Origin of the sequence: Oligosphaera ethanolica (assembly GCF_030814695.1) — a bacterium.
GTDB lineage: Bacteria > Verrucomicrobiota > Lentisphaeria > Oligosphaerales > Oligosphaeraceae > Oligosphaera > Oligosphaera ethanolica.
In genome coordinates, this window is record NZ_JAUSVL010000001.1 from 3,978,431 (window position 1) to 4,093,773 (window position 115,343).

The 115,343-nt window shown below is 61.5% G+C and carries 82 protein-coding genes, 1 tRNA gene, 1 pseudogene and 1 riboswitch (2 of these 85 running past the window's edge); of the genes and pseudogenes, 28 read left to right on the top strand and 56 right to left on the bottom strand.

What is annotated here, in order from left to right; translation table 11 throughout:
- From J3R75_RS13835 to J3R75_RS13855, 5 genes are all read left to right on the top strand, one after another.
- A protein-coding gene (locus tag J3R75_RS13835; RefSeq protein ID WP_307262552.1) for an LptA/OstA family protein crosses the window boundary here: on the top strand, positions 1–484 show its 3' portion. The gene continues 221 nt to the left of window position 1, outside the view; 484 of the gene's 705 nt are visible here — the last part of the coding sequence; its start codon lies off the left edge, out of view; the stop codon is at positions 482–484.
- Complete coding sequence (gene lptB / locus J3R75_RS13840) at positions 481–1,218, top strand: LPS export ABC transporter ATP-binding protein (RefSeq protein ID WP_307262555.1); 738 nt, start codon at positions 481–483, stop codon at positions 1,216–1,218. The genes J3R75_RS13835 and lptB overlap by 4 nt, the downstream gene beginning before the upstream one ends.
- Positions 1,219–1,265: 47 nt before the next feature.
- The gene (hpf, locus tag J3R75_RS13845; protein ID WP_307262557.1) at positions 1,266–1,649 is read left to right on the top strand and encodes a ribosome hibernation-promoting factor, HPF/YfiA family; all 384 of its coding nucleotides are present in this window, start codon (positions 1,266–1,268) and stop codon (positions 1,647–1,649) included.
- A 210-nt stretch (positions 1,650–1,859) separates the two neighbouring features.
- Entirely contained in the window at positions 1,860–2,393 is a 534-nt protein-coding gene (locus J3R75_RS13850; RefSeq protein ID WP_307262560.1) for a deoxycytidylate deaminase, read from the top strand.
- A gap of 159 nt (positions 2,394–2,552) precedes the next feature.
- Positions 2,553–3,566: an NAD-dependent epimerase/dehydratase family protein gene (locus J3R75_RS13855; RefSeq protein WP_307262563.1), complete on the top strand. Its 1,014-nt coding sequence runs from the start codon at positions 2,553–2,555 to the stop codon at positions 3,564–3,566.
- Between the two features lie 533 nt (positions 3,567–4,099).
- On the opposite strand, the gene J3R75_RS13860 is transcribed toward J3R75_RS13855, so the two are convergent.
- The 9 genes from J3R75_RS13860 to J3R75_RS13900 form a co-directional block, all read right to left on the bottom strand.
- On the bottom strand, positions 4,100–4,939 hold the full coding sequence (locus tag J3R75_RS13860; RefSeq protein WP_307262565.1) for a hypothetical protein: 840 nt from the start codon (positions 4,937–4,939) through the stop codon (positions 4,100–4,102).
- A 146-nt stretch (positions 4,940–5,085) separates the two neighbouring features.
- The gene (gene lysA / locus J3R75_RS13865) at positions 5,086–6,351 is read right to left on the bottom strand and encodes a diaminopimelate decarboxylase (protein ID WP_307262567.1); all 1,266 of its coding nucleotides are present in this window, start codon (positions 6,349–6,351) and stop codon (positions 5,086–5,088) included.
- Positions 6,352–6,411: 60 nt separating this feature from the next.
- Positions 6,412–7,629 carry a DUF1015 domain-containing protein gene (locus J3R75_RS13870; RefSeq protein WP_307262570.1) on the bottom strand — a complete coding sequence of 406 codons (1,218 nt, stop codon included), beginning with the start codon at positions 7,627–7,629 and terminating at the stop codon, positions 6,412–6,414.
- Between the two features lie 769 nt (positions 7,630–8,398).
- Complete coding sequence (locus tag J3R75_RS13875; protein WP_307262573.1) at positions 8,399–10,012, bottom strand: glycoside hydrolase family 99-like domain-containing protein; 1,614 nt, start codon at positions 10,010–10,012, stop codon at positions 8,399–8,401.
- Between the two features lie 176 nt (positions 10,013–10,188).
- Positions 10,189–11,049 carry a metal ABC transporter permease gene (locus tag J3R75_RS13880; protein WP_307262576.1) on the bottom strand — a complete coding sequence of 287 codons (861 nt, stop codon included), beginning with the start codon at positions 11,047–11,049 and terminating at the stop codon, positions 10,189–10,191.
- On the bottom strand, positions 11,046–11,741 hold the full coding sequence (locus tag J3R75_RS13885) for a metal ABC transporter ATP-binding protein (protein WP_307262579.1): 696 nt from the start codon (positions 11,739–11,741) through the stop codon (positions 11,046–11,048). The genes J3R75_RS13880 and J3R75_RS13885 overlap by 4 nt, the downstream gene beginning before the upstream one ends.
- Before the next feature lie 30 nt (positions 11,742–11,771).
- Positions 11,772–12,818, bottom strand: coding sequence for a metal ABC transporter substrate-binding protein (locus tag J3R75_RS13890; RefSeq protein ID WP_307262581.1), 1,047 nt, complete (start codon positions 12,816–12,818; stop codon positions 11,772–11,774).
- A gap of 57 nt (positions 12,819–12,875) precedes the next feature.
- Complete coding sequence (locus tag J3R75_RS13895; RefSeq protein WP_307262584.1) at positions 12,876–14,405, bottom strand: TonB-dependent receptor; 1,530 nt, start codon at positions 14,403–14,405, stop codon at positions 12,876–12,878.
- 242 nt (positions 14,406–14,647) lie between these two features.
- On the bottom strand, positions 14,648–15,052 hold the full coding sequence (locus tag J3R75_RS13900) for a DUF2946 family protein (RefSeq protein ID WP_307262586.1): 405 nt from the start codon (positions 15,050–15,052) through the stop codon (positions 14,648–14,650).
- 324 nt (positions 15,053–15,376) lie between these two features.
- On the opposite strand from J3R75_RS13900, the gene J3R75_RS13905 reads away from it, so the two are divergent.
- Positions 15,377–16,060: a phosphoribosylaminoimidazolesuccinocarboxamide synthase gene (locus tag J3R75_RS13905; protein ID WP_307262590.1), complete on the top strand. Its 684-nt coding sequence runs from the start codon at positions 15,377–15,379 to the stop codon at positions 16,058–16,060.
- 457 nt (positions 16,061–16,517) lie between these two features.
- Here the strand turns inward: J3R75_RS13905 and J3R75_RS13910 are convergent, their stop codons facing one another.
- The 13 genes from J3R75_RS13910 to J3R75_RS13970 all read right to left on the bottom strand — a co-directional run bounded on the left by J3R75_RS13910 (position 16,518) and on the right by J3R75_RS13970 (position 35,767).
- Positions 16,518–18,053, bottom strand: coding sequence for a hypothetical protein (locus J3R75_RS13910; RefSeq protein WP_307262593.1), 1,536 nt, complete (start codon positions 18,051–18,053; stop codon positions 16,518–16,520).
- Between the two features lie 133 nt (positions 18,054–18,186).
- A complete protein-coding gene (locus J3R75_RS13915) occupies positions 18,187–19,773 on the bottom strand; it encodes a bifunctional shikimate kinase/3-dehydroquinate synthase (RefSeq protein WP_307262596.1) in 1,587 nt (528 codons plus the stop codon).
- 35 nt (positions 19,774–19,808) lie between these two features.
- Positions 19,809–20,342 carry a hypothetical protein gene (locus J3R75_RS13920; RefSeq protein ID WP_307262598.1) on the bottom strand — a complete coding sequence of 178 codons (534 nt, stop codon included), beginning with the start codon at positions 20,340–20,342 and terminating at the stop codon, positions 19,809–19,811.
- Positions 20,335–21,402 (bottom strand): redox-regulated ATPase YchF, encoded by a 1,068-nt coding sequence (gene ychF / locus J3R75_RS13925; protein ID WP_307262600.1) that lies wholly within the window; start codon positions 21,400–21,402, stop codon positions 20,335–20,337. The genes J3R75_RS13920 and ychF overlap by 8 nt, the downstream gene beginning before the upstream one ends.
- Positions 21,403–21,553: 151 nt before the next feature.
- A complete protein-coding gene (locus J3R75_RS13930; protein WP_307262603.1) occupies positions 21,554–22,639 on the bottom strand; it encodes a sugar transferase in 1,086 nt (361 codons plus the stop codon).
- A gap of 251 nt (positions 22,640–22,890) precedes the next feature.
- Positions 22,891–23,898 (bottom strand): ABC transporter ATP-binding protein, encoded by a 1,008-nt coding sequence (locus tag J3R75_RS13935; RefSeq protein ID WP_307262606.1) that lies wholly within the window; start codon positions 23,896–23,898, stop codon positions 22,891–22,893.
- A 79-nt stretch (positions 23,899–23,977) separates the two neighbouring features.
- Positions 23,978–25,645 (bottom strand): AMP-binding protein, encoded by a 1,668-nt coding sequence (locus tag J3R75_RS13940; RefSeq protein ID WP_307262609.1) that lies wholly within the window; start codon positions 25,643–25,645, stop codon positions 23,978–23,980.
- Positions 25,646–25,761: 116 nt separating this feature from the next.
- A complete protein-coding gene (locus J3R75_RS13945; RefSeq protein WP_307262611.1) occupies positions 25,762–26,316 on the bottom strand; it encodes a helix-turn-helix domain-containing protein in 555 nt (184 codons plus the stop codon).
- Positions 26,317–26,431: 115 nt separating this feature from the next.
- On the bottom strand, positions 26,432–27,424 hold the full coding sequence (locus J3R75_RS13950; protein ID WP_307262613.1) for a Gfo/Idh/MocA family protein: 993 nt from the start codon (positions 27,422–27,424) through the stop codon (positions 26,432–26,434).
- An 80-nt stretch (positions 27,425–27,504) separates the two neighbouring features.
- The gene (locus J3R75_RS13955) at positions 27,505–28,893 is read right to left on the bottom strand and encodes a sulfatase family protein (RefSeq protein ID WP_307262615.1); all 1,389 of its coding nucleotides are present in this window, start codon (positions 28,891–28,893) and stop codon (positions 27,505–27,507) included.
- Between the two features lie 149 nt (positions 28,894–29,042).
- Entirely contained in the window at positions 29,043–30,104 is a 1,062-nt protein-coding gene (locus J3R75_RS13960; RefSeq protein ID WP_307262617.1) for a Gfo/Idh/MocA family protein, read from the bottom strand.
- Between the two features lie 839 nt (positions 30,105–30,943).
- On the bottom strand, positions 30,944–31,873 hold the full coding sequence (gene nadA / locus J3R75_RS13965) for a quinolinate synthase NadA (RefSeq protein ID WP_307262621.1): 930 nt from the start codon (positions 31,871–31,873) through the stop codon (positions 30,944–30,946).
- Positions 31,874–31,885: 12 nt separating this feature from the next.
- Positions 31,886–35,767 (bottom strand): SUMF1/EgtB/PvdO family nonheme iron enzyme, encoded by a 3,882-nt coding sequence (locus J3R75_RS13970; RefSeq protein WP_307262623.1) that lies wholly within the window; start codon positions 35,765–35,767, stop codon positions 31,886–31,888.
- Here J3R75_RS13970 and J3R75_RS13975 point away from each other — a divergent pair.
- Together J3R75_RS13975 and J3R75_RS13980 are read left to right on the top strand one after the other, a co-directional pair.
- A complete protein-coding gene (locus J3R75_RS13975) occupies positions 35,756–36,208 on the top strand; it encodes a hypothetical protein (protein WP_307262624.1) in 453 nt (150 codons plus the stop codon). The two genes, J3R75_RS13970 and J3R75_RS13975, sit on opposite strands and share 12 nt — an antisense overlap.
- A 47-nt stretch (positions 36,209–36,255) precedes the next feature.
- The gene (locus tag J3R75_RS13980) at positions 36,256–36,486 is read left to right on the top strand and encodes a hypothetical protein (protein WP_307262627.1); all 231 of its coding nucleotides are present in this window, start codon (positions 36,256–36,258) and stop codon (positions 36,484–36,486) included.
- A 148-nt stretch (positions 36,487–36,634) separates the two neighbouring features.
- Here J3R75_RS13980 and J3R75_RS13985 read toward each other — a convergent pair whose 3' ends face one another.
- Positions 36,635–37,291, bottom strand: a complete 657-nt coding sequence (locus J3R75_RS13985) for a class I SAM-dependent methyltransferase (RefSeq protein ID WP_307262629.1) — start codon at positions 37,289–37,291, stop codon at positions 36,635–36,637.
- Positions 37,292–37,302: 11 nt separating this feature from the next.
- Positions 37,303–38,292, bottom strand: a complete 990-nt coding sequence (locus J3R75_RS13990; protein ID WP_307262632.1) for an aldo/keto reductase — start codon at positions 38,290–38,292, stop codon at positions 37,303–37,305.
- Positions 38,293–39,072: 780 nt separating this feature from the next.
- On the opposite strand from J3R75_RS13990, the gene J3R75_RS13995 reads away from it, so the two are divergent.
- The 6 genes and pseudogenes from J3R75_RS13995 to J3R75_RS14020 all read left to right on the top strand — a co-directional run.
- Positions 39,073–41,187: a hypothetical protein gene (locus tag J3R75_RS13995; protein WP_307262635.1), complete on the top strand. Its 2,115-nt coding sequence runs from the start codon at positions 39,073–39,075 to the stop codon at positions 41,185–41,187.
- Between the two features lie 69 nt (positions 41,188–41,256).
- Positions 41,257–42,636: a PHP domain-containing protein gene (locus J3R75_RS14000; RefSeq protein WP_307262638.1), complete on the top strand. Its 1,380-nt coding sequence runs from the start codon at positions 41,257–41,259 to the stop codon at positions 42,634–42,636.
- Positions 42,633–43,532: a DMT family transporter gene (locus tag J3R75_RS14005; protein ID WP_307262641.1), complete on the top strand. Its 900-nt coding sequence runs from the start codon at positions 42,633–42,635 to the stop codon at positions 43,530–43,532. The genes J3R75_RS14000 and J3R75_RS14005 overlap by 4 nt, the downstream gene beginning before the upstream one ends.
- 68 nt (positions 43,533–43,600) lie before the next feature.
- Positions 43,601–44,410, top strand: coding sequence for a J domain-containing protein (locus J3R75_RS14010; protein ID WP_307262643.1), 810 nt, complete (start codon positions 43,601–43,603; stop codon positions 44,408–44,410).
- A gap of 127 nt (positions 44,411–44,537) precedes the next feature.
- On the top strand, positions 44,538–45,227 hold the full coding sequence (locus J3R75_RS14015) for an iron-sulfur cluster assembly scaffold protein (protein WP_307262646.1): 690 nt from the start codon (positions 44,538–44,540) through the stop codon (positions 45,225–45,227).
- A gap of 21 nt (positions 45,228–45,248) precedes the next feature.
- Positions 45,249–46,241: pseudogene (locus J3R75_RS14020) on the top strand (GGGtGRT protein); the annotation flags it as partial.
- 370 nt (positions 46,242–46,611) lie between these two features.
- Here J3R75_RS14020 and J3R75_RS14025 read toward each other — a convergent pair.
- The 7 genes from J3R75_RS14025 to J3R75_RS14055 all read right to left on the bottom strand — a co-directional run bounded on the left by J3R75_RS14025 (position 46,612) and on the right by J3R75_RS14055 (position 57,924).
- Complete coding sequence (locus J3R75_RS14025; protein WP_307262652.1) at positions 46,612–47,373, bottom strand: sugar phosphate isomerase/epimerase family protein; 762 nt, start codon at positions 47,371–47,373, stop codon at positions 46,612–46,614.
- Positions 47,374–47,673: 300 nt separating this feature from the next.
- Positions 47,674–48,642, bottom strand: a complete 969-nt coding sequence (locus J3R75_RS14030) for an alpha/beta hydrolase (protein ID WP_307262655.1) — start codon at positions 48,640–48,642, stop codon at positions 47,674–47,676.
- 35 nt (positions 48,643–48,677) lie between these two features.
- The gene (locus J3R75_RS14035) at positions 48,678–50,132 is read right to left on the bottom strand and encodes a linalool dehydratase/isomerase domain-containing protein (protein ID WP_307262659.1); all 1,455 of its coding nucleotides are present in this window, start codon (positions 50,130–50,132) and stop codon (positions 48,678–48,680) included.
- Positions 50,133–50,731: 599 nt separating this feature from the next.
- Positions 50,732–52,660, bottom strand: coding sequence for an alpha/beta hydrolase (locus tag J3R75_RS14040; protein ID WP_307262661.1), 1,929 nt, complete (start codon positions 52,658–52,660; stop codon positions 50,732–50,734).
- Positions 52,661–52,758: 98 nt separating this feature from the next.
- The gene (locus J3R75_RS14045) at positions 52,759–56,070 is read right to left on the bottom strand and encodes a hypothetical protein (RefSeq protein ID WP_307262664.1); all 3,312 of its coding nucleotides are present in this window, start codon (positions 56,068–56,070) and stop codon (positions 52,759–52,761) included.
- 51 nt (positions 56,071–56,121) lie between these two features.
- Complete coding sequence (locus tag J3R75_RS14050; RefSeq protein WP_307262667.1) at positions 56,122–56,883, bottom strand: prepilin-type N-terminal cleavage/methylation domain-containing protein; 762 nt, start codon at positions 56,881–56,883, stop codon at positions 56,122–56,124.
- Between the two features lie 51 nt (positions 56,884–56,934).
- Positions 56,935–57,924, bottom strand: a complete 990-nt coding sequence (locus J3R75_RS14055) for a LacI family DNA-binding transcriptional regulator (protein ID WP_307262670.1) — start codon at positions 57,922–57,924, stop codon at positions 56,935–56,937.
- 934 nt (positions 57,925–58,858) lie between these two features.
- Here J3R75_RS14055 and J3R75_RS14060 point away from each other — a divergent pair.
- Positions 58,859–60,139: a glycoside hydrolase family 28 protein gene (locus J3R75_RS14060; RefSeq protein ID WP_307262675.1), complete on the top strand. Its 1,281-nt coding sequence runs from the start codon at positions 58,859–58,861 to the stop codon at positions 60,137–60,139.
- 992 nt (positions 60,140–61,131) lie between these two features.
- On the opposite strand, the gene J3R75_RS14065 is transcribed toward J3R75_RS14060, so the two are convergent.
- On the bottom strand, positions 61,132–63,885 hold the full coding sequence (locus J3R75_RS14065; protein WP_307262677.1) for a cellulase family glycosylhydrolase: 2,754 nt from the start codon (positions 63,883–63,885) through the stop codon (positions 61,132–61,134).
- A gap of 221 nt (positions 63,886–64,106) precedes the next feature.
- The gene (locus J3R75_RS14070) at positions 64,107–65,486 is read right to left on the bottom strand and encodes a sigma-54 interaction domain-containing protein (RefSeq protein ID WP_307262679.1); all 1,380 of its coding nucleotides are present in this window, start codon (positions 65,484–65,486) and stop codon (positions 64,107–64,109) included.
- 274 nt (positions 65,487–65,760) lie between these two features.
- Here J3R75_RS14070 and J3R75_RS14075 point away from each other — a divergent pair, with 274 nt between their 5' ends.
- The 3 genes from J3R75_RS14075 to J3R75_RS14085 all read left to right on the top strand — a co-directional run bounded on the left by J3R75_RS14075 (position 65,761) and on the right by J3R75_RS14085 (position 68,952).
- On the top strand, positions 65,761–66,147 hold the full coding sequence (locus J3R75_RS14075) for a NifB/NifX family molybdenum-iron cluster-binding protein (protein WP_307262682.1): 387 nt from the start codon (positions 65,761–65,763) through the stop codon (positions 66,145–66,147).
- A 93-nt stretch (positions 66,148–66,240) separates the two neighbouring features.
- A complete protein-coding gene (locus J3R75_RS14080; RefSeq protein ID WP_307262684.1) occupies positions 66,241–66,603 on the top strand; it encodes a DUF5320 domain-containing protein in 363 nt (120 codons plus the stop codon).
- Between the two features lie 1,122 nt (positions 66,604–67,725).
- A complete protein-coding gene (locus J3R75_RS14085; protein WP_307262687.1) occupies positions 67,726–68,952 on the top strand; it encodes an ATP-binding protein in 1,227 nt (408 codons plus the stop codon).
- A gap of 213 nt (positions 68,953–69,165) precedes the next feature.
- Here J3R75_RS14085 and J3R75_RS14090 read toward each other — a convergent pair whose 3' ends face one another.
- The 14 genes from J3R75_RS14090 to J3R75_RS14155 form a co-directional block, all read right to left on the bottom strand.
- Positions 69,166–69,459 carry a hypothetical protein gene (locus tag J3R75_RS14090; RefSeq protein WP_307262689.1) on the bottom strand — a complete coding sequence of 98 codons (294 nt, stop codon included), beginning with the start codon at positions 69,457–69,459 and terminating at the stop codon, positions 69,166–69,168.
- A gap of 206 nt (positions 69,460–69,665) precedes the next feature.
- On the bottom strand, positions 69,666–71,525 hold the full coding sequence (locus J3R75_RS14095; RefSeq protein WP_307262691.1) for an Hsp70 family protein: 1,860 nt from the start codon (positions 71,523–71,525) through the stop codon (positions 69,666–69,668).
- Positions 71,522–72,190 carry a nucleotide exchange factor GrpE gene (grpE, locus tag J3R75_RS14100; RefSeq protein ID WP_307262693.1) on the bottom strand — a complete coding sequence of 223 codons (669 nt, stop codon included), beginning with the start codon at positions 72,188–72,190 and terminating at the stop codon, positions 71,522–71,524. Before grpE ends, J3R75_RS14095 begins: the two co-directional genes overlap by 4 nt.
- The gene (locus J3R75_RS14105; RefSeq protein ID WP_307262698.1) at positions 72,183–72,497 is read right to left on the bottom strand and encodes a J domain-containing protein; all 315 of its coding nucleotides are present in this window, start codon (positions 72,495–72,497) and stop codon (positions 72,183–72,185) included. The genes grpE and J3R75_RS14105 overlap by 8 nt, the downstream gene beginning before the upstream one ends.
- Positions 72,498–72,505: 8 nt before the next feature.
- Positions 72,506–75,034 carry a hypothetical protein gene (locus tag J3R75_RS14110; RefSeq protein WP_307262701.1) on the bottom strand — a complete coding sequence of 843 codons (2,529 nt, stop codon included), beginning with the start codon at positions 75,032–75,034 and terminating at the stop codon, positions 72,506–72,508.
- Positions 75,035–75,296: 262 nt separating this feature from the next.
- Positions 75,297–76,337 (bottom strand): oxamate carbamoyltransferase subunit AllH family protein, encoded by a 1,041-nt coding sequence (locus tag J3R75_RS14115; RefSeq protein WP_307262703.1) that lies wholly within the window; start codon positions 76,335–76,337, stop codon positions 75,297–75,299.
- A 596-nt stretch (positions 76,338–76,933) separates the two neighbouring features.
- A complete protein-coding gene (locus J3R75_RS14120; protein WP_307262705.1) occupies positions 76,934–78,103 on the bottom strand; it encodes an acetate/propionate family kinase in 1,170 nt (389 codons plus the stop codon).
- A 7-nt stretch (positions 78,104–78,110) separates the two neighbouring features.
- Positions 78,111–79,370: a YlbE family protein gene (locus tag J3R75_RS14125; RefSeq protein WP_307262707.1), complete on the bottom strand. Its 1,260-nt coding sequence runs from the start codon at positions 79,368–79,370 to the stop codon at positions 78,111–78,113.
- 13 nt (positions 79,371–79,383) lie between these two features.
- A complete protein-coding gene (locus J3R75_RS14130; RefSeq protein WP_307262709.1) occupies positions 79,384–79,554 on the bottom strand; it encodes a hypothetical protein in 171 nt (56 codons plus the stop codon).
- A gap of 6 nt (positions 79,555–79,560) precedes the next feature.
- The gene (locus tag J3R75_RS14135; RefSeq protein WP_307262711.1) at positions 79,561–81,099 is read right to left on the bottom strand and encodes an AllF/FdrA family protein; all 1,539 of its coding nucleotides are present in this window, start codon (positions 81,097–81,099) and stop codon (positions 79,561–79,563) included.
- Positions 81,100–81,231: 132 nt separating this feature from the next.
- Complete coding sequence (locus tag J3R75_RS14140; RefSeq protein ID WP_307262713.1) at positions 81,232–81,801, bottom strand: DUF4126 domain-containing protein; 570 nt, start codon at positions 81,799–81,801, stop codon at positions 81,232–81,234.
- Positions 81,802–82,052: 251 nt separating this feature from the next.
- The gene (locus J3R75_RS14145; RefSeq protein WP_307262715.1) at positions 82,053–85,223 is read right to left on the bottom strand and encodes a sugar-binding protein; all 3,171 of its coding nucleotides are present in this window, start codon (positions 85,221–85,223) and stop codon (positions 82,053–82,055) included.
- 239 nt (positions 85,224–85,462) lie between these two features.
- The gene (locus J3R75_RS14150) at positions 85,463–85,852 is read right to left on the bottom strand and encodes a hypothetical protein (RefSeq protein WP_307262717.1); all 390 of its coding nucleotides are present in this window, start codon (positions 85,850–85,852) and stop codon (positions 85,463–85,465) included.
- 477 nt (positions 85,853–86,329) lie between these two features.
- Complete coding sequence (locus J3R75_RS14155; protein ID WP_307262719.1) at positions 86,330–86,536, bottom strand: hypothetical protein; 207 nt, start codon at positions 86,534–86,536, stop codon at positions 86,330–86,332.
- A 491-nt stretch (positions 86,537–87,027) separates the two neighbouring features.
- Between J3R75_RS14155 and J3R75_RS14160 the strand changes: the two genes are divergently transcribed.
- Complete coding sequence (locus tag J3R75_RS14160) at positions 87,028–87,579, top strand: hypothetical protein (protein WP_307262722.1); 552 nt, start codon at positions 87,028–87,030, stop codon at positions 87,577–87,579.
- Positions 87,580–87,727: 148 nt separating this feature from the next.
- Positions 87,728–91,777, top strand: coding sequence for an alpha-amylase family glycosyl hydrolase (locus tag J3R75_RS14165; protein ID WP_307262724.1), 4,050 nt, complete (start codon positions 87,728–87,730; stop codon positions 91,775–91,777).
- A 90-nt stretch (positions 91,778–91,867) separates the two neighbouring features.
- Here the strand turns inward: J3R75_RS14165 and J3R75_RS14170 are convergent.
- The 5 genes from J3R75_RS14170 to J3R75_RS14190 all read right to left on the bottom strand — a co-directional run bounded on the left by J3R75_RS14170 (position 91,868) and on the right by J3R75_RS14190 (position 96,859).
- Positions 91,868–91,955, bottom strand: a tRNA-Ser gene (locus tag J3R75_RS14170).
- A 58-nt stretch (positions 91,956–92,013) separates the two neighbouring features.
- Positions 92,014–93,132: a M14 family metallopeptidase gene (locus tag J3R75_RS14175; RefSeq protein WP_307262727.1), complete on the bottom strand. Its 1,119-nt coding sequence runs from the start codon at positions 93,130–93,132 to the stop codon at positions 92,014–92,016.
- 193 nt (positions 93,133–93,325) lie between these two features.
- Complete coding sequence (locus J3R75_RS14180) at positions 93,326–94,147, bottom strand: sugar phosphate isomerase/epimerase family protein (RefSeq protein WP_307262730.1); 822 nt, start codon at positions 94,145–94,147, stop codon at positions 93,326–93,328.
- A 378-nt stretch (positions 94,148–94,525) separates the two neighbouring features.
- On the bottom strand, positions 94,526–95,818 hold the full coding sequence (locus J3R75_RS14185) for a DegT/DnrJ/EryC1/StrS family aminotransferase (protein WP_307262733.1): 1,293 nt from the start codon (positions 95,816–95,818) through the stop codon (positions 94,526–94,528).
- Positions 95,819–95,983: 165 nt separating this feature from the next.
- Positions 95,984–96,859 (bottom strand): sugar phosphate isomerase/epimerase family protein, encoded by an 876-nt coding sequence (locus J3R75_RS14190; RefSeq protein ID WP_307262735.1) that lies wholly within the window; start codon positions 96,857–96,859, stop codon positions 95,984–95,986.
- Between the two features lie 1,097 nt (positions 96,860–97,956).
- Positions 97,957–98,144: riboswitch (cobalamin riboswitch) on the top strand.
- Positions 98,145–98,337: 193 nt separating this feature from the next.
- Between J3R75_RS14190 and J3R75_RS14195 the strand changes: the two genes are divergently transcribed.
- The 3 genes from J3R75_RS14195 (at position 98,338) to J3R75_RS14205 (ending at position 102,376) form a co-directional block, all read left to right on the top strand.
- On the top strand, positions 98,338–100,308 hold the full coding sequence (locus J3R75_RS14195) for a TonB-dependent receptor plug domain-containing protein (RefSeq protein ID WP_307262737.1): 1,971 nt from the start codon (positions 98,338–98,340) through the stop codon (positions 100,306–100,308).
- Positions 100,309–100,682: 374 nt separating this feature from the next.
- Positions 100,683–101,594 (top strand): ABC transporter substrate-binding protein, encoded by a 912-nt coding sequence (locus tag J3R75_RS14200; RefSeq protein ID WP_307262739.1) that lies wholly within the window; start codon positions 100,683–100,685, stop codon positions 101,592–101,594.
- On the top strand, positions 101,591–102,376 hold the full coding sequence (locus J3R75_RS14205; protein ID WP_307262741.1) for an ABC transporter ATP-binding protein: 786 nt from the start codon (positions 101,591–101,593) through the stop codon (positions 102,374–102,376). The genes J3R75_RS14200 and J3R75_RS14205 overlap by 4 nt, the downstream gene beginning before the upstream one ends.
- Positions 102,377–102,752: 376 nt before the next feature.
- Here the strand turns inward: J3R75_RS14205 and J3R75_RS14210 are convergent, their stop codons facing one another.
- On the bottom strand, positions 102,753–103,625 hold the full coding sequence (locus J3R75_RS14210) for a BUD32 family EKC/KEOPS complex subunit (protein WP_307262743.1): 873 nt from the start codon (positions 103,623–103,625) through the stop codon (positions 102,753–102,755).
- 325 nt (positions 103,626–103,950) lie between these two features.
- Here J3R75_RS14210 and J3R75_RS14215 point away from each other — a divergent pair, with 325 nt between their 5' ends.
- The 4 genes from J3R75_RS14215 to J3R75_RS14230 all read left to right on the top strand — a co-directional run bounded on the left by J3R75_RS14215 (position 103,951) and on the right by J3R75_RS14230 (position 107,094).
- Positions 103,951–104,637, top strand: coding sequence for a DUF1559 family PulG-like putative transporter (locus J3R75_RS14215; RefSeq protein ID WP_307262745.1), 687 nt, complete (start codon positions 103,951–103,953; stop codon positions 104,635–104,637).
- Positions 104,638–104,738: 101 nt separating this feature from the next.
- The gene (locus J3R75_RS14220; protein ID WP_307262747.1) at positions 104,739–104,885 is read left to right on the top strand and encodes a hypothetical protein; all 147 of its coding nucleotides are present in this window, start codon (positions 104,739–104,741) and stop codon (positions 104,883–104,885) included.
- 325 nt (positions 104,886–105,210) lie between these two features.
- Positions 105,211–105,552: a P-II family nitrogen regulator gene (locus tag J3R75_RS14225; RefSeq protein ID WP_307262748.1), complete on the top strand. Its 342-nt coding sequence runs from the start codon at positions 105,211–105,213 to the stop codon at positions 105,550–105,552.
- 60 nt (positions 105,553–105,612) lie between these two features.
- Positions 105,613–107,094, top strand: coding sequence for an ammonium transporter (locus J3R75_RS14230; protein WP_307262751.1), 1,482 nt, complete (start codon positions 105,613–105,615; stop codon positions 107,092–107,094).
- A gap of 111 nt (positions 107,095–107,205) precedes the next feature.
- On the opposite strand, the gene J3R75_RS14235 is transcribed toward J3R75_RS14230, so the two are convergent.
- Both J3R75_RS14235 and J3R75_RS14240 read right to left on the bottom strand, forming a co-directional pair.
- The gene (locus J3R75_RS14235) at positions 107,206–107,655 is read right to left on the bottom strand and encodes a thioredoxin family protein (protein ID WP_307262753.1); all 450 of its coding nucleotides are present in this window, start codon (positions 107,653–107,655) and stop codon (positions 107,206–107,208) included.
- Between the two features lie 179 nt (positions 107,656–107,834).
- Positions 107,835–111,182, bottom strand: a complete 3,348-nt coding sequence (locus J3R75_RS14240; protein ID WP_307262755.1) for a DEAD/DEAH box helicase — start codon at positions 111,180–111,182, stop codon at positions 107,835–107,837.
- Positions 111,183–111,512: 330 nt separating this feature from the next.
- Here J3R75_RS14240 and J3R75_RS14245 point away from each other — a divergent pair, with 330 nt between their 5' ends.
- Complete coding sequence (locus J3R75_RS14245; RefSeq protein WP_307262757.1) at positions 111,513–114,245, top strand: glycoside hydrolase family 99-like domain-containing protein; 2,733 nt, start codon at positions 111,513–111,515, stop codon at positions 114,243–114,245.
- A 558-nt stretch (positions 114,246–114,803) separates the two neighbouring features.
- Here J3R75_RS14245 and J3R75_RS14250 read toward each other — a convergent pair.
- Positions 114,804–115,343 carry the 3' portion of a RecB family exonuclease gene (locus J3R75_RS14250; protein WP_307262759.1) on the bottom strand. It continues 417 nt past the right edge of the window, so 540 of the gene's 957 nt are visible here — the last part of the coding sequence; its start codon lies off the right edge, out of view; its stop codon occupies positions 114,804–114,806.

Genomic DNA, 115,343 nt, shown 5'->3' on the forward strand with positions numbered 1-115,343 from the left:
GCATTTGGATGGCCATACCGCCGAGCTCAGCGGTAATGTGCTGATTGAAGACAAGACCATGAAGCTCAGTGCCGAAAAGATGATGGTCTATCTTGATGACGACAACAAGTTGCAGCGGGTTGACGCCAGCGGCAACGTGACTGTGCGCAAGCTGGACGGATCGGAAAGCGCCACCGGCGACACCGGCACCTACGACACCAAGGAGGATGTGATTGTCCTTGATGGCAATTGCGTGATTCTCCAGGGCAAGAACGCCATTCGCGGCAGTCGCGCCATCTACAGTCGCAAGGACCAGGTGATCAAGCTGGAGCGGGCGACGCTGACCATTCAGATGAAAAAGGGCAGTGGCGACGACGGCAAGCTGGGCGGGCTCCTCGACGGCAAAGACAAAGACGACGCCAAGGAGGAAAAAAGCGCGCCGGCAGGGAACCAACCCGTCGCGCCTGGGACAAACAAGGATGAGAAAGGCGCAACCGCACCATGAGTGACGACAAGGACATCCTGTTATCTGCGGAGGGCTTGGTCAAGACCTACAAAAACCGTTGCGTAGTCAATAATGTGTCATTGACGGTGAAGCCCGGCGAGGTGGTGGGGTTGCTCGGGCCCAATGGCGCGGGCAAGACCACGACCTTCTATATGATTGTTGGTCTGATAAAGCCCAACCGTGGCCGCATCACCTTTGCGGGGCAGGACGTCTCGAAGTTGGCCATGTTCCAGCGTGCTCGTTTGGGCATGGGCTACTTGGCGCAGGAACCCTCGATTTTTCGCAAGCTGACGGTGGCCGATAACGTCATGGCCATTCTTGAAACGCTGGATATGACAAGAAAGGAACGCGAGGAGCGCTTGCAGGAACTGCTCAATGAGTTACAGTTGACACAGCTGGCAACGCAGAAGGCGATGACCCTCAGCGGTGGCGAAAGGAGGCGATTGGAAATAACTCGGGCACTGGCGACCAGTCCGCGCTTCATGATGCTCGACGAGCCCTTCGGCGGTGTCGATCCAATCAATGTGTTCGAGGTGCAGAAGATCGTCGCCAACCTCCGTGACCGCGGCTTGGGGGTGCTGATCACCGACCATAATGTGCGCGAAACACTGGCGATTGTTGACCGGGCCTATCTGATCTGCAACGGCGAGATATTGTTTACTGGCGACAGCCAGGCGTTGATCCAGGATGAAAAAGCACGCCAGGTGTACCTGGGACCCAGCTTCAATCCTTGATGCTGGCAGAAGGGACTGACACCGGCGTTTACACAAGGAGGACGTTTATGGAAATAATCCTGAGCGGAAAGCATTATGAAGTCTCTGACGAGATAAAAGCCGCAGCCGAGCAGAGTATGCGCAAATTGGCTGAGGACTATCAAAGTCAGAAAATCAGTTCGGTACGGCTCCTTTTCACCGTCGAGCGCAACTGGCAGATCGCCGAAGTGCTGCTCAATGGCAAGAATCTGACCTTGCATGCCAAGGGTCGCACGACGGACATGCGCGCATCCCTGGGCAATGCGGTTGAGAAGCTCGACAAGCAACTCCGCCGCTACCTGGAAAGGATTCAGGACCTGTCAGTGAAGGCCGACCCGGTGGCCAAAGAGAAATTCTGGACCTCAGAAGAACTCAGCGAAGCCGAGGACGACACTGATCTGGTCGACGCATAAATGAGCAACGACGGATCGTAACAGCAGATAACGGCGGGACGGCGAACAACATAGCCGTCCCGCCTTGTCATCTCAGGCCGGAACGGGGAGGGGCGGCCAGGTCGGCTGGAAGGATTGGGCGGAGTCGCCTCGTTGTGTATACGGGCACAGCCAGCCAGGCATTCGGGGAAAGTACGGACCATCAGCAACAGCGAGAGGCGCAAAGAGCCTATGGACATGCAAATCGTCAAGAGCGGACCCGCGAATTGGCAACGGCCATCCTGGGACGAGTATTTTCTCAAGCTAGCCATGCTGGCGTCGGAACGGGCGACCTGTCCACGCATGCATTGTGGCTGTGTTTTGGTGCGTGATCGCTACGTACTGTCCACCGGCTACAACGGCTCGCTGCCCGGACTGCCCCATTGCCATACGGACGGTTGTCTGGTTGTCGATGGCCATTGCGTGCGGACCAATCATGCCGAGATCAACGCCATCTGTCAGGCTAGCCGGCATGGCACCACCCTGGCGGGAGCAACGGCGTACGTCACCAACATGCCCTGCACCAACTGCGCCAAAGCACTTATCGGCGCCGGCATCGGCCGCGTGGTGATTTTCTCCGGCTATCACGACACCCTCGCGGAAATGTTCTTCAAGGACGCCAAAGTGGAGTTGGTGCGCCTGCCTATGCCCGAACGCGACATCCACTACGACCTGCTCCAGTACAGCTCCGCCGTGCCGCTTGCCGATGACGACCCGCGCCGCTGACCCTCGCACGCAAATTTTTATCCACAGATTCCGCAGATTAACGCAGATTATTTTTTAACCATGGGGCATTTCCATTGCTGGGACATCTCCACGGTTGTGGTGGCCTACGTTGTGACCTCGGCAAGTCCAAGTCAAAAAGAAGCACGAAGGGAAAACAAAATGGCTCAGCGAGTATTGGTATTGGGTGCAACTGGTGCCATGGGACAATACCTCGTCCCCAGCCTGGCAAAAAAAGGCTATCAGATCGACACGGTTTCGCTGGACGATCCACCCTGGACTTTTCCCAACGTAACCCATATCAAGGCTGACGCCAAGAACCAAGCCTTCTTTTTGGAGTTGATGTCCCGGAACTACGATGCGATGGTTGACTTCATGACCTATCCGACTGCCCAAATCGCGACGTACTTGCCCTTGGCATTGAAAAGCGTAGGTCAGTACGTCTTTTTGTCATCCTGCCGAGTTTATGCTGATGTGGAGCATCCAGTCAAGGAATCGTCGCCTCGCTTGATTGATGCGTCAGACGATCCTTGGTTGTTGGCTTCTGATGACTATTGCATATACAAGGCTCGTGCGGAGAATGCGTTGCGGGCGTCTGGCTTTGGCAATTGGACCATTGTGCGCCCTGCGACGACGTTCTCTCACATGCGTTTCCAGTTGGTCACCTTGGAGGCGTATTTGACGGTTCGCCGCGCGCGTGAAGGAAAGCCGGTTGTGGTACCCATCGAAGCCAAGGACAAGCACGCCACCTTGAGTTGGGGGGGCGATGTCGCCGATATGATTTCCGGGCTGGTCTTCAATCCCAAGGCCTTGGGCGAGGACTTCAACGTCTGCTCGTCAGAACACCATACTTGGGGTGAAATCGCGGACTACTATCATGACATCTGCAATCTCAAGGCAGTCTGGGTTCCCAAGGAAGACTACTACCAGATTCTCGGAGCTCACGAGTTCAATCCGGGACTCAGGTGGCAGCTCGAATACGCGAGGCTCTTCCAACGCATCTCAGACAACTCAAAGGTCCTGGAGGCTACTGGACTCAAGCAGGAAAGCTTCAGAACTCTCTACGACGGGCTGAAACACGAAATCCAAAAGTTCCCCGAACAATTCAATTGGCCAGAATGGACAAAGCCTGCCTACGAGAGAATGGATAACTACCTGAAGGATCGAAAACATTGAGAAAATGTAAGCGTTTCCCATCCCATTGAGCAGGAAAAGGTAATGTGCGAAATCTTGTGATGAACACATGTATTTGCGCCAATGTGACCTAATCTCTTCTTTTGCGAAAGGCTTTTTGACAATAGACTCCTTATCGGGTGGTTATGCATGAATTTGCCCCGTAGGGGCACGACCATGCTTAACCCCAGGCTTCAGCCTGGGGAAGGTGTCCTATCGAACAGTGCCTCGTAGAGGCACTACAGCCCCGAAGTCTTGGTTGAAAATGGTCTGTAATCGTGTTCAGATTGTGTTTGTCAGGCATCCAGTAGTGCCCCTACGGGGCACGATTGACTGGAGAGCATTTTCCCCAGGCTAAAGCCTGGGGTTAAGCATAGTTAAGCGCCTACGGCGCATGTCAAGTATCTCTTTCTATCACAAGATTTCGCACATTACCGCAGGAAAACTGGGTGCGTACTGGTAACTGGCGGTTCTGAAACCGACTACTGGGACTGCTAGATGACCGGCTGTGCGTGACGCAGCCTGGTGTGTTGGCGTTATTGCAGTCCGACGGTGAAAGTGACGTCATCGTTGACGAAGGTGATTTCGTCGTATTTGCCGTGTCCGCCGCAGTCGCCGCATTGTCTACGGAGATCTTGTCCGACGCTGCTTCTGCCGGTGCCGCCGCAGCCAGCGCAGCGTTTGCGGGTGTTGTTGAGGCCCTCGACCTCGCCGGAGCCGCCGCAGAATTTGCAGGTGACGGTTTCCCGGGTGTCTTTGCCGAGTTTGCCGGTCCCCTTGCATTTTTTGCAGGGGACTTCGGTGGTGACTTTGCGTGGGACTGGCATGGTCACGCTGCCGCCTTGGAGCATGAAGGTGCTGAAGACCTCACGGCTGGCGTTGCGGCAGAGGTCCAGCACGGGCAGGGCCATTTCGCGGTTGTCTTCAGTGGTGAAGGTGAAGGTGCTGCCGCGCGGGGAGACGACGCCGACGAAGACGTTGTTGCTGTAGAGAGGCGCGGCGGGGGCGTCACAGATGACCAGGTAGTTCTGGCCCTGGCTGTTGATCATCAGCCCCTTGCCTTCGACGACATGCAGGGCTTTTGCCCGCAGCGTGGCCAGGCTGCCTGCGGGCAGTGCCGGCGTGAACAGCGGCAGTTTGGCCGCGTAGAGGGCCTTTTGTTGAAAAGGATGCCAGTACAGTGTCTCGGAGCCCTTGCACATCGTGTATAGGGTGTCGACGTCCTTCGAGCTGATGACGCGCGTTTGCTGCGGCGCGACTGCGGGGGCAACCGCGTCGTCGGCAGCCTGTTGGGCAATGCCGGGTGTGGGCATGAGGGCTATGGCCAGGCACAGCGTCAGCGCTGAGCGGATGAAGGCTAGGCCAGTAAAGATCATGCGATGCTCCTTTCTGTGGCTGTGTCGGCGTCGGTCGCCCGAGGGGCGCGCCGGGCAGGCGGGTGGCCGGCGCGTTGTCTGCTTGCCGCCCGCCGCGCGTGGCGCCTGTACGCGTGCGTTCACGGGGCGGGTGGCGCGTGCCGTGTTCAGATCAGATGTTCTGGCACGGTGACGTTGCGGACCAGATCGTCGATAGTTTCGCGTTCACGGATGAGCCAGTGCTGGTCGCCCCGCACGAGCACTTCGGCGGGTCTGAGGCGGCCGTTGTACTGGTAGCTCATGGCGTAGCCATAGGCGCCGGCGTTTTCGACGACGACGATGTCGCCGAGATCGATGCCTTCGGGCAGCATGCGGTCGCGGACCCAGAAGTCGGTGTTTTCGCAGACCTGGCCGCAGAGGCCGACGGCCTTGCGTGCTTCATCTTCCCGGCCGTTGACGTAGATGTGGTGGTAGGCGCCGTACATGGCTGGCCGGGCCAGCGTGTTCATGCTGACGTCGGTGCCGACGATGCGCGAATAGCTGTCCTTGATGGCGTGGACGGTGCCGAGGATGTAGCCGGCGTCGCCGACGAAATAGCGGGCAGGCTCCATCATCAGCCGCGGTGGCTTCAGGCCGTATTCGGCGATCTTCTCGCGGAAGACGCCGGCTACGAGCGCAGCGGCCTGGTCGATGTCAAGCTTGTCATCGCCGGGCTTGTAGGGAATGCCGAGGCCGCCGCCGAGATCGATGAACTCGAAGTTGATGTCGAGTTCCTTGCCGACCTTGCCGATGATGTCCATCAGCAGGGTGGTGATGAAGCGGAAGTACTCGGGGTCGCGGATGCAGGAGCCGGGCATCATGTGGGCACCGAAGCGCTTGATGCCGGCGGCCTTGGCCTGGCGGTACGCGTCCATCACCTGGTCGGGGTGGACGCCGAACTTGGCGTTGGGGCCAGCGTTGGTGACGAAGTCGCCGACCTCGCTCTGGCCGTAGCCTGGGTTGACGCGGAAGGACATGATCTCCGGCGTGCCGATCTTGAGGACGCGGGGCAACAAGGCGATGTCGTCGAGATTGAAGATCACGCCGCTTTCGAGGCCCTGGCGGATGTCGTCGTCCGAGAGGAAATTGCCGCTGAACATGACGTCTTCGCCGCCGAGGCCGAGCTTTTGCGCGAGGAGGATTTCGTTGACGCTGGCGGCGTCAATGCCGGCGCCTTCCTGGCGGAGGATGCTGGCGACGGCGAGGTTGTTGTTGGATTTGATGGCGTAGAAGAAACGGAAGTTGTCATAGTTTTTCCGGAAGGCGTTGAGGGCCCGGCGGAAATTATCGCGGATGCGTGATTCTTCGTAGACGTAGGTGGGCGTGCCGTAGGTCTTTGCCAGGAGAGTGACGGGGACATTTTCGAGATAGATCTGGCCATTTTGGATATGCATGTCAGGTCCTATTGGGTTATGGAGTTCGGCGGGGTCTTGCACCCGCGTTGTTCAGGTTGTTCAGATACTGTGGACGAAGAGGCCGTCGCGGAGTTTGGGCTCGAACCAGGTTGATTTCGGCGGCATGATGGCGTCGGCGTCGGCGATGGCCATGAGCTGGTCGACGGTGGTCGGCGTCATGGCGAAGGCGACTTTGGCCTCGCCGCTGTTGACGCGTTTTTCGAGCTCGCCGGTGCCGCGGATGCCGCCGACGAAGTCGATGCGCTTGCTGGTGCGCGGGTCGTCAATGCCGAGAATGGGCTGGAGGATATTCGCCTGGAGGATGCTGACGTCGAGCTTGTCGATGGCGGTGGTGGCAGCGGCGACTTTGGCGCGCAAGTCGAGGGTCCACCAGCGTTTCTGGAAGAACATGTGGACGATGCCCGGGCCTGCGGGTTCGGCCTGGGTGGCGGGGCTGACCGTGCAGACGGCCTTGATGTCGGCGAGGAATTGCTCGTCGGAGCGGCCATTGAGGTCGAAGACCAGGCGGTTGTAGGGGAGGATCTGCAGCTGGCCAGCGGGGAAGATGACGGCGAGGAAGCGGTCGGCGCTGCCGGCTTGGCCTTGGCTGGCGAGGAGGGCGCGAGTGCGGCTGGCGCTGGCGGCGCGGTGATGGCCGTCGGCGATATAGAGCACCGGCACCTCGGCGAAGGCGTTCTGGAGCGTGGCGCAGTCGTTGCTGCCGACGCGCCAGCCGCTGTGGCGGACGCCGTCTTCGGCGGTGAAATCGAAGAGCGGCGCGTCCTGCATGGTCTTGCTGACGATGGCGTTGATGGCATCGCTGTCGCGATAGGTGAGGAAGACTGGCCCGGTCTGCGCGCGGAGGGTGCTGATGTGGCGGGTGCGGTCGTCTTCCTTTTCCTTGCGAGTCTTTTCGTGCTTGCGGATGACATTGTGGTCGTAGTCATCAACAGCGGCGGCGGCGACCACGCCGGTCTGGCGCCGGCCCTTCATGACCAGCGAATAGACGTAATACGCGGGCTTGTCGTCCTGGACGAGGGCGTTCTGGCGCAGTGCCAGCCAATTTTCCTTGGCCTTGGCATAGACGGCGTCGGCGTAGGGCGACACGTCTTCGGGGAGATCAATTTCGGAGCGGGTGACGTGGAGGAAGCTGCTGGGCTTGCCGGCGGCCATTGCGGCGGCTTCGCTGCGGTTCATGACGTCGTAGGGCAGGGTGGCGACAGCGGCGGCGCGGCCGGGCGCGGCCATGACGGCGGCAAAGGGATAGACAAGTGCCATAATCGAGACTTTCTACATGGGCGTGAGGGTTTCGGGAAACGACTGCTAAGAAAGTAGTAACATACATTCAGAAGCGCTGAATGTGAACCGCTTAGCCTGAAAAAGCTGCGATTTGGGGTAATCGGCCAGGCATTGATAGTGGATGGGACCGTGGGGATGCCTGGGACCGATGGGGAATGACGTCATGGACGCCGGGGACTCCTGGGAGCGCCGCCGTCTCGGCGGCATTTGTGCAGCGCTGGGGCGAGGACTCAGGGACTCATGAGGCATGGTCCCATGGCTTGGACTCCGGGGACTTTTTGGACCGTGGGGATTGACGTTTTGGACTTCGGGGACTGATTGGGGACTGGTTGGACTCCTGGGAGCGCCGCCGGGACGGCGGCGCTCCCAGGCCTCTTGCCGCCGGGGAGGGGATGGGGTTGGGATTCGGTGGTTGGTTGTCAGTGGTATGCGGTTTGGTGGTAATCGGTCACCCATTGAGAACGGACGCACAGACATATCGCCGACGTCAACCCCGGGTATGTAAGTGAGTTCCATTGCCTCTTTGGCCCCAGTCAGCTGCGCCGACTGGGGCCAAAGAGGCCGAGGAACACGGACGTAGTCGCCGTTGTACCCAGGGCGGCGCGCGCTTTCAGCGCTGCTTGCCCTGGGCTGGTATGTTTCGCGCTTTCAGCGCTTCTGCCGCTTTGCGGCCAGGGAAACGGGCGCGTTTGACTCAGCCAGAAGCTCTATGGCTTAATTATCAATGGGTGACCGATTACGTTTGGTGTTAGGCGAAGCGCATCCACTTGATATCGACGTATGCCAGGAGGAGTGGCGAGGGATCGAACCAGAGTTCGTTGATCATGCCGCGCCAATGGGGGTTGGCGGCGACGTCGAGGGTGTAGTCGTGCCACTGGCCGTCGGGGATGACGGTGGTTTTGGCGGTGGGGTCTTCGGTGATGACGAGGTCTTTGGAGAAGATCGGCAGTTCGGGCGTACCCCAGTAGAGTTTGATCTCTTCGCCGCCTTTGGGCGGGTGATCGACGCAGGGGGTGACGCGCATGCGGACCTGGAAGGTCTTGAATGGCGCAGCGGCAAAAGGCGTGATGCGGGTGCGGATGGCGGGCACTTTCAGGCCGGAGCGGAAGAAGTGCATGGCGCCGTCGACGGTCTTCATGTAAGCCGTGCCGTAGGGATGGCGATACCAGCCCTGCATGTCGGCTGAGAAGTCCCACGCGGTTTGTGCTGGGAGCGGCATTGCCGGATAGTCGTAGGGGCCGAGGCCGATGTCCTTGGGGGTGATATTTTTAGGCCAGCCGGCGGCGGGCTTATCGCAGAAGACATCGCGCAGGGCGTCGTACATGGCGAAGCCGAATTCCTGGTTGGGCTCGATGTAGCTACCTTCCTGCCATTCGTTGAGGGGCGCGATGATGACGCGTTTGAAGCCCTTGGCTTCGCAGAAAGAGCGGCAGTCCTGGCAGACCTTGCGGAATTTTTCTGGTGTGCGGTCTTCGATGACGCGTGCGTATTGGAAGGATCGTGGCAGGTCGTTCCAGCCGGTGGGCACCAGTGGCCAGAGCGGGAATTTGGGATCGCGCGAGGTCATTTCCCACCATTGTGGGACCGCTTTAGCGACGCAGTCGTAGGAGAAGCGCGTTGGGGTGTCGCCGGGGCGGGCGGCTTCGGGTGCGAAGCGGTAAGCCAGGGTATCGAAGTTGTAGATCATCTGTGCTTCGTAGCCGCCGACTTTGGCGATATCGACCTTTTTCTGGTCGTATTCCCAGCCGTGGTACATATCGATGAAGTAAATGCCGGGTAGGCCGGCTTCCTGGGCGAGTTTATTGGAGATAGCGAGGGCGCGTTTGGCGCCTTCGCCGGGTTGGAGGGTTTCGCCTTTTTGGGCGGCTTCGCGGATGAAATCGCGATCGAGGTTTTGGATGTTCCAGACGACGACGACGGGCCGGCCGTCGATGGTGTAGTATTCGGGTGTTTTGAGATAGTTGTCGAGCCAGAATTTGGTGACGTTGATTTGGTCTTCGGTGGAGTGTGCGCCGACCTCGTTGTGGTTGGCCCACATCATGTACCACTTGAGGTACTTGCGATAGCGCGCCTGGTAGTAGCCCTTGACCCAATGGTCGAGCCGCTGCACGCCGCGGTTCCAGTACCAGTCGACGCAGAAGCTGGAGATGCCGTGTTCGACGGCCCATTTGATCTGCCAGTCGATGACTTCGGGGTTGCCTTCGTCGTACCAGCCTAGAAGCGGTTTGATGTGGGGGAGAGTCTGTTCGACCTGGTCCCACTCGGCCATGTGTTCCGTGCCGGGGTAGTAGAACGCGGAGACTTCTATCGGACCACATTGCGGCTGCGGCTCAGGAACGTATTTTTTGCAGGCGTCGGACATAAAAAACCTTCCTTCTTGAGCTTGGTGGGAGTGATTGCCAGGCATGATCTGCCGATTCGGAACCGGAGCATGGCGAATATACCCCGCCTTCGGCTAAAAAGGAATGACGCCAGGCGCAATAAAAACGCTCGAAAGTGGCGCGCGGATATCCGAGGCGACGTCTCGCGGAGGACGCCTCAGTCTGTCGGGGTGTTTATGCGGTCGGGCGCGACGGCGAAGCGCTGTGCCAGGCGGGCTGCGGCGGCGATGGTGGGCAGGGCGATGAAGAGCGCGGTGGCGGCCATGATGATGCATTGGTTGCCGGGCAGGTCGTAGTGGAAAGAGCAGGTGAGCCCGATGAGGGTGGCGGCCACGGCGATGACGGCCGCCAGCGGCAGGACGATCGCGAGGCGTTTGGAGAGCATGAGGGCCGTCGCTGGCACGACAGCCAGATAGCAGAAGACCAACATGGAACCGCCGCTCTTGCTGGCGGCGGACACGACCAGGCCCAGCGCGACGAAGAAGCAGAACTCGACGGTGCGGACCGGTATGCGCATGAGTCGCGCGGCATTGCCGTCCAGAAAGCTGTAAAGGATGGCTTTGAGCAAGACGATGACGCAGAGGAGCAGCGGCAGGTGCACAATGGCCAGCAGCAGGCAGTCGGCCCAGCTGGCGAGAATGAGGTCGCCGTAGAGACGCGCCTTGATCTCCAGCAGGCCCATGCCGGAGCGCGCCACGAGTAGGACGCTGAGGGCCGCCGCGGCGACGAAGATTGTACCCAGCACGGCATCGCGCGGAATGCGCTGTTGTTCCCAATCGTGGGCGAGGGCGGCGACGGCGACCAGACAGCAGAGCAGGGCGCCCAGGAAGGGTGGTAGATTCAGGAGGGCCGCCGCCGCGATGCCGCAGGCCGCGCATTCGGTGAGGGCGATGCTGATGAAGACTACCCGCCGCAGAAGCACGAAGACGCCGAAGACCGCGCAGGTCACAGCCATGATGATGCCGGAGAGCACGGCGGCGGGAAAGAGGTCCACAAGAGAGATAAAAGACGTGATCATAGTGTTTCCGATGGGTGCAGTTGTTCCTGGATGGCCTGGTCGGCGCTGACGATATGGGCGTGCCCGTGATTGACGTAGCAGACGTCGGCGGCGAGGCGGGACAGGTCTTCCAGGCGGTGGTGGGCGATGAGGATGGTCTTGCCGGCATGTTTGTTCATGGCGATGAGAAGATTGAGAACGGCGGTCTCAGCGGCGGCGTCTAGGCCGGCGGTGGGTTCGTCGAGGAAGATCACGTCGCTATTGGCGGCGAAGGCCCTGGCGATGAGTGTTTTTTGCTTCATGCCGCCGGAGAGTTCGGCGAAGCGCTTGTGCTGGTGTTGGTCGAGCTGGAAAGTTGCCAGCGTTTGGTCGAGGCGTTTCTGGAAGCATTGCGGGACGCGCAGCGCCAGGCCGATTTCCGGGTAGAGGCCCATGGCGACGATCTGGCGAACCGATACGGGGTAGAGCGGATCGAGCTGCTTTTGCTGTGGGACGTAGCCGGGCGGGCTGTCGCCGAAGTCGCGGCTGATGCTGCCGGCGAGGGGCTCCTGCAGGCCGAGGAGGGTGTTGAACAGCGTGGATTTGCCGGCGCCGTTGGGACCGACAAAGGGCAGGAGGATGCCGTGTGGGATTTGGAGGTCGACTCCGCTGAGCACGGCGTCCCGGCCGTAACCGACGCTGAGGTTGTTAGAGCTCACAATATGGTCTTGCATCGGGTGGGTTCTGTGCCTTGGCGTTGGTGATCATGGCTGGGGGGTGTCATTGCTGAGGGCGTTGTGGAGGCCACGGATGACGCTGTCGAGCATGGCCAGGTAGGACGTGGCCTCCGCGCTGCCGCCGCAGGCGTTGGCGCGGACGAGGACGGTCGCGGGGCTGCGTTTAGCGAGCAGATCGGCGGCCTTGCGGTTGTAGAAGGGCTCCTGGAGAATGACGCGGACCTGCTTGTCGCGCATGTCCTGGGCGAGCTTGGCGAGGTGCCGGCCGCTGGGCGGCACGCCGGGCAGGGGTTCCATTTCGGCGAGCACGGGGAGATTGAAGCGCTCCAGGAGATAAATCCAGCTGCGGTGGTAGGTGACGACGTAGCTGCCGGCGTAGGGTTCCAGAAGGCCGTACCAGCCATCGCCGGCGCCGAGATCGGCAGCGGCCAGTTGCGGTTTGAGGGTGCCGTCGTTGAGGAAGCGCCAGAGTTTGGCGCCGCCGAAGCGGGCGACCAGGGTCTGGCCGAACATATGTTCGTCCAGGTCATTTTGGAAGTTGCGGAGATTTTGCTGGAAGGCGTCCTGGTGTTGCGGGTGGAGGTCGCAGAGTTTGTCGGTGATGGTCTTGGCGACGATGCGGCCGTTGAGGGGATCTAGCCAGTAGTGGGGATTGCCCATGGGGTGGACGTCGCCCATGGCGCGGGTGATGGCCTGGGTCGGCACATCCAGGCGGATGACGTTCGTCGAGGCGTCAAGATGGCCAGGTGCGCCGACTTGGATGCGGCGGTTGCGGGAGTCGCGCAGGATCGGGCCTTCCCAGCCGATTTCCAGTTCCATGCCGATGCGGATCCACAGGTCGGCGTCACGGGCACTGACGACATAGCCGGGTTTGGCGCTGAGGGCGTGCGGGTCTTCCTGGCCGGTGGTGATGCTGGTGACTATGGCGAGGTCGCCGCAGATGGCGCGGGTGATGTCAGCCAGGTCGGTGGTGGTGGCGACAATACGGATGGCCTGCGCCTCGGCGCGAGCTAGGGCACTGGCCAGCGCAGTACACAAAAAGGCGGCGACGATGAGGAATGCGGGATATTTCATGGGAGATTGTCCTTTCGATATGTGTTTCGGGAAAGTGGGCGGCTGCGGCGTTGGCGTTCAGAAGTCGTGGGCGGCGTGTTTGCCGATGCTGATTTGCAGCTGCATGATGAATTCCCAGAAGTCTTCGCGGCCGTGAGCGGTGGCGAAGTTGCCGTTGGTGGTCTGCATACGCAGGAGTGAGAATTCGGAGAGCTTCCAGTCGAGCATGGCGCTGGCGCGGTTGCTGGCGCAGTAGCTGAGCTTACCGTCGTGGACATCGTGGACGTCGTTGGTGACGCCGAGTTGTTCCCAGCGGGCGCCGACGCGCCAGCGTGGCTTGAAGCCGTAGAGTGCCTGGAGGTAATAGCCGTCCTGGGAGTTGTTGTAGTCCTGGCCGTTGTTGAGCAGTTCGAGATCGCGTTGGCGGTGGAAGAATTCGCCTTGGAGGACGACATCGCCGTGGCCGTGTGGGCGTTTGGCGTCGTATTTGTAGACGACATCAGCGCCGTAGATGCGGTTGTAGCCATTGAAGTAGTGGGTGTGCCCGTCGTGGTCTTCTTCTTCCTGGTGGCGGCCTTGTACGTAGGACAGTCCGAATTGCAGGGCGTGTTGCTCGTCGAGTTGCGGGCCGAATTTGAGGAAAGAGGTCAAGAGCCTCGGGCCGTTGTGGCGTGGGAAGGGATCGCTGCCGAGGTAGTTGGCGACGGTTTCGTGGTTGCCCTGGAAAGCCTCGGCGCCGATGAGGAAATGGAAGGGCGTTGGTGCTAGCCAAGTGAGTTGCAGGCCTTTGTCGGTCAGGCCGTGGTCGCCGAAGAGGGCGTCATAGACCAGCGGCTGGTCGAAGAAGTCCCAGTTATGCGAGTGCTGGTGGTTCATGCGGCCGATGCCGCTTTTGATCTTGCCGGCGCTGAGCGTCAGTCCCCAAGGCAGCGAGCTGCTTTGAATGACGGCTTCCTCGACCTCGGAGGCGTGGTCGTCAAAGGCCAGGGTGGTCCAGGCCGTGAAATAGGGGTCGACGGCGGCGGAGAGCCCCAGCTCAAGATGGCGGAGGTTGAAGCCGTCCTCAATGACGCTGTGCTCATGGTCGTGACCGGCGTCGTCTTGGTCATGGGCGTGGCTGAAGCCGGCCAGGGAGTTCTTGAGGTGGGAGACGCCGAGTTTATGACTGTCGTAGTGGTAGAAGCCGTCGATGATCACTGACGCGTCAAGGTCCACGCCGGGGACCGGCGTGGCCGGCAGCATAGCAGCGGCGCTGCTTTTGATGGCGGCGTAGAGTTCCTGTTCGTCGTCATCGCGGCTGGCGGTAGAGATGGCGGCTGCGGCGGGGACGCCGGTGACGGTGGTGACGGTGGTGACGGTGGACGGCAGCGTGGTCTGGGCGGCCTGTTGTTGCAGCTGGGCTTTGAGGGCGTCAATTTCCCGCTGCATGGTTTGGAGGGCCGCGGCGTGTTCTTTTTTGATGTCCTGAATCTGCTGACTGAGTTCGCGCAGGACCTGGGCAAGTTCCTGGTTGGACGAGTCTTGGGCGCGGGCCATCGGGATGATGATGATGGTGGTGAAGGCGACAACGATGGATAAAAAAGCGAGTCGCTGGGTCATTTTCAACATGGAATTCCTCCTGCCAAAGGGGATAATGCAGACTGTGATAATCCTGTGGCAGGTGGGCGTTCAGGCGCCGGTGGAAGCGGGCAATCTGGGTAGAGCTCCGCCGTGATGGCGATGCTTGCAGAGCGCGCTTGTTGGCGCTGGTTATGCGGCTAGGCGGTGTTGCCTGGGAGAGAGCCGCGGTGCCCACACTGCGACAGGGCCGTCATGGCGCCGTGCGATGGCGCTCATGAAGCGGCTGGTGTTCAGCATGTGGCAATGAGGACGGGCGGTGCGCGGGATTGGCAGCTGCGTGAGGCTTTGCGGGCGTGGACCTGCTGGGTGCGGAATACAGGCGCGACGGCAAGTATTGGCAGTGCGGTGCAGGTCAAAGGCGGTGGCGGCGTGGCGCTGAAGAGCTGTGCGAAGAGCTGGCAAAGCGGGCAGCGCTGGGCGTTGTGCTGGTGCTGGTCCGCGCAACCGGGCTGGGTCAGGAACTGCTGGCCGGCGGCCATGGCGATGGCTGTGTCATCGCAGATCGCGAAGCTGTGCCGGGCATGATGCAGCTCGGGGACGATGATGTTACCAGCTAGCAACACAAACAGCGCCAGTTGGCGGATAAATCGCCATGGCGTGATTCGTGTGGAATTGTGTTGGCTGGATTGGTTCATGCTTGGGGAGTGGTCCGAGGGATATCGGATTGTTAACCGTGCGAGAGTATACCGTATTTGCTGATGTTTCTCAAGACTGGCCATGAGAAAAAGATCACCTTGCCCGGACGCGCGCGCCAAGGCGGCTGCAAGTCTATCGTTGTGATGATGATAGGGTTGTGTTGCGGGGGTGGGGATGGTACATTATAAGCTCGCCGCGCGGGCGGTTGCGGGGGCATTTTGGTGCTCAAATGGGCGTCATTGGTGTTTGTTGGGTGAATGTCGCGGATGGTGTAAGTGCGTGCCGCGAGTAGAATTGCAAACCTGAGAAAAAAGGACGAGTGCATGGAGCTGGTATACAAAGGCAAGACGAAGGACGTCTATCGTTTGGCAGATGGCAATTTTCTGCTGCGTTTCAAGGACGACGTGACGGGCACGGACGGCGTGTTTGATCCCGGCGCGAATACGGTCGGGGCGAAGATTGATGGCAATGGCAAGAACTGCCTGTTGCTGACGCGCTATTTCTTTGAGGCGTTGGCTGCCGAGGGGATCAAGACGCATTACGTCGGCAGCGATCCTGACGCGGTGACGATGACGGTCGAGCCCTGTCGGCCTTTTGGCAAGGGCTTGGAAGTCGTGCTGCGCTACAAAGCGGTCGGGTCCTTCTTCCGTCGCTATGGCGACTACTGCCAAGAGGGCCAGGACCTGCCGGGTCTGGTGGAAATGACGTTCAAGGACGACGCCCGCAATGACCCGCTGGTCATCAAGGACGCGCTGGTGATGCTTGGCGTCATGAGCGGCGACGAGTACGACACGCTCAAGGACATGACGCTGAAAATTGGCGCGGTCGTGAAGAAGAAGCTGGCCGAGCACGGGTTGGATCTCTACGATATAAAATTCGAATTTGGCCGCAATGCCAAGAACGAGCTGCTGCTGATTGATGAGATCTCGGCGGGCAATATGCGCTGTTTCCGGGGCGGCAAGTGGCTGCAGCCCGACGACGTGGTCGCGGCCGTGCTGGGCAAATAAGACTCCCCTTAAGCCGATGCGCTCACGCAAAGGCATGAGGCTTGCTACGCGGGTATTTTTTTGTCTCACGCGAAGGCGCGAAGGCGCGAAATTGTTGGGGCGGACCTATGTATCCGCCCCTTTTTTTCTCACGCGAAGGCATGCGGCTTGCCACACGGCTATTTTTTTGTCTCACGCGAAGGCGCGAAGGCGCGAAGAAGATGAAGAATGGCGGCCTGTCTTGCCGCTGCGCGGCAATTCACGCCGCCGATAAAAAGACGCAAAGGGGGCATTTTGCCTCACGCGAAGGCGCGAAGGCGCGGTATCTGTAGCAGCACGGCATGCCGTGCTGCTTGTCTTGCAGCGCGAGAGTGTTTCCGGGTGGGGCGTTATTCGGGGGAATGAAAACGGCCGGTCCTGAAGCGGCAGGACCGGCCGTGGGCTTCCCCCCATGGGAAGATATGGTTGCCGAGGTGGCTTAGACGCCGTCTTCGGTGTAGATGCTTTTGAGGACGGCGACGGTTTCATCGACGAGCTGCTGGCCGCCTTGTGGGGAGACCAAGTTGCAGAAGAGACAGGCGCTGTAGCCCTTGTTGGCGGCGCCGCGTTCGGTCGCCAGGTAGGTGCCGCCATCGGCGCCGGGGACGCCGGTGAGTTGGACGACAAAAGTCTGGGCGAAGGGGCTGCGGGCCTGGATGCGGTGCATGTAGTCCATGTAGAGCTCGAAGCGGTTGGTGGCGAAGGCGACGTCGCCGATGCGCAGGACATGCAATTCCATGGGCAACAACGGCGATTCCTTCTGGGTGGCATAGCGACTGATGATGCGCTGGAAGCGGTTGCGCTGGGCTTCCAGTTTGGAATTATGCATCAGGAGATTCTGCGGGGTGTCGCCGCTGGTTTTGAAGGGCTCGTCCTTGAGCTTGTCGTATTCGCGCTGGGCGAAGGCGAGTTCGTCGCTGCTGATCAGGCGTCGTTGCAGGTTGATGGTCTTGACGACGTGGGTGATGGGCAGGTCGGTGCGGATGTCTTTCTGGGCCCAGTCGAGGACTTCGGCGAAGGCGACGGCGATGCGTTCGGCGATGTCTTTGCGCTCAAGGGTACTTTTGTCGCCGCCGCCGTATTTGAGTTTGAAGCGGCGCGCTTGGGCTTTGTGGTAGTGGAGGATGCGCGGCGCGAGATCGCCGGCGGCGGCGCACTGGGAGACGATGTGGATTGGCCCGAAGCGGTGTTGGATGGCGACGCGCACATCGTGCCAGTAATCCGCACTGAGCTGCCAGTCGCTTTCGGAGTTCTGTGATGGGCAGGGCACGTTGATGATGGCGCCAGTGAGCTTGCCCTGGGCGTCGAAGGTGTAGAGCAGATTGATGAAGTGGTCGGCGCCAGCCTCGAAGTGGCTGAAGTTGTCATCGTTGGTATTGCCGTACATGACGCCGTGGCCATCGACCCGGAAGCCGTTGCCGGCCTGGCCTGGGCGCAGGGATGTGTCGTCAAAATAGACCGTGCGGCGGCTGTGGGCGACGACAGCGTAGCCGTAGCCGTAGGCGATGCCGCCGGGCGCGCGGGTGTTGTAGGCGTCACGGATAGCCTCGGCGGCTTGGGTGGAGAGGAAATCGCGGTACTCGTCGCTGGAGGCGATCTCAATGCCCTCGTGGGGTATGCGTGACGGCGCGGGGGTGGATGAGCCGGTGGCGGTTGCCGCCCACATGGTGCCGTCGGCGTAATGACTGGCGCCCGTGTGGGAATGCGTTGCATTCATAATGATTTTATCGACGGGGAAGCCCTTGAGAAGCTGGGCGGTTTTGGCGCGCACGTCGTCAACGAGCCCGGAGCGGATGACCACGAGGTCTGCGGAGAGGAAGACGACGAGGTCCTTGCCGTCGTCGATGAGCAGGGCGTTGACCAGCAGCGGGTCGCGCACGCCCTTTGAGATGCGCATGTGGAATTGCCCGGGGATATTGACAGGTTTGTCTGTGGAGATGTCCCGCGTCGCCCAGCCGATCTTCAGCTCGCTCATCTGTTCCGTCCCATGCCTTGAGGATTTTGCCGCTGGTCCGGGAACGGAAAAACCGTCCCTGCGTGACCACGCTGCGGCGTGCATAAGAAAGGATACTCAGGCAAGGAAGGGGAAACCTGTGGGGCGCTGGTAATTATTTGTGCTTATCTGGAAAAAGTTGCTCGGCGAGGGCCTGGTCGAGGTCGGCGGGGCTGACGTCATTGACGAAAGCATATCCCGGGGCGGCCTCGGTCATGAGGACGAAGAGGACTTTGCGGCCGCGGTTTTTCTTGTCATTGGCCATGATTGGCCACGCCTGTTCGGCGTTGGGGAGGGCGAAGGGCTGGCCGATGAGCGCATTGAGCAGTGCGCGGCGGGGTGCGGCCCAGGCGGCGCTGACGAGCTGGCGTTGTTGGCTGATGGCCAGGGCGGCGAGCAGGCCGGCGGCGACGCAGCGGCCGTGGCTGACGCGGCAGTGGTTCCAGGTTTCGACGGCGTGGCCGTAGGTATGGCCGAGATTCAGGACCTTGCGCAGGCCGCGTTCCAGGAAGTCCTCCTTGACGACGGCGGCTTTGAGGAATGCCGACTGGAAGGCGGTGTGGGCGAGCAGGACGCTGTCGCCGCTGAGCAGTATGGGCAGCTGTTCTTCAATCCAGATCATGAAGTCGCGGTCGAGGACGATGCCGGTTTTGTAGGCTTCGACAAGGCCGTCCCGGATGGCAGTGCCGGGCAGGGTCCAGAAGCTGCCGCAGTCGAGCAAGACAGCCTGTGGGCGGGTGAAGAGCCCGACCTGATTTTTCCAGTCGCCGACGTTGACGGCGGCCTTGCCGCCGATGCTGGCGTCGACGCAGCCGAGGAGGGTGGTGCTAACGAGCACGCAGTCGATGCCGCGCTTGTAGGTGGCGGCGACGAAGGCGCCGAGGTCGGTGACGACGCCGCCGCCGAGGGCGACGAGGAGCGCGTCGCGGCCGATATTGGCAGCGAGCAGCTGTTTGTAGATTGCTTCGGCACGGCGGAGGGACTTGCTGGTTTCGCCGGGTTGGACGCTGATGAAGAGTGCGTGGGGGAAGCGCGGGCGGAAGCGTTCGGCGTGGAGGTCGGCGCAGCGATAGTCGCAGAGGAAGACGATGCGGGAGTAGGCCTCGGTGCGGGCTGCGAGCCACTGTTGGAGGGCGATTTCGGGCGTGAAAGTCGCGGTGAGGGTGTGGGTGACGCCGTTGAGATTGACGGGGCACTGTTTTGGTGGGAAGAGCTTGCGTTGGATGATGGCGACTTTGTCAGCCAGGGGCAATTCGCCGTCGATGGCGATGCTGTCGCGCCGGTAGTGCGGTCGGCGGCTGGCGAAGAGCTTCTGGAGCTCGCCGTCGTCGGTCTGCCATTTGGGGCGGACGGCGATTTCGGCGGCGCTGAGGCGGTCGCGGATACTGGCCAGGGGCATGTCGAGGAAGACGATGTGGCCGGAAGCCAGCATGAGTTCGCGGTTGGCGGCATTGCAGGGAACGCCGCCGCCAGTGGCGACGACGAGGCGGTCGTGCTGGGCGAGGCGTTTGAGCAGGTCGTATTCGCGTTGGCGGAAGGCCTTTTCGCCGTGGAGTTGGAAGAACTGGTCGATGGGCATGCCGATGGTCTTGACGAGCATGGCGTCCATATCGACGAAATGTCGGCGGAGGTGTTCGGCGAGGACTTTGCCAAGGGTCGACTTGCCGCAGCCCATGAAGCCGGTCAGGTAGATATTATCCATCGTATCCTCGTGTTCATGCTGTCGGGTGGAAGGCGTCAGTGGTCGGCGTCGTCGTCGTCGTCGTCGGCTGGCGGCAGCTGTGTGGCCAGCCAGGTTTGCAGGGTAGCGGCGCCGGCGAGGGGGGCGGAATGGCGGGCGACTTCGTGGTTGTCGCGGTCGTAGAGGAGGGCGGCGGGCGCCTGGCTGATTTTGAAGTGCGCGAGGGCGCCGGGGTCTTTGCTGACATCGACGCGGGTGATGTTGCACCGGCCGGCGAACTGCTCGCGGAGCGTGCTGATGAGCTCGGGCAGGGCGGTGTCGCCGGGATCGAAGACGAGCAGCATGGGCAAGCGCTCGGTGGGCTGGCTGAGGACTGCCGGGGTCGCCACGGGCTCGAATTTGAGCGCCTGGGCGCTGTTTTCGGGGGTGGCGCCGGCGGGTTGCAGCTGAGCCGGGTCTTCGTAGCGGCGGATGAAGAACAGCACGCCGAGGACGGCGATGAGGTAAATGACCGTCCGCGGCGTCAGAAGACGCGCAAAGACGCTGCGGGCGGCATTGGTGGGTTTGAAATTGAGTTGCTGATCAGACATTGAAGCGGATTTCGATGACATCGCCGTCCTGGACGACGTAGTCTTTGCCGTTGAGTTTGTGGAGTTTGGCTTCCTTGGCGGCTTTTTCGGAGCCGGCGGCGATCAGCGCGTCATAGCTGATGGTTTCGGCGCGGATAAAGCCGCGTTCGAGATCGGAGTGAATTTTGCCGGCGGCCTGCGGGGCGGTTGAGCCGGCGGTGACGGGCCAGGCGCGGACTTCGTCGGGTCCGCAGGTGAAGAAGCTGATGAGGCCGAGGCATTCGAAGGCCGAGCGGGACAAGCGGTGGGAAGCGGGCTCGGTGATGCCGAGGTCGTCCATGAAAGCCTGGCGTTCGGCGCTGTCGAGTTCGGATAGTTCCTGTTCGATGGCGGCGGAGAGGAAGACCACGGTGTCGCCGCGGGCGCTGAGCTCGGCGGCGAGGGCTGCGTGCTCCTTTTGGGCGGCAGCGATGTCTTCGCCGACATTGATGACGGTGATCATGGGCTTGAGGGTGAGGAATTGGAGGGAGCGGATGAGCTTCATGTCTTCTTCGCTGAATTCGACATTGCGGAGAGGTTTTTCGGCCTGGAGCTGGTCGTGGCAGCGGGTAATGACCTCTTTTTCTTTTTCCTTCTGGGGGCTGGCCTTGATGCGCAGTTCTTTGTTGATGCGTTCGAGGCGGCGTTCGGTCATATCGAGGTCGGCGAAGAGGAATTCGAGTTCGACGGTTTCGATATCGCGGGCGGGATTGACATCATTGAGGATGTGGAAGACATGGTCGGACGCGAAAGCGCGGACCACGTGGATGATGGCGTCGGTGCGGCGGATGGGATCGAGCCAGGCGGCGCCGCGGGCGTTGTCGGGCTGGATATCGGGCGGAAGGGCGATTTCGATTTCGGCGTATTTGGTCTTTTTGGGTGAGAACATGGCGCTGAGGGCGTCGATACGGGGATCGCGCACGGTGGCGATGCCGTAGCTGATGCCGTCTTTGCTGGGGGCCTTTTCGGCGACAAGGCCGGTGAGCAGTCTGAAAACGGTTTTTTTGCCCACCTGGGGCAAGCCGATAAGTCCGAGATTCATAGCGAGGGGCCTCTGGTTGGAGATGTGCAGGTGAAAAGCCGCAGCGCAGCGGGTGAGCTGACGCTGTAGTCATGAAACTACATAACATAAATCCCCAAAGGCATTTTTACTTGCCCGGCGCGGTGGAAGGACGCCAGGAGGGTGTAATCGGTCAGCTGCCTTTGCCGCGGAGGATTTCGAGGGCAGTTTTTTGGAGGATATAGAGATCGAGCCAGATGGACCAGTTGTTGACGTAGGCGACATCGAGGGCGACGCGGGTGGGGTAGCTGAGCTGATTGCGGCCGGAGACTTGCCAGAGGCCGGTGATGCCGGGTTTGACGCTGGCGAAGATGGGGTAGAATTCGCCGTAGCGGGCGACCTCGTCGTCGACGATGGGGCGGGGGCCGATGACGGCCATGTCGCCTTGGAGGACATTGACGAGCTGTGGCAGTTCGTCGAGGCTGCTGCGGCGGAGGAAGTGCCCGAGGGGGGTGACGCGCGGGTCGTGGTCGAGCTTCTGGCGGCGTTGCCATTCGTCAGCGAGAGCGGGGTTATGCGCGAGGACAGTATGGAGGCGTTCATCGGCATGCTGGTACATGGTGCGGAATTTCCAGACGCGGATGGGCTGGCCGTCTTTGCCGAGACGGCGGGCGCGATAGATGACGGGGCCTGGGCTGGTGATTTTGACGGCGGCGGCGATAAGCAGCAGGAGTGGCCAGCAGCAGAGCAGGGCGAGGATGGCCAGTATGCCCTCAAGAACGGTTTTGAGGACGCGGCGGTGGCGGCCGCGTTGCGGCGGGCACTGGCAGACGTCGCGGAGGATGTCTTCGGGACACAGGTGCCGCTGGGTGCTGCCGCTGAGCTGGCGCATAAGCCGGCGGGTCGGCATGGCCGCCAGGCATGATAGCAGCCAGCAGAGAGGCAGGAGCAGGGCCAGCGGGCCATGTAGCTGGTTTTGGCGCCAGAGTAGCCAGGCTAGGGCGGCGTGAGCGAAGGTCAGGGTGGCAAAGAGTCGGCGCATGTCGCGCACGTGACTGAAGATGGCCGTGGTCTGCAAAGAGCCGCCGCGGTACAGGCCGGCCGCGGCGTTGGTGGCCAGATAGAGTGCGAGGGCCGGCCAGGCGGTAGCGGGGGTGGCATGTGGGAGGGTGCCCCCGGCGCTGTGCGCGCAGGCGGCCATTGCGGCCAGTGCGCAGAGCGTTGGCGGCAAGGCGTCGGCAAGGGCGAGGAGGATGACGCGGGCGAGTGGGGATTTCATGGTCGGCCCAGTTGGCAATGACGGCTGGCACGGCGTTTACTGCAGTGGAAACGCAGGGCGGGCCGCCACTATTGGCGGCAGTGAGGCGAGGGCATGGCCCGTGGGGCGGAGTGTGGCTGGGAGAGGGGAGAGCGATTGCACGAAGGAAGAGCGATTGCGTGCGGGGAGAGCGATGGGGCGAGGGGTTGCCTGACTGGGGAGAGGCGGTTGAGGGGAACGCAGGGGGGGGCGGGGTGGCGCGCATAGCGCGGTCAGGTCGTGGCGGCCGGTGGCTTGGCGTTGTGGAGGTGACAGGCGACGTGTTGTTTGCCGACCGGGCGCAGTGGCGGTGGGGGATTCAGGCGGCATTGCGGCATGACGTGCGGGCAGCGGTCGGCGAAGGCGCAGCCGGCGGGAAGATTGAGCAGGGAGGGTACCTGGCCGGGGATATGACTGAGACGCTTGGCGTCGCGTTGGATGGCGGGAATGGCCTGCATCAAGCCGCGGGTGTAGGGATGGAGGGGATTGGCGAAGAGCTCGCGGACCGGGCCGGTTTCGACGATGCGCGACGCGTACATTACGGCCATGCTGCTGCACATTTCCCAGATCACGCCCATGTCGTGGGTGATCATGAGGAGACTGGTGTGCTCGTCGAGCATGGAGCGCATGAGATCGAGAATCTGCGCCTGGATAGTCACGTCCAGGGCGGTGGTGGGTTCGTCGGCGATAATCAGTTGTGGGCGCAGGATCATGGCCATGGCGATCATCACGCGCTGGCGCATACCGCCTGAGAGCTCGAAGGGGTATGCGCGCAGGCGTTGGGCGGGATCGGGAATGCCCACGCGCAGCAGCCAATCGCCGGCGCTGGCCAGGGCGTCTTTGCGGGACACCTGGCGATGAATGTGGATGACCTCGGCGAGTTGTTCGCCGATGCGATGCAGGGGCGACAGGGCAGTCATGGGTTCCTGGAAGATCACCCCGATGTCCTTGCCACGGATGGCGCGCATGGCTGTGGCGGGGAGTTTGAGCAGGTCCTGGCCATTGAAGATGATTTCGCCCTGGCTGATGCGGCCGGGTGGCTGTGGCACCAGTCGTGGTATACTCATGGCGGTGACGGTTTTGCCGCAGCCTGACTCGCCGACGAGGCCGAAGGTCGTCCCCCTCGGGATGGCGAAGGACAGATGATCGACAGCGCGCAGCCAGCCGTTTTCCGTCTGGAAATCGACGCAGAGGTCCTTGACTTGGACCAGTGGCGGCTGGGCTGTGGCGTGGTCAGTCATGGTGGGGGGGCGGCGCCGAAGGGGTGGGGCGGCAACGGGGCGACCAAGCTTGCGATGCTACGGTCGCCCCGGACTGGGTTCAGGCGTGTTTTTTGCCGCGGATTTCGACGCGGCGGATTTTACCGCTGATCGTTTTGGGCAGTGCGTCGACGAATTCGATGATGCGCGGGTACTTGTATGGCGCGGTGGCGTTTTTGACGAACTGCTGGAGCTCGGATTTCAGGTTGTCGCTGGCGATATAGCCTTTCGCGACGACGACGGTGGCTTTGACGACCTGGCCGCGGGTTGGGTCAGGCGCGCCGGTGATGGCGCATTCGAGGACGGCGGGGTGCTGCATGAGGACGCTTTCGACCTCGAAGGGGCCGATGCGATAGCCGGAGCTTTTGATGACGTCGTCAGCGCGACCGACGTACCAGAGGTAGCCGTCGGGGTCCTGCCAAGCGACATCGCCGGTGTGGTAGAAGCCGTCGTGCCAGACGCCGCTGGTCATATCGGGGTCTTTGTAGTAGCCGCCGAAGATGCCGGGCGGGAGGGCTGCTGCGGTCTTGATGACCAGCTCGCCTTCTTCGCCGATTTCGACGGGCTTGTCGTCGAGGTCATGCAGTTCGATGTCGTAGCCTGGGGATGGCCGGCCCATGGAGCCGGGTTTGGGGTCCATCCATGGCCAGGTGGCGGTGGTGACGACCAGTTCGGTTTGGCCGTAGGCTTCCATGAGGCGGATGCCGGTCTTTTCCAAGAAGCGGTGATAGACTTCGGGGTTGAGCGGTTCGCCGGCGACGACGCAGTATTTGAGTTCGGAGAGATCGTAGTGGCTGAGGTCTTCCTTGATGAGGAAGCGGTAGATGGTTGGCGGCGCGCAGAAGGTGGTCACTTTGTACTGGGCGACCTTGGCCATGAGGGCCGGGGCGCTGAAGCGCTCTTGGTCGTAGACGAAGACGGCGCTGCCGGAGAGCCACTGGCCGTAGATTTTGCCCCAGACGGCCTTGGCCCAGCCGGTGTCGGCGACGGTGTAGTGGAGGCCGCCGTCGCGGGTATTCTGCCAGTAGTGGGCGGTGAGGATGTGCGCCAGCGGGTAGGCGAAGCCGTGCTGGACCATCTTGGGGAAACCGCTGGTGCCCGAGGTGAAATACAGCAGCATGATGTCGTTGTTTAGGGGCCTTTCGGTGAAAGGCAGGGGCGGGAAGTTCATGGACTGCTCAGGCATGGCGGCGTCATAATCATGCCAGTCTTCGCGGTTGCAGCCGACGCTGATCTTGATTTTGAGGATGTCGCCAGTCTGCTGCTGGGCGCTGTCGACCTGTTCGAGCAGGTCGTCGGATTTGACGCAGACGACGGCCTTGATGGCGGCCAGCTGGATGCGGTAGACGATGTCGTGGTCCTTGAGCATGTGGGTGGCGGGGATGGCGACGGCACCGAGCTTGTGGAGGGCCAGCAGGCACGGCCAGAATTCGTGCCGGCCTTTGAGTATGAGCATGACGTGATCGCCGCGGCCGATGCCGAGGCTGCGGAAGTAGTTAGCGCAGCGGTTGCTGCGCTGGCGCAGGTCGCCGAAGCTGATGAAGTCCTCGTTGCCGTGGTCGTCACACCAGACGATGGCGAGGCGGTCGGGGTCGTGTTCGGCATAGACATCGACGACGTCGTAGGCGAAATTGAAGTGTTCCGGCGCAGTTATTTTGAGGTTCTGGTAGAAATCGTCGTAGGATGCGAACTCAGTGCGGTTGACGTATTTTGACAAGAGTGGTTTCATGGACAAGTCTCCGGAGAGGGCGTCGCGGTCATTATGTTTTTGGGTTGTGGATGGTCGTTGGCTGAATGCGGCCAGGCTTTGTGGTTGCGGGACGGTTGCCGGGTGGGCGGCCGTCCCTACATAATGATGGCGATGAACTGCGCGGGTTTGCCGCCGACGGCGGCCATGCCGTGCGGGTGGCTGGAGTCGTAGAAGATAGTGTCGCCTTCTTCGAGGATGATCTCGTTGCTGTGGATGACGACTTTGAGGGTGCCGGCGATGACGTAGTCCATTTCCTGGCCGGGGTGGCTGTTGAGGCTGATTTCCGCGCTGTCGTCCTTGGGGGCGACAGTCACCATGAATGGCTCGGCCTTTTTGTTGTGGAAATTCGCGGCGAGGGCTTGGTACTGGTACTGCAGGCGGCGTTGGACGCTGACGCCCTTGCCCTTGCGGGTGACCGAGAAGATATTCATGCGTGGCATGTTGCCAGTGAGGAGCAGGGCGAGGTCCACGCCGAGGACCTGGGCGATTTCATTGAGCAGGCTGGCTGAGATGTCCTCGTTGCCTGCCTCAAAGGCCCGGTAGTAGTCTTCGGCGACGTTGATCTTCGTGGCTATGTCGCTGATACTGATGTCGGAAAGCTCGCGCATTTCCTTACAGCGGCTGGCGATTTCCTTGATTTTATCCTGCATGGTCGTACCTCTTCACTGGCCGGTGAACGGCGCGCCGGGCGGGAGAGCCGGCGCGTATGGACTGGGCGCCCGCCGCCGTGGCTGGCTGGCGACGGGCGGCTGGCGGCGGTTTGGGTCAAAGTTGGATGACGCCGCCGGTGACGACGGAGTCGATGGCGCCTTGGAGGACCTTCTGGGCCGCCAGGCCGTCGGCGCCGGAGCCGTCAATGGCGTCGGGCGCGGTGCCGGCGCTGACCTGTTCCAGGAAGCGGTGGATGCGGTTCCGGAAGGTGTCAACGAAGTCGCGGTGGCCGCCGAAGACGGGGTTGGTGTAGACTTGCTTGATGGGGTTGCCGGCGGGGTATAGGGTGGCTTCACGCCACATGTCATCAAGGACGAGACGGCCTTTAACGCCGGCGACTTCGCAGCGTTCCATGGGATGGCCGCGTTCGATGTCATAGCTGGCGGAAAGATGGCCGACGGCGCCGCTGGTGAAGCGGACATTCATGCTCATGGTGGTGTGGATGGTGCGGCCCGGCGCGGTGGTGCAGAAGGCGTGGACGGCGCAGATGTCGCCGCCGAAGTGCCTCATGACGTCCACCGAGTGGGGATTGAGGGCCTTGATCATGTAGAAAGGCGAGCTCTCATTGGGGTTCTTGATCCACATGGACATATTGATGAAGAGCTGGTGGCCGATGAGGCCGTCGTCAACCCATTTTTTGGCAACTTTGGCGGCATCGGTGAAGCGGTGATTGAAGTCGATGGCGAAGCAGCGCTGGTGTTTTTTGGCACAGGCGACCATTTTTTCGGCTTCGGGGATGGTATTGCAGATAGGTTTTTCGCAGAGCACGTGGCAGCCAGCTGCGAGTGCCTGGATGGTTGGCAGGTAATGATCGCTGCCGTATTCGATCCCGCCGGTGGCGACGCTGACGAGGTCTGGCTTGATGGTTGCCAGCATAGTCGGGGCGTCGTAGAAGCCGGGGACGCCGAGGCGCTGAGCGGCGGTGTCACAGCGGTCTTTGCGGATATCGCAGACGGCGACGAGTTCTGCCAATGGGTCGGCCTGATAGAGGTCGGCGTGGCGGTTGCCGATCGGCCCGCATCCAATCACAGCTACGCGGAGAGACATGATAGACAGTCCTTTCTGAGGGTGAAAAACAACCGGGCCCGGAGTAGCGCAACCGGGCCCGGGTGGGGTGAGCGTGGTGATTACTTGGTGGTCTTGCTTTGGAGTTTGGCGGCCTGTTTGGCGTCGCCGATGTGCATGGTGTCGTAGGCCTGTTGGCTGCTGGTGAAAGCCGGGCCGACTTCAGCGTGGCCGTGCCAGCATTCCTGGGTCAGCATGGGGTTCTTGCGGCCGGTCTGTTTTTCGCGTTTGGCGATCCACTTTTCCATGCGCTTGGTGAGGGCGGCGACGATTTCGGGGTTTTTGTCCGCCACGTTGTTGTTTTCGTCGGGATCAAGGAGCAGGTCATAGAGTTCGACCTCGGCTTTGAAATGGAAGTCTGGTTCGAGGGCGCAAATGAGCTTCCACTGCGGCGTGCGCCAGCCGTGCTTGCGCATCCAGGTGCATTCGGTGATATAGAATTCGGAGCAGATGTTGGTTTTTTCCTCGCGGACGAGTTTCATGAGGCTTTCGCCGTCGAATTTGATTTTGGTTTTGACGTTGAGGAGTTCGAGGATGGTCGGCATGAGGTCTTTGTGCTGGTTGTAGCCGGCGACGCGTTTGCCGGCGGGGACTTTGCCGGGGAAGCGGATGATCAGCGGCACGTGGAGGGTGTTGTCATAGATGCCGTGGTGATCGAAGTAGCAGTCGTGATCGTAGAGGGTTTCGCCGTGGTCGGAGTTGAGCACGACGACGGTGTTGTCATCCAGGCCGAGTTCGGTGAGGGTAGTGAAGAGGTTTTGGATGCAGGCGTCCATGTAGGCGATGGCGCCGTCGTATTGGGCGATGACGTAGTCCTTGTCGGTCACGCCGACGGGCATCCAGGTGCGGAAGTAGTCGGCGAAGGGCTTGAAGGCGAAGACGGGCTCCATGCTCTTGTTGGCGGGGTCGAGTTCATTGCCTTCGTAGAACATGCGTTCGAAGGGCAGCGGCGGCAGGTAGGGGGAGTGCGGGTCCATGTGCCGGAGGAAGAGAAAGAAGGGCTTGTCGTCCTTGGCGAGACTGCGCAGTTCGGGCAGGGCGGTGGCGTTGAGGGCCTCGGCCTTGGGGCTGCGGCCTTCGTTGAGCGAGCCCCAGTTGGAGAAGTTGAGGTACTTCTGGAAGCCACGGGCGGCGGGGTTGCCGGCGAAGCCGATGCAGGTGGTGTTGTAGCCGGCCTCGTTGAGGACCTCGGCCAAGGTGGTGCCTTCCATGAGGCCTTTATGGCGGAGGGCGACGGTGTTGGTGCCGAAGCAGTCCAGGCCGGTGAGCATGGAGCCGTAGCCCGGGGTGGTGGGCACGTGCGGGCAGAAAGTGTTTTCGAAGAGCGTGCCGCTTTGGGCGAATTGGTCGATGTGCGGGGTGGTCAGGCGTTTGTAGCCATAGCAGCTCATGTGGCGGGCGTACAGTGAATCAACGCCGATCAGCAGCAGGTTCGGTTTGCGGGATGCCATGGACGTCTCCTCTGGGGGGGTGAAAAAACGGGTTGTATGACGACGGGCTGGGGGTAATGGCCTTGCGGCGGATGCATAAAGTATCGTCGGGCCGGGGCTTTGCAACGCGCGCGTGCGCGGCGCGGCGCATTTAGCCCCGGCGGGAGCGATCAGACATTCTTGATGGCTGGGTCGTTGATGGCGACGCGGCGGCCTTCGCGGTTGGACACGTAGGTGGCCAGGACGATCTGCAGGGCGTTGCGGCCGTCTTCGGCGCTGGCGATGGCCGGGGCTTTGCCCTGGAAGAAGTCCGCCATGGGCTTGGCCAGACCGGCGATGCGTTCGCCCTGGGAGTGGGGCGAGGGGATATCGCAGGGATGCCAGCTGTTGTCGGCCTTGAGGTAGTATTTGAGGCCGACGGCGTCGGCGGCGCGGGGTAGTGAGGCACTGATGGCGTCGCCGTAGTCCTGTTGGATGGAGCCCTTGTCGCCATAGACTTCGGTGCTGATTTCGGCGCCGGCGCAGGTGAAACTGCAGGTCACTTCGACGAGTGGGCCGTTGGGGTAGCGGAAGATGGCGATGCCGTTGTCGTTGGGCATGCGCGGATTGTGCAGGGAGACGACTTCGGCGGTGACGGTTTCGGGCATGCCGAAGAGCCAGTAGATGAGATCGATGGGGTGTGCGGAATCGTCGGCCCAGATATCGCGGTTTTTGTCCGGCGCGACATGCCAGGTGTCGGCGAAGGCCGGGTTGAGGCAGACGCCGAGGCCGTGGCGGCGGCGGAATTGGAAGACGCGGCCGATGCTGCCATTTTCCATGAGTTCCTTGATGGCGTGGTTCTGGGGATCGACGCGCATTTGCCAGGCCATGGTGAAGGGGACGTTGTAGCGGGTGATGGCGGCGCAGATGCGGTCGGCTTCCTGCATGGTGAGCGCCAGGGGCTTCTGGAGGGCGATGGCCTTGCCGGCGGCGGCGGCCTTCTCGACCATGTCCGCGTGGAGGGACGTTTCCGTGCAGATGACGACCGCGTTGATGGCGGGATCGGCGAGCATGGCGTCGAGATCGCTGCAGGGATTGAGCTTGTGGGTCTGGGCGGATTTGGTCAGGCGCTCCGCATCGTGATCCCAGCAGGACGTGGCGACGACGCCCCAGTCTGGATGTTCCTGCCACATCTTGAGGTACTGGCCGACATGACCATGTGCGAAACCGACGATGGCGACTTTGACTGTCATGATGTTCTCCATTGTCCGACCGTGTGCGGGGCAGTGCCCCGGGCGGGGAGTGCTGTGCTCCCCAGGAAAAAGCAAAACTGTAATGGCCGGCGCTGATAATGCAACGGCATGGACGGCCGCATTTGCGTTATGGGACGTAACTGGTCAGCAACCACCCCGGTGGGGAAAACACCGGGGACAATTTGCAGGAAACCCACGGCCAGTCGCCGCCCAGCCATTTCACATGGGTGGCTAACCAGGCAGCGGATTTCATAGGAGCAATGCTCTTCACATAGCATGCGGCAATCGCCGGCGATGAGTTGATTGGTAACCATGCACAAGATCATTCGCCGAGGTTTTGAGCACCGAAGGTGCGCCCTAAGATAGCCCAGGGCGACGCTTGCCCTGGGCTATCTTAGGCCGCGCTTTCAGCGCTTCTGCCGCTTCGCGGCGGAAATGCACGACGAGAAAAAGCTGCTTGGTTGAAACAACAAGTGCCATGGATACCGTTAAATGCAGAGCATCGGTTTCATAGGAGTCGTTGCTAGCAGCTGGTCCCAGTGGACGCCGGGGAGCGCCGCCGTCCCGGCGGCACTTTTGCAGCGCTGGGGCGAGGACTCAGGGACTCATGAGGCATGGTCCCATGGATTGGACTGTGGGGACTTTCTGGACCGTGGGGAATGACGCCATGGACGCCGGGGATCGGTTGTGGACTGCTTGGACGCCGGGGACTGACTGGCGGCGAGATGCCTGGGAGCGCCGCCGTCTCGGCGGCATTTATTATGATTGCGTCCGGAGGGTGTCACATTTGCCTGGCAGGTCGTGTAGCTCCGTGCCAGAGAGAGTGAGTGGGGTATGTGTCAGGGCCGCCGGCTGATGTCGAGCATGGCGTCGATGGCTTTTTTGGCTTTGGCGGCGATGACGGGATCGACGCTGATGACGGTTTCGCCGGTTTCCAGTGCGTTGAGGATTTTGGGCAGGGTGGTCTTTTTCATGTTCGGGCAGCGGAGGAATTGGCTGATGGCGATGAATTCGCAATGCGGGGCGGTTTTGCGCAGAGTGTGGATGATGCCTTCCTCGGTGCCGACCAGGAAGCGCTTGATGTTGGTGTCCTTGACGAGGTCGACCATCTGGCCGGTGGAGAGGATATAGTCGGCGGCGGCCTGGGTGTCGGGGCGGGTTTCCGGGTGGACCATGACCTTCGCGTCGGGATATTCGGCCTTCATGCGGGCGATGGTTTCGGGGCCGAGGGTGTAATGCGTCGGGCAGAAGCCCTCCCAGAGCACCAGCTTGCGGCCGAGCTGATTCTCGACGAATTTGCCTAGGAATTGGTCTGGCACGAAGAGGATTTCCGGCACATCGCCGAGGGACTTGACGATTTTGACGGCGTTTGCGGACGTGCAGCAGATATCGCTTTCGGCCTTGACTTCGGCGGTGGAGTTGACGTAGCAGACCACGGGTGCGCCGGGGTGTTTGGCCTTGAAGGCGCGCAATTTGTCCGCAGTGATCATATCCGCCATGGGGCAGCCGGCGCTGGGGTCGGGCATGATGACCTTGCGGGTGGGATTGAGGATAGCGGCGGTTTCGGCCATGAACTGTACGCCGCAGAAGACGATGAGGTCGGCGTCTTTGATGGCGGCGGCCTGGACGCTGAGGCCGTAGGAGTCGCCGACGTAATCGGCGATGTCCTGGACTTCGGCGGGTTGGTAAGTGTGAGCGAGGATCACTGCCCGGCGTTCTTGGCGCAGGCGATTGATGGCGGTGATGATGTCCTGGGGGGTGTCGTTCATTGTCGTGTCCTTCTATTGGTTGGTGGTTGCTTGACGCATGGTGATTTTGACTCGGAAACCGACGTTGTAGACTGGCTGCCAGCGCGGGTAGCGCCAGCGTGACGCGGCGCGGGCCTGCATGGCGCGGTCGTTCCACGAGCCGCCGCGGACGATGCGAAGGCTGTCGTTGCCGGCGTAGGTGCTGTTGGTCCATTCGGCGACATTGCCGATCATGTCGTGGAGTCCCCAGCGGTTAGGGGTGGTTTTGCCGATGGGCGCGGTGAACATGGTGCCGTCGTTGTAGTCCTTTTCGCAGCGTCCCCAGCCCCAGCGGCTGAGGCTGGCGTCGGCGATATTGGCCAGGGCGTGCTGGCCGGCGGGGATGGCGTCACCGAAGGGCCATGGCGTGGCGGTGCCGGCGCGGCAGGCGTGTTCCCATTCGTCCTCGCTGGGCAGTTCGCAGCGCAGGCCGCTGCGATCGCTGAGCCAGGCGCAGAAGGCCTGGGCGTCGGCGAAGGATATGCGCACGACGGGCTGGTCGGGCTTATTCACGGGGTAGCCGCGGGTGATGCGGTCCTTGTTGCGGGCGTCCATGTAAGCGCTGTCGTGGTGTGGATCGAAACAGGCGTACTGGCTATTGCTCACTTCGCAGACGCCTAGCCAGAAGGGCTCGGCGAAGCTGACGGCGCGCTCGGTCCATTCGTCAGGTGCGCCGCAGTGATCGCCGATAACGCTGGTGCCGGCGGGTATGGGCACGAAGCGCATGGTGACGCCCGGTGCCAGGTCCAGGACCAGCTCGCGGGGTGCCAGGGCGGCCTGGCGGGCGCGGGCGTCGTCTTCGGCCCACGGCCAACCCGGTAGCGCGAGCGGCGCGGGCGCGGGCTTCGGCAGTGCCGGCGCGATGGGCGCGGCCGGCGGCGGCGCGGGCAGTATGAGCTCATCGCGGTCGTCGATATTGGCGTGGAGTTTTTTGTATTTGGCGCGGCGTTCGACTTGGCTGTCCTGCGGTGGCTGGTGGCTTTGGCGCCAGTTTGGCGCGTAGGGCACATTGAAGTCGATCCAGGTGTAGAGCCGTTCCCATTCGAGGGGATTGAGGGTCACGCCGTGGTGGCCTTTTTTGAGCATCTGGACGAGCGGCGAGGTATTGGCCGCCCATTCGCCGGGTTTCTGCATGGCGTAGTCGGCTTCGTAACCGGCGCGGCGCACGTAGGGATGGATGGCCATGTAGGCGGGACTGTAGCGGCCGCTGAAGTCCTGGTGGAGACTCTTGGCGCGCAGATCGATGGTGGCTGGCGCTGGGCCGGCATCGCTGCCGTTGTGGCAGCCGACGCAGCGGCGGTCGAGGACGGGCTGGACCTCCTGGTCGAAGCCGAAGCCGCGGACGGGGCCTTCCCAGAGGGTGAAAGCGGTCGGCGGCTTTTTGGCGGCCAGGCCGGGATTGGTCGGCGAGACGCTGTTTTGGGGTTCGTGGCAGCCGACGCAGGAGAGCGTTTCGCCGGGCATGGCCACGAACCAGCTGCGCATGGTCTGCAGGGCTTTGCCCTCGCTGTCCAGCGGCTGGACGAAGATGGGGGTGTTGGCCGGCACGGAGAAGAAGGCCGAACCGTCTTCTTGCACGGGCACGGTGCCGATGATGCGCTTGACGTCCCAGCCGCCTTCGTAGGACGACGCATAGGTGTCGCCATTGCCGCCGTAGCGATAGTGGTGCGCACCGATGCGCAGCTTTTTGACCACGCCAGCGGGGGTGCCGCGGAGGCCGGGGCCGCGGGTGACGTCGGACATATAGACGAAGCCGTAGTCCTTGCTGAGGTCGATGCGCGGGCTAATCACCGGCGGGCGCGGGCGCGGCAGCAGGGGGCGCGGCGCCATATAATTGCCCATGAGGATGGGCGTGAGGTTGTCAAAGACATCAACCAGATAGACGCCCCATGGCGAGTTGGGGTCTTTGCGCATATTGACCAGGAAGTACTTGCCGGCGCCGATAGCGCCGTCGGCTGCTGCTAGTGGCCATGGCGCAGCGAAGCGGGGCCAGGACTTTTCGACCAGGCCGTCGACGATGACGGGGTCGACCTGCTTGCCCCGGCCGGGAATGCGCTGGATGACGCCTTGCGCGTCCGTGCGGCCGCGGGCGGGGTCGATGAGCACCAGTTCGCCCTGGCGGCCGGTGCCGTGGTGGCCGGTGACGACGCAGACGATGGCCGACGGATGGCCGGGGATGGCGCGCGGCCAGAACATTGAGTTTGGCCAGTAGGAGTTGCTGCCGTAGTATTCCATCTGGCCGGTGCCGTCGGGATTCATGTGGAAGAGCAGCCGGCTGAAGTAGTGGGGCGTGTCGGTGTATTCCCAACGAGTGTAGATGACGCGGCCGTTGTTGAGGACGCTGGGGTTCCAGTCGTGATCCTGCTCGAAGCAGATGCGGCGTTCGCCGCTGCCGTCGGCCTCGGCGAGGTGGAGATTAGCCACGTACCACTCGCCAGTGCAGGGCACGGCCTGTTCGCAGGCGGTGGAGCAGAACAGCAGTTGGCCGCTGGGCAGGTAGCAGCCGTCGAAATGCTTGACGTGCTGGTCGTCCACGGTGGTGACCTGACGGAGCCCCTGGCCGTCGACGCCGATTTCCATGATGTGTCGGCCATTGCCGTAGAGAATCGTCTGCGCGTCAAAATCAATATCGTAGTCCGTGATGCGGCCGGCGTCATGCAGCAGCGTGAGCTCGCCGTCGGGTCGCGGCGGCGACAGAGTCAGGAATTTTTTGCCCAGGAAATTGGGCCCGCCCCAGTTGCTGGCGAAATAGAAGCCCTCGCTGACGACGAGAAGTTTTTCGAAGCGGAGGAGCGGGTTGTCGAGAAGGACATTTTGGGCGAATTTGTCGAGTTCCTGTTTGAAAGTGACGATGGCGGGCAGTGCGCGCTCTTTGTCCGCGATGGTTTGTCGCCAGAGGGCCATGGAGCGTTCTTTGTGGGCGGCGATGGCCGCGAGATGGTCGTTGCCGCGGGGGTAGTCGGTAGCGAAGGTGGCGATCTGGTCTACGACGGCCAGGCGCATGGATTCGATTTGGCGGGCGGCGGCGACCATTTCGGCGAGGGCGATGGCCTGCCGGTAGCGGTCGCGGTCGGTGGGCCAGGCGTAGGGCGCGTCGTTGTTTTGCAGTTCGGCGGCCAAGGCATCCATGGCTGGCCGGGCCTGGATGGCGATCATGGGCTCGGCGATGGCGAGTTCGTCGGCGAGTGCCGCTAGGCGTTTGCCGGCCATGGCGCGGTAGCGGCTGGCGAGCCAGAGCGGTTCCAGGCCGGGTGCCCATTCGTCGGGCTCCCAGCGGGTTTGGGCCATGTGGAGATCGCGATAGGTCAGCCAGATTTGGTCGAATTCCTCGCCGTTGAGCTGCAGCGTGCTGAGGGGGTCGCTGAATTCGCGGCGGACTTGGTTGAACACGGCGCGGCGCCGGCTGATGCGCTGGTCCCGGGTGCCGGCGCTGGGGCGGCTGTTGACCATGGCCTGCGGCTGGAAGTAGAAGGGACAGCGGCCGGCGTCGTCAGCGCGCAATTTGACCAGGAGTTCGGAACTGCCTTTTTTGCCTTTCATGTCCCAGGTCTGTAAGGTCAGGGCGCGGTCGCCCTGACAGCTGGCGCCAGAGGCGGCGAAGCGCGCCTGCCCGGATTGCATGGCAATGTGGGCGCTGAGCGGGAAGTCGCTGTTGAAATTTTTGCTGCAGACGACGCTGCGGCGGAGGAAAAGCGTGGCGCCGGGGGTGAGCGACCAGGCCTGGCCGAGGTCGCGGCCCTGACCGTCGGTGAGGTCTGGGCAGGGGCGCCAGTCGGGACTGTCGCCGGGAATGGCCGACAGCTGCGCCTGGGAACTGTCGGCGGGGTAGGGGCCGGCGAGTTGCCAGGGAGCGAAGTTCGCGCCGTGTTCGAGCATGAGAATGTCGTCGAGCTGCTTTTCCCAGGCAGCGATTGCTTCGCGGGTGGCCAGGAGCGTGTCGTCCCAGGTTTCACGGCGGATGAAGGGCGTGGCCGTGGGGACCTCTTTGAGCTTGGCGCGGCGGGCGAGTACTTCGGGGCTGGGCTTGATCTCGTCATCGGGCGCGCCCCAGACTTCGAGCTCAATGCCGGCGGTCCAGCTTTCGGGCTTGTTGCTGCGTGCGGGATGACCGGCCTTGACATTGTAGGTGCGCCAGATGCGGATTCTACCCAGTCGGCCTTGGCGATCAGCGGCGAGCCGTCGGGATTGGCGAAGACGCTGAGGAAGCCGCCGGCGTCCGGGCCGATGACCTTGTCGCCGGTGCTGAGGGCGGCGTCGGCCGGGAAGTTGGGGCGTTTGCCGGGGCTGCCGCTGTTGTCGGCGAAGCGCACTTCGTAGTCCTGATTGGCGCGGGTGTCGACATTGAAAGTGTAGAAGCCGACGGCGTGAATGGGTGTGGCCTTGCCCAGGTACACGGCGTAGATGGACGGCTGGCCGCCGATGCCGACGCGGCCTTCGGCGCCGCGGGAGCCGGCGTCGCCGTCGGCGAGTTCCTGGATGCGGCGGCCGCCATCGCCGACGACATACGCCTCTGGTCTGGCGGCGAGATTGCGCGGATTGCGTTCGCTGAGTCGCGCGGTGAAGGCTGCGAAGCCCTCGGGACTGTTGGGCCATGACTGGGTCGTGAGCTCCGCTGCGGCGGCGAATCGGGCCGGCAGTAGCAGCGCGAGGAGCACGAGAAGCGCGGGCAGGGCGGGGTGGCGGCGAATCGCGGTCCGGGGCAGGCGGTTCGTGGTATTGTTCATGGCGACGTGTCCCTTCCCATTACTGGCGCGTGAAGAACAGCAGGAAGATGCTGCCGGCGGCGCGGATATCCATGCTGAAGCCCTGTTGTTCAATGGCGCTGGCGGCCTGCTGGAGGTTGCTGCGGCCGGGATCGGCCAGGATGAAGGTGCCGCCGGGCGCACAGAGCTGCCAGGCGCAAGATGCCAATGGCGCGATCATTTGCTTTTCGTAGATCAGGTCGCTGCCGATAACGAGGTCGAAGGGCTGGGGTAGATCAGGTTGCCGCCAGTCCAGCCGGTGGTAGGCGATGCCGTCCAGGCCGTTGAGACGGGCGTTGTTGAGGAAGAACGCCTCGTTGTCCGGGTGAAAATCGCTGGCGGTGACGCTGGCGGCGCCGAGTTTGGCGGCGGTCATGGCGGGCAGCCCCAGACCGCAGCCGAGCTCAAGGACCCGCTTGCTCCGGCAGAGAGCGGGGGCGTCGGCCAGGCAGCGCGCCAGGGCCTGCGCGGACTCCCACAGGCGGGTGAAGTAGGGAATCATGTCGGTGTCTGCCGGCGAAGTGCGGATGTAGTGATCAAGGGCCTCGTCGAGGTCCTTGATCATACAGAGCCGGAACGTCAGGTCGGCGACGTGGACATTTTCGATCTGGTAGGAGAAGATCGGCTGCTGGCTGCTGCTGGTGCTGCTGGTGGCCATGTGGTGGCAGTTCAGGCGAGGATGCTGTCAATGCGGGCGAGTTCGTCGTTACCGAAGGCGAGATTCTGGAGGGCGCCGACGCAGTCCTCGATCTGGCTGGGGCGGCTGGCGCCGACGAGCGCGGAGGTCATCTGGGGGTGCCGCAGAACCCACGCCAGGGCCATCTGCGCCAGAGTCTGGCCACGCTGCTGGGCCAGGTCGTTGAGCTGGCGGACTTTGGCGATCTTGTCTTCCGTGACCTGCTCGACCTTGAGGAAGCCCGTCGGGCGCGCGGCCCGGGATTGTTCCGGAATGCCTTGGAGGTACTTGGCGGTGAGGACGCCCTGCGCCAGCGGCGAGAAGGCGATGCAGCCCATGCCTTCGCTCTCCAGCGTCGGCAGCAGGCCATTTTCAATGCGGCGGTTGAACATGCTGTAGGATGGCTGCATGATGAGGCAGGGCGTGCCCAGCTGTCGCAGGATGCGCGCGGCGGCGGCGGCCTGTTCGGGTTCGTAGTAGTTGGAGATGCCGGCGTAGAGCGCCCGGCCGGAGCGCACGATGTAGTCCAAGGCGCCCATGGTTTCTTCGAGCGGCGTGTCGGGATCGGGGCGGTGGTGGTAGAAGATATCGACGTAGTTGATGCCGAGGCGCTTCAGGCTCTGGTCGCAGCTGGCGACGAGGTATTTGCGGCTGCCCATGTCGCCGTAGGGCCCCGGCCACATGCTGTAGCCGGCCTTGCTGGAGATGACCATCTCGTCGCGATAGGCACCCAGTTCGTGCTTGAGAATGCGGCCGAAGGTCTCTTCGGCGCTGCCGCCGGGCGGTCCATAGTTGTTGGCCAGATCAAAATGGGTAATGCCCAGATTGAACGCCGTCAGGGTCATCTCCAGTGCGTTGGCGTAGTTGTCAACATGGCCGAAGTTGTGCCAGAGGCCCACGGAGATGGCCGGGAGCTTCAGGCCGGAACGGCCACAGCGGCGATAGGTCATTGATGCGTAGCGATTGGAGAGGGCAATGGCCATAATGTGTTCCCTTTTGCAGAGGTGAAGGAGTCGCGCTGCCGCGGCAACGTAAAAACATCACAATATAAAAGCCGGGGCAGCCATAAGCAATGCAGGCGGTGGATAAATGCTCCTGGGAGCGCCGCCGTCCCGGCGGCATTTGTGCAGCGCTAGGGCGAGGACTCACGGACTCATGAGGCATGGTCTCATGGATTGGACTCCGGGGACTTTCTGGACTGTGGGGAATGACGCCATGGACGCCGGGGACCGGTTGTGGACTGTTTGGACTCGGGGGACCGGTTGTGGACTGCTTGGACGCCGGGGACTGACTGGCGGCATTTGTGAAGCGCTAGGGCGAGGACTCACTGACTCATGAGGCATGGTCCCATGGATTGGACTCCGGGGACTTTCTGGACTGTGGGGAATGACGCCATGGACGCCGGGGACCAGTTGTGGACTGTTTGGACTCGGGGGACCGGTTGGTGCTGGTGCTGTGGCGAGGACTCACGGACTCATGAGGCATGGTCCCATGGATTGGACTCCGGGGACTTTCTGGACTGTGGGGAATGACGCCATGGCCGCCGGGGACCAGTTGTGGACTGTTTGGCCGCCGGGGACTGACTGGCGTCTCCTGGGACCGGTGGTTATCAATGGCTGACCGATTATCAATGAGTGAAGCAATGCTCGCAGGGCAAATTGCCCGGCGAACAAGTCGGGCTATGTTAGCGGACTGTTGTTAAGGCGCTTTGCATTTCGGGCGAGATTTCCTGCGTTTTTCTTCGTTGCTGGGCAGTAACCCTCATGGGCGATCATAAAAGTATCAATCCATTGACATTTCGTTATCTGCTTGAAGACGACACGGTTGGCCAGGAAGTGCGCGCCTTTGATCTTCTTGCCGGTCTGTCTTCGCGGCGCCTGGCCTGCGATCGGCGGGTTCGTCCGCTGAGCGGCGGTGACTGGCGGAGCCTAGCGGCGGATCCGGACCTCGGGCCGGCGGCGCGGGTGGTCATGGCTGACACGCGCCGGCACTGGTCTTCACGCGGGCGGTTATTCGGCATGCTACGAGCGAGCATGCCCTTGTTTTTTCCCCTGGCATTGCTGCTGTTGATGTGGTATCTGCAGGTGCCGCTGTCGCGTTTTCTGGCGTCGTGGCGGATCTTGCTGCCGGCGATACTCGGTCAGTTTATCGGGTTGGCCTGCCTGTATCATTTTTGGTCGGGGTACTTGCCGGGCCACGGCCGTCGCGGCGCGTCTTTCTGGTTCATGCTGCCCTATGTGAATGTGGTGGCGTTGTGGGTGTATTATCGCGGCTTGTTGCGTCGTCTGCCAGAGCGCAGACGGGCGCTTCCCGGCGCCGCGCTGGTTATATGTTGCGCCGTTTTGTTGTTTTTCTACGGCGTTGTCTTGCTGGCGCCGTCGCATGCCGGCGGTGGCAGCTGGGTGGCGACGACGAATGCCATCTTGGTCATCAGCATTCTATGTTTCAATCTGCTTCTCGGTATGCTGGTAGCTGGCCGGGCCTGGGAGCTTGACGAGGCCGCGTCGTTGCCTGTCTGGCCTTTGCAGGCTGGCGACGAGGATGCGCCGATGACCCACGCCTGGCATGCAGTCATTGGCCGGCGTTTGGGCTACCGCACTCTTGCCGTCGTCTGCGCCATGCCATTGTTTCTGCTGTTGCTGCTTGGGCCGCCGTGGTACAGCGGGATGCAACGCTGGCGGCGCCTGCGTGAACAGTACGCGCATCTTCCCCTGGACATGCAGGGCTTTGCGGCTTTGCCGTTGCCAGAAGAACCGCACGCCGGCCCGCGACTGCTGCGCATCGGCATACCGGATTTCGATCTGGGGCTGGCCAACCACCATTTTGTCCTCCACGCGGATATCATCCGTAGCGCCGATCCGCAGTGGCTGGAAAATGCCAAGACGCGCTATGACCGCTACGCGCCGCGTTTTCTCAATTTCCGGGCCTTGTTGCGGGAGGCGCCGCATCTGGGCTTGCTGCGGCCGCAGCTGGGGGTTGTCCGCCAGGGGCGCGACAGCGTGGAGCTGGCCATCAGCAAATCACGGGAGTATGGCAACTGGCGACTTTTCGCCTTCCGCTTTGCCGAGCCTTTGGGCATGCCTGAGGAAGCCCGCGCCGAGCTGCTTTGGGAAGATTTCAAGCGCATCAGTGACTATGAACAGGACGACCTCATCCGGCCTCTGGCGGTGGCGACGGCGATGTACTCGCGGCGCTTGTCGCTGCTACAGGCCGTCCTGCCCATGACGCCTGAGGAACAGTTGCCGGCATTGCTCCAGGAATTGTCGGCAGACGAGGGGCGCATTGGTCACGCGGCACGTTGGCAATGTCTGGCGGAAAATGCGTTGTTTGCTGATTTGTACAACGCTTTGGCACGCGCCGGGTGGGAAAAGGCGTCGCTGTTTGGGCTGGATCACGGCGCGCGCGCCGAGCAGTTTTCCTACTATGCCCGGCTGATGGACTTGCTAGACCATGACCTGTACGTGTCCAAGAACGACATTGCGTCGTCGCAGCAGCGCGCGGCGCAATATGGCGGGCTGCATTTCAGCCTAGCCCAGCAGTCGGCTAGTTTCATGGAGATGGCCCGGCAGACGGCGCGGGCGCGGCTGGACAATCGTTTGGCCCACGTTGCCGTCGCCATTGAGCGCTATCGGCGCCGGCATGGCGCGCTGCCGGAGAGTCTGGGCGCGCTGCCGAAAGAACTGCTCGCCGAACTGCCGCGCAATCCCTTCGATGGTACTGAGCTGCGCTATGAGCAGGGGGCCATTCCGGTGACGGTGCTGGACGTGCAGGCGGGCGACAAGGGCGTCCGCGCCATGCCCAGCCGGGAGTTGATGCCCGGCGCGCGCCTGTGGGCACTGGACGACGATGGCGCGGAGCATATCATCAAATTCTTTTGACGGCGCGTGCCGTCGTGGATCTTGTCGGGTAGGGTGTTGATCAGGTCATTTCAGCAGGAAGGAAGTGAGATGGATTATTACGATGTGTCACCGCGGGTTGTTCCGGCGGATAAAGTATCCGAGATCGTCATCCGGCCGCGTTTTGCGCATGCGGCATTTCCGGCGGGCGAACCGTGGCAGATTGAGGTCTGCGCCAATCCCTTCAGCGGCCTGATGGCCGATGGCAGCTGTCGCGATTACCAGTGGGGGCCGAACCAGAATCCCAAACCGGCATGGACGCTGCGAGACGGCGCGCTGGTCTTCCAGCAGTTCTTTGCCGGCGAGCAGGAGCATAACGTCACCGTCACCATCACGAAGAGCGACAATGCCGGCTATAAACAGGTGAAGAGCTTTCGCATCTATTCGCTGAAGCCCGACTGGTACGCGCTCAGGCCGTTCAAAGGCGATTTCCATATTCATACGACGGGCAGTGACGGCAAGGAGGCTCCGGAGTACGTCGCCGCGCGCTATCGCCAGAAGGGCTTTGACTTCGCCGCCATCAGCGACCACCGCAACTACGCGCCGTCCCTGGCCGCCAGAGCCTTCTACGAGCCGCTGGGGCTGGACTTCCGCCTGTTCCCAGGCGAAGAAGTGCACTCGCCGGGCAATCCCGTGCACATCGTCAATTTCGCGGGCGATTTCAGCGTCACTAGCCGTTTTCAGGCGGACGAGGAGCGCTACCAGCGCGAGGTCGCGGCAATCCAAGCCGGCATGGCACAGAGCAATCCTGGCCTGAACTACTTCCCGGTGGCGGCGTCGCAGTGGGTTTGCGACCGCATTCGCGAGGGCGGCGGTCTGGCGGTCTTTGCGCATCCCTATTGGTATGTCGGGCAGTACGTCATCAGCGAGGGTCTTACCGACGCGCTCTTCGCGGCGAAGTCCTTCGACGCCTTCGAACTCATCGGCGGCTTTTACAAGCACCAGTTCGAGTCCAATAATTTCCAGGTCGTGCGCTACTACGAAGAGCAGGCCAAGGGCAACCGCTTCCCCGTCGTGGGGCTGAGTGACTCCCACGGCACGGATAGCTTCCGCCTCAGCGGCAAGAGCGCCAACATGGAATTTTGCGGCAGCGAGGACGCCGACCTCTTTGGCTGGTACTACACGATGGTGCTGGCCGCGTCGGACAGCCGTGACGATATCATTGCGGCGATCAAGGACTTCCGATCGGTCGCGGTCTGCGCGCCAAGCGGGTCGGTGCCCATGATGTTCGGTGATTCGCGCATGGTCCGTTATGCCAACTTCCTCTTCCGCGAATATTACCCCTGGCACGACACGCTCTGCCAGGCCGAAGGCGCGGCCATGCTTGATCTTCTTGCCGGCGATGCCAGCGGCAAGGAGGCACTGCAAGCCTGGAAGGGCCGGGTGCCCAAATACCGCGAGGCGTGCTATCGAAACGCGGTGAATCCATGACCTTTGCCGCTTTTGTGCTGATTTTCCTGTCGACCTTTCTGCATGTCACTTGGAATTTTCTCTCCAAAAGCACCCGGCCGTCGGTGGCATTTTATCTTTTGATGTCGTCGATGGCCGCGTTGATTTGGTCGCCCTTTTTGTTTTTGGGCGGGATACCGTTCCGGTCGTTGCCGGCGAGTTTTTATTTGTTGCTGTTTGGCAGCGTGCTGGCGGAAGTGCTGTATGTGGCGGGGCTGGCCTACGCGTATCGTCGCAGCGAGATCTCGCTGGTCTATCCGATCATGCGGGCCTTGCCGGTGCTGATGGTGGCGCTGCTGTCCATCGCTTTTTCGCTGGGGCGGCAGTTCTCGCTGCTCGCGCTGGCTGGGATGGTGCTGACCACCGTGGGTTGTCTGCTGATGCCACTGCGGGACTTCCACTCCATCCATATCAGCGGCGGGCGGCGGGATGTTCTCTTCTACATCTTCTTGGGGGCCCTGGGGACGACCTTCTACACGTTGTTTGACAGCAGCGCGCTGAAAATCATCGCCCAAGTCGCCGGCGAACGCACGACGCTGCAGGCGCTGGGCTATCTGTTTCTCATTGAGTTCGGCCTGGTGCTGGGTGAAATAGTCCTGGTGCTGGCCATACCGGGCGAGCTGGATAGCCTGCGGAAACTCTGGGGGCACAGCTACGCGCCCATGCTGGCGGGCTGCTGCAGCTCCTCGGCCTACGGGCTGATCCTGCTGGCGATGACGCGGGTGGACAACGTGGCCTACATCCAGGCCTTCCGGCAGATCAGTCTGCCACTGGGTTTTTTGGCGGGTGTGTTCATTCTCAAGGAAACCGGAACCATGCCGAAAATTGTCGGTTTAATCCTAATAACCGTCGGTTTGCTGATGACCGTGAAAGGCTGATTGTTCAGAGGACGGCTGGATGAGGCCGCAAGAACTGCGCCGCAGGCGCGTGATTACCCTAGGGGGCTATGCCGCAAACACTTTACGACATACTCGGCGTCAAGCGCGGCTGCAGTTTTGCGGAGCTGAAAAAGGCCTACTACGCGCAGGCCAAGCTCTGTCACCCCGATCTGTTCTTTGATGACGCGGTCAAAACGGCGGCGTTTCAGCGTTTGGTCAGCGCCTTTGATATCCTGTCCGACCCACAAAGTCGTCAGCAGTATGACGAACGCCTGAGCTTCCTTGATCAGCCCGCCGTCAACCGCAATTACCACGAAGGGCAGGTGGCCATCCTGGACACGATCGCCGACGACATTCTTGAAGAGATGATCGTCGGCAACAACGCGCCCCGCAACACGACCTTGCAGAATCTCATGCTGGATCTGACCAACACGGAGCGCTTCATCATGTTCCGGGAGGCCAAGACGCAGTTTGAGCGGGGCCGCTACAGCGCCTGTCTGCGGCTGTGCCAGAAGCTCGTCGGCCTCAGCCCCAACAACATCCTCTATCACTATTACCTGGCGGAGGCCGCCGCCAAAATGGGCCGGACCTACCGGGCGCGCAAGCACTACCTGATCTGCCTGCAGATCGGCTCCAGCCGCATGCCGCCGCAGCGGCTCCACCGCATCCGCCGGCGCTACCAGGCGCTGGAGCAAGAGCAGGGGTGGCTCGGCCGCCTGCTGGCGTGGTTCCTCGTCGAGGAGCAGCCCGTGGAACTCTCCGAAGAAGACCGCTCGCAGCGCGCGTTGGAACAGGCCTTTGCCCGCGAACTCAAAAAACAGCAGCGCCAGCGCCGATTGCAGGGGCCGGCTGACAAGCCACGGCACCGCCTGCGCTAGACAGAAATGTCGTTAGTGTGCTTAATAGCAATGGCAAAAGAGCGTCCGGGATTTATATTAAGAAGTTCCTTGTCCGTGCCGGTGACGGCGAAAGTAGACCCCTCAAGCGAAGGAAGTCAATAACTCAATGAACACTCACGAAGTAGATCAGATGTGCTGTGTGAAGAAGGGATGCAATCACGGTCCCGCGCCCATACCGCAGGAAGGTGGCTGGACCCAGGCGAAGGAAGTCAAGGACATTTCCGGCCTGACCCACGGCGTGGGCTGGTGCGCGCCGCAGCAGGGCGCCTGCAAATTGACTCTCAATATCAAGAAGGGCATCATTCAGGAAGCGCTGGTCGAGACTCTCGGCTGCTCCGGCATGACCCACTCCGCTTCCATGGCCGCGGAAATTCTCCCCGGCAAGACCATTCTCGAAGCGTTGAACACCGACTTGGTTTGCGACGCGATTAACACCGCGATGCGCGAGCTATTCCTGCAGATCGTCTACGGCCGCAGCCAGAGCGCTTTTTCCGAAGGCGGTCTGCCCATCGGCGCCGGCCTGGAAGACCTCGGCAAGGGCCTGCGTTCGCAGGTAGGCACGACCTACGGCACCCTGGAAAAGGGCGCCCGTTACCTTGAGCTGGCCGAAGGCTACATCAACCGCCTCGCGCTTGACGCCAACGGCGAGATCATCGGTTACGAATTCATCCGCATGGGCGCGATGATGGACCTGATCAAAAAAGGCACGCCGGCTGACGAAGCCCTGAAGAAGGCCACCGGCAGTTACGGGCGTTTCAGCGAAGCGGCCAAAGTCATTGACCCCCGCCACGAATAAGACAAAAGTGAGGTGAATAACATGGCTCTCTTTGAATCATACGCCCGCCGCATCAAGCAGATCAATGCGGCTCTGAAACAATACGGCATCGACTCTATTGAGGATGCCGACAAGCTGGTCAAGAGCATCGGCATCGACGCCCATGCGATCGTCAAGGACGTGCAGCCCATCGCCTTCGATAATGCCTGCTGGGCATACACCGTCGGTGCGGCCATCGCCATCAAGAAAGGCTGCTGCAAAGCCGCCGCGGCCGCCGAGGCCATTGGCGAAGGCCTGCAGTCCTTCTGCATTCCCGGTTCCGTCGCTGACGACCGCAAGGTCGGTATCGGCCACGGCAATCTCGCGGCCATGCTGCTGCGTGATGAGACCGAGTGCTTTTGCTTCCTAGCTGGGCACGAGTCCTTTGCCGCCGCTGAAGGCGCCATCGGCATTGCCAAGTCCGCGAACAAAGTCCGTAAAGCCCCCCTGCGCGTCATTCTGAACGGTCTGGGCAAAGACGCCGCGTACATCATCAGCCGCATCAACGGCTTCACCTACGTGCAGACACAGTTTGACTATGTCACCAGCAAGATCAAGATCGTCCGCGAAGTGCCCTTCTCCAAGGGCCCCAAGGCCGAAGTGCGTTGCTACGGCGTTGACGACGTCCGCGAAGGCGTCGCCGTGATGTGGCTGGAAGGCGTTGACGTGTCCATCACGGGCAACTCCACCAACCCTACGCGCTTCCAGCACCCGACCGCCGGCACCTACAAGAAGGAATGCGTGGAACGCGGCAAGAAGTACTTCTCCGTCGCTTCCGGCGGCGGCACCGGCCGGACGTTGCATCCCGACAACATGGCCGCCGGCCCCGCCTCCTACGGCATGACCGACACCATGGGCCGCATGCATTCCGACGCTCAGTTCGCCGGGTCGTCGTCCGTGCCTGCGCACGTTGAAATGATGGGCCTCATCGGCATGGGCAACAACCCGATGGTCGGCGCGACCGTCGCCGTCGCCGTCGCCATCGAAGAAGCCATGAAGAGCGGCAAGAAACCCGCTTGCGGCTGCTGCTGCGACAGCGCCAAGAAGGCGCCCGCCGCGAAGAAGGCGCCCGCCGCGAAGAAGGCGCCCGCGAAAAAGAGCGCTGCCAAGAAATGACCTGAGGGCAGCGCCCACAGGCTGAAAAACACAAAAGGACGGCCGCCTGTTCTATATGAGCAGGCGGCCGTCTTTTTTGCTGTTTGCGCTTGGCGGTGACCCGCCGGATCGGCTGTCTTTTCTCGCGGACGGATCGGACTGATCCGACGGATCGGACTGATCCGTCTTCTTGATCGGTCCGATCGGTCCGATCAGTCCGATCAGTCCGATGATCAGTCCGATGATCGGTCCGATGAAAAAGCCCGTCTACTTAGAGGCCCATGACTTCGCGCATGTTGTAGTAGCTGCGTTCGAGGCTGGCAAAGGCCTCCATGTCGCCGGCGTCGCGCTCGACGATGTACCACTGCACGCCGGCGTATTTGCAGGCCTGGATGATGCGTGGCCAGTTGAGATTGCCGTCGCCGATTTCCATCATCTTGTATTCGCGCTGGGCGGTGACGATGAGGTCCTTGAAGTGGACACAGGGAATACGGTGGGCGACGCGCTCAATGTAGCCGGCGGGATCCGAGGCGCCGCGGGCAACCCAGTGGGTGTCGATCTCAATCCAGACGCTGGGATCCAGCGCGTTGATGAGGTAGTCCATCGGGCGAATGTCGTCGGCCATGGCAAATTCATGGCTGTGGTTGTGATAGCCAATCCGAATGCCCGACCCGGCGAATTTCTTGGCAATGGCGTTGTAGCGGACGGCGAAGTCTTCCCAGAGCTTGCGGCCCCAGTTTTCCTTGGGGAAGAAACCGCCGATGGCGGTGTATTTGCAGTTCCACAGCTGGTGTTCGGCGATGACGCGCTCGGTCTCTTTTTCCATGGCGTCGGCGCTGATGTGGGTCGCGCAGCATTCCAAGCCTTCGCCGTCGAGGATTTTCTTCATTTCCTGCGGGTCAATGGGGCCCATGCCGGAGAGCTGGACGCCGTCATAGCCCATTTTTTTCACTTTGGCGCAGGACGCGGCGATGTCTGCCGGCGTCTTGCAGTAGTCTCTCAAGGTGTACATTTGCGCAGCGATACGCTCCATGGTCGGATCTCCCTTTGTGGTGATGGTGTGCCGTGGCCAAGTCGCTTCAAGCGGCCACGGGGTGTTGGCTCTGTCTGACACTGTCAACAAACCGCCGTCTAGCATAACCACCCGGGGCCTTTTTGCAATGCGCCTACCGGGCATTTTGCCGCGCTCCGCGCGGTGTTTTTTCCTGCACGGGCGTGATTCCTTCCGCGGTCACGACGGGGGGCGGCAACAAAGCCCGAACTCGTGCCTTAGGCGCTGTCGTCGGGGGGCATTTACTGCGCCAACATAGGTATGCCTGCCTGTGCTGCAGCGTCATTGCGGTTCGGCGGTGAAGTATCTGTGGGCGTATGCCAGGGCGGCCTGTTCGTAGGCGTCGGTACTGTCGGGGTCGTGCCAGAGCATGTGGTCGGAGCACGGAAAGCGGATGACTTCGTGCGGCACGCCGTGGGCCGCCAGCGCCGCGCTGAGCTTGTCGCGGTGCACGGGACGGACCAGGTCGTCGCGGTCGCCGTAGGCGAGTATAGTCGGAACGCTGCCTGGGCCCACATGGGCCAGCGGCGAAATGGCGCTGATGGCCGTCTCGGCATCGGCGTGGCCGCCGCGGATCATATCCTCGGTAATGGGCTTGCCGCTGGCCATGGAGATGAGCCAGGAGAGCATGCGGGCGTCATCCGCCCAGGCGTCCGGATGGAAATCAACCGGGCCGGTCTGCTGGAAGACAAAGGCGATGGGTAAGGGCGACTGCGCTCCCCGCGAGTAGGCGTAGAGCAGCGCCAAATGCCCGCCGGCGGAAACGCCCGACAGGGCGATTTGCCGCGTGGGGTAGCCGAGCTCGGCCGTACGGGCCTTGATGTGCGCGATGCACTTGCCGATGTCGTCCAACATGGTGAACATGGTGACGCCCGGCGCGTCTTCGCCGGCCAGGGAATACGTCAGCGTGGCGCAGATATAGCCGTGCTTGGCATAGCGCCGGCTGGCGTAGTGCAGGTGTTCGCGACGGCCTTCGGTCCAGCCGCCGCCATGGATAAATAGCATCACCCCGGTGGGCCGGTCACGCGGCGCGCCGGCGGGAATGAAGAGATCGTAGCTGTTGCCCGTCGCTTCGTCGTAGACAATGCCATGCTGCACGCTGCCGTCCGTGTCGCGCCAGTCTTCGTGGTAGCCGCCGCGGGCCGCCCGGCGCTGCAGTAGCACGCCCATGCCGATGCAGCTCGATGCCGCCAGCAATAAAACGACAATAAAACCGATAAAACAGCTGCGGGAAATCGCTCGTCCGGCCATGCGCAGTCCTCGGGTTGCGGTGAATAATCGTGAAATTAGAACGTCACAGTGATGGCGCATTGGCCGCCGACATCGGGGATGGTGATGGCGTTGTCGGTGAACGTGGCGGTGGCGGGCGTGACGGCTTTGGGCGGCGTGCTGACGCCTCCGAGTTGCACGGTGGCGGGGCCGGTGCCGACGAGGCCAAGGCGGAGGACGCCATCGGCGAAGACGGCTTCGGCGACGGCGATGCCGGCTGGCGTGACCTCTGCGGCATGCGGGCCCTGGTTTGGCATTTGCCGTGTGCGCAGCAGGGCGCGGAAGTCGCTGCCATTGCGGATGGCCAGGGCGGTGATGCGGTTGGCGCTGCAGCCGATACGCCATTCGCGGTCGAGGTCTAGGTAGAACATCCCATTTTCGCGGCGCAGATAGCGGTCCAGAAAGGTCTCGAAGCGCGTGGCGGTGGCGTCGTCGCCGAGCGCGCGTGCGGCCGCGGCCAGGAACGACGCCGTGGCCGTGGGTGGGACATTGGCGGGATCCATGCACGTGGCCTTGCCGCGGCAGATGTCTTCGGTCTCGTGGCTGAATTTATCCCACTGGATGCATTTGACGGATTCGCGCCAGAGGTGCTGGGCATCATCGACATTGCTCGCCCACGGCTGATACCAAAGCAATGACCAGCCATCCAGGCCGATATGGCCGCGCGGGAACATGAATTTGTACTTGCGGTGATAGACGAGTTTGATGGCACCACCGCCCATGAGCGGGCTGGCGTAGCTCTTGAGGGCCGTCTGTTCCCAGCGGCTGCGTTCGGCCTGCCAGTTGCCCAGGCCGAGCTGTTCGTAAATGAAGAGGGCGATCTGCGGGTGGTTGTTGCAGGGGAAGAAAATCAGGTCGGGCTCGCAGGATACGCCGCCGGAGCTGTTTTCGCGCATTTGCCGGACGGTGATGTCGATCAGCTTCTGGACGTCGTAGTGGATGGTGGTCTTGTCGTCCCAGACAAAATCGAAACCGTCCCTGCGATATTTGTCATCGCCGGAGAAGAGTTCATAGAAGGCCATGAGGTGGAGGAGATGGCCAGTGTACATGATGTTCTCGTCATAGCACGGATCGGGAAACCACGGCTTGTCGCCCCAGTAGTCTTTGACATATATCCAGACATCTTTTTTGAGCATGCGCTGGATGACGTTGTCGATAATCGCGGCACTGAGGACGGTGAAGGCCGGCGTGCGCATGCCCAGCGCCGCCGCCGCATAGCCGCTGAAGGCCAGCTGATAGCGTTTGGACAGATTGTTGTGCTGCGAACCGCCGATCCGCCAAGTGTCGTCCTCGCGGTCTTTGGGCAAGGCCACGGTGATGCTGCGCAAATAGCGTTGTGCGGACAGTTCGTCGGTGGTGAGCGGATTGGTCGGCAGCATCGGCGCGGTAGTGCCCTGGGCGCGGGACATGGCGACAGTGGCAAGCACGAGGAGAGCAGACGCGACTTGCAGTATTCGGCGGCAGCGGGACATGGTCAATCTCCTTTTTTATTGCCGACGCCGAACGGTGTCGGCAGCAATGACATTGCCGCGTCCAGCATATAGGGCCGCGCTGTTTTTGCAAGTGCCGGCGTCGGGGGGGCGGGAGATGTTTTTTCTATCCGCAGATTGCGCAGATTCGCGCAGATTTCTTTTTTGGGGGGCGGGCAGCCCCGCCGCCGATTGTTTTATGGCGCGGACGGAAATGCTTTTTCCTCACGCGAAGGCGCGAATTTGTCGGGGCGGACCTGGGTGTCCGCCCTTTTTTTTCTCACGCGAAGGCGCGAAGGCGCGAAGAAGAAGAATGGCGTCGTGTCTTGCCGCTCTGCGGCAATTCACGCCGCCGGTAGAAAGGCGCGAAGATTTTATCTCACGCGAAGGCGCGAAGGCGCAAAGGCGCGAATTTGTCGGGGCGGACCTGGGTGTCCGCTCTTTTTTTCTCACGCGAAGGCGCGAAGGCGCGAAGAAAATGCTTTTTTTTCACGCGAAGTCGCGAAGGCGCGAAGAAAATGCTTTTTTCTCACGCGAAGGCGCGAGGGCGGGAAGGCGAAGGCACGTGGTTTTTTTCCCGCTGGATGTTTTGCGCGGGTGGGTTATTCCGGCTGCAGCATGGCATTGAGGTATGAGGACACAGTGAGGTCGCAGCGTTCGGCGAGTGCGGCGTAGAGGTCGGGCAGGTCGAAAACGCGGAGCATGCCGGGGATCATGATGGACTGTGGCCAGCGGACGTCGCCGCCGTGGAAGTAGTCGCTCCAGGCGCGGGGCACGCCCGCGAGGTGGATACGGGCGACGCCGGCCGTGCTGACGCCCATGGCGTAGGCGACGAGGAGGGCGCCAAGCCCATAGCCGGCAATGCTCAGGTCGCGCTGGCAGCGGCTGCGCAGGAGGGCGACGGCGGCGAGGACGTCGCGCACCCGGCCACCGCAGAGTGGCGAGGACAGCAGGCGGCCATTGGCGTCGTAGAAGTAGTCGCTGTCGTACATGGCGAAGAAATCGTCGTGGTGGTCGCAGGTGAGCGGTCGGGATTTGCCGATGCCGCGCACATCCAGCGCGTAGAGGCGTTTGGCATCTGGTGGCACGCCGGGCAGCGGCGTGGCCAGTTCGCTTTCGGCGTCCAAGTGGGCGACGTAGAGGAAGGCGTCGTCTTCGGCGGGGAGGTGAAAAAGCGCGCCGGCGGGGTCGGCGATGTGCAGGATGGCCTCGCAGCCGGGCGCGGTTTGCAGCGCCAGGCGGGAGATGCGCTGGCCTTGCCAGCGGTTGCGCAGGATGCGGACGTCGGGGGCGACTGGCGTTTCCTGGAGCTGTAGGCCCTCGCGCAGGAACTGCGCAATGGCCTCGGGGGTCGGGCGGCGCGCGGCGGCCAGGGTGGCGGCGCGGCGCTGGAGATAGGGCGCGATGGTTTCCTCACCAGGCAGGTCGGCGACCTGCCCAGTCGGGGTGACAATCAACTCGCTTTCCGCCCAGGTGTCGCATTGGGGAACGGCCGTTTTGGTGGTGGCGCCAAGAAAGTACGTGGCGAAGAATTGGCAGGCGGCCTCCCGTAGCGCCGGGCCGAGGGCGTGATCGCCGGGGCCGACCAGCAGGCCAGCGTGTTCAGGCGTGCCCAGCAGGCCGTGGATGCGCTGCAGATCGGCGTGGCTCTCGGCGGCGCCACGGGCATCGAAGAAGTCATTTTCGACGGCGAGGATTAGCGCTGGCGCGGGCGCTCTGGCGATGAGCAGGTCGGCCATGTCGGCGCCGCCGGCCCAGAGGCCGGGTGGGACCTGCTCGGCGTCAACGGGTAGCTCGTTGGCGAAATTGCGCTGGAAGGTGGTGATATAGCACGCCGGGGCGGCGGCGGCAATGCGTTCGTCGAGGGCGAAGGCGTAGCTGGCGAGCGTGCCGCCACCGGAGGCGCCGGTGACGCCGATGCGTTCGGGGTCGACATCCGCTCGCGTGAGGAGGTAATCGACGGCGCTCATGGCGTCGCGGACGCGCCAGGCGCCGAAGAATTCGCCGCCGAGGTCCAGGAGTTTTCCGGCCAGATTGTGTTCGCGGACGGGGCTGAAGCCCAGACCTGGGAACTGTTTGCGTTCGCCTTGGCCGAAGGGGTCGAGAATGACGGCGGTCATGCCCAGGTGGGCCAATGACAGGTTCAGGCGCTGGCCGTTCAGGCAGCTTTTGCCCTCGGGGTTATGGCCGCAGAGATGGAGGATGGCCGGCTGCCGTTCGCTTGCCGGTGCGTCGGCCCGGCGGTACACCAGCAGGGATGCATGCCAGCCGGGCATGACCTCAATGAGGACTTTCTGCATGCGCACGCCGTCACGCAGCAGCTCGCCGGTGATTTGTGGCTTCGGCGGCGTGCGTTCGGGGATGGGCCCGAAGGCGCGCAAGACGCGTTCGCGGGCGCGTGCGACGTATCCCCGCGCGTCGTCAGGCGTGGCAATGCGTGACCATTCGGCACGCCGACGCTCGCCGGCGGCGTCGGCCAGTCGCGCATAAACATTCTGCAGCATATCACCGTAGGGAATCAGGCAGTCCATGACGTCCTTCCGTGGGCTTCGTTGGCGAGTGAAAAGGGGTCTCGGGCGCAAAGCGGCGATTACCATAAGCCGTCGTTGGCGTTCGGCAACGCCGCGCCTCAGGGAAGGACTTCGAGCTCGTAGGCGAAAACCTGCCCGGCGTCGGTGAAGACCTGTGCTTTGAAGCTGAGTGTGCCATCGGCGCCGGGGATAAGCGGCACGGCGGCCAGGCGTTTGCCGGCGGTATCCACTGCGTGCAGCTGGTAGTTGCGGCCGGCCGTTGCCAGAAGGGTGATGATCGCCTCGCCGCGGGCCGCGAGGAAGGGCGGTTCGCCCCAGCTGTCCAGCTGTTCCATGTCTGGCGAGGCGAATTTTGCCTTTGTCGCCTGGGTGTCGGTCAGGTGCAGCAGCAACATGCGTTTGGACAGGCGCAGGGGCTGGGCATCGGCTGATACGGCGGCAATGACGGCTCGACCGAGCCGGCTTTCCGCGGCGAGGAAACGCCCGCGGGCATTTTCGCCGGCGGGGAGGACGAAGGCTTCACAGGCGTCAGTCACGGCCTGGAACGTTTCTTTTGACTGGTTGAGTTCGAGCTCTCCGCCAATGCTGCGGAAAAAGCCGGCGGCGGGGTCGTAGTGGTCTTTCGGGATCATGCCGGCGGTCACCAAATCGTCAAGCAGCTGTTCGTAAGCCGGCGCGGCATTGAAGACCCTGGTGTTGCCAGTGTTTGCGGCGGCGGCGGGAAAAGCGCTGCCGGCGTCCAGCACCGCCGTGAATTTTTCGGGGTAGGGGGCATTGGCCGTATTTGGCATGACGACTGTGCCGATGCGGGTGACGAGCCCGAGCCGGGCAATGGCGCTGTTGTAGTTGCTGTCAAAAGGTATGGCCGTTTTTTCGTCAAGGAGGACGGCGAAGGCGTCCGGGGCTGGTTTGACGCCGCCATTGAGGAACAGCGCCGCGCCGATGCGGTGGGCGATGCTTTTGACGGGGTCGGTGGACAGATCGAAGTGGTTGTTGGCGCGGTCGTCGCGCTGGTAGTTCTCTCTGCCGTGCGAATAGGCGAACTGCACCAGCATGTCCCAGTCCTGCAGGGCGCCATAGGCACCGAGCAGGGCCGGCCCTTCGGCGCGGAAGCGGTTGGGCTTGGCAAAATCGAATTCCGTGACGGTGAAGGGCTTGCCATAAAGGCGACTGGCTGGGAGGGACCATGGCGAGCTAATGGCGGATTTCTGGGTGACGAGCGATGGCAACTGCCAAGATTTCACAGCAAAGCGGGGATGACTGCTGTAGCCGTGGTTGTCCGTGTAGTCGTACAGGCGCCGCATTTGGGAGAGCTTGAGGGTTGTGCCCATGTTTTGGTCCGACAAGGGACAGCGAACGCCTTGTTCACGCAGAAAGGACGTCATTTGCGCGAACCGTTTTTCGTAGGTTTCAGTCAAGAAGCGTTCGAAGAGCTGGTTGCGTTGCTCGGGGACGCCCTGGTCATCGGCCTTATTTTGCGCGAGCCAGGCGTTGAAGCGTTCTTCGTAGAGTTGCCGGGTGAACGCATTTGCGGCCCAGCAGGATTTGATATTGCCCTCGTTGATGATGCTGACGGAGATGAGCGCGGGGTCGTCCTTGATGGTCAGGCCGGTGTAGGGGTTGACATGATTGAGGTAATTCTCGCAGTAGGTTCGCCAGTTGCGCCAGACGGAGTCGAGCAGCCAGAACATGGCTTTGTAGGCCGTGATGTCGCTGAGGACATCGGGGTATTCGGGTATTTCGCCCTTGGGGAGGCGTCTGGAGATATACAGGTCGGTGGTGATGTAGATGCCGCGTTGTTTGAGGCAGTGGACGAGGTAGTCCAACTGGTCCATGGATTCCGGGTTGAGTTGGGTCGTGTTGTCTTTCATGGTCATGCCGCCATCATGGTGATGGAGGCGGAGGACATTGAAGCCGTAGGTGGCGATGCGATCGGCGAGGCGCTCGGCCCATTCCTTGCTGGTGTAGGGTCCGCCGGAGCAAATATTGGTGCCATAGAAGCGCAGGGGCTGGTCTGGGCGTTCGCTGAAGACAAAACGGCCGTTGTGGATGCGTACCGGGCCGTATTTTCCCGCTGGTGCGTCGAGGCGCCAGGAAAAGTCCATGACTGATCCGGGCTCGATGTCCTTGGCAAAATCAATCGGCTGCCAGTCCTTGTTGGCCACGATGTAGAATGGGGCGGACATATCGCGTGGCGGCCGGTGTTCTCCGACTGAGGCGGCGACGATCATCCACACCGCGTTGACGGCGGATGTGAAGGCGATGCGCTTGATGGGTTTGTTTTCCAGCTGGTAAGCGCTGCGATAGAGTCCAACGAAGGAGCTGCGGTTTTCGCCGGTCCAGACGACTTCGCCATTTGTGCGCGTGCTGGGGCTCCACCAATTGCCGACGTCGGTGCCTGAGCGTACGGGAACGTCCTGCCTGACGCCGTCTTGATAGGTGACGTTGACTTGGCCGAGGTCCTGGGACGACGATCCCCAGGCGGTTGCGTGGAGGAGGAAAAGCCAGTTGCCGCGGGGAGCGTCGGTGAGTTCTGCCGTGGCGCTTGTCGGGAAGTAGGTCCTGGCGGCACCGGCCAGGGCGATGCAGGATTTTCCGTCATTGGTCTGTGGGTCAATGATAGCGAAGTCGGTGCCGCGGAAGCGCAGGTGGCCGGTGGGGATCATGCGCAAGTCATTTTCCGGCCCTTGGTCGGTCCAGCCGCCGATGCCATCGGCGGCGGTGTCGTCAGCAAAGCCCATGTTGGCGGCTGCGCGCAGATCAAGGGGCGTTGCCTGGTAGGTTTGGAAGGTGACTGTGAGCGATAATTGGCTGAGTTCGGCGCTGGCTTTGGGCATGCCGAGAAGGAGGGAGAAGTTGTTTGGCCGTGGTCGGTAATCATGGATGAGCACGCTCATATCGCCCTTGCACTCAAGGGTGGCCATGCCGTCGCCGCAGGGAATGGCAATTTTGCGGGCCTTGCTGGAGAAGATTTCCACCTGGTCTTTTTCGAGTGGCAAAGCCAGTTCTTGGTCATCAATGCGGAAGCGCCGGCCGAGAAAGGCATCGCCGGGTAACGACGTGCGGAAGGTGAAGCCCCGCGAGGTTTTATCGACGGAAATGACATAGGTGAAGACGCCCGGTGCTGTTTGTTTGAGCCGGCTCGCAAAGGGCGCGGGCTCGTCCTGATCCAGAATCAGCAGCCCTTCGCGCCGCCACAGACCGCCACTGACGTCGTCCTCGCGATTGGTGACCTGCCATTCCTTGGTTTTGCCCTGGGTGAAATTTCTTTTGCCATCCCAGAAATCGGCGCCGAAGCTGATGTCGCCGAGAAAGAGTCGTCCGGCGTTGTCGAGTCGCACGGTATTTTTAGCCTGGGCGGCAGCGGCGCCGAAGGCAAGAGCGATAGCGAGGAGCAATTTCGGCCGCATGGTGTTATCCTGTCTGGGTGTTGTTGGGGTGTTGTGGGTGGAAATATTCTGTTACCAGTCGGCGACGTCGCCGAAGGCAAATTCGAGTTTGGTGGCGGCTTTGGCGGTGAAGTCGTCGCGCATTTTGCCGACGGGGACGGCGGCGGCGTTGCCGCCGATGTAGAGCAAATTGACGGCGTTGTTGCCGTGGGCCGCCCAGGGCCTAGGTCCGCCCGGCCACGACACTTTGAGGAAGGCGCCGTTGCGGGGGCCGCCATCGGCGGCGACCGTGGAGTCGCTGCTTTTCATCATACTATCGACCAGCATGGGCATGTCGGCCGGGCTTTTCCAGACGAGTGCCATGCGGCTGTCGTTATAGGCGCTGCCTTGGAACTTGGTGTAGTAGAGGTCAGCGTTGGTGTAGTTGCCATCGTAGGGGAAATCGCCGAACCAGCCATAGGCGTAGTAAGTCGGGTCGTTCTGTTTTTTTGAGTAACTGCCTTTGGAGTTTGGGCAGCAGTACTGCGGCAGGTCGGTGGTACCGCCCGATTGGAAGTAGCCGTGAACGCGCATACTGCGGAGCCAGTTGTGGCTATTGTGGTATTTGACGATGACATTGCCGTCGTGGTCGTTGGCGTAGATGTGGATAAACTGGCCGCATTGTTTGAGGTTGTTGATGCAGCTGATGCTGCGCGCTTTCTCGCGGGCTTTGCTCAATGCGGGCAGGAGCATGGCGGCAAGAATGGCGATGATGGCGATGACGACCAGGAGTTCGATGAGGGTGAAGCGTCGAGATTGGTCATGGCGGTGTGCAGGCTTGATTAGGCAGGTCATGGTCCTTCTCCTTGTTCTCTTGTCAATAACGTGTTGTCTGTTCGAGCTCAATCATGTACTTTCACGCAGGATCAGTTTGGTGGGCACCGCGATGTCGCGAATGGGCGCGTCGGCTTGAGCGATGCGCTCGAGCATGAGTTCCAGGACGGCCTCGCCCAGTGCCTGTAGATTGGAGTCGATGCTGCTCAAGGCCGGTCGGCTGCAGGCGCAGAAGAGCGAGTTGTCCTGCCCAATCAGCGCCAGATCTGCCGGTACCCTGAGGCCGCAGCGGGTTGCTTCCGCGGTCAGAGCCAGGCACCACGAGTCATTCTGCAGGATGACCGCGTTGATGCCGGCGGGAAGGAGCTGTTGCTCCAGCAGTTCGGCCATGCCGGCGCGGATGTCGCTGCGGTGATCATCCGTGAGCCGGAGCTGATACAGGCGGCCGCCAGCGTCGGGGAAGTGTGCCAGAAAGGCGCCTCGGCGGGCGCGGACGGAGTCGTAGTTCATGTTGTCGGAGATCACCAGCGCTGTCCGCCGCCGGTCTCTGGCAAAGAACGCGGCGGCTTCGGCATAGGCCGCGCCAATGTCGTAATAGGCCGTGGAAAAACCCGCCACGGGAGCAGCGCCATAAAACACCGTTTTTTCCTCAAGAACCGGCGTGGCCGTAAGGGTGTTGGAGTGACAAATCACCCCGTCCACGCCGTACTGCTTGAGGGTCAGGTAGTTTTTGCGCTGGCTGACCGGGTCGTTGTGCGTCTCGGTGACCAGCAAACGGTAGCCACGCCTGCTGGCGGCGCGTTCAATCGCGGCTAGCTGCCGGAAGCGCACAGGGGTGTCCTCGCTGTCGAGCATGACACCCAGCGTGAAAGATGCCTGGTGGTTGAGTATCCGCGCCGAAATGTTGGGGACGTAGTTCAGCTCCCGAGCTACTGCGCGGATTTCCTCGGCCTTCTCTGCCGAAAAACGAATGCCGATGTCACGACCACTCAGTACCGCCGATACCGTGCCGGAAGATACGCCGACACGGCGGGCGATGTCAATCAGGCGTACAGTTGTCATGATAATGTCCCTTTTTTGCATGATAATCCGATTTATCAGACATTATATAGACGCTTTTGGGAATTTTCAAGGGGGACAGCGTGGCCGGGCGAAAAGAAATGTAATCGGTCAGCCATGGATATTGGATGCACGACATGCCCCCGCCGACGCGGTGAGACGCGGCGCGCCTCGCCAATGTGGCGCCCTCCGGGCGCAATTTTAAGTTGTCGCCTCACCCCTGGTTGCGGCGCCCTCTGGGCGCCTCACCAGGGGTTATGCATGGTCCGGCCCTCTGGGCCGAACTTGGCCGATCTGAGGACTTGCTTTGTCTGGTTCGGGCCGAAAACCACGTCTGGTTCGGGCCGAAAACCACCATCATTAAATATCCATGTTTTTGCGCCGTAGGCGCATAACCATGCTTAACCCCAGGCTTTAGCCTGGGGACGCCGCCTGCCAACAGACAGTGCCTCGTAGAGGCACCACAGTTTTGGTAATCAATCACTCCTATGAAACCTGCTGCCGTAAAGGTCGGCGGAAATCAAGGTCGAATGGTTGAGCGGCGACCGGCCGTGGGTTTCCTGCAAATTGTCCCCGGTGAATTCCCCACCGGGGTGGTTACTGACCGATTACATGCAATTACTCGTAATTGCATGGCGAATCTTGTAGAATCATCAGGACAGGCGATATTCTACGCCTAACTGCGCACGGGGTGGGGGTTGCGTAGATTTTTCTTGTGAGCGGCATCAGCAGGCGAATGAGCGATGGCCATGACCTACACTCGCGTAGGCGACTTGCGCGGCAGCGACAAGATTGTCCATTGCCTGTTGAATTCGATTTTGTCTGCCAAGGACGCGCCTTACGACATGCCACGCTGAATGCCAATACTAGCTGGTGGTGCCCAGGCGTCTGTGCGACGTCTGGGGGCGTTGCCTATGTTAAGTGAGGAGAGTTATTGATGATTTACGATATTCGCGAATACGGCGCGTTGCCGGGCATTACGGCCCTGCAGACGTCGGCCATCCAACGGGCCTTGGACGACTGCGCCGCGGCCGGCGGTGGTACCGTGCTGGTGCCGCCCGGGTTGTTTTGCAGCGGCAGTCTGCGTCTGCGTTCGCATACCACGCTCTGCCTGGAAAATGGCGCGACACTGCGCGGGCCCGAGACCATGGACGGCTACCTGCGCTATCCCTTTGCGTGGACGCTGTACGACTGCACGACGCCGCTGCTCTACGCCATTGCCGCGCAGGACGTCCGCATTTGCGGCGCGGGCTGTATTGACTGCAATGGCCGGGCTTTTGCCAACACGTCCAAGCTCTGTTACGGCGCGCTTGATGAGTTGCCTGCCGAACTGCACGGCGACATCCACTACGCGATGCCCGGCCGCAATGAGCGGCCAAACCGGCTGCTCTTTTTCCACAGCTGCGAGCATGTCGAGCTTAGTGGTGTGACGCTGGCGGACGCGCCGACCTGGACGGCTGTATTTCACAACTCGTCGCATCTGCGCATTCGTGATCTGCGCATTGAAAACGACCTGCGAATACCCAATAGCGACGGTATTCACTGCTGCGGCTGCCGCGATGTCGTGGTCAGCGGCTGCTTTTTCACCTGCGGTGACGACTGCATCGCCCTGACGTCTATTTCCGATCCCGCGCTGCAGACGGAGAATGTGCTGATCAGCGACTGCATTTTCCGTTCGGCGTCATCGGCCCTGCGTTTTGGTTTTGAGGCCGGCAAGGTCCGCAATGTGCAGGTGCGCACTTGCATCGTGCGCGACTCCAATCGCGGCATTGCGATCTTTGCGGATTGCGGGGGCTTGGTTGAGAACATCGCCGTTGACGGCGTTACCATGGACACGCGCATCTACGCTGGGCCGTGGTGGGGAAAAGGCGAGCCGCTGGTGATTTTCGCCGCCAATGGCGGTGGCATCCGCGGCGTGTCGCTGCGCAATGCCGTCCTGCGCGCTGAAAACAGCATCGTCGTCGCCAGTGACGGCGTCGGCGTCGTCGAGGACGTCGAGTTGCGTGATGTGCGCTTGGAACTGTCCTACGGCCGCCGCCGGCCTTACTTTGGCGGGCGGATCGACCTGGCGCCCAATCCCTCTCTGCCGGCGCCCGATGCAAGCCGGCATATTCCCTGGCTGTGGACGAGCGGACTGAACGCGCCGCCGGCTGTCCGTGACGTCATTGCGCGCCGTGCCGCCGGCGAAAAATACCCTTTTGCCATCGCCGCCATGTAGCCCCCAAAAAAGCGGTAATGTGCGAAATCTTGTGATAGAAAGAGATACTTGACATGCGCCGTAGGCGCTAAACCATGCTTAACCCCAGGCATTAGCCTGGGGAAAAATGCTCTCCTGCCAATCGTGCCCCGTGGGGGCGCTACTGGATGCCTGACAAACACAATCTGAACACGATTACAAACCATTTTCAACCAAGACTTCAGTGCTGTAGTGCCTCTACGAGGCACTGATTTCTATGGGATACCTTACCCCAGGCTGAAGCCTGGGGTTAAGCATGGTCGTGCCCCTACGGGGCAAATTCGTTCATAGATTATTGATGATAAGGTTATTGAAAAATCCATAGCGCATAAAAAAAGACGTGGTTACATTGGTACAAGGAATCACCAATTGGCGATACCACGTTTCATCACAAGATTTCGCACATTAACAATAAATAACTTGCGGTGGTGATTACAATAATCGGTGCCATCGACAGGGTTTTCACCCTGTGAGCGCTGGGTGGGTTTTTCTGGGTGAGAATGGCGGAAGATTGTTTTCCGCGTCGTGGCCGCCCCCCTCTTTATCCGCAGATTGCCGCAGATTCATGCATATCCACACAGCCAGTCTTGGCGTACGCGGCTATTCACGCCGCAATTTGTTGTTTTGCGGGAGGGGCGGGCAGATCGGGGGGATCGTCGATTTGATCGGTCTGATTGTCTTTGTTTTATCGCGGACGGATCGGACGGATCGGACGGATCGGACGGATCGGACGGATCGGACGGATCGGACGGATCGGACGGATCGGACGGATCGGACGGATCGGACGGATCGTTGACTTGATCGGTCTGATCGGTGGGGGATCGTCGGTCTGATCGGTCTGATCGGTCTGAGAAAACGGTGCGAGGTAGTGGCTGGCCTATGTGTTCGCGTCTGGTGAAGACAAGAAGCGGCGGACGAGTTTTCCCCGACAGAAGGAAGATTACGGAGGAAACATCGTGATGGTGGTTGGGCGCTTACTGGTCGAAGGCGAGGGTGCGGGGGTGATCGTCGCTGAGGAAGAACCAATAGGCGTGGCCGGTCAGCAGGGGGGTGTTGGGACGCAACGGCGCAAAAGTTGACGCCTTGTTCAGCAAGGCTGCTGTCGTCAGTCCAGTCGGGGGCGCGAACGAGCAATTCTGGGGCGGGCTGAAGAGATTCCAGCCTGGTTTGAGCAGTACCACGCCGTCTGCTGGGATGCCTGGGATAGGTCCGATGTCAGTGTCGGTTGGCGAATATGCCCAGTAGCCTTTTTCGGGTAAGAGGGGCGTGTCGCCGCGCTGTCGCCGGAAGCAGCCGTCGTTCCAGTACCAGAGGTCCGTAACGTTATTCGCACTCAGTTGCGCATATACCTGCGCGGCTGTATGGGCGGTGGTCATCATTGGCATTCCCAGTAAGTTCCACTCTGCGTTGAGGTGCATGGTGTAGCCCGTGGTGGCTGGCGCCGCGTAGGCGAGTTCCCACTGGCTAGTGGCATCAATGGCGAGAGAGCCATCGGATGTGTTACGAAGATCGATCATGCTGCCGATGGGCTGTTCGTCAGCGAGACGCTGGAGAAAGACAGCGCGTGTGTTGTCGGCGGCGCGGATGTCACAAGTGAGCGTGACGTCGTCATCGCGGCGGCCAGTGCCGTCAAGTATCAGCCGCCAGCGGGTGATGCCATTGTTTGGCACTGGACGGATGTCTGTTTGCAGAGGTTGTGCGGATTGCTCGACAAGATATCTGCAGAAATAGGCTTTCTGTGCCGGTTCCGCCGCTCGGTCCCACGAGTCCATGCCGTTTTCAGCCGAGGGCGTTTCACCGAAGTGCAAGATGATGGACTCGTTGTCGCTATTCCAGGACAACTGCAGCTGCATGCGTGCGCCGGGGCGGACGGTTAGGTTTACTGTGGTTGCGTTCGGCGTCCAGTTTTCGGGGTCATCGGGAGTGAAGGCGACATGCAGCGTATGCGTGCCCGCTGCAAGCAGCGTGCCCGCTGGCGGATCATACACGAAGGCGCCGGGCGTGCTAGCGGCGGCATTAAGCTGTTCAGCCGACAGCATTGAGCCGTAGATGACATCGATTGGCGCTGGCCAGGTGATGGCTGGTACTTTTGGTTCGGGGGCGAATTCGGCACTGACGCTGAGGTTTGTCGTGATGTTTGCGTCGCTGCGCGTTGGCGTGTCCAGGCCGTCGCTCCAGCGGTGGAAGCGGTAGCCGTTGGCGGGGACGGCGGTGACGGGCTGGCCTTGCTGGCCGTAGGGGACCTGCTGCACGACCTGCGGGAGGCCGTCGATGCTGCCGTTATCGCCGGCGGTGTAGGTCAGGGTGAAGGTGGTCGCGGCGTAGATGGCGGTGAGAAGCAGGTCGGTGGTTACATTATCAAGGGGGTTGTCCCAGCCGGTGAACGTCCATTCGGGCGGGGTTTGCAGGGTTGGCGCGGTGGCCGCTTTGCCATCTTCGATGAACTGCTGCAGGGCGCCGCCACCGTTGTGCGTGCCATGGGGGGCTAGCTCGAACAGCACACGGTGACTTGCGGGCAGAAAGGGCAGCATCTCGGCGAGTTGCGCGCGTGGTTTGTCGTCCGGGTCTGCCGGATTGGCGGGTTGGATGACGAACAGATGGTCGTAGGGCCACCACGGGCCGGCGGCCCAGTAGGTCCAGCCTAGAAACACGTCCTGGGCTTCGTTTTGCAGGTAGGCGAGGGTATTGGTCAGGGCCGTCAGGCCGTCGGTGCTGTTGGGGGCGCCGACTTCGCCGAGGAAGGCCCGGAAATTGTTCTCGCGGCACCATTGGGCAAAGGGCGCGAGTCTATCCGGGCCGATGGTCGGACTGACGACCGCAGTAGACGTTCCTGAATTGTCTGCGTCAAAATAGAGATGCACTTCGAAGGCGAAATTATCAGCCGGGTCGACGACGCCGTCCATGATGTCGGCGTTGGCGCCGTCGCCCCAGTCGTTGAACCAGGAAAAAGCACTGGTCCAGTTGCCGCCGGGAACAAGGATGAGGTTGTTGGCGCCGGTTTGACGAATGGCGGTGATGGCCGCGTTGGCGGCGTCCAGCCAGGTTGCCACGGGCATATCATGGGGTTCATTGACCAAGCCGAAAATCACCCGGTCGTCGTTTTTGAAGCGTTCGGCGAGGCGCTGCCAAAAGTCGGCAAAGTGTTCAATGGTGACATCTTCAGAGCTAATCACCTTGTCGTGATAGCGTGCGAAGTTATGTGGGTCGAGAATGACTCGCCCGCCGGAATTGATGATGAACCGGACCGTTGGCTCCAGGCGGTTCAGCTCCTCGGCGTCGAGTTCATCGCCGAGCGTGCGTTGCAGGCGTTCCCAGCGGAATGGCAAACGGATCGTATGCATGCCGTGACTGAGGAAGTACTCGATGGTCGCTTCGTCTGGGTAGATGTAGTCTCGATTATAGATTCCGGGCAGGCTGCTTTGGCCGAATTCAGCGCCGCACAGGTTGATGCCGCGCATGGCCAGGATGGCATTGCGGCTTGCGGCGCGGGAAATTCGGAGGGGTAGCGCGCGATGAGCATTTGCGGGAATGGGGCGTTTGGCAACGGAGTTTGCCAGTGCTGGGGGCTGATTGTTGCTGTCAAGACTACTGGTAATAGATTGAGCAGAAGTGATCTGTGGCGATGGTGCGACGATGGTGGCCGCCGGCTGAGCGAGGATTATGGGAAGGGCCACGATGAATACCAGGAGGCTGAGAGAACCTAGTCGCGTCTGCACAGGTGATTTCATGGTGGAGTGCTCCTTGTGCTGATCGGATGCTGGCGTTGGCTCAACGATAGAAACAAGAGCAATTTGTAGTGTAAGACATTCGCGAAAATAACACAAGGCATGAAGGTTGAATAAAGCAATAACACATTGCTGCAGCGCTCGTAACATCATGCTATCGTGAGGGAATGGCGCCGGTGCAGTCGAGTGCAGGCGATGCAGGTGCCTTGAGAGGTTGCGGCTGGTCAGCGGCGGTTGCTGCGGCCGTCTTCGGGGGGTGGGACGATGCTGTAGGCGCGGATTTTGCGGTAGAGGGTACTGGGGTTGATGCCGAGGTCGGCGGCGGCCTGGCTGCGGTTGCCGCTATGGCGGCGGAGGGCATTCTCGATGGTTGCTTTTTCCATGGCTGCGAGTAGAAGGTGTCGCGTCTCGCCGGGGGCGTTGCTGGCTTCGGTTCTGAGGTCGATGGGCAGGTGTTTCATCTCAATGAGTCCCGAGCGGCACAACACAAAGGCCTGCTCGATGATGTTTTCCAGTTCGCGGACATTGCCAGGAAAGTCGTGTTCCATGAGGCGGGCCATGACTTCGTCGGACACCCCGGCGATATTCTTATTCTGCAAATGATTGAATTTGCTGATGAGGTGTTCGAGCAGCAGCGGAATGTCTTCGCGGCGCTGCGCCAGCCGGGGGAGTTTGAGGTAAACGACGCGGACGCGGTAGTACAGGTCTTCGCGGAAAGTGCCCTGGCTGACCAGTTCGGTCAGGTCCTTGTTAGTGGCAGTGATGACTCGCACATCGACGGGTATGGGTTTAATGCCGCCCAGGGGCTCGATTTCGCGTTCCTGGAGCACGCGAAGGAGGCGGACCTGCATGGCTGGCGAAATATCGCCGATTTCGTCCAGGAAGATGGTGCCGCCGTCGGCGAGGGCAAAGCGGCCGGGCTTGTCATGGCGGGCGTCGGTGAAGGCGCCGGCCTTGAATCCGAAGAGTTCGCTTTCCAAGAGGGTGTCGGGCAGCGCCGCGCAATTGACTGCTATAAAGGGCTTGCCTTTTCGCGGCGAGAGGTGGTGGATGGCGCGGGCAAAGAGCTCTTTGCCGGTGCCGCTGGGGCCTTCAATCAGCACGGTGGACGAACTGGCTGCAATTTGTGGCAGGATATCAAACAGCTGGGTCATTATGGGGCTGCGGCCGATGATGTCCTCGAAGCTGTATCGCGCCTGGAGTTCTTTGCGTAGTTGTTCGACTTGGGTCAGGTCCTGGAAGGTCTCGACGCCGCCGATGATGGCGCCTGTGGGGTCTTTGAGCAGCGCTGTGGCGATGCGAATTGGCAGACGTTGGCCGCGCTGGTTGACAATATGGGCGGTCGCGTCGACCACCGGCGTGCCGCTGTCGATGGTCCGGCGCAAGGCGCAGTTTTTTTCGCAGATGCTAGCTCGGAAGACCTCCGAACAGCGGCAGCCTAATGCCTGCTCGCGCGGAATGCCGGTGAGCTGCTCGGCAGCGTGATTGAAGCTGGTGATGCGCCAATTCCGGTCCACGGTGAAAACGCCCTCGTTGAGCGAATCCAAGATGGTGAATTCCAGCGGATTGAAGTCCACCGATGCTGATTCTTTGCGTTTGCTCATGGCGTGGCCTCCGTTGTGGCGCGATGACAGGTTGCCGTGGGCAGGAAGATATGCTGGATCGGGCGTCGCGCGGCGGGAGATTTTGGTTGATGGGTAGAAAAAGGGGCGCTAGTGTTGCAAAATACATGGTTATGTAGTTAGTACTATATCATATTGCACGACTATAAGCAATTTGCATGGCCAATAAGACCTTTGCTAGGTGGGATTTGAGCAGGGCGCGGTGAATTTTTATAGTCAACTTTCTTTCTGGCATGTCTTCTGCTGATATACAAGCATGACCAAGATAGCAATACCACATTGGCAGGGCCGAGTCAGTCCGGTGTTTGATGTCGCCGCGCAAGTGATGCTGGTTGACGTGAATGCCGGGGGCTTGACGGTGTTAGGCGACGTTGAGTTGGGCGTTGAGGACGCGCAGCAGCGTGCGGCGCTTTTGGCGGCAGCGGGTGTGGAGGTTTTAGTGTGCGGGGCCATATCTTGGCCCGTCGAGGCAGCCGTCAAGGCGGCAGATATTGAGGTGATATCTCAGATATGCGGTGGTGTCGAGCAGGTGATCAAGGCTTATGCCGGTGGGCGTTTGGGACAGCGCCAGTATGTGATGCCGGGTTGTTATGGCCGCCGTTGTCATCGTCGTGGCTATCGCGGCGGTCGCGGCGGTGGTTGACAATAATGTGTGGTGATGACGTCGAACTGCAGCGGCGGCTGTCACCAAAAGGAAAACGGTACGAAATCACAGTAAGCTGAAAGGAGCATTATTATGCCAAGAGGAAATGGAACCGGCCCCATGGGAATGGGGCCAATGACGGGTCGTGGCGCGGGCTATTGCGCCGGATTTGCGGCGCCGGGCTACATGAACCCGCAAGTGGGCGGTCGCGGTATGGGCGGCGGCTTTGGTCGCGGGTTGGGCGGCGGCTTTGGCTGCGGTGCGGGCTTCGGCTTCGGTCGTGGCTTTGGTCGCGGTGCGGCGGCTTGGGGCGTCCCGGTGGCACCGGCGGCGCCGCTGGCGCCTGACCAAGAACGAACGGTTTTGCGCAACCAGCTGGCTGGTTTGGAACAGACCGTCGCTGATCTTCGCCAGCGTTTGACCGAATTGGAGGACGGTAGCGCCGAAAACAAGTAATCGCCGCATAAGGCGATACTTACCTGCCCGGGATATCCAGTAGGATTTCCCGGGCGGTTTTTTTTGCGCGCCATCGCGAAGGGGGCGGACCTGCGTGTCCGCTCTTTTTTTCTCACGCGAAGGCGCGAAGGCGCGAAGAAGACAAAAATGAGGCGGCCGGTCTTGCCGCTGCGCGGCAATTCTGGCCGCCGATGGAAGGCGCGATGTCGGGGCGGACCTGCGTGTCCGCTCTTTTTTTCTCACGCGAAGGCGCGGTGTCGGGGCGGACCTGCGTGTCCGCTCTTTTTTTCTCACGCGAAGGCGCGAAGGCGCGAAGAAGACAAAAATGAGGCGGCCGGTCTTGCCGCTGCGCGGCAATTCTGGCCGCCGATGGAAGGCGCGATGTCGGGGCGGACCTGCGTGTCCGCTCTTTTTTTCTCACGCGAAGGCGCGGTGTCGGGGCGGACCTGCGTGTCCGCTCTTTTTTTCTCACGCGAAGGCGCGAAGGCGCGAAGAAGACAAAAATGAGGCGGCCGGTCTTGCCGCTGCGCGGCAATTCTGGCCGCCGATGGAAGGCGCGATGTCGGGGCGGACCTGCGTGTCCGCTCTTTTTTTCTCACGCGAAGGCGCGGTGTCGGGGCGGACCTGCGTGTCCGCTCTTTTTTTCTCACGCGAAGGCGCGAAGGCGCGAAGAAGACAAAAATGAGGCGGCCGGTCTTGCCGCTGCGCGGCAATTCTGGCCGCCGATGGAAGGCGCGATGTCGGGGCGGACCTGCGTGTCCGCTCTTATTTTCTCACGCGAAGGCGCTTCTGCCGCTTTGCGGCGATGAAAAGCCCTGCTGTTTTGTAGGGGGAAAAAGCGGCAAGAAAATCGTTGAGTTAAGAGCATTGGTCCCAGAGGTCCAATCCATGGGACCATGCCTTATGAGTTGTGAGTCCTCGCCCCAGTGCCGTTGCCAATCAGTCCCACTGGTCCAGGGCGTGTCCTGGGGCCGGCTGTTATCAATGATTGACCGATTACGTTTTGTGAACGAAAACGCGGATGCCTATGGTTTGCGAGATGTATTTTATCGGCTATAATTAGCTATTGATGCATATTAGCCGAAAAAAGATTGTGCGGCCAAACTGTGAAAGGAGGTCATCGTGTACATAGAGCGGGCGTTGCGGGAGGCGTTTTTGCGTGGAAGCGATTATTTTCCGGCGATGTTGTTGGTTGGTCCTCGTCAGGTTGGGAAGACGACTTTTCTGCGTCACCTATCATCGTCGGAACGCAAGTACGTCACCTTGGACAACATGCTTGATCGTGATTTTGCCAAGCGCGATCCGGCGGGTTTTTTGGAGCGTTATGGGGCGCCGGTCCTGATAGATGAAATTCAGTACGCACCGGAGCTTCTGCCCTACCTCAAGATCGCGATCGACCAGGCTCGGCATGACCATGCCGAGAAGGCGCGCAACATGTTTTGGCTGACGGGCTCGCAGCAGTTCCAGATGATGAAGGGGGTCAGTGAATCGCTGGCGGGGCGGATAGGCATTTTGGAGATGTTGGGCTTGTCTCAGCGTGAGATGAGCTCAAGCGCAACGGTACCTTTTTTGCCGGACAATGAGTTTTTGGCGGGGCCGCGGCCAATGACGACGCCGGAGCTTTTTGAGCGGATATTCCTGGGGAGCTTTCCGGGCATGGTTCAAGGCGGCAGTGAGCAGCGCGAGCTGTTTTATTCATCATACGTGCAGACCTATCTGGAACGAGATATTCGGGATTTGGGCAGTGTGGGTGATTTGGACCGTTTTTTTCGTTTTCTGCGTTCGGTGGCGGCGCGGACGGCGCAGCTGTTGAACTACGCGGAACTCAGCCGTGATGCGGACATCTCAATCGCGACGGCCAAGAGCTGGCTGAGCATACTTGAGGCGTCCAATTTGGTGTTTCTGCTGGAGCCTTATGCCAACAATCTGACCTCACGGCTGGTCAAGTCACCGAAACTGTATCTGCTGGATACAGGCCTGGCAGCATTTCTGACGCAGTGGCCGACGGCGGCGGTGCTGGAAACCGGGGCGATGTCGGGGGCATTTTTCGAGACGTGGTGCCTGGCAGAAATTCTGAAGAGCTATTACAACAGTGGCAAGACGCGGCCGGGGTTGTTTTTTTATCGTGACAAAGACATGAAGGAGATCGACCTACTGATAGAGCAAAATGGCAGGTTGTATCCGGTGGAATTAAAAAAGACGGCGACGCCGCGGCGTGATGACAGTCGGCATTTTCAAGTTCTGCGGCGTTTCAAGAAAGAAATTGGCATGGGTGCGGTGGTGTGCATGTATCCGGAGGTCTATCCCTGTGGGGTGGACTGCCGCTTCATCCCGGCGCCGCTACTCTGAGGGGCGAGGTGTGGGGACGCCGTGCGTAATGATGCCAAGCGTTCCGGCAGCCCTTTGTTTTGCAACGGCGAAGGTTGAAAGCTTGCAGCACGGCATGAAGACGGGCGCGTCACCATCGGCGAGAATGGCGCGGACGGATTTATGAGCCCCAGTCCCGTGAGGAGGGGATGGGGCGGACAGAGTGGACAGGGTGGACGAGGTGGGTTTGCCGGTTTATGGCTGTCGCCACTGGCCGTTGTTGGCTGCGAAGGCCGCGAAGATGCGGAGTTTGCGTGCCAGCGGGGTGTTATGGAGGCGTTGCATGTGGGTGTATGCCTGCAAGGCGACGGTGAAATTGCCGGCGGCGGCGTGGCTGGTGCCGATTTGTTGACGAAGTTTGGCGGCGGCGAGTACGACGTGGAGGTCTTTGAGGGCAGTGCCGCAGCGGGGACAGGTATCTGGCAGTTCATCGGCGGTGCCGAGGTTTTTGCGGCAGGTCGGGCATTTGATGGGCGTATCGTCGTACATGTGGCATGGGCCTTGAGGTCAGAGGTGAGGGTGGACAGAGGCAGTTCTGGTGCGGTTAGGACTTCGTAACAACAGTTGGTCAGCGAGTCAGAGCAACGCTGGGTAGGGCTTGCTCCCCCGTGCGGTCGAGGCACGGCGCGAAGGCGCGGGAAAGCAAGTGGTGCTTGCCTGGCGGTCGGAAGGGCACACACGCCGCTTCGGTGCGCTTATGATTCGGCGTAGAAAAGCAGGTCGTCGAGTTCCTGGCAGGCGGCGTGGAAAGCCTTAGTGTCGCCGGTATTGAGGGCGGCTTTCATTTGTTGGACCAGCTCATTGGCTTCGGCGAGGTCTTCCCGGGGCATTTTTGAGGAGACTTTTTGCAGGCGGAAAGCGAGCTGGGTGATGGTGTTGATCATATCCGGGGCGTCATCGGCGGTCTTTCGGCCGTGGGCGCCTTGCTTCTCGACTTTGTCTTGGTTCGCGTCCATCGCATCGGCGAGGATGCCGGCGATGGCGTCGTCGTCATCGGTGTTGTCGTCATCCACGTCGCCGTTGAGTGGGTTCCACGGGGGCTGGTTGGCGAAGAGCTTGGCGACGCGTTCGCGGGATTTTGCCAGTTCGTCGTCTGTGAGTTTGGCGAGGGCGTTGGTGATGACGATGTCTTTGCGTTTGCCGGTGATTTTTTCGATTGCTGAGCAGCGGAGGAGGCCATCGAGGTCGAGTTTCATGCTCATGACGATTTTATTACCGGCGGGTTGCTCCGAGAGGTCTTCGATGCAGAAGGTGCCGATTAGGGTATTTTTGCGCGCGTCGGGGTTTTCGCCTTGGAAGACATTGACTTCGATGGCCTTTTGGTTGTCTTGGATGGTAAAAAAGACTTCTTCGCGGGCGACGGGTAGTGCGGCGCCGGCCTTGATGATGCTGACGAAGCAGTAATGGCAGAGTTGGCCGTTGAGTTCGCCCACGCAGGAAATGCCGAAGGTGTAGGGGGTAATATCGACGAGGATGCGGTGTTGCTGCTCGCCCATGAGCCGCGCGGCCATCATGCCGGCGCCGTAAGCGACGGCCAGGTCGGGCTGGATGTCGGCGTGGGGGCGGCGGCCGAATTCGCGTTCGATCATGTCTTGAAATACCGAGCTGCGGGTGGAGCCGCCGACTAGAATGATGTCATCGACGGCATCGGCTTTGACGCCGGCGTCGCTGAGACAACGGCGGACGGCGAGGACGGTTTTGGCGACGAAGGGCTCGAGCAGCTCGTCGAATTCCTGGCGGGACAATTCGCGGTCGAGGGACAAGCTGTCGCCGTTTTTGCCAACGAGGTTGTTTTCGATAATTTGTGCGTAGGCGAATTCGGAGAGTTGCACTTTGGCTTGTTCGGCGGCTTTGAGGAGTCGGTATTCGGCGATGCGGTCGAGGGCGCCGTGGTCTTTTTCGAGCATTTCGGCTTGGAGGCGTTCGGCGATGGCCTGGTCGAAGTCGTCGCCGCCGAGATGATTGTCGCCGCTGCTGGCGATGACTTCGGTGACATCGCCTTCGATGCTGACCAGTGACACATCGAAAGTGCCGCCGCCGAGGTCGAAGGCGAGGAGAGTTTTTTTCTTGTCGGGGGTATTGTTTTCGTAGGCGAGGCAGGCAGCGGTTGGTTCATTGAGGATGCGCAGCACGTCCAAGCCGGCGATGCGGCCGGCTTCGCGGGTGGCGTTGCGTTGGGCGTCGTTGAATTGGGCGGGGACGGTGATGACCGCCTTGGTGACGGGCTTGCCGAGGTGTTTTTCGGCGGCGTTTTTGAGGGTGGTGAGGATCATGGCGGAGATTTCCTGGGGGAGGTAGTCGCGGCCGCCGAGGTTGACGCTGTCGCCGCTGCCCATTTTGCGCTTGATGGAGCGGACGGTGTTGTCCGGGTACAGAGCCAGTTGGTTGCGCGCCTCGTGGCCGACGATGAGATTGCCTTTGGGCGAGATGCCGACGACGGAGGGGAGCATGAGTGAGCCGTCTGCCATGGGGATGATTTCGATTTTGCCGTCGATGCACACCGCCACTTCGCTGTTGGTGGTTCCCAAGTCGATGCCGATGATGATGTCACTCATGCTTGTTTCCTCACTTCGACCTCGGCGGTCGTCAAGATTTTTTGGTTGCGGCGGAAGCCCTGAGAGAAGATTTTGGTGACGGCGCCTGGGGGGCTGTCGTTGTTGTCACTGACGGCGATGGCGCGCATGGTAGTGGCGTCAAAGGGTTCGCCGACGCTGGCGACGGGGGTGACGTCAAAGCGGCGGAGCGCGTCGTCGGCTTTTTTGACCAGGAGATTGAGGTGTTGTTGTTGTTGTATGAGCAAATCGCGGTCGGCTTTGGGAGTGAAGAAGCCGTGGAGTTTTTGGGTGGCGAAGTGTTCGGCGTTGTCGGCGAAAGCTTCGCGGAGGCGGATGAGTTCGAGGAGGACGGCGTCTTCGCCTTGGGTTCGGGCCTGGGGCACTTGGGCTTTGACTTCGCGGGCGGCGTTTTCGATGGCAGAGCTTTGGCTGGTGAGGGAGCCTTTGAGGTCGCCGAGGATGGCGGTCATGTCCTGAGCGTTGCGATGGACGCCGCGGGTCTGCATGCTGATTTCCTGGCGGAGCGCGGCCAGTTCGCCGTAGAAGGAGAAGAGGTCGGGGGCGGGGGCGTCGCCATTAAGTTGGGCGACGGGGTCTTGGTTGAGCTCGTCAAGCCAGGCGCGGAAATCCGTCACCAGTTGTTCTTTGGTTGTATCGTCAATCATGCGTGGGTTCCGTGTTGGCGAGGAGTTTGCGCCAGAAGGCTGTGCCGGGGCGGCGAGGCAGAGCGCTCGTTTCGGGCAGGAGGCAGCTGGGTTTTGGCGGGGGATGCGGATGGAATTGCAGGCCAAAGACGGCCAGGCGCGCGCGGGCGACGTCGTCGGCTACAAGCTGCCAGGCGTCTCGGAGCTCCTGGAATTTGTCCGGCGCTTGTTCTGGCGGGTATTTGCGCAGCAAATCCAAGTAGGCTTGGCGGATTTCCTGCTGGGTGGCGTTTTCGGGGACGCCGAGGATGGCGTAGGGGTATTTCATGGTGAGTGCTATCTCCCTCGTTTGTTGGCTGCGTGGAGTTTATGTAGTAAGTCAGTGAGTTCATCCAGCATTCTCTCGGCGTCGTCGGGATCAAATCTGTTGTAAGTGTCGTCGTCATCGTCATCGTCGAAATCGTCGTCAAAATCGTCCTCATCGTCGTCATCCTCGTCGTCGTCGTTTTCAAGGGTGAAATCGTGCAGGATGATGGGGTAATTGGTGGTTTCGTAGCGTAGTTGGCTTGATTCGGGGATGACGACTCGGTCGAGGATACTGTCTATTGATGTGTTAATGGCGTCGTTGATTAGCGCCTTGATCTGTTTTTGGTTCCATTGGTCGCGTTTCTTGGCAATGACGCCGTCATTGATGTCGAGTTGGTCAAGGAAATCATGGATGAATTTTTGTGGGGCGACGTTATCGGCGTCGAGCAGGCATTTGCTGGCAAGGGCGAGCAGGTCGATGACTATTTTTTGTCGCTTGTGGTAAGCGGTGGCGTTGCCGAAGTGGTTGAGTCTGCACGAAGCTTGGTGCATGACCAGCACACGTGGTAGGAGGAAGGCGCCGGTCCAGCGCGGATCGCGGCGATTGAGGGCGTGCTGGGTGAGATTCCAGAGGAACTTGGCCTGACGGCTGCCGTAGGCATAGAGATGAGCATTTTCGAGAAACGGGGTGCAGAAGTCCCAGAGCTTTTCGCAAGGAATGGCGTCAAGACCGGTGAGCGATTGGGGTAGGTGCAGTTCGGGGAGCCCGGCGTTTCCCCACACGGGGTCGGCGACGGCGAAGATAGCGTCAGTTTCGGCGAAGAAGTCCGTTGCGCTCATGACCTCGGGTGGTGTCTGATTGTCTGCTGGAAGTCTGAATTTATTGTCGGCCAGGCGCTTATGAATGAATGCGTCGATGACGGGGTAGGCCGGGGCTTGTTGGTCGCCGCAGGCGTTGCGGAGCGTGCGGTGGCAAGCGGCGAAGAAGATGCCGGGCGCGGGCGGCTTGTCGCCAAGGATGGCGCGTGCTTTGGTGTGGTCGCGTTTGCTGATGGCTGCCAGGGCTTTTTCCAGTTCGAGGAAGGCCGCGTCGGTGTTGAGTTCGGGGTCTTGGGGGAAGCGCTCCTGTAGGCGTTGCAGGAGACTGGACGCTTTGGTGTAGACGTGGCGTTTGCGGGCTGATTTGAGGAGTTTGCGGGCGGCGGCCTCGTCGTCTGGGAAAGCCTTAAGCCATCGTTCCAGGATGTTATCGCTTTGAGCGGGTGGGAGAATGGTCTCAGCGATGGTATGCCATTTTTGGAACGCCTCGCGGAGGGGGTAGCTGGCGACGCTATTTTCCCACAATTGTGCCATGTGGTCATAGATTTTCCGTGCCTGTGTTTTGGTGATGCGCGGGGCGTATTGCCAGCCGATGAAGTCTGATTCGGGTTGCAGGCGGAGCGAGTTGCCGCTGGCCAGCAAGTCATAGATCAGCGCTTTTTCCTGCGGAGTGAAGGCGTATTTGTCCAATAGGGAACGCCAGTTGTCTTCGGCGATGACGTGGCGTTGGATTTCAGTGATGGCGTAAGCGCGGTCATGTTCTTCGCTGGCTGGGAATAGGTCCGACCACTTGAATTGATCATATGCATGCTGGGCGATTTGGTGTATGAGCAAGGCGAGGAGATTGCGGTAGAGGACGGGGCTGTTTTGCCGCAGTTCGGGGGTGAAGGTCTGACCCATCAGGCTTTGAGCTCGTGCCTTGGCGCCGTCGTTAAGGATGATGTTCTCAATATCCTGCAGGTTTTTCTTGAGGGTGTTGTTTTTGGTGGCGGCGATGATTTTGTCTGCGGTGAGTGTCGTCGTCTCGTTGTTGATGACGATGTGCAGGTCGGTTGCCAGGCTGCGCAGGGCCGCATCGTCGGGAATGCGGCGGAGGTTGTCAAGGGCGAGGTCCTTCTGGCCGTCGTACCAGGCGTTGAGGGCGTTGAGAAACAGGCGCCAGGCGACAAAAGGTGAGCGGCGCCCAATAGAGCGGTTGAGTTCGTCGAGGTCGGCGTTGCCGGCCTCGATCTTTTCCCATGTGGCCATGATCAGGCGGGCATTTTGTTTGAGCGGGTGCTGATCGCTGATGTCCTTGTTTTCGGTCAGTTCGGCGGGGTCGCGCAGGAGGTGGAGCACGTAGGCGTCAAGTTGCTCACGGACGGCCGCGTCTGTTTCGTAAGCGGCGTATGGTGGTTTGCGGAGGAAGAAGATGCGGTATTCCGGGCGGAACATGTTGGCCAGGAGCGGTGCTCGTTTGATCATGGACTGGGCCATCACGTCGATCTGGTTGGCATTGCCCTCGCGATGCATCTGCAGCGCCTTGCGTTCGGTGGCTTGCGCGATCAACGCGAGCTCATCAACCGTGAGATTGGGCAGCGAGAGCAGGTCCTTAGCCAGCGCGAAGGCCTTGCGAACTCGCCCCGCCGACAGCGCATCGGCAAGGGGGAGATGCCGGGGGGCGCCGGGGGCGGGTGGAGTGGCCGATGAAGTGGCGGGAGGGCGCGCGGTGTTGAAGCGGTGCTTTTTTTTCTTGGACATCGGTTCTCCTTCGCCCGGCAAGATGGCTGAGAGGGAGGTGAATGGCAATCGGCACGGAGCTTTGTTGCGGATTGGCGCGGCGGTTTCGATGGGTGCAGCATACCGTGCGGGCACGCGATAACTTGGCAGCAAAAAGCGTTGTTTGGCATGATCTGGGCGTTGCCGCAGATGACGAGAGCTGCCTAATATATTGGCTGGGGGGAGTCTGACAAATAATCGCCGCGGGTTAAATGATGGGTTTCCGGGCGATTTTGGCCAGTGATTAGCGGTTGGGAGCGTGATGGGTGGCGAAGATACGCCGAATGGTGAGGACGACGCCACGGAGGGTGTCGCGGCCGGAACTGTGGCCGGTGGCGACGAGGCGTCGCAAGGCGGAGGCGTCGGGCGTGGGAAAAGGCGCTGTGGTGGCCTGCGGTGAGGTGGGTGCGGTCATGATGGCGAGGACGGAGTGGATCAGCGGTTGAGCAAAGCGGTCTTGGGCGGCGCAACGCAGGTATTTGTGGCTGACGGCGGTGGTGAGCGTCGCCGCCAAGCGGGAGACCAGGGCCGGGAACTGCGGCCTGGCTGGCATGGGAAGAGCGGTGGCGGCGGTGGTGGTGGTCGTGGTGGCGGTGAGGAAGGCGTGGACGGCGAGGAGGCCGAGGAGCGCGTCGTCGGTGGCCGGGGTCAGGCCGGGGCCCAGGCCGATGAGCGCGCGCAGATGCGTTGCGCAGGCGGCGTGGTCGGCAGCGGCGATGGCGGCAAGGAGCAACGGAAAGCGCTCTTCGGCGCCGGCGGGCAGGCGGTGCCCGGCAAGAAAGGCCGCGTCAATGGCGTCGAGGCGATCATGCAGCAATGTGGGCAGGGCGATGGACACGTTGGACGGGAAGCGGTTGTCGTAATTGGGGCCAGTGAGGGCGACGGCCGTGGTGGGGGTGGTGGGGGTGGGCGAGGACGCGAAGAGCAACTGGTGGCGGGCGATGCGGACCGGGTCGTCGCAGCGGAGCTGCAGGCGGGCGAAGTCGGCGGGGGAGAGGACGACGCTGTCAGGGATGCCGGCGCTGGGATCGTCGCAGAGCGTCAGGAGGGTGTCGCCGATACTGATATTGATGGCGTGAGTGAAGATGGAGTGGACGCGGCCAAGAGCGGTGGAAGTGGAGTTGGTGTCCGGTGGGGTGGTGGCTGTGATGGCGGCGCCGGCGCCGGCGCCGGCTGTGGCAGGGAAGTCGTCGGCCAGGTAGCTGGCCAAGGCGTGGATGGTGCGCGGGGCGTGGTGTGGCGGGGTAGTGTTGTTTTTGGGGTTGGGGTCAGCAGGATAATGCATGTCGGGCTCCGAGGTATTCGCGAAGCAGATGTGGGTGCCTTTCCGGGCACTGTATGAAATGTGGGTTCCATTGCCGCATCGGCGCCAGTCAGCTTCGCCGACTGGCGCCGATGCGGCCGAGGAAAACGGACTAATATGGCACACTACCCAGGGCGGCGCGCGCTTTCAGCGCTGCTTGCCCTGGGCTAGTATGTTTCGCGCTTTCAGCGCTTCTGCCGCTTCGCGGCGTTGAAATGCACCTGGTTTTCGCGGACGTATCTTCGGTCTTTTATCGCGGACGGATCGGACGGATCGGACGGATCGGACGGATCGGCTGTCTTCTTTTCTCGCGGACGGAGCTTGGTTTGTGAGTGTGGCGCCCTCCGGGCGCTGGTCCTATTTGCTTCTTCTGCCCTGGGTTGCGGCGCCCTCCGGGCGCCTCACCCAGGGTTATGCATGGTACGGCCCTTCGGGCCGAACTTGGCTGATCGGACGGATCGGACGGATCGGACGGATCGGACGGATCCGGTTGATTGATCGGTCGGATCGGACGGATCCGGTTGATTGATCGGTCGGATCGGTCGGATCGGTCGGATCGGTCTGATCGGTCTGATTGGCTAATTGCCGAGAACGTTGTGGGTTTGGCGGGCGACCATGAGCTCTTCGTCGGTTTCGAGGCACCAGACGGCGATTTTGCTGTTGGTGGTGCTGATTTTGCCGGTGGTGAGTTTTGGGTCGATGGCGACGCCGAGGTAGTCGAGGTGCTGGCATATTTTTTCGCGCAGTGGCGCGCAATTGAGGCCGATGCCGCCGGTGAAGACGACGGCGTCGAGGCCCTGCAGGTAAGCGGTGAACATACCGATGTAGCCGATGCAGTTATCGACGAAGGCGGCGAAGGCCAGCGCGGCCTGGTTGTTGCCGGCGTCGGCGGCCTGGAGCACATCGCGGAGGTCGTTGCTGACGCCGCTCAGGCCGAGGAAGCCGCTTGCGCTGGCGAGGATGTCCATGACGCGATCAAGACTGCCTTCGCCGGCGACGAGGCGCGGCAGGCAGAAGAGATCGAAGTCGCCGACGCGGTTATTCTGGAAGAGGCCGGACTGGGGGGTGGCGCCCATGCTGGTGGCGATGGATTTGCCGTCCTTGATGGCGCAGAGGGAGGACGAGCCACCGAGGTGCAGCGAGATGACGCGGCGGGCGTCGGGGGCCAGATCGCGCAATTTGGCGGCGATGTAGCTGTGGCTGGCGCCATGGAAGCCATAGCGGCGGACGCCGTACTTGGTCATCCACGCGTAAGGCACGCCATAGGTGGCGCGGTACGCCGGCATGCCGGCGTGGAAGGCGGTTTCGAAGCAGGCGACCTGGCTCAGCGCGGGGTGTTTGGCGCGCAATTGCCGCATGAGCGCGGCGTACATGGGATTGTGGGCGGGCGCGAAGGCCGCGTATTCGTCGAGGACGGCCAAGACGGCGTCGTCGACGGGGACGGCGCCGCTGATGGGGCCGCCGTGGACGGTCTTGAAGCCGGCGCCGTCGAGGTCGTCCAGTGAGCGGATCAGCCCGTGGTCCTGGAGGAGACCGATGCAGAGATGAAAGGCCGCCGCGTGGTCGCGGCAGGGAGCCAGGCCGTCTTGGCGGGCATCGCTGGCCTTGAACTGCCAGGGCGACGGCGCAGCCGCGCCGACGCGTTCGACGGCGCAGCTGGCGATGGCGCGTTCACCCCGGGCGAAGTCGAACAGCTTGCATTTGAAGCTGGTGGTGCCGAGGTTCAGGACGATGATCTTGTCGGCCATGGGCTGTTTATTCCCGGTATTTGGCGGCGAAGGCCTTGATCGCTTTTTCGAAGCAGAGCATGGGGATGCGGGCGCTGCCGGCGCCGATGAGGCCGCCGTCGTGGTTGAACATCCCGCCGTGGATTTCCGGGGCGATGCCGGTTTTGACGACCTTGCGGATGTCGATGCCGCAGGGCAGAAAATCGAAATCGAGGTTGGGGATGGGGTAGTTCGGGTTTGAGGCGATGCAGATTTCCTGCATTTCGCGGGTGAGGGCGATGGCGTCCTTGAGTTTGAGGCCGCGCAAGTTGCAGACGATGGGGCTGGCGGCGGCGGCGAGGCCACCGAGGCCGGCGCATTCGACCACGCAGCTGTCGCCGATCCACGGCAGTTGGTCTTTTTCGCTGAATTGGGATGACGTGTAGCGGCCTTTCATCATCATGGACGGCGCGGTGAACCACTCGTCGGTGCCCATGCCGGCGACCTTGATGCCGTATTCGACGCCGTTGCCGCCGAAGGCGACGGTCATGGTGGAGTAGGGCGTGCCTTTGGCCGAGAGCAGGGCGGCCATGCTGGCGCCCTGGCCGTAGCAGTGGAAGAAGCGGGGCGTTTTGACGATGTAGTCCATGCATTTGAGCATGGTGTCGCGGGGGATGTCCATGCGGAAAAGATCGGGTAGGATCTGCCTGATGAAGAGCAGGTCGGCGGCGCTTTGGCGGGTGTGGTTTTCGTCGCCCATCTGCATGCCTTCAGCGAGGATGGGCTTGATGGGCAGGCCGTCGCGGCGTTTGATGAGTTCGCGGAGGACGGGGAAGAGCTCGTCGCGCATATAGCGCAGATTGGCGGCGATGTCCTCGCTGAAGAGCCCCCAGCCGCAGAGACCGCCTTGGAAGGGGCCTTCGGCGGGGAAGGTCGCGGCGCGGGCGCCGTTGCTTTTGTTTTCGACGACCATCATGGCTACTGACGCAGTGATGATGCCGGTGCCGGCGCCGACGGTATTGTGGTCGAGAGCGCTGCTGACCTTGATTTCGCCCTTATTGAGTTTGGCGATGGCCTCGTCTTCGCTTTTGGCCAGGCCTTCGTAGAGCGCGCCGCTGATCATGCCGCGGCGGTGCAGGGGCACCATGTCGGCGAAGTCGATGGGCGGGCCGGAGTGGAGGATCATATTGGGTTCGAGACCGTCGACGACCTTGCCGGCGGGCTGGATGTCCACCCACACGGGATTGGCGTTGATCAGTTCATTGACGGCGTGGTCGTTGGCGGCGGCGATTTTTTCTTTCAGGTTCATCTTGCGTGGTCCTTCACATTAGGGAATCAAGCAGGTCGGTCATGTCCTTGTCGTGCTTGACAGGTGGTCGCCAGGCGACTTGCGCCACCTTGACGCCTTGCCGGCGGAGCGAATCCGCGAAGGACTGCAGGCCGATATTGACGACTTTGAGTTTTTTGTTGCCGGCGGGGCATTTTTTATTCATGGTGTGTCAGCTCCGTTTCTCGAGTGCCTTGATCCAGTCGCTGGCCAGGAGCGTACTCTGGAAGTTGCTGCCGGTGAGGATGACGCCAGCGTCGACGAGTTGGCGGCCGCAAGCGGCGATGTCTTGCGGGTCCTGCGCGGAGCCGCAGATGGAAGCGATGACGACCAGCGCGCCATTGCGGGCCTGGATGGCCTCCGCGCAGGCTTTGGCGAAAGGCGCGATCGGGTCGGGATGGACGCCCGGGCTGGTGATGAAGTCGAGGAGGATGACGGCGGTTTCGGGATCGGCGGCTTCTTGGCGGAAGCGCTTGAGGCGCAGCGTGGGATCGAAGACGGGGTGCGGCGCGTCAACGGTGAACTCCTCGGCGCCGAGGTCAATCAGCGCGTGGCCGCGGCTTTGGCGGGGATTCGCGAGCTGCGTGGCGTAGCGGGTTTTGAGATTGCAGAAGAGCGCGGCGTCGGGATTGTGTTCTTTGAGGTAGATCAGCGACTCTTCGGCGAACGTGCCGCCGCAGTAGATGCCGCGCAGGTACTTCTGCTCGTGGCGGAGCTTGGGCAGATCGCGGGCGATGGCTGCGTCGATTTGTGCTTGGGTGAAGGCGAAGCCGTCGGTGGCGACGCCGCAGAGCGCCAGGGCTTTGAGGGCGGCGCCTTCCAGGCTGAAGGCCGCGTGGACGCGATGGGCGGCGAAGAGGGACGCGTCGCTGCCCAGGAAGATGGCGACGACGGGCTTGATGATCTGGTCGGCGTGGGTGAGGACCTTGTCCATCACGGCGCGGTCAGCGAGTTTTGAGACCAGGACGATCACTTGCGTGGCCGGGTCATCGGCGAGCCGGCGCATGCCTTTGATCATGGACAGCCCGCCGATCTGCGGGTATAGATCCCGGCCGCCGGTGCCGATCAGGGCGGAAACGCCCGAGCCGGCTTTTTCCACGATGCAGGCCACTTCCTGGGCGCCGCTGCCGGAAGCGCCGACGATGCCCACCGGGCCATCGCGGACAATGCTCATGGTAGCCAGGGCTACACCGTCAAGCAGTCCTACGCCGCAATCCGGGCCCATCACCAGTGCGTCGTGTCCTTCGCCGAGCTGCTTGAGCCGCAGCTCGTCCGCCAGCGGCACATTGTCGCTGAAAATAAACACGTCCATGCCCTTGCGGATGGCCTTTTCGGCCTCCGCAGCGGCGTATTCGCCAGGGAGGGAAATCTGGCAGAGATTCCAGCCGTCGGCGCAGTCAATGTCGTCCAGCGAGTTGACGTTTTCGTCCGCCTGCTGGTTGCGGTGGTTGAGACTGTCCACGGCCATGGTCAGCGCGGCGTCCAGCGCCGCGGCGTCGTCGGCGGCCAGGGCTATCACCAGGTCGTTGGCGCTCGCAGACGCCGGAATGTCGAAACCCAGCCCCCGCATGACCTCCAGATTCGCCGGTGTGCCCATCTGCACTTCCGCCAGCTGCACCCCCGGTAACTTCTTCACATTGTCGCCAATGCCCATCAGTGTCACTGAGTCGGCATAGCGATTCTCATGCACCACCACTCGCTTGCAAGACATGCCCAATTCTCCATTGCTAGACTGCGCGGCCCGTTTTATATCGAAACTGATTTATTGTAAGGGGACATGGGCTTTTTGTCAAGACGGGCGGTGTGGAAAGGTGGTGTCTGGTGTGTGTTGGGTTAGTGGCAGTCAGCAGGTTGGTTGTGGTTGTGTTTTTCTGAAGAGAGTAATGCGGAGGAGTTTGTAGCAGATAAGGGCGACGGCGAGGATGCAGAAGATGGGCATGACGATAGCGAGGATGGCGATAAGGAAAGCGCCGAAGTCTTCGCCGCTGGCGACGATGAAGTTGCCGAGGCCGCCGGTGGCGAGGGTTGAGGTGGCGCGGGCGGCGACGGTGCCGGCCTGGACGACGGTGGAGACGCCGCCGCCGGTGATAGCGGCGATGGACCACTGGAGGACGGGCGGTAGGCCACCGAGTTGTGATGCGGTGACGACGGTGCCGGCGACGATGGCGGCGGGGGTAGCGATGGTGTCGAGCAACTCATCGACCCAGGGGATGTAATAGGCGGCGATTTCGAGGATGGTGGCGGCGCTGAGGGCGATGAGTGCCGGCCATGATCCCAGCCAGGCAAAATTGGCTGCGAGTTCCAGGTGTCCGGTCATATTGGCGATGCTCATGATGAGCAGCGGCACGAAGACCCGGAAGCCGCAGGCGGCGCTGAGGCTGATGCCGACAATGAGGCCCAGGATGATGTCCATGTTATGCAGATTCCGTAGAGTGATAAGGTTGTTGTTGGCGGTGTGTGTTCATCACGGCGTTGTGCTTGACTTCCGGGCCTCTGCTCGGGTGGCCGATGATTGCTCCGACTTCGCCCACGGCGTAGGGGCTGACGTGGCCCGCGGCGTGGCTGATGTTTTGGCGGGTGTTATGGGTGAAGGTAATGCGGCGGCCATGCCACAGTTGGGTCTGCCACGTGCTTGGCAAGGCCGCCGCAGTTGATACCTCAATGCTACTCAACGAAGCGCATGATACCAAAACTCAAGCGATTGCGAAAGTGGTTGCCCCAGGAATTCCAGGTCTGCTGGAAGGGGGCGAGTTCCGGGCCATCGGCGTCGTTGACGGCCAGTTCAAAGCCGACGCAGCGTGCGGCGAGCGGGCCGGTCAGGTCCAGGGATGTTCGGGGGATAAGCAGTTCGACATCGTAGCCATCGTCGTGCTGCGAGATATGGCAGCGGACGGCGTCGGTATTGAGCCCGGGTAGTCCCGCTGGCGTGAAGGTCAGCTGTTTGGCTGGTTCTTCGTGTGGGAGGACAAAGATGCGTCCGACCTTGTCGTGGTAGCGTTCGGCTTCGGCGAGACTGCCTTCAAGGAGGTCGGGACGGGTATCGAAGAAGAGTTCCAGGCCGTCTTGTTCCCACGACTTGCGGTTATTGGGTGGGCCGGAGGGCGCGCTGTCTTTGACCTGGATGCGCAGGCGCAGGGTTTGGTCGTCGTAGCCGGCTTGGAAGGTCGTGGCGAGGTCGCGTTTGAGATTCCAGCCCTTGCCGCGTTTATGGCAGGCGACGGCCTCGCCCATGCCGGGTCGGGCATCATAGACGAAGGGGAGGCGGCGGGTGGCCTGCTTGGTCAGTACCTGGTCGCCGACGGTGATTTCGGCCAGCAATAGATTGTCGCCGTGTTCCGCCGTATAGACCATGGGCACTTGCAGTACCTGGAGAGCGAAGGGGGCGATGCTGAAGGAGGTGGATGGTCCGAAGGGGCCTTTGTCGGCGCGGACGCGTACTTGGCCGGTGACGGTGGCGTTCTGGCAGTTGCGCAGTTCCAGGCAGGCCGTGGTCGTCGTGGCGGTGGCCATGAGCTGTCGCAGATCGGCGGCGATGGGGTTTTCGCTGCCCAGTTGCACGCCGTTCAGCCATTGCTTGAATTCCGCCATGGTGATTTTTTCGCCCTTGGCGTTGTTGCTGGCGACGAGGTAATAGGGCTCACCGGATAGCGGGGCGATGCGGTCGGGCGGCGTCAGGACATTGCCGAACATATCGCAGAGCGCGACGCCGTCGGCGGCAGGCAGCTGCACGTGCAGATCGGTGTAGGTGCCGTAGGTCCAGAAAGCGGCGAGGGGGCCGTCGGCGCCTTCATAGACGTAGCAGATAGTATCCAGGGGCCAGCGCAGTTTGGCGTGGGGGCGGGCGCTTTCGAAATGCCGTGCCAGGGCATTGTTGATGACATATGCGGGGGCCGGCAGACTCTCAATCGCGTGTCGGGTTACGCCCGCGAAGCTCTTTTCTAGCAGCAGGGTCGTGAAGATGGGGCTATAGCCCGGGAGGCAGGACGACTGCCGCACGCCTTCGCCGAGATCGATCAGAAAGCGATTCGGAATATCGTCGATATTCGGGTTGTCGCTTTTGCCATCGGTGAGGTAGTACAGCTCGGTGTTCCACAGCGGATTATCACGGCCGTGCTCGCGAATCAGCGCGCGGTAGGTGTCGATCATCTGGTCGGCGGGATTTTTTGATGACAGTTGCCGTGAATCGTAGGGATGGAAGGACACGATATCGGCGAGGTCCAAGCCGCCCTGCTCAAAGCAGGGCTTGAGATAGTCGGCGCTTTTGCCGGCGCCGGCCAAGTCGCCGGTGGAGCAGAAGCCGATGACTTTGCAGGTCGGGTCGGCCCGGCGCAGCTCCTCGCTGGCGGATTTGAGGAAGCGCATGTAGTCCGTGGGTGAGATGTAGAGATTCGGCTCGTTGAAGATTTCGTAGTGGCTGATGCGGCCGCGGTAGCGTTCGGCGACTGTGCGCACATAGCGTCGCCAGAGCGGGTCGGGGCCGAGCAGCAGATCGCCTGCGAATGCGTTGCTCTGGTGGTTGTTGTCAAGGAAGACCGGTTTTCTCTCGCCGATTTCTTCCAGCATTTTGAAACCCATTCGATGGGGTTGGGATGAGGGGCGGTGGATTCCGTGGAGAACCGGTAGCGGGTGAATGCCGTATTTCAGATAGAGGTCGGTGATGCGGTCGGCCCAGGTGAAATCGAAGCGGCCTTCTTCGGGTTCATTGATGTGCCAGCCGAAGGCCTTGGCACAGATGTCGTGGTCGCGAATGATGCGGCAGCCCATTTTTGCCAGCAGTTTGACGTACTCTTCGCGGACATCGCCGCCGAGAGTTTGCCAGCCATAACGGACTCGCGCGTCGCTGCCGATGCCGCCTGCCAGGTTGATGCCCACGCAGAAATCCTGGTCGAGATCGATGGGGCGGCTTTGGTAATGGCCGATGACGGCAAAATAGCCTTCGTGGCAGTTGGCGCTGGCTGGGCCGGAAAGGCGAGGCTGCACCCGATAGGAGCCATAGCGGGCGATGGCAACGGGGCAGCTCACCCGTAGTGGCTCGCCGGGCGTGATGGTCACGGGGCGGGTCGGCGCGGCGACCTCTTTTTTGCTGTAGTCGTCAACGACAGCGAGCGTCAGCGTGCCTGAATAGGGCTCGGCTGTGTAGTTGATCAGGTCGCACTGCAGGTCGACCTCGACCGTGTCGCCTGTTTTCTCAATGAGCTTTGGCGCGGAGACGGCCATATCGATGGCGTGGCCGTGGGCAAACGGCGTCGCTTCTTTGCCGGGGTTGAGCTGAATATCGTCCACCCAGAGATCGGCGGCGGGGCAATTGGTCATATTTTTTAGTGCCAGCCAGACTGAGAGGTGGGCGATGTTGTTGTTACGGCCGGCGGGTGCCGTGAAGGTGAAGCTGTAGCGCGTCCATTCCGTTCCGACGGTGAAGTTGCCGTGGGCGCCGGCCCAGGTGGCGGTGCAGAGCCAGATATGGACGGGGTGAGCGTCCACCGTGCTTTTCATCCACGCGGAGAACGTGTAGTCGGCGCCGGGTTCCCAGGGGAATTCCCGGCCGTAGAACATGGTTTCTTCGACGAAGCCGTTGGGGATGCGCATGGACTGCTTGCCGCTGGCCGCCGTCGTGGCGTCAATGACGGGCCGGTCGTAGCGCAACTCGGGATTCGTGTCGGGCCGGAGGAATTTCATGCAGCCGAAGCCCGCATCGCCGAGCTCAAAACTGGCATTGAAAATGAGATTGGCGACGGCTGGCGGTGGCGCTTGGTCGGCGGCGTTTTGCGCGATGGCTGGCCAGGAGACACTCACGGCGAGCAACAGCAAGAGCGAGCGCAGACGTTGGGAGATCATGGCACATCCTTTCTCGGCGACTGAAGCAGCTGACGATTTCTTCCGCAAGGACTTACCCGGAAGCGCTTTACTATGCTTCATTGCAGCTCCATATGCAATAGTGTCATCACCCTCATTTCCGGGCGGAACCTGCCGAGACGGTGGCGTTTCAAGAGTCTCTGGAGTTCCAGGTATCCCCAATCAGTCCGAGGCGTCAGGCAACCGATCCCCGAAGTCCAAGCGGTCACCCAATCAGTCCCCTAAGTCCAATGCGTCATTCCCCACGGTTCCGGGTGTCCCCACGGTTCCGGCCATGGGGCGTGAGACGTGAGACGTGAGTCTTCGCACCAGCAGCAGCGCGTCGCCGCCATGGAGTCCCAGCTGGTCTTGGCGTCCCCTGGGAATGGCTGGCATCGATGGCTCCTATGAAACCCGCCGCCGCAAAGGTCGGCGGAAATCAAGGTCCAATGGCCGGGCGGCGGCGGGCCGTGGGTTTCCTGCAAATTGTCCCCGGTATTTTCCCCACCGGGGTGGTTACTCCTATGAAACATGCTGCCGCAAAGGTCGGCGGAAATCAAGATCGAATGGCTGGGCGGCGGCGGGCCGTGGGTTTCCTGCAAATTGTCCCAGCGAAGCGCCGGGGTGTACACTCCTATGAAACATGCTGCCGCAAAGGTCGGCGGAAATCAAGATCGAATGGCTGGGCGGCGGCGGGCCGTGGGTTTCCTGCAAATTGTCCCAGCGAAGCGCCGGGGTGTACACTTACCGATTGCAATTGGATGCGATCGGTCAGCCATGGCAGTTGGAGGCCGACAGACCGCCGACGCGGTGAGACGGGACGTGTCAAGCCAATGTGGCGCCCTCCGGGCGCAATTCGAAGTTGTTGCCACACCCCTGGTTGCGGCGCCCTCCGGGCGCCTCACCAGGGGTTATGCATGGTCCGGCCCTCCGGGCCGAACTTGGCCGGTCAGACGGGGGGCTTTGTCCGATTCGGGCCGAAAACCGCCATCATTCAATGGCTATGTTTTTGCGCCGTAGGCGCTTAACCATGCTTAACCCCAGGCTTTAGCCTGGGGACGCAGCCTGCCAATAGACTGTGCCTCGTAGAGGCACCACAGTTTTGGTTGTCAATCACTCCTATGAAACACGCTGCCGCAAAGGTCGGCGGAAATCAAGGTCCAATGGCCGGGCGGCGGCGGGCCGTGGGTTTCCTGCAAATTGTCCCCGGTATTTTCCCCACCGGGGTGGTTACTCCTATGAAACACGCTGCCGCAAAGGTCGGCGGAAATCAAGGTCCAATGGCCGGGCGGCGGCGGGCCGTGGGTTTCCTGCAAATTGTCCCCGGTATTTTCCCCACCGGGGTGGTTACTGACCGATTACCCGCGCTCTGTAATCGGTCACCCATTGAGAATTGAGCCATAGAGCTTCTGGCTGAGTCAAACGCGCCCGTTTCCCTGGCCGCGAAGCGGCAGAAGCGCTGAAAGCGCGAAACATACCAGCCCAGGGCAAGCACGCTGAAAGCGTGCGCCGCCCTGGGTACAACGGCGACCATGTTCGTGTTCCTCGGCCCCTTTTGCCCCAGTCGGCGAAGCTGACTGGGGCAAAAGGGGCAATGGAACTCACTTGCTTACCTGGGATTGACATCGGCGGCATGTCAGGCCGCCATTCTCAATGGGTGACCGGTTACCGCGCTCTTGCGGGTTTTGGCTTAGGCGGCTTGATAGTTATCGGCGTCTGTATATGTTTGCGCTGTCATTTTGGGCGGCGATGCGCAGGCACGAGGGATTGCGTGCAGAACTCTTGAGGAAAGGACGGGGAGTGGATCATGAGCATAAGGACCTTAACCATCATTGCCTTAAGGCTGCTGGCCGTGGTCGTTTTTGTCCAGCTTTGGGGAATGCTGCCCATGGGGTTTGTGCTTATCCAGTCGGAGCGCGCCCCGGATGGCGCATTTTCCTTGTTGTTAGGGTCGGGCATATACTTGGTTTTGACCGCTCTTTTCTTTCTCGTGGTGATCTGGTGGCTGTTGTGTCGGACGGCGGTTCTTGCGGACTTTTTGCTGAAGGATGTAGCGGAAGAGTGTATGAAAGTCGTACCAGGCCACGACATGCTTGCGGGGCTAGTGTGCCAGTGTTTTGGACTCTACGCGCTGTTGCGCTGGCTGCCGGCCTTGGTTCATGGCGTGCTGTGGTTGGTGCTGCAGCGGTGGCGGTATGGCGGAGATGGGTTTGTGGTTTATCAACAGCAGTTGCTCGGCCAGGTTGGTCCTGGCGTTGGCGTGTTGCTGGGGGGCGTGCTGCTCTTCAAGGGGCCGGCGCTGGCGCGGTGGTTGGCTATGCGCACAAGGTCGGTTGGTTCTGCTGACGACCCTAAGTAACGTTGAGTCATTGGTGCCTTGGGTGGCTAGTGGGGCCGTTTTTGGGGGGTGTATGCAGGAATGAAGAGCGCTGGCTGACGCGCGGTTGGCCGGGGCGGTGGTCGTGCAAGCGACAATGGGTTAAGGCTGTGAAAGGCAGTGGACGCGTATGAAGACTTTCGTGTTGATGTTGGCCTTGTGTCCCTTGCTGGTTTTTGCGCAGGTTGAGTTTGGCGATAGCCGCCTGGCGATCACGATTGACGAGGGCAGCGGTGCGTGGACGGGGCTGAGCCGCGATGGTCGCACAGTGTTGTCGGGGCTGCAGTCGCATCCCTTTGACATCCTCGGTGAAGACCGGCGCTGGGCGAGTGAAGGTGGCGGGGCGTTGTTGCAGCTGGAGAGCGTCACGCCATTGAGCACGGGCACCTTGCGCGTGGTCTGTCGCTTGGGCTCCTGGCGTATTCGGACGGACTACCAGCTCCTGCCGGCGACCGGGCAGTTGCGGCGGCATTTTGAGATCACCTGGCTGGGTGAGAACGACAGCAAGATCCGCGAATTTCGCCAGTGTTCGCCATTGCTGGCCATGGCGCCCGAGGCGCATTATACTCTCCCGAGCATCTTCCCGCCTTTCGGCGAGCGGCGGGCGAAGGACTTCGGCGCCGGTTTGCAGCCGTCGACCGGCAGCGACCCCTACGCCTTATTGGCGCAGCTTGACCCTGCGTGCAGCGTGGTCTGGCTGAGTGATCGCTCGCGGCCGGATGCCGATGCGTGTTCGGTTCTTGGGCGGGAGCAGCCCGGCGCGCTGTTGGTGCGGCAAAGTGCGCGCATAGCCGGTCATGTCCGGCCCGATGTTGCTCAGAGCGTGGGCGACTTTTGGCTGTGGCTGCAGGACAACGACGCCGAGATCGCGTTGCGTCGCCTGCACGAGTGGTACGAGCAATGCGGGCAGGTGATACCGCCCGATCGGCCGGCGTGGGTGCCGCGAGTGACCCTCTATTCATTTCATCCCGGCATCAATGTGGGCAATGCCGCGCGCGGTTGGGGTGGCTTCAAGCCCAGCACGGCGCAGATTTCGCGCCTGGCCGAATTGGGCTGCAATACTCTGTGGCTGTTGCCCGTTGAAGATTACAGCACCTATCATCCGCGGGACTACTACAAGCTGCAGGACGGTATCGGCAGCGCCGATGAGTACCGTGAGCTGGTCCAAACGGCGCACGAGTTGGACCTGCATGTCTGGCAGGACATTGTTCCCCACGGTGGCCATAACGACTATCCCCGTGCTATCGAGCATCCCGAATGGCTCCTCCAAGAAGAAGACGGCTCCACCCTCGACTACTGGTGTTTTGATTTCTATTGGCCGACCTGGATCGACTACATGCGCGGCGTCGCCGATCACTACGTGCGCACGTTCGGCATTGACGGCTACCGCATTGACGCCTGCAGTGGCAGCAACATCATGAACTGGAATCCAGCCATACCCTACGCCCGCGCCAGTTTGTCGCAGAGTCAGGGCGGTCTGGCGATGCAGCGGGCGATCCGTGGGGCCGTGCGGGCGTTGCAGCCCGAGGGGAGCGTCTTGGCGGAGGTGGGCAGCACGATTCACGGCACGGTCAGCGACGCGGTCTATGATTTTGCCATGTGCTACGGGGTCCTGCCCGCCAGCAAGGTCCAGCCGGCCGGCGACTTTGTGCGCAATCTGCGCCGCTGGCTTCACGAGCAGCAGCAGAGCGAAGTGAAGGACCTGGTGCGCCTGCGCCATATCGAAAGCCATGACAGTCTGCGCGCCGAGTGGCAATACGGGCCCGAGCCCATGCGCGCCGCCATGGCCATGAGCGCATGGATATACGGCATTCCCATGGTGTTCTACGAGATGGAAGATGGCCACAGCCCCATCTTCCGCAGGATATTCCATTTGCGCAACAGCATTGCGGAACTCCACGACGGCACGGCGGATTACCTCCAGCCGGCCACACCCGACGGCGTTTTTGCCTGCCTGCGTCGGCATGACGGCAAAATCGCCATACCGCTGATCAATTTCAACGCTAGGGACACGCAAATCGCACTGCAGCTGCCGACGGCGCTTTGGCCGGACGCTACGGTCGGCCGGGTGCAGGCATGGGACCTGTGGCAGGACCAGCCGGTGGCCATCTGCAGGGACGGCGATGAGCTCTGCGCCGAGCTGGTACTGGCGCCCTACGCATTCACCGTCCTGCGCCTGAGCGCCAGCGGCGACGCCCCGTCGGCGCCGGCGTTGGCGCCGATGCTGGCGGATACTACGCCGCGCGATGCCCAGGCTGTCTTGCCAGTGGAGCTGTTTGTGATTGGCGAGGATGGCAGTCGCCATGCGTTGCCAACGGCGCTGGCTGGTCCCGGCGGCGCCTTGCCGGACGTCGCCCAGTATGGCATTGAGCTGCAAAGCCAGGCGTTGGCTGATGGCGGCCGCGAGTTCCGGATCACGCCGGCGGCGGCATCGCGCGAGCATAGCGGGCTGCTGTTGCGGGTGCCCTTGGCTGGCGCGCCTGCAGCCTGGCGGGTGCAGGCGGCAGGCGGAGCCTGGGAGGACCGTTTCCGCACGCGGCATCCGCTGGCCAATGCCTTCAAAGGCAATGTGTATCACTTGCCGCAGGGCGGCAATGTCCTCTGGCATTCGCTCATACATCCCTTTGGGCTGAGCGCCGATCAGGCGCTGCTGTCTTTCCAGAGCCCGGCGGGCAGCGTGGCCTTGCGTTTTGCCGCCGATGCGTTGCCCGGCGCGGTGTATCTGCTTGACCGACTCGGCGAAGACCACAATCCCCATGTCTTCATCATGTGGGCGGCGCCGGATAGCCCGCAGCGTCCGCGCCAGGACAGCTATCGCTTCACCCTCGGCGCGGCAACGCCGGTAGCGGAGTCCGTATCGGCGCGCAGTGTGGCCACGGGGGATCCGCGGTTGCGAGTGATGCCCGGTGGCTGGGAGTTTGACAATGGGCGGTTGCGTTTGCGCCTTAGCCGCGCCGGCACGATCAGCGCTCTGTCGCGCCGCCTGGAAAATGGCGATTGGGAGCCGGTGATCAGCAACACGCGTTATTATACCGATGCTGGCTATGGCGAGGCAGGCAAGACCTACGAGGCGCATCACGACGTGGAGGCCTTCGCCCGCTTCAGCCACAATGCCGCGGGCGACCTCATACTCAGTTTCAACAGCCAACCGCGAGGCACCTACCGCTTTGACATTCTGGCCCATCCGCTGGACTATGTGCTCGAATACACTTTGGGCAATGGCAGCGGTTTCGGTTTTTCTTGCGCTCAGCGGCACCTGCGGCCGCCGCAGGGCGAGCGGGTCTTCTCGGCCTTTATGATGATCGCGCCGGAAGCCACGGGCGTGCGTTTGTATCGCGAACAGGCACTGCTGGCCAGCGGCCTGGCCGGCAAAAGCCGCGAGGTCGAATGCAAATTGACCGGTGTGTTCCCGGACGCCATTCATCTGTTGCGCGACGATGGCCAGCCGCAACTGCGCCTGGAAAACATCATCTGGCAAGGCCCCAAGCCCGACAATTTGTTCCTTCATGGGCGCTGTCTTTTCCTGGCCTGGCAGGACGGCCTGCCGAGCAACGAGCTGCAGGGGCAATGGCGCGCGGTCAGCAGCTGGGTGGATGTGAGCCAAGATGCCAGCGCGGCGGTTGCCGCCGGCGCGGTAGCCGTGCTCAATCTGCCGCCGTCGGCGCCGGCTGGCGAGGGCGCTGTGGCGTTGCTGGCTGATCCGTCCTTCGAGTCTTTGCCGCAGCCGTGGCTGTTTCAGCTCGTGCAGATCATCAGCCAGCACAGTCCCTGGGCAGTCCCGGCTGGTGCCGGGCTCTGTGGCGACGTGGTGCGGCATGGTCAGGCTTCCGCCAAAATCGTCGGCGCTGCCGGTAGTTTCCGCAATTTGGTCCAGCCGCTTCCCGATGGCGCCATGAAGCCCGGCGAGACGTGGCGTTTGTCGGTGTGGGCCAAGGGCGAGGGCATTGCCGCCGGCACCGAGGGCTGGATGAAGCCGCTACTGCGCTTCATGCACTACAAGCATCCGGAGAAGCGCCGTTATACCACGGCGTATCTGCCCATGGGCAGTTTCGATTGGACACCGGTGACGCTGGATTTCGTCGTCCCGGAAAATCTCGGCCCGACCCAGATCGGCGTCGGCCTCGACGGCGCCGTCGGCACGCTGTGGCTTGACGATATGCGCCTGGAACGCCGGCAATGATGCGTGCGGAGCGGGCAGACAAAGCGCCCTTAGTCTATAAATATAAAAACGCGCTGTGTAACATGTTGTTATACAGCGCGTTGTGTTTAATGGCGGAGAGGGAGGGATTCGAACCCTCGGTACCTTTCGGTACGGCGGTTTTCAAGACCGCTGCCATAGACCACTCAGCCACCTCTCCGGCTGAAAATGCGAGTGCATAATGTGATCCGTGAACGGCGGAAAGCAAGCGTGTGGGGCTATGAAAGCCATAGCTCGCGGAGGGCTTTGGCGATGCTCTCGCCGAAGCTGCGGATGACGGGAATGGTTATGACTGCGTCGCGAATTTGTGCGTAGGGCGTTTCGATGGTGCCGGTGAGGAGGATGCCGGGGAGAGTACTGAGCCAGCGGGTGGACTGGAGGCCATTGTCGTAGACGTTGCCGCCCTTGTCCCAGCTGCCGTGGTCGCTTTCGAGGAAGGCGCCGGGGCCGGCGTGGCAGTGTTCGAGGATTTGGACGAAGCGGCGCTGTGTGTCGAGGTTCTGTTTGTCGCCGACTTTGACCATGTAAGCGCGTTTTTCGCCGATGCTTGGGCAGTGGAGGTCGAGGGCGATAGTGGAGCTGTGACCGATCCATGCAGGCAGGAGTTTTTTGATGGCGAAGACTTCGGGGTAGAGCCCGGCGTCGTAATCGCGGTTATGGTCGTGTGGCTGGCGGTCTTTGCCCTGGTCGCCTTCTTCGACGCCGTCTTTGTCGACAAAGGGCACGGCGAGGATTTCGACGTGTTCCTGGAACCAGAGTCCGGTGGGGGTATCGGCGAGGGCGGCGCGGATGATGGCTTCGAGGAGCCAGGTGCCGATGGCTTCGCAGGCGTGATGGCGTGCACTCAGGTAGAGCCTGTAGTTTGCGAGGCCGTCGGTGCGGCCGGTGTGGAGGAGTTCGACGGGGCGGCCATGGCGGCTGTGGCAGAGGGTGTCGCAGCGCAGTTGGGGAAATTCGTGGCGGAATTGATCGAGGTTGCTCTGCTGGTAGGGGATGGTGATGGCGAAGCGGATGTCGTCGGCGCCGCCTGGGACCATGACGCTGAAGCCGTTCGGTTGCTCTATGGGGAAGAGTGCGTCGGTGCCAGTCCAGTGCCAAGTGGTCCCGCAGTCGGTGCTGACGGCGATGCCCATGGTGGGGAAGGTGATGCGCTCGGTGAAATGGAAGGAGAGCTTGCGGCCATTGGCGTTGAGCACCCGGAAGGCCCAGTGGAACCACCAGGGGCTCGTGCCGCGCAGTTCCTGGTGGATGTAGACGTCGTTGCCGTCAATGCGGTCGACAGCGATGTTCGCGCCGGGAAAATCGGCGACGACGGAGAAGGGCTGGGCAGTGCTCATAACGCGGTCTCCTGGAGGGTGATAAAATGTGGGAGCTGTCTCGAAACAGGCACAATATAGCACGGGTGGAAAGCGGGGACGCAACGTGGCCGAAAACGAACGCGCCTCTGTGGATGCCCCGGGGGCATGGACAGAGGCGTGGTTGGATTTGGGGGATGGACGATTTGGCCGGTGGCCTCTGCCGTGGGGGCGCTTAGGCCTCGGCGATGATATGGCGCAGGTAGCCGACGGCCCGGCGCATGGCTTCGTCGCCGGAGTAGTCATTGCCTTCGTATTCGATGTTGATGTATTTGCTGTAGCCGGCTTTTTTCATGGCGGCGACCGTCGCCTTCTGGTCGATATTGCCTTCGCCGATGAGCGCGGCCTGGTAGTAGCGGCCGTCGCGCATGGGGCGCCAGCCTTCGGCGGCGTCGGGGCGGATTTTCCAGTCCTTGAAGTGCGCGTGGGCGACGTAGGGCGCGACCTTGGTGAAGGACGCGGCGACGTCTTCGCCGGAGGCGGCATTGCCGTTATCGAAAGTGAGCATGAGACTGGGTACTTCGGCGCGGGCGGCGAGGAAGTCGTCGGCCGTGACAAAGGGCGAGTACAGCCCCGGGAAGTTTTCGACGGTGAGGATGACTTTCGCCTGGGTGGCATAGTCGGCGATTTTTTGCAGGCCCTTGATGTAGTTGTCGCGGCAGCGTTTGGCGTCGCGACAATCGGCGGGTGGCGCGGGTGGCAGCATGACGACGGGCGCGCCGAGCTCGACGGCGGTGTCGATGCCGGCCCTGGCCTTGTCCACGCCCGGTTGGCGTTCCAAGTCGCTGTCTTTGGCAAATTCATGGGCGAAAAAAGTGTAGGCGACGATGGGGAGGTCGTGGTCGGCGGCCATGGTGCGGATTTCGCGGGCGGGGTGGTCGTAGAGCGTGACCATATCGACGCCGTCAAGCCGGAGGTCTTTGGCCATGGCAAACATGCCCGGGAGAGTGAAACCCGGCCGGCGGGCGAGGGTGTAGGACATCATGGACAGTTTCATGCGGTGGCCTTTCAAGCAGTGGGGTGGCTGAGGGGCGCGAAGGGGAAGGGACGACAGGGACGGTGCTGCTGATGGGTGGCGCAGACGGCGACCGACCTTGGTGCCGATGGGTGTTGGTTTTGCGGGAATTTGGTGAGTGTGGCGCCCTCCGGGCCGAATCTGGTTTCTTGTTATCGCGGACGGATCGGACGGATCGGACGGATCGGACGGATCGGACGGATCGGACGGATCGGATTGATGATCGGTCTGATCGGTCTGATTGGTCTGATCTTCTTTGTTGTTATCGCGGACGGATCGGACGGATCGGACGGATCGGACGGATCGTCGATTTGATCGGTCTGATTGGTCTGATTGGTCTGATTGGTCTGCTGGTTGTCTTCAGGAGATTTTAGCGGGGTCGATTTTCTCGAGTTGGGTGAAGACCTTCTTGATGGCCTCGGCGACCTTTCGTGCCATGGTGGTGTCGTTGGGTGCGCGGAGGATCTGGACGATGGCGATGTGCGAGTAGCAGTATTTGACGGCGTTGGGGAAATTGGCGGGGGCGTAGTCGACGCCGTCGTCGGCGCCGGGGACAGCCCATGGATAGCCGTGGCCGTAGGCATTTTTGGCTCTGAAGATGGTCATTTCGGGCAGGATGCAGCGTTGCCAGACGCCGCAGATGACGCCTTCGGCCTGGAGGGCCTTGCAGACGGCGTTGCGGAACTGGCTCTTTTCGGCGTTGGTTTTGGCGCCCATGCCGATGGCGTCGAAGTCGATGCGGAGATTGTAGTTGTACCAGTTGTGGGTGCAGTTGGCAGGCTCGTAGGGCAGTTTGAGGCCCTTGAGCTTGGCTTTGAGCAGCTCTTCGTGGAGGGCGTGGGCATTGTCGATAAGCTGCTGGTAGTAGCCGGGGAATTTGCGCAGTTGGGCGAGGGCGTAGGCAGCGGTGATTTCGTTGTTGGCGAATTTATGGGCAAAGGCGTAGGCGGGGAATTCGGGTGCGGCCTTGGTCGGCTGCATGTCGCTGAAGCCGGTGAGGGTCATGCCGCGGTCGAAGATTTCGCGGTCGTTGGTGACGAAGATGCCGGCCTCGCCGGAGGTCATGCATTTATTTTGGTTGAAGGAGAATGCGGCGCAGTCGCCGAGGGTGCCGGCTTTTTTGCCTTTGTAGAGGGCGTTGTGGGCCTGGCAGGCGTCTTCGATGATCTTGAGCTGGTGCTTTTTGGCGATGGCCCAGATGGGGTCCATATCGCAGCAAAGACCATGGAGGTGGACGACGAGGATGGCCTTGGTGCGCGGCGTGATGGCTGCTTCGATCTTGGCCGGGTCCATGAGGAAAGTTTCGGGGTCGATATCGACGAAGACGGGCACGGCCATGTTGTGGAGGATGCAGCTGGCGCTGGATGGCCAGGTGTAGGAGGTGACGATGACTTGGTCACCCGCGCCGATGCCGCAGCCGGCGATGCACATGTGTAGGGCTGCGCCGCCGCAGTTGCAGAAGTAGGCGTAGGCGGTCTCAGAGAAGGCCTTGAACTCTTTTTCGAGCAGGGCGGTGTAGGTGCTGCGCGCCTGGGATTTTTCGTGTAGGGCGGCCAGGACGAGCTCTTCGTCGGTTTTGTCAATGGGCGGCCAATTCTTGATTTCACTGGCGTTGATGGCGGGTTTGCCGCCGTAAATGGCGAGATCCTGCATGGTGGGGCCTCCTGAAAGATGACACATGGTACAATGAAAAAGCTGGTGAACAAGACGGCATGTTGCCGCGCCTGGTGACTACTATACAAAAAAAGGCGCAGGGAGAGATAGTCGCCGGCGGGAGAACGTTGCCCTTATTGGGAAATTGTTGCGGGCAAAAGGTGCTTACTGCTGCCAGGTCTTGGCGATATAGTGCAGGGCGTGGCGAGCTTCATCAAGCTTCGCCGAATTGATTTCGGCGGAGAGCCAGCCATCGTAGCCGTCCTGTTTGAGTAGCGCGAGACATTCGTCGACTTTTGCGTCGCCCATGCCGAGGTAGCAGCCGCGGTAGCCGGTGCCATCGGGCGCGGCGAAGGATGCTTTTTCGTTGGCCGGCACGGCCGCCATGTCCTTGATGTGCACGTGGCAGATGCGTGCCTGCATGCTCTGATAGATCGCGGTGGGGACGTCGCCGCCGAGGAGGAAATTGCCGTTGTCGAAGGTGAAGCCGACGTCTGGTCCGGCGATGTCGAGGACTTCGCGGCAGTGGCGGGCACTGGCGGTGAAGAGCGGGTAGACGCCGAAGTCTTCGATGCAGATGGTCACGCCTGAGCCACGGGCGCCGCTGGCGATGCGGGCGAGGGTTTTGCCATAGAGCTGCCGGCCTTCTTCGTTGCTCATATCTTTTGCCGGCCTGGAGCCGTGGATCATCATGCGGGAGCAGTTGAGGACATCGCGGGCGAAGGCGACTTGTTCCAGGCAGGTCGCCACGGCTTGATCGCGGTCGGCTGGGCTTTCGCCGACGAGATTGACACCGACGTCGTAGCAGGCGCAGGCCATGCCGGCGTCTTTGGCGGCCTGGTGCAGAAGCTGCCAGTTCTGGGGGTCTTTGCTGATCCACGACCACATGGGCTCGATGCCGGTGGCGCCGGCGTTTTTTAGCTCACTGATGAGTGCCGCCGGGGCGATCTGGCCCTGCGACAGGGCGCCGTGGAAGGGGAACAGCATGATGGACAGCTTCATGGACAGCTCCTGGGTAATGGTGGTGATGATGGTAAGCAAGGAAACGACGGGGGCCGTGGCTACTTTAGCGTTGGGGGAGGTGAAAGCAACGCTTGGGGCTGATTAGGCCGAGGAACACGAACACAGTCGCCGTGATACCCCCAGCGCGGCGCTCCGCCTGCGGCGTCGCTTGCCCTGGGCTGGACTGTTTCGCGCTTTCAGCGCTTCTGCCGCTTCGCGGCCGGAACATGGACGCGGGAGGGGACAGGTCGGGAACGTCAGCGTGGGGCTGTTCGGGTGTCGTGCGAGAAGCTAACCTCTCGTGACGGTGCGGGCGGGACGCCCGCACCACGGCTGGGAGACGGGCGCGCGGGACCACGGCCGGAAGACGGGCGCGCCTGGGGTAACCGGATGCGTACCTGTTGGTATCAAAGGCTGACCGATGCGGCAGCGGAGTCATAGCGGGCCCAGAGTAGCAGCGGCTTCCAGCCGCTGTGCGCACGGCTCGTGCGGCGGGGGAGACGGGTCGGGTACGGTCGGCGTGGATGACGAGGACGGTTTAATGAGCCGTCTTGTCGGAGTGGGCGAGACGCCCACTCCACGGCCGCGAGACGTAATCGGCAAGTAACCGCCCCAGTGGGGAAAACACCGGGGACAATTTGCAGAAAACCCACGGGCAACCGCCGCCCAGCCATTCGACCTTGATTTCCGCCGACCTTTGCGGCAGCGTGTTTCATAGGAGCCATTGATATTGGATGCACGACATGCCTCTGTCTGGCGCGTTGGGACGCGACGTGCCTCGCCAATGTGGCGCCCTCCAGGCGCAATTCTAACGTGCTATCATACCCCGGGTTGCGGCGCCCCCCGGGCGCCTCACCCGGGGCTATGCATGGTGCGGCCCTTTGGGCCGAACTTGGCCGATCTGACGACGTGCTTTGTCCGATCCGGGGCCGAAAACCACCATCATTCAATTTCCATGTTTTTGCGCCGTAGGCGCTTAACCATGCTTAACCCCAGGCTTTAGCCTGGGGACGCAGCCTACCAACAGGCAGTGCCTCGTAGAGGCACCACAGTTTTGGTTATCAATCACTGACCGATTGACGTGCTGCATGTGGAAAAGTGTTGGCAGCGGGTTGTTTTTTGGTGAAGTGGCGTGACATTACTGCCCCTAGGTCTGAGCTTCGCGTGTGAAGCGCAGGGGAATCCAGTGTGAATCTGGAGCTGTCGCGCAACTGTATGCGGGAACGAAAGTCGCTGAAGCCACTGACGGCTGTGCCGTCGGGAAGGCAAGACGAGTAGGTTTGAACCCGCGAGTCAGGATACCCTGTGACATAAGTGTACATTCTCGCGTAAGGGATGTGCCGCACTGCTTTCTGCTGTGAGTTCACGGCAACGAAGGGTGTTTCCTGCTTGTTTACGCAGGAGACGCCCTTTTTTTGTTGCTGCGGAAACAGCGGCTCAGAGATGGCAGGGGCTGGCTGCGGGCCGGGCGATGCGCCTGGCGCGGTTGGCCGTCAGAAGGATGGAGTGTTGTGGCGATGAGCGGAAAGAAACGTGCAATGCGGGTGTTGGGTGCGGCGGTGCTGCTAGCTGGTTTTGCCGGGCTGGCGCAGGAAGCGACCGACGCGGCGGCGGTGCCGGTGGCCGGCGCGGAGCAGGAGCTGGCGCCGGTGGTGGTGACGGCGACGCGGACGGAAACGCCGGTGACGCGTCTGGGGCAGTCCGTGGAGTTGATCGGCGCCGAGCAGATCCGTGCGAGCCGTCTGCCCTATGTGACGGACGTTTTGCAGGAAGTACCGGGGCTGGACATCAAGAGCAGCGGCACCCGGGACAGCTCGACGACGAATCTGCGCATTCGCGGCATGGAAGGCTATCACAGCAAAATACTGATTGATGGCGTTCCCTACATTGACTGTGCCGGCACGCAGGCGCAGGGCATGCTGGGCAATATCGCCCTGAATCAGATTGATCATATTGAGGTGGTGAAGGGGGCCACGAGCCTGCAGGGGTCCATGGCGATGGGCGGCGTGGTGAACATTGTCACGCGGCGCGCGGAAGATGACGGACTGCATGGCAGCGTTGGCGTGGAAGGCGGCAGTCACGGTCGCATCAACAGCAATGCCAGCCTCTACGGCAAGAACGGCGTGGTGGATTATTTGTTTGGCCTGGGGCGCGAGCGTGAGCGGGGCATTTCCAACATGGACGCCAAGCGGGGCACAGTCAACGCGGATGATGACCCCTACCGGGCACAGAATTACAATGGCCGCATTGGCATCCAGCTCGATGAAAATTGGCGTGCGGAGGTCGGCGGCCTATTCCAGGACATTGACGAAGAGTACGACAACTCATGGACGCCGGCGCGGGGCGACGCGACGTGGATACGTCGGACGATGGGGCACGCGCGCCTGGCTGGCAGCGAGCTCTTTGACGGCAAGCTTGACACGCAGTTGCGTTATTCGTGGACGCGGGCGGATCGCTACAGCTATAGTGCGCCGCAGGACAACACCTACCGCTACACGGGCGACGCCCGCGAGCTGAACTGGCAGGGCACCCTGCATATCAACGAGCGCAATGACTTGACCGCCGGTGTGAACTATTCCACGGAGCATGCCCGTAATTACGAATTTTATGCTTTCGACATGAACACCTTCCAGATGGCGCCAGTGACGGGTAGTGGCAAGACCCTCGACCGGCATCATCGGACGACCGCGTATTATCTGTCCTACCAGACCGAGCCCGTCGACAACCTGTTCATCAATCTCAACACGCAGTTTCTGGAGCATTCGGCGTTCGGTGACGAATGGACGGCCGACGGCGCGGTGCGCTACCTGATTGAGCCAACAGGCACGACGCTCAAAACGAGCATGGGCAAAGGCTATCGTTCTCCCAGCGTGTACGAACTTTACGGCGCTCTGCCCGGCATGCAGCTGAGCAATCCCGATCTGGAGCCCGAGACCAGCCGCACCTGGGACCTGGGCATTGAGCAGGACCTGCTGGATAAGGCGGTGACGGTCGGCACGACCTATTTCGAAAACCGCGTCGATGATTTCATTGACTATATTTACGATCCGAATACTTGGCTTGGTCAGTATCAGCAGATTGACGGTACGCGGCGCATTCGCGGCTTCGAGAGTTTTGTGGCCTGGCGGCCGCTGGACGTACTCAGCCTGCGCTTGACGCACACCTACCAGCGGGTGCGGACGGAAAAAGGCGGCAAGGCCCTCTATACGCCAAAGCAGAAGCTCAGCGCTGACGCGACGTGGCGACCGCTGGCGGACGGGCCCATTGGGGTCAATCTCGGTGGCGTCTATGTCGGGTCGCGCTGGGCCAGCGAAACGATGAAGTTGGACGACTACGTACTCATGCACGCGACGCTGAGCTACGATTTCAGCAGCGCTTTGAGCGCTTACGTGCGGGTGGATAATCTACTCAACGAGAACTACACTGTCACTCCCGATTACAAGACTTACGGCCGCTGCTACTACGTGGGCGTAAACTACAGCTTCTGAATAATCACCGGATGGCAAGCCAGTCGGTGTGGAGTTCCATTGCCTCTTTGGTCCCAGTCAGCTTCGCCGACTGGGACCAAAGAGGCCGAGGTACACGAACATAGAGGGCGTTATACCCAGGGCGGCGCGCGCTTTCAGCGCGGCTTGCCCTGGGCTATCTTGTTTCGCCCCGTTGGGGCTTCTGCCGCTTTGCGGCGATGCATTACCACTGGGGGTGATGTATCCAGTGGAATTGTCGTGGGAGCAAAAAGCCCTGTAACATCGTTATACAAGAGTATTGGAACGTAATGAGCAAGCGAGATTTCAGTATATGTGCGTTATTGGCGTTGTGTGTGGCCCTGGTTTCGTCCTGCGGGCCAAAGCCAAAGGCGGCCATGCGTGACCAAGAGGCTGGCGCCAGTGCCAGTGCCAGTGCCAGTGCCAGAGCGGGCGTGGGCGCGGGCGTGGCTGATGCCAGCGTTGCCGGCGGGCGTTTTGCGTCGGCGCGGCGGATCGTGTCATTTGCGCCGTCCTTGACGGAGATGCTATTTGCGCTGGGGCTGGGCGAACGAGTGGTTGGGGTGTCGGAGTACTGCGTTTACCCGCCAGAGGCGAAGGCCTTGCCGAAGGTGGGCGGCTTCTTGAATCCGAATGTGGAGATGGTAGTGCGCCTGCGGGCGGACTGCGTGGTGCTATTTGCCAATCACGACAAAGTGGTCAAGCAGTTGGCCCAGCTGGGCATTCCCACGCTGGTAGTGCGTGGCGATACCCTTAGCGAAATCATGGCGACGTTCGCAGTATTGGGACGGGAATTCGAGTGCGAAGAACGCTCAGACGCCATACTGGCCGACATTGACGCGCGCATGACACGTATCCGCACGCGTTGTGCCGAGCGGCCGCCATTGCGGGTGCTGACGGTGATCTGGCGCGAACGCGGTGTGGGCACGCTGCGTGGCCTGCAGGCCGCAGCGAACGACGGCTATTACAGCGAGTTGCTGCGTCTGGCGGGCGCGCGGGCGTTGCCGCAGGGCACGGCGTCGAAGTACCCGAGTTTGTCCGTTGAGGGCATTCTTGAGCTCAATCCCGACGTGGTTTTTGAGTTGGTGAATGACATCACGGTGACGTCGGCGGCGGACCTGGCGCAGGTTCGGGCAGACTGGCAGGTCCTGCCGGAGTTGGCGGCAGTGAAGAACGAGCGCCTGTATATTATCACTGACGACTACGCGACCATACCCGGTCCGCGCTTCATCCTGTTGGCTGAGAAGCTCGCGCGGCATTTACATCCGGACATTGATTGGGACCGATGACAGCAAGCGACAGCATACTTGAGCTTGAGCACCTGCAGCTCAGCCTCGGCGGTGCTCACATCCTGCGGGATGTGAGCTTGACGATTCGTCGCGGCGAGTACTGCAGCCTGATCGGTCCCAATGGTGCCGGGAAGTCCACCTTGCTCAAATGCATCAACGGCATATACAGCCAGTGGCGCGGGCGCATTGTGATCGCTGGCGCGGACGCGCGGCACTGTTCTCGGCGGGCCATCGCCCGACAGGTCGGCTATGTGCCGCAGCACAGCGGCGTTCTGCCGGGCTACCGGGTGCGCGAGTTCTTGTTGATGAGCCGGTATGCTCAGCTGGACAGCTGGGGCGGCCCAGGCCAGAATGACCGCGAGGCGGTGGACCGGGCGATGCAACGCACGGGTATTCGCGCGCTGGCCAATCGCACCTTGCCGACGCTCAGCGGCGGCGAGGCCCAGAAGGTCTTTATCGCGGCGGCGCTGGTGCAGGCCACGCCGATTCTGCTGTTGGACGAACCGACGACCTTCTTGGACCCGCGTTTTCAGCACGAAGTCAACCAGCTGGTGGTGGAGTTGAATCGCCAGGAGGGCATCACGGTGCTGTCGGTGTCACATGATTTGAACAGCGCTATTCAGTACTCGGATCGCCTGCTAGCCATGAAGGACGGCGAACTGCGCCATAGTCTGGACCCGAATGCGGTCATGGATAGCTCGGCGCTGGCAGAGCTCTTCGATACGCGCTTCTGCGCGCTGGCACACCCGCGTAGCGGCAAGCCGCTGCTTATACCGGAATAGGGCGCGGGGTCTGCTTTTTTTCTCACGCGCAGGCGCAAAGGCGCAAAGAAGGCGTTTTCTATCCGCAGATTACGCAGATTCTCGCAGATTTAGCCGCGAAGGCGTTTTCTATCCGCAGATTACGCAGATTCGCGCAGATTTAGCCGCGAAGGCGTTTTCTATCCGCAGATTACGCAGATTCACGCAGATTTTGGCGCGAAGGCGTTTTCTATCCGCAGATTACGCAGATTCACGCAGATTTTGGTGGCGTGGCTTGCCGCTGCGCGGCAATTCAGGCCGCCGAGTATAAGGCACGAAGGAGGGGCGGGCGTCTAGTGCCGCGCTGCTTGCCACGCGGGAATTTTTGTCCCACGCGAAGGCGTGGTTGCCGTGCCTATCATGCCTGTTTGGCGGGGCGTTTGAGTCGTGCGGCTTCTTTTTCGCCGAAGCGTTGCCAGCGGGTGGTGATCTGGGTGACGACGCGTTGGTATTCCGTCTCGCGGCGTTTTTCGGTCCATGGCGTGGCCAGCAGGTAGGCATTGAGGAACGCGTTGGGCATGGCCAGGTCGTAGCACCCGGCCTGGAGGAGGAGATTGTAGCAGAATTGGGCGAGATTGCGGCGCTGGCAGAGAAATGGCGGTGGGCATGGCCAGAGCCGCGTGCGGTCGTTGTCCAGGTAGAAGAGCCTGTGGGTGGCGGTGTCGAGGCAGGCGTTGCGGGGGAGGAAGTCGCCGTGGACGAAATGGTCGGCGTGGAAGCGCTGGAGTTCGGCACCGCAGCGAGTGAGAATGTCTTCCCGGGCTGGGCCGGCTAGTGTTTGCAGCAGTTCTTCGACGGTCGGCTGGACGAGTTCGGCGCTGACGAAGAGTTCGTGCGGGTAGCCCCAGGGGCCGCGCCGGCAGCGTGCGCCGAGGACGGGCAGTGGGCAGAAGTGGCCCTTGCGGAGCATGGCCGAGCAGGTGAGGAAGATGCGCTGGCCACGCGAGGGCAGCACAGTCCAGCGGAGGTGGCTGAGCATCTCGCGATTTTTGATGACGCCGTCATTTTTTGCGCGCATGTATTTGGCATAGAGCGCACCGCGGTCGGTCTGGTGTCTGGTGATGGTTCGGCAGGGCAGATCCAGAATGATCTTGGCGCTGTGTTCCTGCAGCCAGGCGTCGATGTCCTGGAAAGCGGGCAGGTCCTGCCAGTCGGCGTGGACCCAGCCGTACCAGCCATGAGCGTGGAAAGGTGCCGGCGTTGGCATCGTGGAGCGGTCGGTGCTTGTCATGCGATGTACTTGGGGGGCTGTCAGACGTGGTCATGAATGATGCCGCAGGTAGGGCTGGACGGGGCAAGGCCACAATATAAGGTCGCGGGCGGGCGATGCGAATACGCCGGCTGTAAAGGCGTGATGGGGTAGCGGGGCAAGGCGCACAATGGTCCTGCGAGCAAATGGTGGTTCGCCGACCAAAGGTCTGTCGCCAGGACCAAAGATTTTTTTGACGGTCTCTTGTTATGTGCACCGATTTGATGTACAATCAAGACGTTGATGTGAGGGGTTGCGGTTTCCCAACCCAGTGACCGAGCGCGTAACCAAGCAACGGAGAACGACCATGAAGAAACGCCTGTTCACCCTGATTGAGCTTTTGGTTGTGATTGCCATCATCGCTATTTTAGCGGCCATGTTGCTGCCGGCTTTGGCGAAGGCGCGGGACAAGGCGCGGCAGATCAGCTGCACGAGCCAGCTGAAGCAGATTGGCTTGGCCATGGGCATGTACATGGATGAATTTGCACGCGCGCCTTATCAGCAGAATTCCGAGAATGGCAATCATCCGTCCGATACGCCCGGATCCCTGATCTACAAGCTCAAGGATTACGTCGGTGACAGTAAGATCTGGAAATGCCCGACGACCGTGCGGGTTGCCGGCGAGACTGCGACGTTGATTTTCAACAGCTACTTCTTCAACGGCGCGGTGTTTCAGACCGCCATCGCGCAGAGCGATGTGGCCTTTCCTTCCGAGATGGCCTTCGCCCGGGATTTTTCTGATCAGCGCAACTGCGCCTGCCAACGGCCAAATTGGAATGCCGCTGTAACCGGCGACATGCTTAGCTCAACCGGGTGGTATCAAATCTTGGTTGACGATAGCCGTTTTGACCGTCGGCACAACAACGGGGGCAATTTCCCGTACATGGACGGCCATGTCGGCTGGCTGGCGACTGCTGCGGTCAATTGCGGGACTTTTGGCTTGACGCCGACCACCAATCGCCTCAATACGGTAAATTCCACCATTCGTCGCTGATTGGGGTGCAGACGCACCGAGCTTAATCAGTCGCAGCCCCCGAGGCATATCTGCCCCGGGGGCTTTTTTTGTGCTGGGAATATGCGTCTGGATGGTCAACGGTGGACACGGTGGACACGGTGGACACGGTGGACACGGTGGACACGGTGGACACGGTGGACACGGTGGACACGGTGGACACGGTGGACACGGTGGACATGGTGGACATGGTGGACTGGGACGGGGTGATGGCTGGGGCGGACACATAGGTCCGCCCCTACGGGATTTGCCGGCCCACGCCGGCCATTGCCGGTGTGGTGCTACTGCGCGGCCATGCTGGTGACCGCGTCGAAGGGGCTTACTCAAAAACGGTCAGAATTGGCGAAAACGCGCGTGTTGTTTATTACAAAAATGTATAAAATGGTGCTGCGAGAGTTATAGCCAATGGCGTATATAACAACCGACGGTAAAGCAAGTTGTGTAATCTGGTTGTTATTGGCATGTCCTCTGCTAAAGGGGGTGTCGGCAGCGGCTGGAGGCGCCCCAGCGGCTGCGGGTATGAAGACGTGAACAAACAACACAGACGGGGACACCATGAAGCTGATCATTGCCTACATCAAGCCGGAGCGGTTGAATGCCGTAAAGCAGGAACTGTATGCCAGGGAAGTGTACAAGATGTCCGTGACCAACGCGCTTGGTTGCGGGCAGCAGAAGGGGTATGCCGAGTCGTATCGCGGCGTGATCTCGCAGGTGACGCTGCTGAAGAAAGTCCGGATATCCATTGCGGTAAACGATAATTTTGTCGACACCACGATTGAAGGCATCATCGCTGGTGCCCGGACGGGGAAGATCGGCGATGGCAAGATTTTCGTGTTGCCGTTGGAACAGTGTATTCGGATCCGGACGGGCGAGACCGGTTCGGACGCTATTGGCTGAAGCGCCCTATCGGGGTGAGAGACATCAGACTGACACCACATAGAGAAAAGACCTACGACTATGAGAACACATACGACACTGCTTGTATACTGCTCCCTTGCTTTACTCTTCATGATTGCGGTTGCGCGTGGCGCCGACGACGCGGCGTTGAACGCGGCGATTGACGCGGTGGGCGCTTCGCCCAGTACGCAGGCGAAAGCCGCACTGAATGCGGCGTCTGCGGCTTACCAGGCTGCTGCGGCGGCGGAACCGGCTGAGGAGGCACCTGGGGCCATTGCCATCACGGCGGCGGCGGACGAAGTAACCGATGTTGGCTTCAAGGTTGACAACTTATGGATCGCCATTGCCGGCATGCTGGTCTTCATGATGCATTTAGGCTTTGCGATGGTCGAGTCGGGGCTATGCCGGGCCAAGAACTGCGTGAACATCCTGTTCAAGAACACGTTGACGCCGGCGATAGGTTTTCTGACCTTTACCGCGCTGGGCTTCGGGCTGATGTATCCGGGTGATCACTGGTTGTTGGGCAAGGTCGTTGGCTTTTGCGGGATGGGTGCGGCGCCGCAGTTTAAGGACCTGACAGCGGCGTATGGCGCTTCCTACACCTACTGGACGGATTTGTTCTTCCAGGGGATGTTCGCCGCGACCTGTGCGACCATCGTATCCGGCGCGGTAGCGGAACGCATCAAGGTGAACGCCTATCTCATCTTCACCGTCTTGTACGCCATGATTGTGTATCCCATCATTGGCTCCTGGGGCTGGGGTGGCGGCTTCCTGGCGGATCTAGGCTTTCATGACTTTGCGGGTTCGACCTTTGTGCACAGCGTGGGCGGCTGGGGCGCGCTTGCTGGCGTGATGCTGTTGGGGTCGCGTTATGGCAAGTACACGCCGGACGGGGAAGCCCGGTTGATCATGGGGCACAACATGCCCATGGCGACGATTGGCGTGTTCCTGCTGTGGTTTGGCTGGTTCGGCTTCAACGGCGGTTCCGCGCTCAGCGCCGGTCCGGCGCAGCTGTCCTACGTGCTGATCACCACGATGCTAGCCGCGTCGGCTGGCCTGGTGGGCGCCATGCTGACCAGCTCGCTCCGGGATGGCAAGGCTGATTTGTCCATCACCCTCAACGGTTGTTTGGCTGGCCTGGTGGGCGTAACCGCTGGGGCGGATGTGGTGACCATCTGGTCGGCGATCATCATCGGCTTACTGGCTGGCGTGATCGTGGTTTTTGCGGTGTCGTTTTGGGACAAGCTGTTGCTGGACGATCCAGTGGGCGCGCTGTCGGTGCATTTGGTCTGCGGCGTGTTCGGCACCCTGGCGGTAGGAATTTTCCCGACCATCCCGCACACATCATTCGCCTTCCTGCCGCAGTTGCTTGGCGTGGTGGCGGCGGCGGCGCTGGCCTTCCCGGCGGCCCTGCTGATTTTCTTCGTCATGAAGAAGACCATGGGCTTGCGGGTGACGCATGACGAGGAACTGCTGGGGCTGGACCTGGCCGAGCATAACAACGAAGCCTATCCCGACTTCCAGAGTTTCCTGACCAAGTGACGCTGGACTTCGGCACCTAGCAGTGCAAAAAACAACCGGGCCCGCATTCGTGGTTGCGAATGCGGGCCCGGTTTTTGTCTGGCTGAGAATTATTAGTCAGCTCAGCAACACTTATTTAGTGTTTTTTTTCAGGACAGCCTTAATACCTTCAACGTATTTTTCGGGTCCGCCGGGCTGGTAACCGAGTTGGCCGAGGATCTTTTCATTGTGGTCAATAAGAAAAATGGTAGGAAAACCTTCTACTTTGAACTGTTCGGCGAGTTTGCGGTTTTGGGCTTTGATGGCGTCGGCCTGAGTGCTGCGGCGCGGGAAGTCGGCCTTGAAGAGAATGAGATTGTCTTTGGCGTAGGTTTTAAAGGCGTCTTTGGCGAAGACTTCTTCGTCCAGCTTGATGCACCAGCGGCACCAGTCGGAGCCGGTGAAGTCAACAAGAATGGGCTTGTTGGCTTCTTTGGCGGCCTTTTTGGCCGCCTCAAAATCCTGCGACCAGCTGTCGTCAGCGGCAAAGGCGGGCAGGGCAAACAGAGAGCAGAGAGCGACCAGGGCGAGGAATTTTTTCATGATGGACCTACTTTCGTTTTTAGTGAAACAACAATACTAGCATAAGAAGAAGAATATCTAAGGCTAACTACTTCTAAGACTAAGGGAATAACGTATAGTTCCGTCGTGTGGATTGTCAATGCGCTGGAGCTATTTGGTGCCGTGTTGGCCGGCGAATTTGGTGTTGGTTGGGTGCTGGTTCATGACAGCAGGAAGCGCAGATCGTCGTGGGTCAGGCGTTTTTCGATGCTGTCCGCTGCGTCTTTACCGAGGATGGCGTTGGCGAGGCGGCGTTTTTGCTCTTGGAGTTTGAGGACTTTTTCCTCGACGGTGTCGCGGGTGACGACGCGGTAGGCGAAGACGGGCAGGGTTTGGCCGATGCGGTAGGCGCGGTCGATGGCCTGGGCTTCGACGGCGGGATTCCACCAGGGGTCGAGGAGGAAGACATAGTCGGCGGCGGTGAGATTGAGGCCGACGCCGCCGGCCTTGAGACTGATAAGGAAGACCTGTTTGGCCGGGTCATTTTGGAAACTATTGACGAGTCCGGCGCGGTCTTTGGTCTGGCCGTCGAGGTAGCAGAAATCAATGTCGTTGCTGACGAGGCGGCGTTGCACGACGCGGAGGAAGCTGGTGAATTGCGAGAAGACGAGGGTTTTATGGCCGGCGTCAATGAGGGTAAGGAGGCGTTCTTCGACGAGGTCGAGTTTGGCTGAGCCCTCGTCGAGCCGTTTGTCATCCAGCAGCGCCGGGTGGCAGGCAGCCTGGCGGAGACGAAGGAGAGCGGCGAGGGCGTCGATGCTGCCGGTGGCGGCGCTGGTGGTTTTGGAGCTGTCCTTTTCGTCTTTGGCGAGGAGTGCCTGGCGGTAGAATTCCTTGAGTTCGTCGTATTCGCGGCGTTGTTGTTCGTCCATATCGCACCAGATGACCTGTTCGCTTTTTGGTGGCAGGTCTTTGGCGACCTGTTGCTTGGTGCGGCGGAGGATGAATGGCCTGACGCCCTGGCGCAGGCGTTGCAGGGCTTCGGGGGCGAGATTGCCGCCGGTGACGGTGGGGCCGCCGGGGAGTTTGGCGCCGACGAGGCCGGGGTTGAGGAAATCGAGTTGGCTGAAGAGCTCGCCGAGGTGATTTTCCATGGGCGTGCCGGTCATGACCAGCCGGTGGTTGGCTTTGATGACGCGGGCGGCGCGGGCGGTGGCGCTGTCGCGGTTTTTGATTGCCTGCGATTCGTCGAGGATGCAGTAGTCGAAGTGGACCTTGGCGAGTTTGATGGCGTCATTGCGGAGGGTGCCGTAGGTGGTGAGTACGAGATCGACGGCGGCGAAGGCGTCGGGACGGCATTGGCGGGTGGAACCGGCGTGGATGACCAGGCGCAGTTGCGGTGCGAAGCGCGCGGCTTCGGCCTGCCAGTTGAAGAGCAGAGATTTGGGCATGACGATCAGGGATGGCCGGTGCTCGTCGGGGCGGCAGCGGCGGCTTTCCAGCAGTGCCAGGACCTGGACGGTTTTGCCGAGGCCCATGTCGTCGGCCAGGCATGCGCCCAGGCCGTTGCGCTGCATGTGGAGGAGCCAGCGCAGGCCGTCAAGCTGGTAGGGCCGTAGTGTGGCCTGGAAGGACGGCGGCAGGACATTGTCGCCGGGCGGCGGCGGCGCGGTAATGGTGGCGACGCGTTGCCGGAAGCGCTCGTCGGCTTCGGCTTGGCGGTCCTGGAGCAGGGCGTCGACGATGGCGGCCTGTTCCTGGCGGAAGCGGAGCTTGTCGCTGACGGCTTCACCGATTTCGGTGAGGACGGTGAAATTTTCGAGCCATTCGAGGGGGAGGATGCCGTAGGTGCCGTCGTCGAGGCGGACGGCGTGTTTGCCTTCGCGTTTAGCTTTGAGCAGCGTTGGCAGTGGGACGGTCATGCCGTCGAAGTCGGTATCGGCCTTGAGATCGAACCAGTCCATGCCGGACGAGAGCTGGGGTGTTTTCGGGGTTGGTTTGCGGTAGGTCTTGCCTTCGGCCTGGACGAGCCAGTCTTCCATGACGAGGGCGCGGACGCAGTCATCGAGGGCCGTCGGGTTAAGTTTCCAGCCGAGTTCTTCCTTGGCGGCGTTGCGATTCCAGCGGAAGCCGAGCTGTTTGAGGCGATCTCGTGCTTGGTCTTCGGCCAGTTGGTCGCGGATGACGGTCGTGCCGGGCAGTCGGCCGGGGAGGCGGGTGGCGGCGTCTTGTTCATCACAGCGGGCGCCGTCGTAGTCGAAGGCTAGTTCGGCGTGGAGTTGTTCATGGCCGAGGTAGGTGAAGCGGGCGGTGCGCACGTAGAGCTGCGGGGTTGGGCGGATGCTGACGCGCTGGTGTCGGAGGGCTTCGGGCAACGCCGAGAGATCGAGATCGCTAGCCAGGGCGATCTGGTGGATTTTGGCGCGGGCGGCGTAGGCGTTGAGGGTGATGGCGCCGCGTTGGTGCAATTCCATGGCGAGCTGTGCGGCGCCGGCGAAGTCCACGGGTACGAACTCGTTTTGGCAGAGTGCGAAGCCGGCGGGGAGGAGCAGCTGGCAGTCGTTCAGGGCGATGCAGGTGTCGCTGAGCTGGATTTTGCCGGTGAATGTGAAGAGGCCATTGGCGGCGGGCTGGACCTCCAGGACGAAAGGCGCCGGGAGGGCATGAGCGGCTTGCGTCGGCACGATGCCGTGCAGTTTTGCGGGCTTTTCCTTACTTGACAGCCAGCGCGCGCGGCGGGTTTCTGCGAGCATGGGCAGGACGCTGTCCAGTAGTGGGTTGGGTACGGTAGATGCCTGCGGGGGCTGTTTGGGGCTGCCCGGTGCGGCGTGGCCGGCGCTGGCTTTGGCTGCCCAGAGCAGCCTGAGCAGGTCGCGGTCGCTGACTGTGGGCACGGCGGTTTCGCCTTCGGGCACGAAGGGCTGCGCTGGTGGCGGCGTGTCGCCCGGCGTGGCGTGTGGCCGCCACCAGGTTTCAATGACCAATCCCTGGCCGTCAGCCGGCTGTTGTTCCAGGCGGATGACGTAGAGGATATCGATGGGCGTGTCGTCATTGAGGACGAAATTGGGCATGGGTGGCACGGCAGCGGCGTGTGTGGCCGCGGGGACGTCGTAGACGACGCGGGGCTGGTTGGCATCGGCACCAGAAAGGGTGGATTTGCCGCTGCGGCGCGGACGGGGGTGGCCTTCAAACTCGTAGTGCTTTTCCCCTGCTGGTTTTTTGTCGTCTTTCGGGCTGTGGTTCGGTATGGGTATGGCCTTGTTGACATTGCGCTTCAGGGCCAGGGCGAGGTCGTGGTTGTCCTGTGCGCTGAGGAGTGCCGCCCAGAGATGTTGGCAGAGAACGCCCTGCTGAAAGTCAGCGCATTCGCATTGAGGCTGGAGGACGTTGCCTGCAAGTTGGAGGGAGCAGGTGACGGTGCCATGATCGTCCTCGCATTCACAACAGATGCGGTCGGCACCGCCCCAAAGTTGCCGGCAATGCGCCTGGGCGATGAGAACGTCACCGAGGTCGCGCTGGGCAGCAGCGAAGTTATGGGCGAATTTATCGACGATATCGGCGGGCGGCATGGCGTGGAGTGAGGCAGGGTTGATGGGGGACGGTTGGGAATGACTATCGCCGCGCAGATTGCGGCGGCGTGGTTAGGTGGCGCGAGGCAGGCTCAAGCTAACGCCGCCTGCCTGAAAAGCAAACGCGGCCGGCGAAGAAGGACAGTGTGGACAGTGTGGACAGTGTGGACAGTGTGGGCGGGCGGGGCATTGTGTCCATTGTGACTCTGGCATACGGGCTTACAAGCCGCTCGCTGCTCGCCGACGTTGGCGCTGGGCATGCGGGCGGTGTATGTTTTGCCTGCTGACGCGGTTGAGTAACGAGTATTAAGCAAGTGACAGGAGACGGCGATGACACGACTGATTGCGGTATTGGGGATGGTGCTGGCCTTGGCGGCGGTGCAGGCGCAAGGCATCCGCTGGGATTTTGCGGAAGGCATGGACGGCTGGCGGGTAGGTCGGCATGTGGAGGGTCTGCGGGTCGAGGACGGCGTGCTGAAGGGTCGTGTGAGCGGACATGATCCGCAGTTGATATCGCCGTTGTTTGCTCTCGCGCCGAATTATCGTCACGAGTTTGTGTGTCGGGTGAGAGTCAGTCGCGTCGCCGGCCAGGGCCAATTGTATTATACCGACACGACCGAGGGGCCCTACGACGGCTTTGACGCCAAGCGGGTGCGGGGATTTGTGCTGACTGATACTCCCGACTGGCAGATTGTGCGCCTGCGGCCGTTCTGGCAGGGTGAGAAGCGCATTCAGCAGATTCGTCTTGATCTGATGCATGGCAATGACTGCGCTGGTGTGGAGTTCGAGCTGGATTGGCTGGCTATTGAGGAAGTCGCCGAGGGTGATTTCAGCAACGACCGGCGTTGGGACTTCAAGGGCAATCGCCATGACGCCTGGACGGTGGGCGCGGCCGGCTGGTTAGTGTCGCCCTATCTGGCCATGACTGGCCGGTCGACATCCTGGGTGCTGGTGACCGTGCGTTCGGCGGCGCCGGCCTGGGCTGAACTGTCGTGGTTGTCACCCGCCAACAGTGGCAAGCCGGTGATCCCCTTTCTGGTGGTTGGCGACGACCGCGCGCATACCTACAGCATTCCATTGGGCACGCATCCCCAGTGGTCAGGCGAGGCACTGCAGTTGAGCGTTCAAGTCGTGCCTGAACATGAGGCGCCCTACGACCTGCAACGAGTCGAACTGGCGGCGAAGCCGCACGCCGAAGCGGATGTGCTGTGCCCATACTTCGGGCCGGCGGAGTATCCTAACCGGGTGGGCAAGCGCAACCGCATGCTGCTGCGCTTGGACAATATCGGCCACGCGCCGGCGTCGGGGATGCTGCACTTTCGCGTGCATGACGGGGCGGTGCATCGCCTGGAGAAGGACGGCGAGCCGTTGCTGAGCATGGCCTGCGTATTGCCGGCGGATTTCAGTGAGACCTACGAATTTGACGTGCTGTCGCAGACCGCCGGCGACGCTGTGGTTACGGTGGAATTCCAGGTCGGCGGTGAACTGCGGCAGCGCTGGACGGCGAAAGCCATGGCGGTCACGGCGGCGCCAGCAGCGCCGCCGCCGGGCTCTTACGTTCCGGAGCCCAAGCCCGCGCAGACGGACTATCTGATCGGCTCCTATTACTACCCGGGTTATGGCACGAATCGGCAGTGGCGTGAAATGGCCTTGTATGCGCCGTGGACCAAGCCCGTGCTGGGTTACTACGACGAAGGCAACCCGGAGTGCATCGACTGGCAGATCAAGTGGGCGACGGAGCACGGCGTTAATTTCTTTTTGGTGGACTGGTATTGGGAGGCCGGTCGGAATCACAACGAGCATTGGCTGGACGGCTTTGTGAAGGCGCGGCACAAGCAGCATTTCAAATGGGCGCTGATGTGGGCCAATCACAATCGCAAGGGCACACACAGCCGCGAAGACTGGATCGCGGTCACCGAGCGCTGGCTGGAAAAGTATATTCGCACGCCGGAGTACCTGACGCTGGACGGCAAGCCGGTGGTCTTCATGTGGAGCCCGCGGAATATCCGCGAGGATATGGGCGGGTCGGCGCCCTCGGCGGAGCTGCTGGCCTTGTCGGACCGCATGGCGCGGGACGCTGGGCTGCCCGGCATCGTGTTCTATGCCATGAACCAGGGCGGGCAAGCCCAGCTGGCGCAGGAGGGCTACGCCGGCTACACGACCTACCACTGGTTCGGTAATGCGCGGGAGACGTCGCGCAACAGCCGCTTCTTCGCCTACAAGGCTGTGGTCGATCAGGCGGCGGACAACTGGGACCGCACCGCCGCCGCCTGCGACGCGGCCGGACTGAAATTTTTGCCGGTGGCGGACACGGGCTGGGACGCGCGGCCGCGGCATGGCCTGAATACCTTCGTGATCTACGACCGCAGCGTGGCCGAGTTCACTCGGCACCTCAAGGACATGAAGACTTGGCTGGATCGCCGTGGCGAGAAGATGTTCGTACTTGGGCCGTGGAATGAATGGACTGAGGGCAGCTACATCGAGCCCTGTTCGGAGTTCGGTTTTGAGATGCTCCGGGCGATCCGCACGGTGTTTTGCACGGACGCCGGGGTGTCGGACGACCTTAGCCCGCAGGATATGGGGCTGGGCCCCTACGACTTCGAGTTGAACCTCGGCCAGATGCGTCAGGACAGCTGGGATTTTCGCGGTGGCCAGGAGCTCTTTGGCTGGGGCGCGCTGATGTACCTGGCTGATCTGCGGTTGACGCCGGCGGGGCTGGCGATGACCAGCGTCGGGCGGGACCCGGCGATTCGTTCCGGCGATGTGCGGCTGGATGCGCGAGCCTACACGGCCTTGGAAGTGACCATGGCCATCAAGCCGGCGCCGGGCGAGAAGGATTTTGCGGCGTTTTTCTGGGGGACTACCTTCATGCCGATCAACGGCGAAGCCAACGTGTCCTGCCCGCTGCATGCGGACGAGGGCATGCACCGTTATCGTTTTGACCTGGCACAGCACCCCAAATGGCAAGGCACGCTAAGGCGCCTGCGCTTTGATCCCATCCAGGCCGGCGACCGCACGATCACGATTGAAAGCATCAAGTTGGTACCCGTTGCCAAGCCTTGAAGCGGGTTCGCGGTAATAGGTAAGTAACCACCCCGGTGTTTTCCCCACCGGGGTGGTTACTCCTATGAAACCCGTTGCCTGGTTAGCCCCCCATATGGGCGGCGGCGGGCCGTGGGTTTCCTGCAAATTGTCCCCGGTGTTTTCCCCACCGGGGTGATTACTCCTATGAAACTTGCCGCCTCGTTAGCCTCCCATATGTGCGGCGGCGGGCCGTGGGTTTCCTGCAAATTGTCCCAGCGAAGCGCCGGGGTGTGCACTGACCGATTACGTCTCGCGGCCGTGGAGTGGGCGTCTCGCCCACTCCGACAAGACGGCTCATTAAACCGTCCTTGTCATCCACGCCGACCGTACCCGGCCCGTCTCCGCCGCCCGCACGAGCCGAGCGCACAGCGGCTGGATGCCGCTGCTACTCTGGGCCTGCTATGACTCCGCTGCCGCAAAGGTCGGCGGAAATCAAGGTCGAATGGTTGGGCGGCGACTGGCCGTGGGTTTCCTGCACATTGTCCCCGGTGTTTTCCCCACCGGGGTGTGCACTGACCGATTACGGTTTGCGTTGCCTCAGCCGTTGATTTCTGGCAGGTCATTGCTGCTGCCCGCCATTTGCGGACAGATCTGCCGGTAGTTGCACTGCCGGCAGTTGTACTCATTGGGTTGGCAGGGGAAGTCGTCTTCTTCGGCGATATTGTTTTCTGGGTCGCGCAGCTTCTGCTTCATGGCCTGGGCGCTGCTGAGGATCTGGTCTTTGACGCTGACCAGTAGGGCGGGCTCGACGGGGTAGGGGCTGGGGCGCCCACCGTCGAGGAGAAACACGCCTTTGAGCTGCAGGCGCTCCAGCGGCACGAGCCACTTTTCCATCGCGAAGAGCGCGTAGCAGCCCAGCTGCTGGCGGAGGGTGGCGCGGTTTTCGGTGCCGGTCTTCCAGTCGATGATATGGAGCTGGCCCTCATTGTCCGTGTAGGCGAAATCGATGGCGCACCAGACTTTGAGGTCGTTAACCATGAAGGTGTCAAGCGTATCAACGGGTTTCCAGTTGATATAGGGCGTGGCAAGGATGTCGCGCACGACGGGCGAGCTGACGAAGGAATCCAGGCAGGTGAA

Coding starts and splice junctions, on each gene's coding strand:
- J3R75_RS14080 (WP_307262684.1), top strand. CDS start 66,241: ATGCCAAGAGGAAATGGAACCGGCCCCATGGGAATGGGGCCAATGACG.
- J3R75_RS14160 (WP_307262722.1), top strand. CDS start 87,028: ATGAGCATAAGGACCTTAACCATCATTGCCTTAAGGCTGCTGGCCGTG.
- J3R75_RS14050 (WP_307262667.1), bottom strand. CDS start 56,883: ATGACCTGCCTAATCAAGCCTGCACACCGCCATGACCAATCTCGACGC.
- lysA (WP_307262567.1), bottom strand. CDS start 6,351: ATGCATATCCAAAATGGCCAGATCTATCTCGAAAATGTCCCCGTCACT.
- J3R75_RS13915 (WP_307262596.1), bottom strand. CDS start 19,773: ATGGATAATATCTACCTGACCGGCTTCATGGGCTGCGGCAAGTCGACC.
- J3R75_RS14140 (WP_307262713.1), bottom strand. CDS start 81,801: ATGGACATCATCCTGGGCCTCATTGTCGGCATCAGCCTCAGCGCCGCC.
- J3R75_RS14180 (WP_307262730.1), bottom strand. CDS start 94,147: ATGAAACTGTCCATGATGTCCTACACCCTCGCCCGCCGGCCGGGTTTC.
- J3R75_RS13985 (WP_307262629.1), bottom strand. CDS start 37,291: ATGGCCACCAGCAGCACCAGCAGCAGCCAGCAGCCGATCTTCTCCTAC.
- J3R75_RS13920 (WP_307262598.1), bottom strand. CDS start 20,342: ATGTCTGATCAGCAACTCAATTTCAAACCCACCAATGCCGCCCGCAGC.
- J3R75_RS13995 (WP_307262635.1), top strand. CDS start 39,073: ATGGGCGATCATAAAAGTATCAATCCATTGACATTTCGTTATCTGCTT.
- J3R75_RS14005 (WP_307262641.1), top strand. CDS start 42,633: ATGACCTTTGCCGCTTTTGTGCTGATTTTCCTGTCGACCTTTCTGCAT.
- J3R75_RS13970 (WP_307262623.1), bottom strand. CDS start 35,767: ATGCTCGAACACGGCGCGAACTTCGCTCCCTGGCAACTCGCCGGCCCC.
- J3R75_RS14040 (WP_307262661.1), bottom strand. CDS start 52,660: ATGGACTGCCTGATTCCCTACGGTGATATGCTGCAGAATGTTTATGCG.
- J3R75_RS14135 (WP_307262711.1), bottom strand. CDS start 81,099: ATGTCTTGCAAGCGAGTGGTGGTGCATGAGAATCGCTATGCCGACTCA.
- J3R75_RS14000 (WP_307262638.1), top strand. CDS start 41,257: ATGGATTATTACGATGTGTCACCGCGGGTTGTTCCGGCGGATAAAGTA.
- hpf (WP_307262557.1), top strand. CDS start 1,266: ATGGAAATAATCCTGAGCGGAAAGCATTATGAAGTCTCTGACGAGATA.
- J3R75_RS14035 (WP_307262659.1), bottom strand. CDS start 50,132: ATGTCCCGCTGCCGCCGAATACTGCAAGTCGCGTCTGCTCTCCTCGTG.
- J3R75_RS14075 (WP_307262682.1), top strand. CDS start 65,761: ATGACCAAGATAGCAATACCACATTGGCAGGGCCGAGTCAGTCCGGTG.
- J3R75_RS13940 (WP_307262609.1), bottom strand. CDS start 25,645: ATGAAACCACTCTTGTCAAAATACGTCAACCGCACTGAGTTCGCATCC.
- J3R75_RS14065 (WP_307262677.1), bottom strand. CDS start 63,885: ATGAAATCACCTGTGCAGACGCGACTAGGTTCTCTCAGCCTCCTGGTA.
- J3R75_RS14045 (WP_307262664.1), bottom strand. CDS start 56,070: ATGCGGCCGAAATTGCTCCTCGCTATCGCTCTTGCCTTCGGCGCCGCT.
- J3R75_RS13860 (WP_307262565.1), bottom strand. CDS start 4,939: ATGATCTTTACTGGCCTAGCCTTCATCCGCTCAGCGCTGACGCTGTGC.
- J3R75_RS14145 (WP_307262715.1), bottom strand. CDS start 85,223: ATGATCTCCCAACGTCTGCGCTCGCTCTTGCTGTTGCTCGCCGTGAGT.
- J3R75_RS14215 (WP_307262745.1), top strand. CDS start 103,951: ATGAAGAAACGCCTGTTCACCCTGATTGAGCTTTTGGTTGTGATTGCC.
- J3R75_RS14240 (WP_307262755.1), bottom strand. CDS start 111,182: ATGCCGCCCGCCGATATCGTCGATAAATTCGCCCATAACTTCGCTGCT.
- J3R75_RS14125 (WP_307262707.1), bottom strand. CDS start 79,370: ATGAACCTGAAAGAAAAAATCGCCGCCGCCAACGACCACGCCGTCAAT.
- nadA (WP_307262621.1), bottom strand. CDS start 31,873: ATGAACGACACCCCCCAGGACATCATCACCGCCATCAATCGCCTGCGC.
- J3R75_RS14210 (WP_307262743.1), bottom strand. CDS start 103,625: ATGACAAGCACCGACCGCTCCACGATGCCAACGCCGGCACCTTTCCAC.
- J3R75_RS14105 (WP_307262698.1), bottom strand. CDS start 72,497: ATGAAATACCCCTACGCCATCCTCGGCGTCCCCGAAAACGCCACCCAG.
- J3R75_RS13930 (WP_307262603.1), bottom strand. CDS start 22,639: ATGAAATCCCCACTCGCCCGCGTCATCCTCCTCGCCCTTGCCGACGCC.
- J3R75_RS14010 (WP_307262643.1), top strand. CDS start 43,601: ATGCCGCAAACACTTTACGACATACTCGGCGTCAAGCGCGGCTGCAGT.
- J3R75_RS13900 (WP_307262586.1), bottom strand. CDS start 15,052: ATGAACCAATCCAGCCAACACAATTCCACACGAATCACGCCATGGCGA.
- J3R75_RS14095 (WP_307262691.1), bottom strand. CDS start 71,525: ATGAGTGACATCATCATCGGCATCGACTTGGGAACCACCAACAGCGAA.
- J3R75_RS14225 (WP_307262748.1), top strand. CDS start 105,211: ATGAAGCTGATCATTGCCTACATCAAGCCGGAGCGGTTGAATGCCGTA.
- J3R75_RS14200 (WP_307262739.1), top strand. CDS start 100,683: ATGCGTGACCAAGAGGCTGGCGCCAGTGCCAGTGCCAGTGCCAGTGCC.
- J3R75_RS14115 (WP_307262703.1), bottom strand. CDS start 76,337: ATGCATTATCCTGCTGACCCCAACCCCAAAAACAACACTACCCCGCCA.
- J3R75_RS14235 (WP_307262753.1), bottom strand. CDS start 107,655: ATGAAAAAATTCCTCGCCCTGGTCGCTCTCTGCTCTCTGTTTGCCCTG.
- J3R75_RS14060 (WP_307262675.1), top strand. CDS start 58,859: ATGATTTACGATATTCGCGAATACGGCGCGTTGCCGGGCATTACGGCC.
- J3R75_RS13850 (WP_307262560.1), top strand. CDS start 1,860: ATGGACATGCAAATCGTCAAGAGCGGACCCGCGAATTGGCAACGGCCA.
- lptB (WP_307262555.1), top strand. CDS start 481: ATGAGTGACGACAAGGACATCCTGTTATCTGCGGAGGGCTTGGTCAAG.
- J3R75_RS14030 (WP_307262655.1), bottom strand. CDS start 48,642: ATGGCCGGACGAGCGATTTCCCGCAGCTGTTTTATCGGTTTTATTGTC.
- J3R75_RS14120 (WP_307262705.1), bottom strand. CDS start 78,103: ATGGCCGACAAGATCATCGTCCTGAACCTCGGCACCACCAGCTTCAAA.
- J3R75_RS13855 (WP_307262563.1), top strand. CDS start 2,553: ATGGCTCAGCGAGTATTGGTATTGGGTGCAACTGGTGCCATGGGACAA.
- J3R75_RS14090 (WP_307262689.1), bottom strand. CDS start 69,459: ATGTACGACGATACGCCCATCAAATGCCCGACCTGCCGCAAAAACCTC.
- J3R75_RS13885 (WP_307262579.1), bottom strand. CDS start 11,741: ATGCAAGACCATATTGTGAGCTCTAACAACCTCAGCGTCGGTTACGGC.
- J3R75_RS13875 (WP_307262573.1), bottom strand. CDS start 10,012: ATGTCCGACGCCTGCAAAAAATACGTTCCTGAGCCGCAGCCGCAATGT.
- ychF (WP_307262600.1), bottom strand. CDS start 21,402: ATGAATCTCGGACTTATCGGCTTGCCCCAGGTGGGCAAAAAAACCGTT.
- grpE (WP_307262693.1), bottom strand. CDS start 72,190: ATGATTGACGATACAACCAAAGAACAACTGGTGACGGATTTCCGCGCC.
- J3R75_RS13950 (WP_307262613.1), bottom strand. CDS start 27,424: ATGTCTCTCCGCGTAGCTGTGATTGGATGCGGGCCGATCGGCAACCGC.
- J3R75_RS14205 (WP_307262741.1), top strand. CDS start 101,591: ATGACAGCAAGCGACAGCATACTTGAGCTTGAGCACCTGCAGCTCAGC.
- J3R75_RS14025 (WP_307262652.1), bottom strand. CDS start 47,373: ATGGAGCGTATCGCTGCGCAAATGTACACCTTGAGAGACTACTGCAAG.
- J3R75_RS13880 (WP_307262576.1), bottom strand. CDS start 11,049: ATGATCACGTCTTTTATCTCTCTTGTGGACCTCTTTCCCGCCGCCGTG.
- J3R75_RS13990 (WP_307262632.1), bottom strand. CDS start 38,292: ATGGCCATTGCCCTCTCCAATCGCTACGCATCAATGACCTATCGCCGC.
- J3R75_RS13935 (WP_307262606.1), bottom strand. CDS start 23,898: ATGACTGACCACGCCACAGCCCAGCCGCCACTGGTCCAAGTCAAGGAC.
- J3R75_RS14130 (WP_307262709.1), bottom strand. CDS start 79,554: ATGAATAAAAAATGCCCCGCCGGCAACAAAAAACTCAAAGTCGTCAAT.
- J3R75_RS14110 (WP_307262701.1), bottom strand. CDS start 75,034: ATGTCCAAGAAAAAAAAGCACCGCTTCAACACCGCGCGCCCTCCCGCC.
- J3R75_RS14015 (WP_307262646.1), top strand. CDS start 44,538: ATGAACACTCACGAAGTAGATCAGATGTGCTGTGTGAAGAAGGGATGC.
- J3R75_RS14055 (WP_307262670.1), bottom strand. CDS start 57,924: ATGACAACTGTACGCCTGATTGACATCGCCCGCCGTGTCGGCGTATCT.
- J3R75_RS14185 (WP_307262733.1), bottom strand. CDS start 95,818: ATGCAGGATCTCGCCATTTACGGCGGCAAACCCGCCATCAACGCCAGT.
- J3R75_RS14195 (WP_307262737.1), top strand. CDS start 98,338: ATGAGCGGAAAGAAACGTGCAATGCGGGTGTTGGGTGCGGCGGTGCTG.
- J3R75_RS13960 (WP_307262617.1), bottom strand. CDS start 30,104: ATGACAGTCAAAGTCGCCATCGTCGGTTTCGCACATGGTCATGTCGGC.
- J3R75_RS13905 (WP_307262590.1), top strand. CDS start 15,377: ATGGAGCTGGTATACAAAGGCAAGACGAAGGACGTCTATCGTTTGGCA.
- J3R75_RS14175 (WP_307262727.1), bottom strand. CDS start 93,132: ATGAGCACTGCCCAGCCCTTCTCCGTCGTCGCCGATTTTCCCGGCGCG.
- J3R75_RS13945 (WP_307262611.1), bottom strand. CDS start 26,316: ATGCAGGATAAAATCAAGGAAATCGCCAGCCGCTGTAAGGAAATGCGC.
- J3R75_RS13910 (WP_307262593.1), bottom strand. CDS start 18,053: ATGAGCGAGCTGAAGATCGGCTGGGCGACGCGGGACATCTCCACAGAC.
- J3R75_RS14165 (WP_307262724.1), top strand. CDS start 87,728: ATGAAGACTTTCGTGTTGATGTTGGCCTTGTGTCCCTTGCTGGTTTTT.
- J3R75_RS13895 (WP_307262584.1), bottom strand. CDS start 14,405: ATGTTGAAAATGACCCAGCGACTCGCTTTTTTATCCATCGTTGTCGCC.
- J3R75_RS14070 (WP_307262679.1), bottom strand. CDS start 65,486: ATGAGCAAACGCAAAGAATCAGCATCGGTGGACTTCAATCCGCTGGAA.
- J3R75_RS13890 (WP_307262581.1), bottom strand. CDS start 12,818: ATGAAATATCCCGCATTCCTCATCGTCGCCGCCTTTTTGTGTACTGCG.
- J3R75_RS14245 (WP_307262757.1), top strand. CDS start 111,513: ATGACACGACTGATTGCGGTATTGGGGATGGTGCTGGCCTTGGCGGCG.
- J3R75_RS13955 (WP_307262615.1), bottom strand. CDS start 28,893: ATGGCATCCCGCAAACCGAACCTGCTGCTGATCGGCGTTGATTCACTG.
- J3R75_RS14230 (WP_307262751.1), top strand. CDS start 105,613: ATGAGAACACATACGACACTGCTTGTATACTGCTCCCTTGCTTTACTC.
- J3R75_RS13870 (WP_307262570.1), bottom strand. CDS start 7,629: ATGGCACTTGTCTATCCCTTTGCCGCCGTCATGGCCGCGCCCGGCCGC.